At 62.6% G+C, this 110,537-nt stretch carries 112 protein-coding genes, 1 tRNA gene and 2 pseudogenes (2 of these 115 cut by a window edge); 56 read left to right on the forward strand and 59 right to left on the reverse strand.

The genetic code is table 11. The features are described from left to right. Both ubiB and ubiE read right to left on the reverse strand, forming a co-directional pair. Nucleotides 1-334, reverse strand: partial view of a 2-polyprenylphenol 6-hydroxylase gene (gene ubiB / locus NKJ73_RS02175; RefSeq protein ID WP_352568185.1) — the 5' end (the start) only. It extends 1,241 nt beyond the left edge of the window; 334 of the gene's 1,575 nt are visible here — the first part of the coding sequence; its start codon is at nt 332-334; its stop codon lies beyond the left edge, outside the window. 70 nt (nt 335-404) lie between these two features. After that, nucleotides 405-1,181 (reverse strand): bifunctional demethylmenaquinone methyltransferase/2-methoxy-6-polyprenyl-1,4-benzoquinol methylase UbiE, encoded by a 777-nt coding sequence (ubiE, locus tag NKJ73_RS02180; protein WP_352568186.1) that lies wholly within the window; start codon nt 1,179-1,181, stop codon nt 405-407. A 167-nt stretch (nt 1,182-1,348) separates the two neighbouring features. Between ubiE and NKJ73_RS02185 the strand changes: the two genes are divergently transcribed. The 3 genes from NKJ73_RS02185 (at nt 1,349) to NKJ73_RS02195 (ending at nt 3,755) form a co-directional block, all read left to right on the forward strand. Then, nucleotides 1,349-2,323: an adenosine deaminase gene (locus tag NKJ73_RS02185; protein WP_352454014.1), complete on the forward strand. Its 975-nt coding sequence runs from the start codon at nt 1,349-1,351 to the stop codon at nt 2,321-2,323. A gap of 141 nt (nt 2,324-2,464) precedes the next feature. Further along, nucleotides 2,465-3,094 (forward strand): uracil phosphoribosyltransferase, encoded by a 630-nt coding sequence (upp, locus tag NKJ73_RS02190; RefSeq protein WP_023675320.1) that lies wholly within the window; start codon nt 2,465-2,467, stop codon nt 3,092-3,094. A gap of 100 nt (nt 3,095-3,194) precedes the next feature. Beyond that, nucleotides 3,195-3,755, forward strand: coding sequence for a TIGR02281 family clan AA aspartic protease (locus NKJ73_RS02195; RefSeq protein WP_352568187.1), 561 nt, complete (start codon nt 3,195-3,197; stop codon nt 3,753-3,755). Between the two features lie 109 nt (nt 3,756-3,864). Here the strand turns inward: NKJ73_RS02195 and deoA are convergent, their stop codons facing one another. From deoA to NKJ73_RS02225, 6 genes are read right to left on the reverse strand one after another with little or no spacing between them, the layout of a single operon-like run. Further along, on the reverse strand, nt 3,865-5,184 hold the full coding sequence (gene deoA, locus NKJ73_RS02200; RefSeq protein ID WP_352568188.1) for a thymidine phosphorylase: 1,320 nt from the start codon (nt 5,182-5,184) through the stop codon (nt 3,865-3,867). Beyond that, nucleotides 5,184-6,002, reverse strand: a complete 819-nt coding sequence (locus NKJ73_RS02205; RefSeq protein WP_352568189.1) for a purine-nucleoside phosphorylase — start codon at nt 6,000-6,002, stop codon at nt 5,184-5,186. Before NKJ73_RS02205 ends, deoA begins: the two co-directional genes overlap by 1 nt. Beyond that, a complete protein-coding gene (gene cdd, locus NKJ73_RS02210; protein ID WP_352568190.1) occupies nt 5,999-6,391 on the reverse strand; it encodes a cytidine deaminase in 393 nt (130 codons plus the stop codon). Before cdd ends, NKJ73_RS02205 begins: the two co-directional genes overlap by 4 nt. Nucleotides 6,392-6,397: 6 nt before the next feature. Then, on the reverse strand, nt 6,398-7,369 hold the full coding sequence (locus NKJ73_RS02215) for an ABC transporter permease (protein ID WP_352568192.1): 972 nt from the start codon (nt 7,367-7,369) through the stop codon (nt 6,398-6,400). 1 nt (nt 7,370) lies between these two features. Next, the gene (locus NKJ73_RS02220) at nt 7,371-8,510 is read right to left on the reverse strand and encodes an ABC transporter permease (RefSeq protein WP_023675313.1); all 1,140 of its coding nucleotides are present in this window, start codon (nt 8,508-8,510) and stop codon (nt 7,371-7,373) included. Then, nucleotides 8,507-10,039, reverse strand: a complete 1,533-nt coding sequence (locus NKJ73_RS02225; RefSeq protein WP_352454009.1) for an ABC transporter ATP-binding protein — start codon at nt 10,037-10,039, stop codon at nt 8,507-8,509. Before NKJ73_RS02225 ends, NKJ73_RS02220 begins: the two co-directional genes overlap by 4 nt. A 181-nt stretch (nt 10,040-10,220) precedes the next feature. Between NKJ73_RS02225 and NKJ73_RS02230 the strand changes: the two genes are divergently transcribed. After that, on the forward strand, nt 10,221-10,430 hold the full coding sequence (locus tag NKJ73_RS02230; protein WP_352568193.1) for a SlyX family protein: 210 nt from the start codon (nt 10,221-10,223) through the stop codon (nt 10,428-10,430). A gap of 85 nt (nt 10,431-10,515) precedes the next feature. On the opposite strand, the gene NKJ73_RS02235 is transcribed toward NKJ73_RS02230, so the two are convergent. The 3 genes from NKJ73_RS02235 to NKJ73_RS02245 all read right to left on the reverse strand — a co-directional run bounded on the left by NKJ73_RS02235 (nt 10,516) and on the right by NKJ73_RS02245 (nt 12,773). Then, complete coding sequence (locus tag NKJ73_RS02235; protein WP_023675310.1) at nt 10,516-11,505, reverse strand: BMP family lipoprotein; 990 nt, start codon at nt 11,503-11,505, stop codon at nt 10,516-10,518. 215 nt (nt 11,506-11,720) lie between these two features. Continuing rightward, nucleotides 11,721-12,383 (reverse strand): peptide-methionine (S)-S-oxide reductase MsrA, encoded by a 663-nt coding sequence (msrA, locus tag NKJ73_RS02240; RefSeq protein ID WP_352568194.1) that lies wholly within the window; start codon nt 12,381-12,383, stop codon nt 11,721-11,723. Between the two features lie 66 nt (nt 12,384-12,449). Next, nucleotides 12,450-12,773, reverse strand: a complete 324-nt coding sequence (locus NKJ73_RS02245) for a hypothetical protein (protein WP_352568196.1) — start codon at nt 12,771-12,773, stop codon at nt 12,450-12,452. A 427-nt stretch (nt 12,774-13,200) separates the two neighbouring features. Here NKJ73_RS02245 and NKJ73_RS02250 point away from each other — a divergent pair. After that, nucleotides 13,201-13,290 (forward strand) — tRNA-Ser (locus tag NKJ73_RS02250). Between the two features lie 210 nt (nt 13,291-13,500). On the opposite strand, the gene NKJ73_RS02255 is transcribed toward NKJ73_RS02250, so the two are convergent. The 4 genes from NKJ73_RS02255 to NKJ73_RS02270 all read right to left on the reverse strand — a co-directional run bounded on the left by NKJ73_RS02255 (nt 13,501) and on the right by NKJ73_RS02270 (nt 16,056). Then, nucleotides 13,501-13,908 (reverse strand): hypothetical protein, encoded by a 408-nt coding sequence (locus tag NKJ73_RS02255; RefSeq protein ID WP_023675307.1) that lies wholly within the window; start codon nt 13,906-13,908, stop codon nt 13,501-13,503. 269 nt (nt 13,909-14,177) lie between these two features. Beyond that, on the reverse strand, nt 14,178-14,450 hold the full coding sequence (locus NKJ73_RS02260; protein ID WP_292657364.1) for a hypothetical protein: 273 nt from the start codon (nt 14,448-14,450) through the stop codon (nt 14,178-14,180). Nucleotides 14,451-14,910: 460 nt separating this feature from the next. Further along, entirely contained in the window at nt 14,911-15,510 is a 600-nt protein-coding gene (locus NKJ73_RS02265) for a YdeI/OmpD-associated family protein (protein WP_352568198.1), read from the reverse strand. Nucleotides 15,511-15,630: 120 nt separating this feature from the next. Continuing rightward, entirely contained in the window at nt 15,631-16,056 is a 426-nt protein-coding gene (locus NKJ73_RS02270; RefSeq protein WP_352568199.1) for a cupin domain-containing protein, read from the reverse strand. A 321-nt stretch (nt 16,057-16,377) separates the two neighbouring features. Here NKJ73_RS02270 and NKJ73_RS02275 point away from each other — a divergent pair, with 321 nt between their 5' ends. The 13 genes from NKJ73_RS02275 to NKJ73_RS02335 all read left to right on the forward strand — a co-directional run bounded on the left by NKJ73_RS02275 (nt 16,378) and on the right by NKJ73_RS02335 (nt 29,193). Continuing rightward, complete coding sequence (locus tag NKJ73_RS02275; RefSeq protein WP_352568200.1) at nt 16,378-16,803, forward strand: DUF3597 domain-containing protein; 426 nt, start codon at nt 16,378-16,380, stop codon at nt 16,801-16,803. Between the two features lie 374 nt (nt 16,804-17,177). Further along, nucleotides 17,178-17,408 carry a hypothetical protein gene (locus NKJ73_RS02280; protein ID WP_023675303.1) on the forward strand — a complete coding sequence of 77 codons (231 nt, stop codon included), beginning with the start codon at nt 17,178-17,180 and terminating at the stop codon, nt 17,406-17,408. 231 nt (nt 17,409-17,639) lie between these two features. Further along, on the forward strand, nt 17,640-17,828 hold the full coding sequence (locus tag NKJ73_RS02285; protein WP_023675302.1) for a DUF3606 domain-containing protein: 189 nt from the start codon (nt 17,640-17,642) through the stop codon (nt 17,826-17,828). Beyond that, nucleotides 17,828-18,010 carry a hypothetical protein gene (locus NKJ73_RS02290; protein WP_352568201.1) on the forward strand — a complete coding sequence of 61 codons (183 nt, stop codon included), beginning with the start codon at nt 17,828-17,830 and terminating at the stop codon, nt 18,008-18,010. The genes NKJ73_RS02285 and NKJ73_RS02290 overlap by 1 nt, the downstream gene beginning before the upstream one ends. A 113-nt stretch (nt 18,011-18,123) precedes the next feature. Beyond that, complete coding sequence (locus NKJ73_RS02295; RefSeq protein WP_352568202.1) at nt 18,124-19,605, forward strand: hypothetical protein; 1,482 nt, start codon at nt 18,124-18,126, stop codon at nt 19,603-19,605. A 334-nt stretch (nt 19,606-19,939) separates the two neighbouring features. Next, complete coding sequence (locus tag NKJ73_RS02300) at nt 19,940-20,029, forward strand: K(+)-transporting ATPase subunit F (protein WP_023675300.1); 90 nt, start codon at nt 19,940-19,942, stop codon at nt 20,027-20,029. Nucleotides 20,030-20,054: 25 nt separating this feature from the next. Then, nucleotides 20,055-21,758 (forward strand): potassium-transporting ATPase subunit KdpA, encoded by a 1,704-nt coding sequence (gene kdpA, locus NKJ73_RS02305; RefSeq protein ID WP_352568203.1) that lies wholly within the window; start codon nt 20,055-20,057, stop codon nt 21,756-21,758. 213 nt (nt 21,759-21,971) lie between these two features. Then, nucleotides 21,972-24,065: a potassium-transporting ATPase subunit KdpB gene (kdpB, locus tag NKJ73_RS02310; RefSeq protein WP_352568204.1), complete on the forward strand. Its 2,094-nt coding sequence runs from the start codon at nt 21,972-21,974 to the stop codon at nt 24,063-24,065. Between the two features lie 12 nt (nt 24,066-24,077). Further along, a complete protein-coding gene (gene kdpC / locus NKJ73_RS02315; protein ID WP_023675296.1) occupies nt 24,078-24,647 on the forward strand; it encodes a potassium-transporting ATPase subunit KdpC in 570 nt (189 codons plus the stop codon). Nucleotides 24,648-24,700: 53 nt separating this feature from the next. After that, nucleotides 24,701-27,442 carry a DUF4118 domain-containing protein gene (locus tag NKJ73_RS02320; RefSeq protein ID WP_352568206.1) on the forward strand — a complete coding sequence of 914 codons (2,742 nt, stop codon included), beginning with the start codon at nt 24,701-24,703 and terminating at the stop codon, nt 27,440-27,442. Then, nucleotides 27,439-28,131, forward strand: a complete 693-nt coding sequence (locus tag NKJ73_RS02325) for a response regulator transcription factor (RefSeq protein ID WP_352454001.1) — start codon at nt 27,439-27,441, stop codon at nt 28,129-28,131. Before NKJ73_RS02320 ends, NKJ73_RS02325 begins: the two co-directional genes overlap by 4 nt. Continuing rightward, nucleotides 28,103-28,558 carry a hypothetical protein gene (locus NKJ73_RS02330; protein ID WP_352568207.1) on the forward strand — a complete coding sequence of 152 codons (456 nt, stop codon included), beginning with the start codon at nt 28,103-28,105 and terminating at the stop codon, nt 28,556-28,558. The genes NKJ73_RS02325 and NKJ73_RS02330 overlap by 29 nt, the downstream gene beginning before the upstream one ends. Nucleotides 28,559-28,683: 125 nt before the next feature. Next, complete coding sequence (locus NKJ73_RS02335) at nt 28,684-29,193, forward strand: NUDIX hydrolase (protein ID WP_352568209.1); 510 nt, start codon at nt 28,684-28,686, stop codon at nt 29,191-29,193. A gap of 78 nt (nt 29,194-29,271) precedes the next feature. Here NKJ73_RS02335 and NKJ73_RS02340 read toward each other — a convergent pair whose 3' ends face one another. The 6 genes from NKJ73_RS02340 to NKJ73_RS02365 form a co-directional block, all read right to left on the reverse strand. Continuing rightward, complete coding sequence (locus tag NKJ73_RS02340; protein WP_352465928.1) at nt 29,272-30,123, reverse strand: citryl-CoA lyase; 852 nt, start codon at nt 30,121-30,123, stop codon at nt 29,272-29,274. Then, the gene (locus NKJ73_RS02345) at nt 30,120-31,304 is read right to left on the reverse strand and encodes a CaiB/BaiF CoA transferase family protein (protein ID WP_352568210.1); all 1,185 of its coding nucleotides are present in this window, start codon (nt 31,302-31,304) and stop codon (nt 30,120-30,122) included. Before NKJ73_RS02345 ends, NKJ73_RS02340 begins: the two co-directional genes overlap by 4 nt. A 15-nt stretch (nt 31,305-31,319) precedes the next feature. Next, nucleotides 31,320-32,843: a tripartite tricarboxylate transporter permease gene (locus NKJ73_RS02350; protein WP_352568211.1), complete on the reverse strand. Its 1,524-nt coding sequence runs from the start codon at nt 32,841-32,843 to the stop codon at nt 31,320-31,322. Nucleotides 32,844-32,847: 4 nt separating this feature from the next. Next, complete coding sequence (locus NKJ73_RS02355; protein ID WP_352453996.1) at nt 32,848-33,381, reverse strand: tripartite tricarboxylate transporter TctB family protein; 534 nt, start codon at nt 33,379-33,381, stop codon at nt 32,848-32,850. Between the two features lie 158 nt (nt 33,382-33,539). Continuing rightward, on the reverse strand, nt 33,540-34,517 hold the full coding sequence (locus tag NKJ73_RS02360) for a Bug family tripartite tricarboxylate transporter substrate binding protein (protein WP_352568212.1): 978 nt from the start codon (nt 34,515-34,517) through the stop codon (nt 33,540-33,542). A gap of 207 nt (nt 34,518-34,724) precedes the next feature. Then, entirely contained in the window at nt 34,725-35,264 is a 540-nt protein-coding gene (locus NKJ73_RS02365) for a GNAT family N-acetyltransferase (protein ID WP_352568213.1), read from the reverse strand. 226 nt (nt 35,265-35,490) lie between these two features. Between NKJ73_RS02365 and NKJ73_RS02370 the strand changes: the two genes are divergently transcribed. The 4 genes and pseudogenes from NKJ73_RS02370 to NKJ73_RS02385 form a co-directional block, all read left to right on the forward strand. Further along, a complete protein-coding gene (locus tag NKJ73_RS02370; protein ID WP_352568214.1) occupies nt 35,491-35,946 on the forward strand; it encodes a DUF2214 family protein in 456 nt (151 codons plus the stop codon). A gap of 182 nt (nt 35,947-36,128) precedes the next feature. After that, nucleotides 36,129-37,106 carry a tripartite tricarboxylate transporter substrate-binding protein gene (locus NKJ73_RS02375; RefSeq protein ID WP_352453992.1) on the forward strand — a complete coding sequence of 326 codons (978 nt, stop codon included), beginning with the start codon at nt 36,129-36,131 and terminating at the stop codon, nt 37,104-37,106. Between the two features lie 79 nt (nt 37,107-37,185). Then, on the forward strand, nt 37,186-37,653 hold the full coding sequence (locus tag NKJ73_RS02380) for a tripartite tricarboxylate transporter TctB family protein (protein WP_352568215.1): 468 nt from the start codon (nt 37,186-37,188) through the stop codon (nt 37,651-37,653). A 9-nt stretch (nt 37,654-37,662) separates the two neighbouring features. Beyond that, nucleotides 37,663-39,165: pseudogene (locus NKJ73_RS02385) on the forward strand (tripartite tricarboxylate transporter permease); the annotation flags it as partial. A gap of 44 nt (nt 39,166-39,209) precedes the next feature. On the opposite strand, the gene nth reads toward NKJ73_RS02385, so the two are convergent. Beyond that, complete coding sequence (gene nth / locus NKJ73_RS02390; RefSeq protein WP_023675282.1) at nt 39,210-40,031, reverse strand: endonuclease III; 822 nt, start codon at nt 40,029-40,031, stop codon at nt 39,210-39,212. A 22-nt stretch (nt 40,032-40,053) separates the two neighbouring features. Here nth and NKJ73_RS02395 point away from each other — a divergent pair. Beyond that, nucleotides 40,054-40,547: pseudogene (locus NKJ73_RS02395) on the forward strand (DUF2244 domain-containing protein). A 245-nt stretch (nt 40,548-40,792) separates the two neighbouring features. Here NKJ73_RS02395 and NKJ73_RS02400 read toward each other — a convergent pair. After that, nucleotides 40,793-41,287, reverse strand: a complete 495-nt coding sequence (locus NKJ73_RS02400; RefSeq protein WP_352568216.1) for a class I SAM-dependent methyltransferase — start codon at nt 41,285-41,287, stop codon at nt 40,793-40,795. A 115-nt stretch (nt 41,288-41,402) separates the two neighbouring features. On the opposite strand from NKJ73_RS02400, the gene NKJ73_RS02405 reads away from it, so the two are divergent. From NKJ73_RS02405 to NKJ73_RS02425, 5 genes are all read left to right on the forward strand, one after another. After that, nucleotides 41,403-42,296: a methylated-DNA--[protein]-cysteine S-methyltransferase gene (locus tag NKJ73_RS02405; protein WP_352568217.1), complete on the forward strand. Its 894-nt coding sequence runs from the start codon at nt 41,403-41,405 to the stop codon at nt 42,294-42,296. Nucleotides 42,297-42,412: 116 nt separating this feature from the next. Next, a complete protein-coding gene (locus NKJ73_RS02410; RefSeq protein WP_352568218.1) occupies nt 42,413-43,321 on the forward strand; it encodes a ribokinase in 909 nt (302 codons plus the stop codon). Nucleotides 43,322-43,327: 6 nt separating this feature from the next. Continuing rightward, complete coding sequence (locus NKJ73_RS02415; RefSeq protein WP_352568220.1) at nt 43,328-44,788, forward strand: amidase; 1,461 nt, start codon at nt 43,328-43,330, stop codon at nt 44,786-44,788. Between the two features lie 98 nt (nt 44,789-44,886). Further along, a complete protein-coding gene (locus NKJ73_RS02420) occupies nt 44,887-45,501 on the forward strand; it encodes a LysE family translocator (RefSeq protein WP_352568222.1) in 615 nt (204 codons plus the stop codon). A gap of 78 nt (nt 45,502-45,579) precedes the next feature. After that, the gene (locus NKJ73_RS02425) at nt 45,580-45,714 is read left to right on the forward strand and encodes a hypothetical protein (protein ID WP_352568224.1); all 135 of its coding nucleotides are present in this window, start codon (nt 45,580-45,582) and stop codon (nt 45,712-45,714) included. A 697-nt stretch (nt 45,715-46,411) separates the two neighbouring features. Here NKJ73_RS02425 and NKJ73_RS02430 read toward each other — a convergent pair. Beyond that, a complete protein-coding gene (locus tag NKJ73_RS02430) occupies nt 46,412-47,353 on the reverse strand; it encodes a nucleoside hydrolase (protein WP_352453985.1) in 942 nt (313 codons plus the stop codon). A 144-nt stretch (nt 47,354-47,497) separates the two neighbouring features. Between NKJ73_RS02430 and NKJ73_RS02435 the strand changes: the two genes are divergently transcribed. Beyond that, entirely contained in the window at nt 47,498-47,923 is a 426-nt protein-coding gene (locus NKJ73_RS02435) for an Hsp20 family protein (RefSeq protein ID WP_023675270.1), read from the forward strand. 63 nt (nt 47,924-47,986) lie between these two features. Continuing rightward, nucleotides 47,987-48,244: a BQ00720 family protein gene (locus NKJ73_RS02440; RefSeq protein ID WP_023675269.1), complete on the forward strand. Its 258-nt coding sequence runs from the start codon at nt 47,987-47,989 to the stop codon at nt 48,242-48,244. A gap of 111 nt (nt 48,245-48,355) precedes the next feature. Here NKJ73_RS02440 and ptsN read toward each other — a convergent pair whose 3' ends face one another. From ptsN to lptC, 6 genes are all read right to left on the reverse strand, one after another. Further along, nucleotides 48,356-48,820: a PTS IIA-like nitrogen regulatory protein PtsN gene (gene ptsN / locus NKJ73_RS02445; protein ID WP_023675268.1), complete on the reverse strand. Its 465-nt coding sequence runs from the start codon at nt 48,818-48,820 to the stop codon at nt 48,356-48,358. Nucleotides 48,821-48,879: 59 nt separating this feature from the next. Next, a complete protein-coding gene (gene hpf / locus NKJ73_RS02450) occupies nt 48,880-49,464 on the reverse strand; it encodes a ribosome hibernation-promoting factor, HPF/YfiA family (RefSeq protein WP_023675267.1) in 585 nt (194 codons plus the stop codon). Between the two features lie 291 nt (nt 49,465-49,755). Then, the gene (rpoN, locus tag NKJ73_RS02455) at nt 49,756-51,282 is read right to left on the reverse strand and encodes an RNA polymerase factor sigma-54 (RefSeq protein ID WP_352568225.1); all 1,527 of its coding nucleotides are present in this window, start codon (nt 51,280-51,282) and stop codon (nt 49,756-49,758) included. Nucleotides 51,283-51,479: 197 nt separating this feature from the next. Continuing rightward, nucleotides 51,480-52,298 (reverse strand): LPS export ABC transporter ATP-binding protein, encoded by an 819-nt coding sequence (gene lptB, locus NKJ73_RS02460; protein WP_023675265.1) that lies wholly within the window; start codon nt 52,296-52,298, stop codon nt 51,480-51,482. After that, on the reverse strand, nt 52,298-52,897 hold the full coding sequence (locus NKJ73_RS02465; RefSeq protein ID WP_023675264.1) for an LptA/OstA family protein: 600 nt from the start codon (nt 52,895-52,897) through the stop codon (nt 52,298-52,300). The genes lptB and NKJ73_RS02465 overlap by 1 nt, the downstream gene beginning before the upstream one ends. Continuing rightward, complete coding sequence (gene lptC / locus NKJ73_RS02470; protein ID WP_352568226.1) at nt 52,884-53,597, reverse strand: LPS export ABC transporter periplasmic protein LptC; 714 nt, start codon at nt 53,595-53,597, stop codon at nt 52,884-52,886. Before lptC ends, NKJ73_RS02465 begins: the two co-directional genes overlap by 14 nt. Nucleotides 53,598-53,905: 308 nt before the next feature. On the opposite strand from lptC, the gene sppA reads away from it, so the two are divergent. The 4 genes from sppA (at nt 53,906) to lhpI (ending at nt 56,629) form a co-directional block, all read left to right on the forward strand. After that, nucleotides 53,906-54,862, forward strand: coding sequence for a signal peptide peptidase SppA (sppA, locus tag NKJ73_RS02475; protein ID WP_352568227.1), 957 nt, complete (start codon nt 53,906-53,908; stop codon nt 54,860-54,862). Between the two features lie 81 nt (nt 54,863-54,943). Next, nucleotides 54,944-55,228, forward strand: a complete 285-nt coding sequence (locus tag NKJ73_RS02480) for an integration host factor subunit beta (RefSeq protein ID WP_023675261.1) — start codon at nt 54,944-54,946, stop codon at nt 55,226-55,228. Between the two features lie 47 nt (nt 55,229-55,275). Then, the gene (locus tag NKJ73_RS02485) at nt 55,276-55,608 is read left to right on the forward strand and encodes a LapA family protein (RefSeq protein WP_023675260.1); all 333 of its coding nucleotides are present in this window, start codon (nt 55,276-55,278) and stop codon (nt 55,606-55,608) included. A 52-nt stretch (nt 55,609-55,660) separates the two neighbouring features. Beyond that, nucleotides 55,661-56,629 (forward strand): bifunctional Delta(1)-pyrroline-2-carboxylate/Delta(1)-piperideine-2-carboxylate reductase, encoded by a 969-nt coding sequence (lhpI, locus tag NKJ73_RS02490; RefSeq protein WP_352568228.1) that lies wholly within the window; start codon nt 55,661-55,663, stop codon nt 56,627-56,629. Nucleotides 56,630-56,727: 98 nt separating this feature from the next. Here lhpI and NKJ73_RS02495 read toward each other — a convergent pair whose 3' ends face one another. Together NKJ73_RS02495 and NKJ73_RS02500 are read right to left on the reverse strand one after the other, a co-directional pair. Then, entirely contained in the window at nt 56,728-57,096 is a 369-nt protein-coding gene (locus NKJ73_RS02495) for a VOC family protein (protein ID WP_352568229.1), read from the reverse strand. 86 nt (nt 57,097-57,182) lie between these two features. Then, entirely contained in the window at nt 57,183-57,866 is a 684-nt protein-coding gene (locus NKJ73_RS02500) for a helix-turn-helix transcriptional regulator (protein WP_352468341.1), read from the reverse strand. A 106-nt stretch (nt 57,867-57,972) separates the two neighbouring features. Here NKJ73_RS02500 and NKJ73_RS02505 point away from each other — a divergent pair, with 106 nt between their 5' ends. The 7 genes from NKJ73_RS02505 to olsB all read left to right on the forward strand — a co-directional run bounded on the left by NKJ73_RS02505 (nt 57,973) and on the right by olsB (nt 65,418). Further along, a complete protein-coding gene (locus NKJ73_RS02505; protein ID WP_352568230.1) occupies nt 57,973-58,458 on the forward strand; it encodes a DUF1772 domain-containing protein in 486 nt (161 codons plus the stop codon). Nucleotides 58,459-58,546: 88 nt separating this feature from the next. After that, complete coding sequence (locus NKJ73_RS02510; RefSeq protein WP_352568231.1) at nt 58,547-59,608, forward strand: RsmD family RNA methyltransferase; 1,062 nt, start codon at nt 58,547-58,549, stop codon at nt 59,606-59,608. Then, on the forward strand, nt 59,609-60,472 hold the full coding sequence (locus NKJ73_RS02515) for a TrmH family RNA methyltransferase (protein WP_352568233.1): 864 nt from the start codon (nt 59,609-59,611) through the stop codon (nt 60,470-60,472). A 26-nt stretch (nt 60,473-60,498) separates the two neighbouring features. Next, a complete protein-coding gene (gene lspA, locus NKJ73_RS02520) occupies nt 60,499-60,975 on the forward strand; it encodes a signal peptidase II (RefSeq protein ID WP_352568316.1) in 477 nt (158 codons plus the stop codon). A gap of 51 nt (nt 60,976-61,026) precedes the next feature. Further along, nucleotides 61,027-62,016: an acrylyl-CoA reductase (NADPH) gene (gene acuI, locus NKJ73_RS02525; protein ID WP_352568234.1), complete on the forward strand. Its 990-nt coding sequence runs from the start codon at nt 61,027-61,029 to the stop codon at nt 62,014-62,016. 88 nt (nt 62,017-62,104) lie between these two features. Beyond that, a complete protein-coding gene (locus NKJ73_RS02530) occupies nt 62,105-64,393 on the forward strand; it encodes a PAS domain-containing hybrid sensor histidine kinase/response regulator (protein WP_352568235.1) in 2,289 nt (762 codons plus the stop codon). A gap of 149 nt (nt 64,394-64,542) precedes the next feature. Next, nucleotides 64,543-65,418, forward strand: coding sequence for a l-ornithine N(alpha)-acyltransferase (gene olsB / locus NKJ73_RS02535; RefSeq protein ID WP_352568317.1), 876 nt, complete (start codon nt 64,543-64,545; stop codon nt 65,416-65,418). A gap of 104 nt (nt 65,419-65,522) precedes the next feature. Here olsB and grpE read toward each other — a convergent pair whose 3' ends face one another. Then, the gene (gene grpE, locus NKJ73_RS02540) at nt 65,523-66,158 is read right to left on the reverse strand and encodes a nucleotide exchange factor GrpE (RefSeq protein ID WP_023675250.1); all 636 of its coding nucleotides are present in this window, start codon (nt 66,156-66,158) and stop codon (nt 65,523-65,525) included. A gap of 236 nt (nt 66,159-66,394) precedes the next feature. On the opposite strand from grpE, the gene NKJ73_RS02545 reads away from it, so the two are divergent. After that, a complete protein-coding gene (locus NKJ73_RS02545; protein ID WP_023675249.1) occupies nt 66,395-66,598 on the forward strand; it encodes a hypothetical protein in 204 nt (67 codons plus the stop codon). 127 nt (nt 66,599-66,725) lie between these two features. Beyond that, a complete protein-coding gene (locus NKJ73_RS02550) occupies nt 66,726-67,748 on the forward strand; it encodes a fatty acid desaturase (RefSeq protein ID WP_352568236.1) in 1,023 nt (340 codons plus the stop codon). A gap of 147 nt (nt 67,749-67,895) precedes the next feature. Here the strand turns inward: NKJ73_RS02550 and NKJ73_RS02555 are convergent, their stop codons facing one another. The 6 genes from NKJ73_RS02555 to cysG all read right to left on the reverse strand — a co-directional run bounded on the left by NKJ73_RS02555 (nt 67,896) and on the right by cysG (nt 73,634). Beyond that, nucleotides 67,896-68,516 carry a DJ-1/PfpI family protein gene (locus tag NKJ73_RS02555; protein WP_352468335.1) on the reverse strand — a complete coding sequence of 207 codons (621 nt, stop codon included), beginning with the start codon at nt 68,514-68,516 and terminating at the stop codon, nt 67,896-67,898. Nucleotides 68,517-68,651: 135 nt separating this feature from the next. Next, on the reverse strand, nt 68,652-69,188 hold the full coding sequence (locus tag NKJ73_RS02560) for a DUF934 domain-containing protein (RefSeq protein WP_352568237.1): 537 nt from the start codon (nt 69,186-69,188) through the stop codon (nt 68,652-68,654). A gap of 209 nt (nt 69,189-69,397) precedes the next feature. Then, complete coding sequence (locus tag NKJ73_RS02565; RefSeq protein ID WP_352448339.1) at nt 69,398-70,162, reverse strand: phosphoadenylyl-sulfate reductase; 765 nt, start codon at nt 70,160-70,162, stop codon at nt 69,398-69,400. Continuing rightward, entirely contained in the window at nt 70,137-71,807 is a 1,671-nt protein-coding gene (locus NKJ73_RS02570) for a nitrite/sulfite reductase (protein ID WP_352568238.1), read from the reverse strand. Before NKJ73_RS02570 ends, NKJ73_RS02565 begins: the two co-directional genes overlap by 26 nt. Before the next feature lie 73 nt (nt 71,808-71,880). Continuing rightward, a complete protein-coding gene (locus tag NKJ73_RS02575; RefSeq protein WP_352568239.1) occupies nt 71,881-72,186 on the reverse strand; it encodes a DUF2849 domain-containing protein in 306 nt (101 codons plus the stop codon). Further along, complete coding sequence (gene cysG, locus NKJ73_RS02580) at nt 72,183-73,634, reverse strand: siroheme synthase CysG (RefSeq protein ID WP_352568241.1); 1,452 nt, start codon at nt 73,632-73,634, stop codon at nt 72,183-72,185. The genes NKJ73_RS02575 and cysG overlap by 4 nt, the downstream gene beginning before the upstream one ends. A 439-nt stretch (nt 73,635-74,073) precedes the next feature. On the opposite strand from cysG, the gene NKJ73_RS02585 reads away from it, so the two are divergent. Both NKJ73_RS02585 and NKJ73_RS02590 read left to right on the forward strand, forming a co-directional pair. Continuing rightward, entirely contained in the window at nt 74,074-74,523 is a 450-nt protein-coding gene (locus NKJ73_RS02585; RefSeq protein WP_023675241.1) for a baeRF12 domain-containing protein, read from the forward strand. 225 nt (nt 74,524-74,748) lie between these two features. Beyond that, a complete protein-coding gene (locus NKJ73_RS02590) occupies nt 74,749-76,521 on the forward strand; it encodes a cation:proton antiporter domain-containing protein (protein ID WP_352568242.1) in 1,773 nt (590 codons plus the stop codon). Nucleotides 76,522-76,634: 113 nt separating this feature from the next. On the opposite strand, the gene NKJ73_RS02595 is transcribed toward NKJ73_RS02590, so the two are convergent. The 8 genes from NKJ73_RS02595 to NKJ73_RS02630 all read right to left on the reverse strand — a co-directional run bounded on the left by NKJ73_RS02595 (nt 76,635) and on the right by NKJ73_RS02630 (nt 85,439). Then, a complete protein-coding gene (locus NKJ73_RS02595) occupies nt 76,635-77,387 on the reverse strand; it encodes an SDR family NAD(P)-dependent oxidoreductase (protein WP_023675240.1) in 753 nt (250 codons plus the stop codon). 61 nt (nt 77,388-77,448) lie between these two features. Further along, nucleotides 77,449-79,701: a transglycosylase domain-containing protein gene (locus tag NKJ73_RS02600; RefSeq protein WP_352568243.1), complete on the reverse strand. Its 2,253-nt coding sequence runs from the start codon at nt 79,699-79,701 to the stop codon at nt 77,449-77,451. 636 nt (nt 79,702-80,337) lie between these two features. Further along, a complete protein-coding gene (locus NKJ73_RS02605) occupies nt 80,338-80,814 on the reverse strand; it encodes a hypothetical protein (protein ID WP_352568244.1) in 477 nt (158 codons plus the stop codon). A gap of 25 nt (nt 80,815-80,839) precedes the next feature. Next, a complete protein-coding gene (locus tag NKJ73_RS02610) occupies nt 80,840-81,742 on the reverse strand; it encodes a hypothetical protein (protein ID WP_352568245.1) in 903 nt (300 codons plus the stop codon). Next, the gene (locus tag NKJ73_RS02615) at nt 81,726-82,445 is read right to left on the reverse strand and encodes a hypothetical protein (protein WP_352568246.1); all 720 of its coding nucleotides are present in this window, start codon (nt 82,443-82,445) and stop codon (nt 81,726-81,728) included. The genes NKJ73_RS02610 and NKJ73_RS02615 overlap by 17 nt, the downstream gene beginning before the upstream one ends. A gap of 589 nt (nt 82,446-83,034) precedes the next feature. Beyond that, nucleotides 83,035-83,286: a hypothetical protein gene (locus NKJ73_RS02620; RefSeq protein WP_352568247.1), complete on the reverse strand. Its 252-nt coding sequence runs from the start codon at nt 83,284-83,286 to the stop codon at nt 83,035-83,037. Nucleotides 83,287-83,329: 43 nt separating this feature from the next. After that, on the reverse strand, nt 83,330-83,950 hold the full coding sequence (locus tag NKJ73_RS02625; RefSeq protein WP_254816792.1) for a ribonuclease D: 621 nt from the start codon (nt 83,948-83,950) through the stop codon (nt 83,330-83,332). A 103-nt stretch (nt 83,951-84,053) separates the two neighbouring features. Continuing rightward, the gene (locus tag NKJ73_RS02630; RefSeq protein WP_352568248.1) at nt 84,054-85,439 is read right to left on the reverse strand and encodes a M20/M25/M40 family metallo-hydrolase; all 1,386 of its coding nucleotides are present in this window, start codon (nt 85,437-85,439) and stop codon (nt 84,054-84,056) included. 444 nt (nt 85,440-85,883) lie between these two features. On the opposite strand from NKJ73_RS02630, the gene polA reads away from it, so the two are divergent. From polA to NKJ73_RS02645, 3 genes are all read left to right on the forward strand, one after another. Continuing rightward, nucleotides 85,884-88,832: a DNA polymerase I gene (polA, locus tag NKJ73_RS02635; protein ID WP_352568249.1), complete on the forward strand. Its 2,949-nt coding sequence runs from the start codon at nt 85,884-85,886 to the stop codon at nt 88,830-88,832. 292 nt (nt 88,833-89,124) lie between these two features. Beyond that, nucleotides 89,125-89,403, forward strand: coding sequence for a type II toxin-antitoxin system RelE/ParE family toxin (locus NKJ73_RS02640; RefSeq protein WP_352568250.1), 279 nt, complete (start codon nt 89,125-89,127; stop codon nt 89,401-89,403). Between the two features lie 94 nt (nt 89,404-89,497). Then, on the forward strand, nt 89,498-89,950 hold the full coding sequence (locus NKJ73_RS02645) for a hypothetical protein (RefSeq protein ID WP_352568251.1): 453 nt from the start codon (nt 89,498-89,500) through the stop codon (nt 89,948-89,950). Between the two features lie 141 nt (nt 89,951-90,091). Here NKJ73_RS02645 and NKJ73_RS02650 read toward each other — a convergent pair whose 3' ends face one another. Beyond that, on the reverse strand, nt 90,092-90,496 hold the full coding sequence (locus tag NKJ73_RS02650) for a Fur family transcriptional regulator (RefSeq protein WP_023675234.1): 405 nt from the start codon (nt 90,494-90,496) through the stop codon (nt 90,092-90,094). A 211-nt stretch (nt 90,497-90,707) separates the two neighbouring features. On the opposite strand from NKJ73_RS02650, the gene NKJ73_RS02655 reads away from it, so the two are divergent. The 3 genes from NKJ73_RS02655 to NKJ73_RS02665 all read left to right on the forward strand — a co-directional run bounded on the left by NKJ73_RS02655 (nt 90,708) and on the right by NKJ73_RS02665 (nt 94,093). Beyond that, nucleotides 90,708-92,909 carry a caspase family protein gene (locus tag NKJ73_RS02655; RefSeq protein ID WP_352568252.1) on the forward strand — a complete coding sequence of 734 codons (2,202 nt, stop codon included), beginning with the start codon at nt 90,708-90,710 and terminating at the stop codon, nt 92,907-92,909. A gap of 102 nt (nt 92,910-93,011) precedes the next feature. Further along, entirely contained in the window at nt 93,012-93,392 is a 381-nt protein-coding gene (locus NKJ73_RS02660) for a hypothetical protein (protein ID WP_352568253.1), read from the forward strand. Continuing rightward, nucleotides 93,389-94,093: a DUF4760 domain-containing protein gene (locus NKJ73_RS02665; RefSeq protein ID WP_352448354.1), complete on the forward strand. Its 705-nt coding sequence runs from the start codon at nt 93,389-93,391 to the stop codon at nt 94,091-94,093. Before NKJ73_RS02660 ends, NKJ73_RS02665 begins: the two co-directional genes overlap by 4 nt. Before the next feature lie 84 nt (nt 94,094-94,177). On the opposite strand, the gene NKJ73_RS02670 is transcribed toward NKJ73_RS02665, so the two are convergent. Next, a complete protein-coding gene (locus NKJ73_RS02670; protein ID WP_352568254.1) occupies nt 94,178-95,260 on the reverse strand; it encodes a trypsin-like serine peptidase in 1,083 nt (360 codons plus the stop codon). Between the two features lie 391 nt (nt 95,261-95,651). On the opposite strand from NKJ73_RS02670, the gene NKJ73_RS02675 reads away from it, so the two are divergent. After that, a complete protein-coding gene (locus NKJ73_RS02675; protein ID WP_352568255.1) occupies nt 95,652-96,740 on the forward strand; it encodes a S1 family serine peptidase in 1,089 nt (362 codons plus the stop codon). A gap of 67 nt (nt 96,741-96,807) precedes the next feature. Here NKJ73_RS02675 and NKJ73_RS02680 read toward each other — a convergent pair whose 3' ends face one another. Then, on the reverse strand, nt 96,808-97,158 hold the full coding sequence (locus NKJ73_RS02680; RefSeq protein ID WP_023675228.1) for a hypothetical protein: 351 nt from the start codon (nt 97,156-97,158) through the stop codon (nt 96,808-96,810). Nucleotides 97,159-97,348: 190 nt separating this feature from the next. Between NKJ73_RS02680 and NKJ73_RS02685 the strand changes: the two genes are divergently transcribed. Next, the gene (locus NKJ73_RS02685; protein ID WP_352568256.1) at nt 97,349-97,678 is read left to right on the forward strand and encodes a DUF2934 domain-containing protein; all 330 of its coding nucleotides are present in this window, start codon (nt 97,349-97,351) and stop codon (nt 97,676-97,678) included. 47 nt (nt 97,679-97,725) lie between these two features. On the opposite strand, the gene NKJ73_RS02690 is transcribed toward NKJ73_RS02685, so the two are convergent. The 8 genes from NKJ73_RS02690 to NKJ73_RS02725 form a co-directional block, all read right to left on the reverse strand. Then, on the reverse strand, nt 97,726-98,418 hold the full coding sequence (locus NKJ73_RS02690; RefSeq protein WP_352568257.1) for a molybdate ABC transporter substrate-binding protein: 693 nt from the start codon (nt 98,416-98,418) through the stop codon (nt 97,726-97,728). A gap of 82 nt (nt 98,419-98,500) precedes the next feature. Beyond that, complete coding sequence (gene mgrA / locus NKJ73_RS02695) at nt 98,501-99,547, reverse strand: L-glyceraldehyde 3-phosphate reductase (protein WP_352568258.1); 1,047 nt, start codon at nt 99,545-99,547, stop codon at nt 98,501-98,503. Nucleotides 99,548-99,676: 129 nt separating this feature from the next. Beyond that, on the reverse strand, nt 99,677-100,825 hold the full coding sequence (locus NKJ73_RS02700; RefSeq protein WP_352568259.1) for a Gfo/Idh/MocA family protein: 1,149 nt from the start codon (nt 100,823-100,825) through the stop codon (nt 99,677-99,679). Between the two features lie 12 nt (nt 100,826-100,837). Further along, nucleotides 100,838-101,584, reverse strand: coding sequence for a sugar phosphate isomerase/epimerase family protein (locus NKJ73_RS02705; protein WP_352568260.1), 747 nt, complete (start codon nt 101,582-101,584; stop codon nt 100,838-100,840). Between the two features lie 86 nt (nt 101,585-101,670). After that, nucleotides 101,671-102,783, reverse strand: a complete 1,113-nt coding sequence (locus NKJ73_RS02710; protein WP_352448362.1) for an ABC transporter ATP-binding protein — start codon at nt 102,781-102,783, stop codon at nt 101,671-101,673. Nucleotides 102,784-102,788: 5 nt separating this feature from the next. Beyond that, complete coding sequence (locus tag NKJ73_RS02715) at nt 102,789-103,718, reverse strand: carbohydrate ABC transporter permease (RefSeq protein ID WP_023675222.1); 930 nt, start codon at nt 103,716-103,718, stop codon at nt 102,789-102,791. Then, complete coding sequence (locus NKJ73_RS02720; RefSeq protein WP_023675221.1) at nt 103,711-104,604, reverse strand: carbohydrate ABC transporter permease; 894 nt, start codon at nt 104,602-104,604, stop codon at nt 103,711-103,713. Before NKJ73_RS02720 ends, NKJ73_RS02715 begins: the two co-directional genes overlap by 8 nt. A 107-nt stretch (nt 104,605-104,711) precedes the next feature. Continuing rightward, the gene (locus NKJ73_RS02725; protein ID WP_352456792.1) at nt 104,712-105,950 is read right to left on the reverse strand and encodes an ABC transporter substrate-binding protein; all 1,239 of its coding nucleotides are present in this window, start codon (nt 105,948-105,950) and stop codon (nt 104,712-104,714) included. 395 nt (nt 105,951-106,345) lie between these two features. On the opposite strand from NKJ73_RS02725, the gene NKJ73_RS02730 reads away from it, so the two are divergent. From NKJ73_RS02730 to NKJ73_RS02740, 3 genes are all read left to right on the forward strand, one after another. After that, on the forward strand, nt 106,346-107,395 hold the full coding sequence (locus tag NKJ73_RS02730; RefSeq protein WP_352568261.1) for a LacI family transcriptional regulator: 1,050 nt from the start codon (nt 106,346-106,348) through the stop codon (nt 107,393-107,395). Between the two features lie 506 nt (nt 107,396-107,901). After that, a complete protein-coding gene (locus tag NKJ73_RS02735) occupies nt 107,902-109,554 on the forward strand; it encodes an anti-phage dCTP deaminase (protein ID WP_352568262.1) in 1,653 nt (550 codons plus the stop codon). Between the two features lies 1 nt (nt 109,555). After that, nucleotides 109,556-110,116, forward strand: coding sequence for a hypothetical protein (locus NKJ73_RS02740; protein WP_352568263.1), 561 nt, complete (start codon nt 109,556-109,558; stop codon nt 110,114-110,116). 150 nt (nt 110,117-110,266) lie between these two features. Here the strand turns inward: NKJ73_RS02740 and NKJ73_RS02745 are convergent, their stop codons facing one another. Beyond that, nucleotides 110,267-110,537, reverse strand: partial view of a hypothetical protein gene (locus tag NKJ73_RS02745; RefSeq protein WP_352568264.1) — the 3' portion only. It continues 167 nt past the right edge of the window; 271 of the gene's 438 nt are visible here — the last part of the coding sequence; its start codon lies beyond the right edge, outside the window; the stop codon is at nt 110,267-110,269.

The following is a 110,537-nucleotide window of genomic DNA, read 5'->3' on the forward strand; positions in this document are numbered from 1 at the left end:
CTATCGCTGCAACGGCCTCGGCCTTCGCAAACGTCTCCATCTTGTCCTGCAGCATGGCGAGATCAAGCGCGATATCGTTTCCGACGACATCCGGCCGTGTCGCCAGGAACTGGCCGAGCTTGACGTAGGACGGGCCGAGCCGCACGACCGCCTTGGCCAGCCTGTCGCCGCGCTCATAGGCAAGCGCGCGACGGCGGGTGAACAGCCGGGCCATGCGCCAGCCGAATTTCGGCAAGCCGAAGAGCTCGTCACCGGGCAAAGCCGCGATGACACCCTCGCGGACCAGCACCCAGCCGGCCCGTACGAGCCTGAAACCAGCGCCGATGCTGCTCATGGCTGGCTTTGCCCCGCCGATTTCCTAGACCGGCGAAGAGCACATTGAGTACGAAAGATACGGGCCAGCCTCAAAGCTTCCAGCCCGAGTGGAGCGCGGCGATGCCGCCGGAGTAGTTGCGGAACGAGGCGCGCTCGAAGCCCGCGCGCGAAATCATCGCCGCGAAATTCTGCTGATTGGGAAATTTGCGGATCGATTCGACCAGATAGGAATATGGCTCGCCATCGCCGGTCACCGCCTTGCCGATCCGCGGAATGGCGTTGAACGACCATGCTTCATAGACCTTGTCGAGCAGCGGCATCTCGACCTCGGAGAATTCAAGGCAGAGAAAGCGCCCGCCAGGCTTCAGCACGCGATAGGCTTCGGCAAGCGCCACATCGATGCGCGGCACGTTGCGGATGCCGAAAGCGATGGTGTAGGCGTCGAAAGTAGCGTCGGCAAAAGGCAGTTCCTCGGCATTGGCTTCGACGAAATCGGTATTTGCCGACAGGCCCTTTTTCTCGGCCCGGTCGCGGCCGACGGCGAGCATCGAGCCGTTGATATCGAGAACCGTTGCATGAGCGTGCCTGCCGCTCGCCTCGACGATGCGGAAGGCGACATCGCCGGTGCCGCCGGCAACGTCGAGAACGCTCCAGCCCGGCCGCTTCGGTGGATTGAGCCAGGCGACCATGGCGTCCTTCCACAACCGATGCAACCCGGCCGACATCAGGTCGTTCATCAGGTCGTAGCGGTTCGCCACCTTGTGGAAAACATCATTGACCAGAGACTGCTTGTCGCCTGGCCCTACCCGCTTGAAACCATAGGAGGTTTCCATGCCGCCCGCAGCAGTGGTTCTTTCAACCGACATCGTCTTGATCCGCCATAAAATCGGCGGGACCATAGCCGATCGATGGTGCGGGCGCTATTGTTTAAGGCGCGGTGTTCGGCCGCGCTTCGAAGCAGGTTCCGGAAAAGTGTCACACGGTTTTTCGACAGGAACTTGCGTCATAAGAAAAAGCCTGACGGGATAATTGAATGCCTTTGAAAGCAGAACTGCACTGCCACATCGAAGGGGCAGCGGCGCCTGAGCTCGTCCTCCGCCAGGCTGAGAAATACGGCAAGGATGCCTCGCCCTACATCCAGGACGGCTCCTTCGTCTGGCACGACTTCACCTCTTTCCTCGCCGCCTACGACTTCTCGTCGGACCTGTTCCGCACCGAAGAAGACTATGCGCGGCTGGCCGACCATTACCTGACCAGCCTCGCCCGCGACGGCGCCATCTATTCCGAGGTTTTCACCTCGCCCGACCATGCCAGCAAGGCCGGGCTGTCGCCGAAGGCCTATACCGACGCGCTCGGCGAAGGCATGGCCCGCGCCAAGGCGAAGACCGGCATCGAAGGCCGCATGATCGTCACCGGCGTGCGCAATTTCGGTGTCGAATCGATCGAGCGGGCGGCGCGTTTCGCCGCGCGCTGCGGGCATCCGCTGGTCACCGGTTTCGGCGTCGCCGGCGACGAGCGGATAGGCGACCTGGAAGATTATGTCAGGGCCTTCGAGATCGCCCGCGAGGCCGGCCTCGGCATCACCGTCCATGCCGGCGAATTGATGGGCTGGGAGAGCGTCGAGGCGGCACTCGACCACATCCGCCCGTCTCGCATCGGCCATGGCGTGCGCGCCATCGAGAACCCCGAGCTTGTGCGGCGCATCGCCGACGAAGGCGTCGTGCTCGAATGCTGCCCTGGCTCCAACATCGCCCTGAAAATCTTCGACAGCTTCGCCGACCATCCCTTCCCCGCCTTGCGGGCAGCGGGCTGCAAGGTGACGCTCAACTCCGATGACCCGCCCTATTTCTGGACCTCGCTGAAACGCGAATACGACATCGCTGCCGAGCATTTTGCGATGGACGACAAGGCGCTCACCGCCGTCACCAGGACGGCCATCGAGGCAGCCTTCGTCGACAGGAAGACCAGGGCGGTGCTGCTGGGCAGACTCGGCGCCAAGGGCAGGTGAATGGTGAATGGTGAATGGTTCACCCGGCGCTTCGGTTCGTCAACCGCGAGCTTTCCGCGCAACCAAGGACTCGCAAACCAGTTCACTATTCACTATTCACCATTCACCATCCACTATTCACCTGCGCAGTTGGAGAACACCATGAAGGGCGTCACCGTCGTCGACCATCCGCTTGTCCAGCACAAGCTGACCATCATGCGCAAGAAGGAAACCTCGACGGCCGGCTTCCGGCGGCTGCTGCGCGAGATCTCGCTGCTGCTCGGCTACGAGGTCACCCGCAACCTGGAACTGACGACGACGACGATCGAGACGCCGATCGAAACGATGGAGGCGCCGACGCTGGAGGGCAAAAAACTGGTCTTCGCCTCGGTGCTGCGCGCCGGCAACGGCTTGCTCGAAGGCCTGCTCGATCTGGTGCCGGCGGCGCGTGTCGCCCATATCGGCCTCTATCGCGACCACGAGACGCTGGAAGCGGTCGAGTATTTCTTTAAGGCGCCGGGCGACCTCGCCGACCGGCTGGTGATCGTCGTCGATCCGATGCTGGCGACCGCCAATTCGGCGATCGCGGCGATCGACAAGCTGAAAGGCCGCGGTGCCACCAACATCCGCTTCCTCTGCCTGCTGGCGGCACCAGAGGGCCTCGAGCGGTTTACCCAGGCGCATCCCGATGTTCCGGTCTTCACCGCTTCCATCGACCGCCAGCTCAACGAAAAGGGCTACATCATGCCGGGTCTCGGCGATGCCGGCGACCGCATGTACGGCACCAAATAGATCCGTTTACCGATTGTTTACGCAAACGGCTGGTTTCCGCACTCGTTAAAGCGGCAATCACCATGTCGGACTAAGGATCGGCAACCACAAAGGCCGGTCCATGCTGCGCAAGCTCCTCATCCTTGGCGTGTTTGCCGGAACGTCGGCATCGCTGCCGATCGTGTATCAGTCCAATTCACAGGTAATCGAGCGGCTGTTGAAATCCGCCATCGGAGCCAGGCCGGCCGACACACAAACCGACCTGAATCTCGCCGCCGTCCCGGACAGGCCCACAACGCCGCAGCCGCTCGGCCGCAAGGTCGTCGTCACCGCGGACTCGCGCGGGCATTTCATGTCGGTCTTCAAGTTGAACGGCCGCCAGATCGACGGCATGATCGATACCGGTGCCACGCTCGTCGCCATCAACACCTCGACTGCGCGCAGGATCGGCATCTCGCTCAATTCGACGGACTTCAGCCATCAGGTCAACACCGCCAATGGTGCGATCAAGGCCGCCGTGGTGACGATTGATCGCCTGCAGATCGGCAAGATCACCGTCGAGGGCGTCGAGGCCGTCGTGCTCGACGACAGGGCGCTGCACACCAACCTGATCGGCATGAGCTTTCTGCAGCGGCTCGAAAAATACCAGGTCGAAGACGGCAAGCTGCTGCTGGTTCAGTAGAACGTGATCCCGAACCGCAGGTCCGCGCCAGCGAAAAGTGGGGACCGGTTTTCGGACAAGATCGTGGTCCAAAGAACGATAGAGCCCATCCGATACCATCGGAATGGCTCTACCCGCGCGGCAGGATCCGCCGGATGACGGTTTTCTCCGTGGCCGGTCTGGAAGTGCCGATCATATAGGCCGAAAGCACGGCGGCCGCGGCCGCTTCGGCATCCCCGGTATTACGGGCATGGACCAGCGCCAGCGCTTCGCCGGCCCGCACTTCAGCACCGACCGGCAACAGCCTGGTGATGCCGACGGCGTGATCGATCCTGTCGTCGGGCCGCGTCCGCCCGCCGCCAAGCCCGACCACGGCAAGCCCGATCTCGCGGGTCGCGATGCCGGTGACAAAGCCGTTCGCGCTCGCCTTGACCGCGAATTCCGTTGCCGCTTTCGGCAAATATTTTTCCGGATTGTCGACAAAGTCGACGGGACCACCCAGTGCCGCCACCATGCGCGCGAAGACGGCAGCGGCGCGGCCGCCGGCCAGCGTTTCGGCGGCGCGGCGCAGGCCGTCCTGGTTGGACGACACCAGGCCTGCCGATTGCAGCATCTCGGCGGCCAGCGCCAGCGTCACGTCCTCCAGCCGCCGGTCGCGAAAGCGGCCGGTGAGAAAATCGACGGCGTTGCGCACCTCGACCGCATTGCCGGCGGCGGACGCCAGCGGCTCGTTCATGCCGGTGACCAGCGCCGAGGCCTTAAGGCCGGCGCCATTGGCGACGTCGACCAGGCTGTTGGCCAGTGCGGTTGCGTCGCGCGATTTCTCCATGAAGGCGCCGTTGCCGACCTTGACATCGAGCACCAGCGAACCAAGGCCGGCCGCCAGCTTCTTCGACAGGATCGAGGCGGTGATCAGCGGCACCGATTCCACCGTTCCCGTCACATCGCGGATCGCGTAGAGCCTGGCGTCGGCGGGTGCCAGATCGGCGGTCTGGCCGATGATGGCGCAGCCGGTTTCGAGCACGGTCTTGCGGAAGCGCGCAACATCCGGCTGGCTGATATAGCCGGGGATGGCATCCATCTTGTCCAGCGTGCCGCCGGTATGGCCGAGACCCCTGCCGGAAATCATCGGCACATAGGCGCCGCAGGCAGCGACGATCGGCGCCAGCATCAAGGAGACGTTGTCGCCGACGCCGCCCGTCGAATGCTTGTCGGTGACCGGGCCGGGCAGATCCGACCAGTCGAGCACATCGCCGGAATCGCGCATCGCCATAGTCAGCGCCACCGCCTCGTCGCGGCTCATGCCGTTGAAGAACACCGCCATGGCAAAGGCGCCGACCTGCGCGTCGGTGACTGTGCCGGCGGTCAGACCCTCGATGAAGAACGCTGTCTCCTCAGCCGAGAGCTTCTGGCCATCGCGCTTGCGGCGGATGATTTCCTGTGGAAGCATCAGGCGTCGACCTTGTGCTCCGGAAGCCCGTCCTGAAAAACACGCTGCAGAATGGTCGCCAGCCGCGCGCCGCCGACCGGCGCCATGTCCTTGGTCTCCTGGTGCGACAGCTCGGCTCCGGTCATGCCGGCGGCAAGGTTGGTCACGACCGAACACGCGGCGACGCGCAGCCCAAGGAAGCGGGCGAGAATGACCTCCGGCACCGTCGACATGCCGACCGCGTTGGCGCCCATGACGCGCGCCATGCGGATCTCGGCGGGCGTCTCGAAGCATGGGCCGGAGAACCACATATAGACGCCCTTGTGCAGCGTGGTACCGGTGGCCTTCGCCGCCTGCTCGATGGCGGAGCGGAGAGCGGCGTCGTAGGCTTCGGTCAGGCCGACGAAACGGCGGTCGCTCGGTTCGCCGATCAGCGGGTTGGAGCCCGAGAAATTGATGTGATCGGTGATCAGCATCACCGAGCCCGGGCCCATCCCGGGATCGACCGAACCGGCGGCGTTGGTGAGGATCAGCCTGGAGATGCCGAGGCCGGCGAGCACCTCGAGTGCCGGCCGCATCGCCGCCGCGTTGCCGTGCTCGTAATAATGCGCCCGGCCGGACAGCATCAGCACCGGCGTGCCGGCAAAGAGCCCCGCCACCACCTCGCCGGCATGGCCGCTGACTCCGCTTCGGGGAAACCCCGGCAAGTCGGCGTAGGAGATGCGCACCGCATCCTCGACCTGGTCGACAAGCCCGCCAAGCCCTGACCCCAGCACCAAGGCGGTGGTCGGCGCCAGCCCGTCCAGCCTTTCGACGAGGTGATCGAGCGCTTCCTTCATTTCAGCACATCGCCTTCAAACCCGTATGGCAGCAACTCGCCCATGGTCACGGTCTCAACCACGCCGCTATCATCGCAGAGATAGAATTTCGTCTCCGGCCGGCAGAATTCCGCCAGCCGCTGCCGGCAGCCGCCGCAGGGCGAGCATTTTGCCACGCGTTCGGCGATCACGGCGATTTCCGTGATCTTGCCGCCGCCGCCCATGACGTAGTGGCCGAGCGCGGTGGTTTCGGCGCACCAGCCCTCCGGATAGGACGCGATCTCGACATTGGCGCCGGTGAAGACACGGCCGTCCTCGGTGCGCAACGCCGCGCCGACCGGAAATTTCGAATAGGGCGCATAGGCCTTGGCCATGGCGGCTTTCGCCGCATCGAACAGATCATGAGCCATGATAGATCAGCGTTCCTTGACATACGGCACGCCGCCGGCGCGCGGCGGGATTGCCTTGCCGATGAAGCCTGCAAGCAGGATGACGGTCAGCACATAGGGCAGCGCCTGCATGAATTGCACCGGCACCTTGCCGATCAGCGGCAGCGGCGTGCCTTGCAGGCGGATCGACGCCGCGTCGAGGAAGCCAAACAGCAGGCAGGCAAACATGGCGTTGACCGGTTTCCATTTGGCGAAGATCAGCGCGGCCAGCGCGATATAGCCCTTGCCGGCGGTCATGTCCTTCACGAAGCCGCCATTCTGCACCATCGACAGATAGGCGCCGGCAATGCCGGTGAGGACGCCGGTGCAGATCAGGGCGCGGTAGCGCAGCCAGGCGACCGATATGCCGGCGGTATCGACCGCCGCCGGGTTCTCGCCGACGGCGCGCAGGCGCAAGCCGAAGCGGGTGCGGAACAGCACCCACCAGGTGAACGGCACGGCCAGGAAGGCGAGATAGACCAGCACGGAATGGCCGGAGATGAGTTCCGAATAGATCGGCCCGAGGATCGGCACGCTCCTGAACGCCTCCGCGCCCGGCCAGATGATTGCCTCGAAGCGCTCGCCGGCGGCCAGCGCCGGCGTGCGCCCGCCTTGCTGGAACCAGGCCTGGCCGAGCATGATCGTCGATCCGGCGGCAATGAAATTGATCGCGACACCCGAGACGATCTGGTTGCCGCGATGGGTGATCGAGGCAAAGCCGTGGATCAGCGCGAAGGCAACCGAGATGAGGATGGCCACGCCGAGGCCGAGATAGGCCGAGTGGAAGACCGAGGCGGCGGCCGCACCGGCGAAGGCGCCGACAAGCATCTTGCCCTCGAGCCCGATGTCGAAGACGCCGGCCCGCTCCGAGTAGAGGCCGGCGAGACAGGCGAGCAGCAAGGGCACCGACAGGCGGATGGTCGAGTCCAGGACCTGTACGATGGCGTTGAAGAAATCCATCTCAGGCGCCCTTCCCCTTGACCGCTTCCATGCCGACCGATTTCGGGCTGAGCGAGGCGAACAACGCCTGGACGTAGGGCCGGAACATATGCTCGAGCGCGCCGGCGAACAGGATGACGAGGCCCTGGATGATAACGATCATGTCGCGGCTGATCGCCGGCATCTCGAAGGCGAGTTCGGCGCCGCCCTGGTAGAGCATGCCGAACAATATTGCCGCCATGACGATGCCGACCGGATGCAGGCGGCCCATCAGCGCCACCGCGATGCCGACGAAACCGGCGCCCGAAACGAATTCGAGTGCGACATTGTGCTGGTCGCCCATCGTCGGGTTGAGCGCCATCATGCCGGCTAGCGCGCCCGAGATCATCATCGCGATGATGATGATGCGGATCTCCGAAATGCCGGCATAGCGCGCCGCTTTCGGGCTGTGGCCATAGGTGCGCATCTCGTAGCCGAGCTTGGTGCGCCAGATCAGCACCCACACCAGGAAGGCCATGGCTAGCGCCAGCAGGGAACTGACGTTGAATGGCGCCGAACGGATTTTGGCGCCGAACAATTCGATGACCCAGTTGAGCTTCGGCAGTTGCGCGCCTTCGAGGAAGGTGCGCGTCTGCGGTGCCATCGAGGCGGGGGGCTTCAAGTACCCGACCAGCGCACGGACCATGACGCTGGCGGCGATGAAATTGAACATGATGGTGGTGATGACGATGTGCGAGCCGCGCTTGGCCTGCAGATAGGCCGGGATCAGCGCCCACAGCGCGCCCATCGCCGCGGCGGCGATAATGGCGATCGGGAAGGTCAGCCACCAAGGCAGCACGCTGTCGAAGGCCAGGCAAACAATGCCAATGCCGAGACCGGCGATATAGCCCTGGCCCTCGCCACCGATGTTGAACAGGCCGCAATGCGCCGCAACCGCCACCGAAAGCCCGCTGAAGATGAAGGTGGTGGCATAGAAAAGCGTGAACGCGATGCCTTGGCCGCGGCCGAAGGCACCCTCGACCAGGACGACGGCTGCGCGCAGTGGGTTCTCGCCAACCAATATGACGACGAAGCCGGCAACGACGAAGGCGACGAACAGGTTGATCAGCGGGATCAGGACGTAGTCGGCCCAGGCCGGCAGCTTGGCATAGGGAGTGCTCATTCCGCCGCCTCGCGCTGCTCGACGCCGGCCATCAGCAGGCCGAGCTCGCCCTCGGTCGCGTCGGGGCCGCGTTCGCCGACGATGCGGCCGGCAAACATCACCAGGATGCGGTCGGACAGCGAGCGTATCTCGTCGAGCTCGACCGAAACCACCAGCACCGCCTTGCCCTGGTCGCGCATGGCGATGAGGCGCTTGTGGATGAATTCGATGGCTCCGACATCGACGCCGCGCGTCGGCTGGCCGACGATCAACACGCCGGGATCTTGTTCCATTTCCCGCGCAAGCACGATCTTCTGCTGGTTGCCGCCGGAGAAATTGGCGGTCTTGAGGCGGCAGTCCGTCGGGCGGATATCATATTTGACGATCTTGTCCCGGGCATCGTTACGGATGGCGTCAATGTCAAGGAACGGCCCCTTCAGATAGCGCTCGTCGTCCTGGTAGCCGAGGATCGAATTCTCGTTCTCCTCGAAGGCCAGCACCAGCCCGACATGATGGCGGTCCTCCGGCACATGGGCAAGGCCGCGCTCGCGCAGCTCGCCAGGGTCGGCGGCGCCGGTGAGGTCGATCGGCTTGCCGTCGAGCATGACCGAGCCCGAAACGGCATGCCTGATGCCGGAAATCGCCTCGAGCAATTCGGACTGCCCGTTGCCGGCGACGCCGGCAATGCCGACGATCTCGCCGGCATGGACATCGAAAGAGACGTCGTCGACCATGGTGACGCCGCGGGAATCCTTCACCGTCAGGTTCTTGATCGCGAGCTTGACGCCGCCGGCCTTCGCCTCGCCCTTCTCGACGCGCAGCAGCACGCGCCGGCCGACCATCAGCTCGGCCAGTTCCTCGACCGTGGTCTTCTTGGTCTCCCTGGTCGCCACCATCGTGCCCTGGCGCATCACCGAGACGGTGTCGGTGATCGCCATGATCTCGCGCAGCTTATGGGTGATCAGCACGATCGTCTTGCCCTGCTCCTTCAGCTGCCTGAGGATGCGGAACAGGTGGTCGGCCTCGGCCGGCGTCAGCACGCCTGTCGGCTCGTCGAGGATCAGGATCTCGGCGCCGCGATAGAGCGCCTTGAGGATTTCGACGCGTTGCTGCAGGCCGACCGGCAACTCCTCGATGATGGCGTCCGGATCGACTTCGAGCCCGTATTCGCGCTCGAGCCGCTCCAGCTCGGAACGCGCCTTGGCGATGCTCTTCTTCAGCAGCGCATCGCTTTCGGCGCCGAGAATGACGTTTTCCAGCACCGAGAAATTGTCGACCAGCATGAAATGCTGATGCACCATGCCGATGCCGAGCGCGATCGCATCGTTCGGTGTCTTGATCGATGCCGGCTGCCCACCGACACGGATTTCGCCGGAATCGGCCTGGTAGAAACCATAGAGGATCGACATCAGCGTCGACTTGCCGGCGCCGTTTTCGCCGACGATGCCATGGATAGTGCCGCGCATAATCTCCAGATTGATGTCGCGGTTGGCGCGCACGGCGCCAAAGCTCTTGTCGATGCCGATCAGCTCGATTGCGGCTTGCGCCATGCAGCCTGTTCCCACTGTTATTTTTTTACCGCTTGGTCAAACGCCTAGCATGACGCCCAGTCTGTGCCAATTGGGTCCGTACCAATTGGCCGGAGCAGGGTTCACTCTCGACAAATCCCGCCATGCTTGTCAATTTCCAACGTGGCCGCAGCCTGCACAATCGCCTGATCGAGGATTCCAAATGACCATGCCCGAGGACCGGCTGACGACGCTGGAAATCCGCGCCGCCGAGCAGGAGAAGACCATCGAGGAACTGTCCGGCCAGATCGCCGAGCAGTGGAAGGTGATCGAGCGCATGCAGCGCAAGCTCGACGCGCTGACCGAGCGCTTCCTGGCGCTGGAGGAACAGGCCGCACCCGACGTGCCGGTGACAAAGCCGCCGCACTGGTGAGGCGGGCCGACAAGACAAAACCGCCGGGCTTTCACCCGGCGGCTCGTCAGTTCAGCAGTACCAGTCGATCAATAACGGCAATCGATCAATACGGGCAGGCATTGTCCGACATATAGTCGTGCACCTTGATGGTGCCGGCGATGATGTCGGCCTTGGCTTTTTCGACCGCCGCCTTCATTGCATCGTCGACAAGCGCCTTGTTGTTGTCGTCCATGGCGTAGTCGACGCCGCCTTCCTTGAGGCCGAGATCGTTAACGCCGGCCGTGAATTTGCCGTCCTTGGCATCCATGAAGGTGTTGTAGACGGCAACGTCGACGCGCTTGACCATGGAGGTCAGCACCTTGCCGGGCTGCAGGCCGTTCTGGTTGGAATCGACGCCGATGCCGAGCTTGCCGGCGTCGGCCGCTGCCTGCAGCACGCCGACACCGGTGCCGCCTGCCGCCGCGTAGACCACGTCGGCGCCCTGGTCGATCTGCGTCTTGGCGATCTCGCCGCCCTTGGCCGGATCGTTCCAGGCTGCCGGCGTATCGCCGGTCATGTTCTGGATGACGTCGGTGGCGCCGGCCGCCTTTGCGCCGCCGACATAGCCGCAGCCGAACCTGCGGATCAGCGGAATGTCCATGCCGCCGACGAAGCCGACCTTCTTGGTCTTGGAAGCCATCGCCGCCATCACGCCGACGAGGTAGGAGCCTTCCTGCTCCTTATAGACCAGCGAGCGGACATTGGGCTTGTCGACGACCATGTCGATGATGGCGAATTTGGTGTCGGGGAACTCGGTGGCGATCTTGTCAAGCGCGTCAGCCCACGAGAAGCCCGCCATGACGATGGGGTTGCGACCGTCCTCGGCGAAACGGCGTAGCGCCTGCTCGCGCTGGGTGGCGTTGCTGACCTCGAATTCCACATAGGGGATGCCGGTCTCGGTCTTGAACTTTTCAGCGCCGTTGAACGACGCCTCGTTGAACGATTTGTCGAACTTGCCGCCGAGATCATAGAGGATCGCGGGTTGAATGTCCGCGGCGAAGGCCGGAAGAACCATTGCAGCTGCGGCCATAAGGCCGAGAACGATACGTTTCATGTGATCCACACCCCTGTCGGTTATTTGTCCATTATGCACCGCATGCCGGCCCGGTTCTCCGGCAGGCATACGGCGTCGGGCAGGAGTGTCTTCCTCCCGCTTCGGGTCAATCTGGCACGGCCCGAAACAAAATTCACGTGGAATTTTGACCCTTTGGAAAAGCATGGCGCCGCATCGCGGCGCCACAGCATATTCCTTGCGTCAGGGGCATAAAATCAGGCGGAGACGGCGGCCGGAATGGCGCAGGAGACGCCGGTTCCCTGCAGGCCGCAATAGCCGTAGGGGTTCTTCGCCAGATATTGCTGGTGGTCTTCCTCGGCGAAGTAGAATTCCGGCGCCGGCGCGATCTCCGTGGTGATCTTGCCGCGTCCGGCGCCGCGCAGCGAACCCTCGTAGGCATCGCGCGAGGCGAGCGCCGCCTGGTACTGCGCGTCGTTGAACGTATAGATCGCCGAGCGGTAGGTGGTGCCGACATCATTGCCCTGGCGCATGCCTTGCGTCGGGTCGTGGCTTTCCCAGAACAGCTTCAAGAGCTCGGCATAGGACACGATCTTGGGGTCGTAGACGACGAGCACGACTTCGGCATGGCCGGTGAGCCCCGTGCAGGTTTCCTGATAGGTCGGGTTGGGCGTGACGCCGCCGGCATAGCCGGCCGCCGTGACCCAGACGCCCTCGACTTGCCAGAACAGGCGCTCGGCGCCCCAGAAGCAGCCCAGCCCGAACATCGCCGTTTCCATCCCTTCGGGATAAGGACCCTTGAGCGGCCTGTTCGAGACAAAGTGCTTCGATGCCGTCGGGATCGGCCGGTCGCGGCCGGGCAACGCCTCGGAGGGTTTCGGCAGGTTGAGCTTCTTGTTCAGCATGTCGCTGAGAAACATGTGTGGCTTCCTTTTCTTCTTGGTTGAGCCTTCCTGGTACGGGAACACCGGGTCAGGCTGGAAATGTCAGGTTGCGGCGAACCGCCCGCTGGGGCGCTGCCGCCTGTAACCGATGGCATAAAGAATGAACGCCAGCACCGCGAACACGGCAAAGCCGGGCTGACTGAGCACCCAGGCGATGGCACCGTCCCACAGCAGCGGGTTGATCTTATCGCGGACGAAGCTTTCGAAGGCGCTGCGCGTATCCGGCGAGACAGCGAGCCAGCTGGCGTTGAGCGGGGTCATCACCAGCGCCGAAGCCGCCACCGAGCGGGTCGCATCGAGCACGGCCATGATGACCGAAACCGAAAGCGCGACCATTGCAGCGAAACGAAAGACGAAGCGGAACATCCGGACCCTTCCTCCCCAGGAGTTTATCAGAATGTCGTGTCGGACTGTTAAATAGGACCTGCGCGCTTTATCCGCAATCGCGACACGTGAAGTTGAACCCGCGACCGCCGGTTCGCCGGAACCGGTGGCGCGCCGGACGGCAAGCACACCTCCGCGGATCGTTTCGATAGGCTCCCAACGGGTGCTCCGATAACATGGGCTGAGCATCCCTATCCGGCAAAGCGAATAGACTGCCGTTATGTCTTGGCATTCGGCACCGGATCGACTAGATGAGCCCCGCGCCTGTTGCTTTGACGGCTCGGGTGCGGGGAAAGGGTATCCGCTGGTTGACGGCGCCCACGGCCGGAATTCCGGCCGGAATCCCAAAGGAGATGCATCTCCCCAACCCGCGCGGCGAAACCGGCCGCGTCGAAAATGCTAAAAGGACGGAGAGGTGGCCGAGTGGTTGAAGGCGCACGCCTGGAAAGTGTGTTTACGGGAAACCGTAACGCGGGTTCGAATCCCGCTCTCTCCGCCAGTTGAATCTCACCGGTTCGCCAGCCTAAAGGGACACTGGACGGCTACTGCCGCTGCGGTGCAGGTATCTTGGGGCAGGCAGAGGGGGCGCGAAGGCTACGGAGCGGCTTTCATCTTCGCCGCACCCTTACCTCAGATCAGCCTACAACCAATCGGCCCGCGCTTCACCAGAAGCGCGGGCTTGGTCGACTCGGCACCATCGCCGCCCCGTCTAGCGCGGGACCGCTTGTATCCCCGAGACTGAGCGCTCTGTTTCGGCGGAGAAAACCACGAAGGCAAAGATAAGCACGGCGACAGCGACGATCATTGAGCCGGTGGCGACGATCGGCTCGAGCGCCGGATTTCCCTGCAGCATCAGGTAAAGCGCCGGCAGCATCACGACCAGGCCGAGATTGTAGACGCCGTAGTGGATCATCGCGCTCCTGCGGGCAGCCTTCGCCGGGTTCAGCGCATAATAGCCGCCGAATATTGCACTGGTGACCCAGCCCAGCAGGTTGATGTGCGCGTGAGCCGGAAACGCGCCGTGATCGCCTGAAATTGCCATCTGCAGGCCAGCTGCAATTCCCAGAATAAGAAAGATGATGGCTGTCTTGAAAAAGAGTTCCGAAACCTTAGGCATGTCATTCTCCCAAACCCGTTTTTGCCGCCGCATCATGCTGTGGTTCCGGCGATCTTGCCAAGGGACCGTCGGGCCTGCGGCACCATTTGTCGCCAGCCCGACAGCCCGTTGGCGGCCGGCCGCCGGGCTTGGCCGGTTGCGAGTCCAGCCAGCAAAAAATATGCACTCACGCTAATTTAATTGCAACATTACCGGCTAGGCTCCATGTCGTTCTCGCTAGCGAAGTGTCCTGCACGATCGTGGTGCCATACGCGCCAAAGGTCTGCCCGTCAGTGTTGCAGCAAGGCCTCGCCAAACTTCTCCCACAGCTGTGCGCAATCTGTTGCTCTGAGGCTGGGGGTTCCAAGTGGGCCATATCTGATGACTGCGGCGTGAACATCATAGCCAACGATAGGTGCATTGGCGACAAAGTGGATAGCCTCGCCCAATCGGCGAGAGCCAATTGGCGCATCGGTTTTGTTGGTGATGTCGAAGACACCACAAATATCCACTTCCTGATTTCTGGCTGCCAACGCAGCTTCCATTACCTGTTCGTGCATCATCGAAATCTCTCCTAACGGTCTAAGTCTAAGAACCGCAGCTTGTGCCGGTCCGGCAGCTGACAACCGGCAATCGAAGTGCCTTTTGCAGCATATCGATGGCGCTTGCTGCGAGCCACTCCGCCCGCTCCCGCGGCAAGCCGATAAGGCAACTGCCAGCGAAATCCGCAGGCACATCCACGGTCGCATCAAGCACGGCCCACGTGCCAGTCGGCTCCTGAATGGGCAAAAACCTCATAACAGCGCCTGCTAATATACTTATGCGACTGTGGAGACGGAGCTTTGTTCGTGCATCGATTAAACGAATGAGAGATGGTGTCGAAATGGCAGGCGACGCTCGCCGAAAACAATCGTCTGCGACATCGCCAGGATCGAAGGTGGGCTTGAGCAGCGATCCGGCCGCGTTCGGGGCTCGCCGGTAGGGACAAGTACAAGACGCAGCGCCGGCACGCCTCGTCAGATGTCACTTTCTGCCCTGCGGATAGATGGTCTCGCCGCGCTTCAGCATCTCCACGAACGCCGCGATCTTCTTCTTGCGTCCGGCTTCGGTTTTCATGTTGTGGGTGCGGAAGGCTAGCGCGAAGCGGTTTTGCCCGCTGAGCTTTGCCAGCATCTCTTTCGCCCTGGGCTCGGCGTCTATTGCCGCCTGGAGGTCGTCGGGGATCTTCATCTCCTTGCCGCTCTTGTAAGCGCGCGCCCAGCGGCCATCGGCCTTGGCTGCCTCGACCTGCTTCAGCCCGTGCTCGATCATCCGGCCCTCCTCGATCAGCCGGGCGACATTGTCGACATTGATCTGGCTCCAGGTGCTCTTCCTGCCGCGCGGGGTGTAGCGCTGCAGGTAGCTTTTGCCGTCCAAGGCCTTGCGCACCGCATCGATCCAGCCCCAGCACAACGCCACGTCGATGGCTTGCTTCGGCGTGATCGACGGCAGTCCCGAATCGAGCTTATGGATCTTGATCCAGACTTCGTCCTCGCTGTCGTGATGCTCGCCAAGCCAGGCATGGAAGCTTTCGGCATCCCTGAACTCGCGCACCTTGGCGGGATCGACCTTGACGGGCGCCATCAGCCGGTCCGCCCATGACGCGAGCGCGTAACGACGCCAAACCGCTTGCCGGCCGCGCGCGCGCTCATATCAGCTCCGAGTCCGCAATCCGCAGGCCTAGTGATTCTCGCCGGCACGCATTCAGCCCGCACGATTGGGCGTGCCGAGGACATGGGATTTCGGCGGCAGCATGACATCGTCGAATGTCTGCGTGAACATCGCCGCCGCAAAGAAAGCGACGGCGCGCAGGGTTTCGGTGCCGGTGTTGACGAGGTCGTGCCGGACCGGCGTCGGAAGTACCAGGACGCTGCCGGGCCCGACCGGGTGGGTGCTGCCGCCCTCGATGTACAGCTCGCCGGTGCCGGCGATGATGTATTGCGTCTCTTCGGTGGCGTCGGTGTGCCAACCAAGCCGCTTGCCGGGCTCGATCTCGTAGACAATGACCGAGGACTGGGTGGTGCCGTGCCCGCCGTAAACCGCGAAAGCGCCAGCCCATTTGACCGACGGATCGTCCTCTGCCCAAACCAGCGAACGTTCGAGCCTGTCGGATGCGACGACTGCTGTCATGGCTTCGTTCCTCTCAGCGAATTGCGAACACGAATCTAGATGATTTTTCTGGTCTGCGTCAGCAAAACTGGCTGCTGACCGTTCCCTCGTCCATTGCGCGTGACGATTTGTCGGGCCGCGATCCAATCTATTCTACTCTCGGGCCGGATCACTGAGCCGATCCCCCAATGCAACCAAGCCTTTACCTTTTAGTCAGTTTTGAGTTGCCCCTGCGTTGCGTTCGTGGTCTGGTACAACCAGGGCGCTCAATGCGGCATTCGGCAACGGTCGCCCCACCGACCGTCAAGGCAACACACCGTCGAGCCAACACAGGAGATAGCAATGGGCATTTTCGACAGTATCAAAGGTGCGATTTTCGGAAACGCGGTTGCGGCCGAAGCGCCGCCGGCGCAACCGTCTCCCGCGCCTGCTTCGAGCACGGCCACCCAGCCGACGGCGCCTACCCGATCCGCCCCGGCTGCAACCCCGGCTCCGGCCGCGCCGTCCTCTGCCCCGGACATCGCTGCCATTCTCGACAAGGCGGTGGCCGTGAAGGGGCAGAAACTCAACTGGAAGAATTCGATCGTCGACCTGATGAAGGCTCTGAATATCGACAGCAGCCTCGGCGCCCGCAAGGAGCTTGCCCACGAGCTGAACTACACCGGCGATATGAACGACACTGTAACGATGAATCTGTGGCTGCACGACGCACTGATGAAAAAGCTGGCCGAAAATGGCGGCAAGCTTCCGAGCGACCTGGCCGCCTAGAGTCACAAGACAAGCAATTCCAGGAAAACGTGTGAACGGCTTTCCGTCCGGAATTGCGTCAAACAAAAAAGACAGACCGGTTCTGCCCGCACCGTGGTTCTTGCTGCGCCGGCTTCGGCCGCAACCGAGCAGACCACACTGCCAAGCATTAGACTGCCAGTAAATAAAATTGAGACCGATCCCGGCCGCCGGGATTGGGTCTATGGCGAAGTCGCATGGCACAAAAGCGCTGCCGCCTCGCGCCCGGATTGCCTCCCGCAAAACCGACGATTTCGGTCGCTGCCCACGCGCTGGTAGGACCACCATTTTGCTGGCGAAACGCGACGTTCGGCGTATCATTCTCCCGGGAGAGGGTTCATGGTGGGAGGAAGCCAATGAACGTGGTGCAGAGGGTGACCGTCGCCGACTTGACGGCCCAAGAGCTTGTTTCATCTGCGCTTTCACGGTTCGGTGCCGGCGACACCATATCGACGAGGGCGATGCTGGACATCGTTCGCAGGACGGCCCCGGCCTGCGGCAACAGTGACGACGATCTGGTCGAGCTTATCGTCATGACGGCCGTTGGTAGGACCATGGGCGTCGTGTTCGACCATCGCTCCCATTAGCAATCCGGAACGAATACCAGGCTGCGCCCAGGAGCAGTGGCGGGCGGTTGGCAGCGCCGCCAAAGAGGCCAGCCTATTTGTGCGCGAAGGCCGGCCTGACGCCAAGCCCCTGCTTTGAGCAAACCGCCGCGCATGCCGGGTCATGCCCGAAGGCGGTAATTGGGCGACACGCTCGAAGGAACTCGCTGAAATCTTGCCCGTTATGCTCTCGTCGAGATGAGGAGAGCTGCCATGGCCGACGACAAAACCAAGACCGACAGTCGCGACCGCTCACGAATGGCGGGCGGCGAAGACTACGAGGTACGTCACTTCGCCGAGGAAGCGGGCATCACCCCGGATCAGGCACGCACGCTGATCAAGCGCCACGGCACCGACCGCAAGGTGCTGAACGAAATCGCCGAAAGCATAAGAGCGTCGTAATGGCTGACAAGAAAACCACAATGGCCGACCGCAAGACGCGCGATGCGGACGAAAAGGAGGCTCTGCGTCTGGCCGAAACCACCGACGTTTCGCCGAAGCAGGCGAAGGATCTGATGCGCAAGCACGGCAAGGACAACCCGAAGGTCGAGAAGGAAGCCAAGAACTTCAAGGCCGAGGGCTAAGCCGCCGAGCCGATTGGACGCGCGGCACAGGGTTGTGGCCGCAATCCTGCAGCTTATCGGTTTTCTAACAAATTCGGCCTATCCCTTCCGCTATCGCGGCTCAGGGATGCCATATGCGCGGGATATCTGGTGAGGCGAGGCCATCGATAGACGACATACGGCGTGTGAGGCTGGTGTTTTGCCTGCTGGCGGCGGTCGTGATGGCGGCGGCGCTCCTCGCCTTTGCCACCTCCCTCCTGCAGGATCCTGATAGCTGGTGGCACATCAAGGTCGGCATGGATATGCTGGCAAGCCGCACATTCCCTACCGTCGACATCTATTCCTACACTTTTGCCGGCCAGCCATGGATCGCCAAGGAATGGCTTAGCCAGGTTCTCCTTGCAATTGCCTTTGAAGCCGGCGGCTGGAACGGCGTGGTGCTGCTGGCGACTGCAGTAATCGCGCTGACGGTCTTCTTGACGTCGTGGTATCTCGGCGCGTGGTTGAAGCCGACGCTGGCGATAGGACTGACGCTGGTTCTCGCGCTCTTGATCGGGCCAATCTATGTCGCCCGGCCGCACATCTTTACCTTGCCCATCATCGTCGTCTGGACCGCCGGTCTTTTCCAGGCCGCACGCAACGAGAAAGCACCGCCCTTATGGCTGCTGGCGCTGCTATGCCTGTGGGCCAATCTCCATGCCACCTTCACCTTCGGTTTCGTCATCGCCGCCTTCGCCGGCCTCGATCTCGTCATGCGCACACGCTTGTCGAACCCCCGGCTGCTGGCCAAGTGGATCGTTTTCGGGCTGCTTTGCCCGCTGGTCAGCCTGCTCAATCCCTATGGCGTCAAGGCCATACTCGCCACATTCACCGTGGCCTATGGCAATGAGGCGGTGCCTTACATTGCGGAGTGGCAACCCTTCGACGCCTCGCGGCACACCCCCCAGGAGGTGGCCCTGCTGGTGGCGTTTTTCGGGCTGCTCGTGTCGAGATTGCGCATTGGCTGGGCCAAGGCGCTGTTCCTTGTCTTCACGTTGCACGTCTATCTCACCCACATACGGTTCATGTACCTGTTCTTTCTTCTCGTGCCGGTGGTCCTTGCCGTCGAGGTCGCGCAACAATATCCAGCGCTTTCAGCCGAGAAATGGGCGGCGGAAAAGCGTGACGGACTTGAACAATTTTTCGCACGACAATTTTCCAGGATTTGTGCTGGACTTGCCGTTTTGCTGGTTTTGGCGGCTGCCGCCTTCACGACCTATCCGGTCGCGCCGAGCCAGAAGACCTCGGCGAGGGACGCACTGGCCTTTGCCCAAACCCATAATCTGTCGGGCAATCTGCTGAACTCCTACGATTTCGGCGGCACGCTGATTTTCCATGGCATCAGGACGTTTATCGACGGCCGGGCGGATCAGCTCTTCCTGAATGGCTTTACGGAAACGGATGAGCAGACGGGGCACAGCCGGGGCAAGCCGATCCTGAAAGCCCAACTCGACAAATATACGATAGGCTGGGCATTGTTGACCGCCGACGACAGCCGCATTCCGTTCTTCGACGAACTGGGCTGGAAGCGGGCCTATGCGGACTACTACGCGGTGATCTACACCCGCGCGAACTGAGCTCCGGCAGCTTCGCGCGCCGGCGCGCACTTTCCCCCCTGAAGCTGTGGCCAGCGCCGAGGCGGCGAAATCCTTATGGGATTTTGATTTCTTTGCTCCGCGTCCCGTCTCGAACCTTTATGGCACTTTGATCCATATTCGCCGGAGCGATGTATCCAGCCGCCGACATGATGCGGCGACGAGTTTGGATAGTTTGTTAAAGTAAACAAACAAATACAACATAAGGAAAATGCGCGGTGGACATAGTTGTTGTCGCGATTGGAATCGCGTTCTTTGCTCTATGCTTCGGCTACATCAAAGCTTGCGACAAGCTGTAAGTTTAGGGGATCGTAACATGCTTTTCGACTATATCCTCGGCGGCGCCGTGACCTTGTTTCTTCTCGCCTACCTGACATACGCCCTCGTTCGCCCGGAACGCTTCTGATCTCCGCTGGCAAGGAGCCAACCCCATGACAATCAACGGATGGCTGCAGATCCTCGTCTATTGCGGGATCGTCGTTCTGCTGGCCAAGCCGCTCGGCGGCTACATGCATCGCGTTTTCAGCGGCGAGCGCACATTCCTGTCGTCAATTCTGGCCCCGCTCGAGCGCGGGCTCTACCGCATATCAGGGACCAGCGAGCGCGAGGAGCAGCACTGGACTTCCTACGCCGCGGCCCTGCTGTTCTTTAACCTGGCCGGCTTCCCGGTGCTCTATTCGCTGCAACGGCTGCAAGGCGGCCTGCCCTACAATCCGGCCGGCATGACCGCCGTCGAACCTGGGCTGGCCTTCAACACCGCCGCCAGCTTCATGACCAACACCAACTGGCAGAACTACGGGGGCGAAAGCACGATGTCCTATCTCGTGCAGATGGCCGGCTTGACCGTGCAGAATTTTCTGTCGGCGGCGACTGGCGTCGCCATTGCGGTCGCATTGATCCGCGGCTTTGCCAGGGCCTCAGGCAAATCGATCGGCAATTTCTGGGTCGATATGACCCGCGGCACGCTCTACCTGCTTTTGCCCTTTTGCATCGTGTTGACTCTGGTCTATGTCTATCTCGGCATGCCGCAGACGCTCGCTGCCTACGTCAACGCGACGACGCTCGAAGGCGCGCAACAGACTATCGCGGTCGGGCCGGTCGCTTCCCAGGTTGCCATCAAGATGCTCGGCACCAATGGCGGCGGTTTCTTCAACGCCAATGCAGCGCATCCCTTCGAAAATCCCGATGCAATCTCCAACCTGATCCAGATGGTGACGATCTTCGCCCTCGGCGCGGCGTTGACCAATGTCTTCGGCCGCATGGTAGGCAACCAGCGCCAGGGCTGGGCAATTCTGTCGGCTATGGGCGTGCTGTTCATCGCCGGCGTTGCCGTCTGCTACTGGGCGGAAACCGCCGGCAATCCGCTCGTCCATGCGCTGGGCGTCGACGGCGGCAACATGGAGGGCAAGGAGAGCCGCTTCGGCATCGCCCTGTCGGCACTGTTTGCCGTCATCACCACGGCCGCATCCTGCGGCGCGGTCAACGCCATGCATGACAGCTTCACCGCACTCGGCGGCATGATCCCCATCATCAACATGCAGCTCGGCGAGGTCATTGTCGGCGGCGTCGGCGCCGGCTTCTACGGTATCCTGATGTTCATCGTCATTGCCGTTTTCGTCGCCGGGCTGATGGTCGGACGCACGCCCGAATATCTCGGCAAGAAGATCGAGGCCAAGGAGGTCAAGATGGCTATGCTGGCCGTGCTCTGCCTGCCGCTTGCAATGCTGATCTTCACCGCTGTCGCGGTCATGCTGCCGACCGGCGTTGCTTCCATCGCCAACGCCGGCCCGCACGGCTTCTCCGAGGTTCTCTATGCCTACACCTCGGCCGCGGCGAACAATGGCTCCGCCTTTGGCGGCCTCAGCGGCAACACGCCCTGGTACAACATAACGCTCGGCATCGGCATGCTGATGGGCCGCTTCCTGGTCATTATTCCGGCGTTGGCGATTGCTGGCTCGCTGGTTGCGAAGAAGACCGTCCCTGCCTCCGCCGGCACCTTCCCGACCGACGGTCCGCTGTTCGTCGGGCTGCTGGCCGGTGTCATCCTGATCGTCGGCGGCCTGACCTTCTTCCCGGCCCTGGCGGTCGGACCGATCGTCGAGCACCTGGCGATGATCAACGGTCAGACATTCTGAAACGGCCATGCCCTGGTTCAAGATCATACCTCGAAAGGTCCGGCATCGCCCCGAGCCGGAGGGGGAGAAAACACCCCCTCCTTTCCCGACGCTGTCCACATTCCTCGCTATTGCGGCAGCCTTGATCATGATCTGGCTGCTGGCTTACGGGCCGCCGCACCTTCGTTCGGCACACGATCGACCGGTCAACAACATCGACACTGGAGCTACCAAATGAGCCCGTCGAAATCCGTGAGCATCATGGATACCCGCATTCTGTGGCCCGCTATCGGCGGTTCCTTCAGAAAACTGAACCCGCGCACCTTGATGCGAAACCCGGTGATGTTTGTCGTCGCCGTCGTCTCGGCGCTCACCACCGTGCTGTTCGTCAAGGATCTTGTTACCAGCGGCGGCGATCTTGGCTTCATGCTGCAGATCATCATCTGGCTGTGGTTCACCGTGCTCTTCGCCAATTTCGCCGAAGCGGTGGCCGAAGGCCGCGGCAAGGCGCAAGCTGACTCGCTGCGTCGGGCGCGAACCGAGACGCAGGCCAAGCTGTTGAACGGTGGCGACCGCAGCAAGTTCAAACTGGTGCCCGGCACCAGCCTGAAGGTCGGCGACATCGTGCTTGTCGAAGCCGGCGACATCATCCCCTCGGACGGCGAGGTGGTCGAAGGCGTGGCGTCGGTCAACGAGGCGGCCATCACCGGCGAATCCGCACCGGTCATCCGCGAATCCGGAGGCGATCGTTCGGCGGTGACCGGCGGCACGCAGGTCTTGTCCGACTGGATCCGCGTGCGCATCACTGCGGCTGCCGGTCATACGTTCCTCGACCGCATGATCTCGCTGGTCGAGGGCGCCGAGCGCCAGAAGACACCCAACGAGATCGCGCTCAACATCCTGCTCGTCGGCATGACGCTGATCTTCGTGCTGGCGACGGCGACGATCCCGAGCTTCGCCTCGTATTCGGGCGGCTATATCTCGGTGACCGTGCTGGTCGCCCTGTTCGTTACCCTGATCCCGACCACAATTGGCGCCCTGCTGTCGGCTATCGGCATTGCCGGCATGGACCGCCTGGTGCGCTTCAACGTGCTCGCCATGTCGGGCCGCGCCGTCGAGGCGGCCGGCGATGTCGACACGCTGCTGCTCGACAAGACCGGAACCATCACGCTGGGCAACCGTCAGGCGACGGCATTTCGTCCGGTCAAGGGCGTCACCGAACAGGAACTGGCCGACGCGGCTCAGCTTGCCTCGCTTGCCGACGAAACGCCGGAAGGCCGCTCGATCGTCGTCCTGGCGAAGGAAAAATACGCCATCCGCGCCCGCGACATGGCAAGCCTGCACGCGACTTTCGTGCCCTTCACCGCGCAAACCCGCATGAGCGGTGTCGATCTGGAAGGCTCCTCAGTCCGCAAGGGCGCAGTCGATGCGGTACTTGCCCACGTCAACCTCTCGACCGTTGCCACAGGCAGTACGCGCCCCGGCAGCGACACCGTCCGCGACCTTCAGGCGATCGCCGACGAGATCGCCAAATCGGGTGGCACTCCACTCGCGGTCGAGCGCGACGGGCGCCTGCTCGGCGTCGTCCATCTGAAGGACATCGTCAAGGGCGGCATCGCAGAACGCTTTGCCGAATTGCGCCGCATGGGCATCCGCACGGTGATGATCACCGGCGATAATCCGATGACCGCGGCGGCGATCGCGGCGGAAGCCGGCGTCGACGACTTCCTTGCCCAGGCGACGCCCGAGGACAAGTTGAAGCTGATCCGCGACGAGCAGGCCAAAGGCAAACTGGTCGCGATGTGCGGCGATGGCACCAACGATGCGCCGGCCCTTGCGCAGGCCGATGTCGGCGTTGCCATGAACACCGGCACGGTCGCGGCGCGCGAGGCCGGCAACATGGTCGATCTCGACAGCGATCCGACCAAGCTGATCGAGATCGTCGAAATCGGCAAGGCGCTCCTGATGACGCGTGGCTCGCTGACCACCTTCTCCATCGCCAACGACGTGGCCAAGTATTTTGCCATCATCCCGGCAATATTCGCCGTCTTCTACATCGCCCCGGGCCAGACCGCCGGGCCGCTGCAAGCGCTCAATGTCATGCATCTGGCGACGCCGCAGAGCGCTATCCTCTCGGCCATCATCTTCAACGCGCTGATCATCATTGCGCTGATCCCGCTGTCGCTGAGGGGCGTCAAATACCGCGCGGTCGGCGCCGGTGCGCTGCTCAGCCGCAATCTCATTGTCTATGGCCTTGGCGGCGTCGTAGTGCCCTTCGTCGGCATCAAGATGATCGACATGGCCATCACCGCTCTCGGTCTCGCCTAAGGAACCTCGTCGATGCTCAATCAAATCAGGCCCGCGATCGTCATGATCGTCTTCTTCACCATTCTGACGGGTTTGGTCTATCCGATCGGCATGACCGGCATTGCCCAGGCGCTGTTTTCGCGCCAGGCCAATGGCAGCCTGATCGAGAAGGACGGCAAGCTCGTCGGTTCCGAGCTGATCGGCCAGGCTTTCGAAAGCGACCGCTACTTCCATGGCCGCCCGTCGGCTGCCGGCGACGGCTACAATGCCGCCGCCTCGGGCGGCTCGAATCTCGGCCCGACCAACCCGAAGCTCATCGACAGGATCAAGAGCGACGCCGAAAAGCTGAGAGCCGAAAACCCGAGCCAGCCGGTACCGATGAATCTGGTCACCACGTCCGGCAGCGGCCTCGATCCGCATATCAGCCCCGATGCGGCCTATTTTCAGGTTGCCAGGGTGGCCAAGGCCAGGGGCGTCGATGAATCCAGGATCAAATCGCTTGTCGACAGCCATGTCGAAGATCGCGAATTGGGATTCATCGGCGAGGCGGTGGTCAATGTGCTGGCCCTTAACCTTGCGCTGGACGATGCGATGAAACAGTGAAGGACCGGCGCCGGGATCGACACCGAAGCCGGCGCCGTTCATGATTGACCCTTATGCCAGACGACAGCCGCACCGCCGAAACCAGGCCCTCTCCCGACGCGCTGCTCGAGCATGCCGAGCGGGAGGAGCGCGGTCGCCTGAGGATATTTCTCGGCGCCGCCCCCGGTGTCGGCAAGACCTACGAGATGCTGATGTCGGGCCGCGCCAGGCTGGCCGACGGGGTCGACGTGGTGATCGGCATCGTCGAGACGCACGGCCGCAAGGAAACCCAGACGCTGGTCGAAGGCTACGAGGTCATTCCTCGCCTTGAGATCGATTACAAGGGGCGGATCCTTGAGGAGATGAATCTCGACGCCATCCTCGCCCGGCACCCGGCGCTAGTTCTGGTCGACGAACTCGCCCACACCAACGTCGCCGGCAGCCGTCACCCCAAGCGCTATCTCGACGTCCAGGAAATCCTGACGCACGGCATCGATGTCTACACGACGCTGAATATCCAGCACGTCGAGAGCCTGAACGATGTCGTGGCGCAGATCACCCGCGTCAGGGTGCGGGAAACTGTCCCCGACTCCATAATCGACCAGGCCGACGACATCGAGATCATCGACCTCACCCCCGACGATCTGATCAAACGGCTTGAGGAAGGCAAGGTCTACATCCCCAGCACCGCCCAGCGCGCCATCGAGAACTATTTCTCGCCGGGCAATCTGACGGCGCTCCGGGAATTGGCGCTCCGCCGCACTGCCCAGCGGGTCGACGAGCAGTTGCTGACCCACATGCAGGCCCACGCGATACCCGGGCCTTGGGCGGCGGGGGAAAGGGTTCTCGTCTGCGTCGATGCGCGTCCGGGCGGGGCGGCCCGTGTACGCTATGCGCGGAGGTTGGCCGACCGGCTCCGCGCCCCTTGGACGGCGCTTCATGTCGATACCCCTCATTCAGCGGCCATGCCCGAGGAGGACAAGGATCGGCTGGCGACGCAGCTGCGCCTTGCCGAGCAGCTCGGTGCCGAGGTGACGACCATTCCGGGTCAGAACGTCGCGCAAGACATCGTTCGGCATGCGACGGCGAACAACTTCACCCATATCGTGATCGGCAGGCCGACCCGATCGCGCTGGCGGGAATTGATCGAAGGCTCGCTCACTTACGATCTCATCCGCAATGCCGGCGACATCAGCGTCCATGTCATTTCGGGAAACGAACGCAACGCCGAGGCGACGTCGAGGACCGTCAAGGCGGCGGACGAGCAGTGGCAGTTCGAGATCTGGCCTTATCTCAGGGCCACGGCCTATGTTGTTGGCTCGCTCGCCTTCGCCGTTCTTCTCGACCAGTTTCTCGACGTCCGCAATCTGGCGATCATCTTTCTCATTGGGGTCCTGACGTCGGCGGTGACCGGCGGTCTCTGGCCGGCTTTGTATGCCTGCCTCATCAGCGCCATTGCCTTCAACTATTTCTTCCTGGAACCACGCTACACGCTGACGATCGAGGATCCGGAGAGCATCGTTGCGCTGGCTGTCTTCCTGGTTGTTGCGGTCATTGCCAGCAATCTAACAGCGCGCGTGCAGCGTCAGGCGGTCGCTGCGCGCTCGCGGGCACGCGCCACAGAAGATATTTATCTCTTCTCAAAGAAGCTCGCCGGCGCTGGGACGCTTGATGACGTTCTCTGGGCGACTGCCTTCCAGATCGCCTCGATGCTGAAGCTGCGCGTGGTGCTGCTTCTGCCGGAGAACGGCACAATTGCGGTCAAAGCCGGCTACCCACCCGACGACACGCTGGCCGAGGCCGACATCGCAGCAGCCCGCTGGGCCTGGGAGCATAACCGCGCCGCCGGGCGCGGCGCCGACACGCTGCCCGGAGCAAAGCGCCTCTATCTGCCCTTGCGGACCGGACGCACGGCGGTGGGCGTTGTCGGCCTCGACAACGACAAGCAAGGTCCGCTGCTGACACCCGAGCAGCAGCGTCTGCTCGATGCGCTCGCCGACCAGGCGGCGGTCGCCATCGAGCGCATCCAGCTCGTCGCCGATGTTGACCGGGCCAAGCTCGCGGCCGAGGCAGACCGTCTGCGCTCGGCCTTGCTCACCTCCATTTCCCACGATTTGAAGACGCCACTTGCCGCCATCATGGGCGCGGCCGGAACACTCAGGGACTTCGAGGCCGCACTTCCCGAGCAGGACCGGACGGAACTGCTGTCGACCGTGCTCGATGAAGCGGAGAGGCTTAACCGCTTCATTGCCAATCTGCTCGATATGACCAAGATCGAATCCGGCACGATGGAGCCGAACTATGCGTTTCACTATCTCGGCGACATTGTCGGTTCAGCTCTGTATCGGGCCCGCAAATTCGTCGGCGAGCATAAGACCGAGATCGACATTCCATCGGATCTGCCGATGTTGCGGGTCGACCCCGTTCTGTTCGAACAGGTGCTGTTCAACCTCCTCGACAATGCTGCAAAATACGCGCCGCCAGGTTCGACGATCCGCCTGCAAGCCTGGGCCGACAACGGCTTCGTCATCCTGCAGATCATGGATGAGGGACCAGGCATTCCGCCAGCGGATCTAGAGCGCGTTTTCGACACTTTCTACCGTGTGCGCAAGGGTGACCAGGTGCGTGCCGGCACGGGGCTCGGCCTGTCGATTTGCCGCGGCTTCATCGAAGCGATGGGCGGGACGCTCTTGGCGGCAAACAGGTCCGACCGCTCGGGGGCGGTTTTCACGATCAAGATGCAACTGGTGCCGGCGGAACTGCCCAATCTCGGCGAACCCGAGACGGGCCATCAAAATATGGACGATCTGGCATGACGAGCCTGGACGTCAGGATATTGGTGGTCGACGACGAACCGCCGATCCGGAAACTGCTTCGCGTCGGGCTTGGCAGCCAAGGCTATGCGATCAGCGAGGCGCCGAACGCCAGGGCGGCGATTGAACTCATCGAGACGGAAAAGCCGGACCTTGTGCTGCTCGATCTCGGCCTCCCCGGCATGAGCGGCCATGATTTGCTGCGCAAATGGCGGGATGATGGCCTGGACATTCCCGTGGTTATTCTTTCCAGCCGCACTGATGAGGCCGGCATCGTGTCCGCCCTCGAACTCGGCGCCGACGACTATGTCACCAAGCCGTTCGGTATGAACGAGCTTGTCGCACGCATCCGCGTAGCGCTTCGCCACAAGTTTCAGCAGCAGGGTGAGAGACCGGTGTTCCAAACCGGCGACCTCTCCGTCGATCTGGTGAAGCGCGTCGTCAAGGTCGAGGACAAGGAGATAAAGCTCTCGCCGAAGGAATACGACATTCTTCGCACCTTGGTGCAGCACGCCGGCAAGGTTCTCACCCACCAGTTCCTGCTGAAGCAGGTCTGGGGCGATTCCACCGACGTTCAATATCTCAGAGTCTACGTCCGGCAGATCAGGCAAAAGATCGAAAAAACGCCCGACCAGCCCCGCTATATCACCACCGAGACCGGCGTTGGATACCGGCTGCGCGAAATCGATTGACGCGACGAGCATCCGAAGCCGAAATGCCTCTTCCAATCCGCTTCAAATCAGCGGCGGCCATGGTGTCGCCGGACAAAAGCCCTATATTAAGGAAAGATCGGTTTTGTGCGGGAATGAATGGATGTCACGGCTTCGTCTATTGACGTTTTTAGGGTCGGCAATGCTGACCGCGGCGATGCTGTCGGGCGTAAATCCTGCTGCATCGGCACAGGTCGTCAGTCCCGCCGACCGCAACGTGTTGATCCAGCAGGACCAGTTGCAGATGTTGGAGAACAGGCTGCGGCGGCAGCAATACCAGCAGCAGCAACAGCAGTACCGTGCCCAGGATCGCCAAATCCCAACACCGCAACGGCAGGAGGTGCCGCAGATGAGGCCAACTTGCCAGTTGCTGCCGTCGGGGAGCGGCTTTGTCAGCACCTGCCGCTGACGACCGGCCCTTTCCATTTATTTAGCCGACTTATGTGGAAACCGCTCCGCTTGCGCCCCATTGAAAGCGGGCGAGTTTGCAACGCTGCCCTTGCCGTCTGGGCACCGATTCGACTGGATTATCGAATGGCAGCCAGCAAGAAGAAGGTCGTACGCAAGGCAAGGAAGGGCGACGGGGTTCGCCAGGTCGCGGCGATTCCCTTTCGGCTGAACGAGCATAGCGATGTCGAGGTGATGCTGGTCACATCGCGAACGACGAGGCGCTTCATCGTGCCGAAGGGCTGGCCGATGAAGGGCAAGAGCGGCCGCAAGGCGGCCACTGTCGAAGCACAGGAAGAAGCCGGCGTTCTCGGCAAGACACTGAAACAACCGGCCGGCACCTATTGCTACTGGAAGCGGCTGGCAAACCGCTTCGTCCGTGTCGACGTCGTCGTCTATTTGCTGGAAGTAACCGAGGAACTTGCCGACTGGCAGGAAGCCAGGAGGCGTCAGCGTGCGTGGCTGGCACCAGCCGACGCGGCGTTGCTCATCGACGAGCCGGATCTTTCGACGCTGGTGAGGAACATCAGGATTGCCGAGCTGGAGCATAATCCCAAAAAGCAGGGTCCGGCGTTCGGAAAAGATCCCGCTCAATAGAAGATGGAGGCCTGCCCCGACTGTGTCGGGATGGAATTGGTTCCAGCGCCCGCCGCCGCCGTCTCTTGAACCGATGCCTCACTGACTGCCATCGTCTTCCTCGGGCAGAGGCCGCGCCGGCGTGCCGGTATAGGCCCACAGCCATTCGCGCGGCAGCGGCCCCTTGTTGCGGTCGCTTTCCTGCGACTGTTCCCACGCATGTGCGAGGATGCCGACCGAGCGCGACAGCACGAAAAGGCCGCGCGTCAGCGGCGGCGGAAAGCCGAGCTCGCCGTAGATGACGGCCGTGGCGCCGTCGATATTGAGCGGGATTTTTTTGCCCTTGCGCCGCGCCACCTCGGCCTCGATCGCCTCGGCGATATCGGCGAAGCGCCCGCTGACGATGCCGCGCGCGGCAAAGTCGCGGGTTAGCTCGATGAGGCGGGGCGCCCGCGGGTCGACCGGATGGAAACGATGGCCGAGCCCGGGCACATAACCGTTTTCCCCGGCAAGGAAACGATCGAGCCGCGCCGACACGGCGTCCGCAAGCGGCATGCCGGCGTCCAGTTCGGCAGCGATGTCTCCGTAGAAGGAAAGCGCCTGTTCGCCGGCGCCGCCATGCACATCGCCAAGCACGTTGACGGCTGATGCCATGGCGCTGTTGATGCCGACGCCGCAGGTGATCGCCATACGGGCGATGGCGATCGACGGCGCCTGCGGCCCATGGTCGACGGCAGCACCCAGCGCGATGCCAAGCAGCGCCGCCTGCTCCTCGCTTGGCGTTTCGCCGCGCAGCATGAGCCAGATCATTGCCGGAAAGCTGACGCGACCGATCAGATCCTGGATTTCATAGCCGCGCAGCCGGATGACGCCGGGGCGCATCTCGATGATGCCGGTCTGCCACCATTCCTCGCCGCGCGCGCGACCAGTCTTGTTTTGCGTTCCGCTCATGCCTTCGCTCTTTTCTTGGCGCGTGGCGGCAGGTCGGCAAAAACCTCGTCCATATGCTCGCCCAGCCCCGGCGGCGGCCTGCTCGGCAAAGGTGCCTTGCCATCGACCATGAAGCCGCCGCGCACCACGGTCAGCGGCTTGTCCATTCCGGACACAGCCTGGAAGCGCGCCGTCATGCCGCGCTCGATCACCTGTTGCTCCTGCAGTATCTGCGGGATTGTCAGCACCCGGCCTGCCGGCACGCCGGCGCGATTGAACGTCTCCTCCCAGGCGGCGGCCGAGCCGCTCGCCAAGGCATCCTCGATCAGCGCTTTCAATGCAATGCGGTTCTGCTTGCGCGTTTCTCGCTCGGCAAAGCGGACATCCGAGGCCAGCTCCGGCCGGCCGATCAATCGGCACAGCGCGATGAACTGCTCCTGCTTGTTGGCTGCGATGTTGAGCAAGCCGTCGCCGGTGCGAAACGCGCCAGACGGTGCGGCCGTCATGTTTTCATTGCCCATCGGCTGCGGCTCGACGTCCGCCGTCAGATAGTTCGACACCGGCCAGCCGAGCGCAGAAAGCGTGCATTCGAGCATCGACACGTCCAGGAACGCGCCCTCGCCTGTCGTCTTCTGCTTGACCAATGCGGCGGTAATGGCGAACGCCCCGACCAGCCCGCCAAGCGTATCGGCAACCGGATAGCCGACACGCAGCGGCGCCGTTTCCGGTGTACCGGTGATGCTCATAATCCCGGAAAGACCCTGGATGATCTGGTCGTAGGCTGGATTGTCGCGCATCGGCCCGGTCTGGCCGAAGCCCGATATCGCACAATAGACAAGGCTTGGCCGGACCTCCTTCAGCCTGGCATGGCCAAGCCCCAGCCGGTCCATTACGCCGGGGCGGAAATTCTCGACCAGCGCGTCGGCCGAAGCGACCAGATCGAGGAAGCGTTCGCGGCCGGCCTCCTGCTTGAGATCGAGCGCCACCGAGCGTTTGCCGGCATTCTGCGCCAGGAACGAAGCGCCCATGCCCGCCCGGTTGAGCTCCGGCGAGGCGCCGAGCTGGCGCGCCAGATCACCGCCTTGCGGCGTCTCGACCTTGATGACGTCGGCCCCGAGCAACGCCAGCTGGTAGGCGCAATAGGGGCCGGCCAGCACATTGGTCAGGTCAAGAACGCGGATGCCGGAAAGCAGGTCTGTCATGACGTCACGAACAGCTCAGGCATCGCCCGGCACGTGCTCCGGTCCACGCATGCGTCTGTGCTCGATGTAGGCCCAGATATGCGGTCCAACCAGCCCGATGAAGGCCAGCGTCAGCAGCGTCAGCGACAGCGGATGCTTGTAGAACACCGTCCAATCGCCGTTGGAGATGGTCATCGCGCGGCGGAACTGCGTTTCCGCAAGCGGCCCGAGAATCATGCCGATGATGACGGGCGCGGTCGGGAAATCGAAACGCCGCATCAGAAAGCCGGCGGCACCGAGCAGATAGAGGATGACGAGGTCGATCGGCGATTGCGAGATGCCGTAAGTGCCAACCGTGGCGAACACCAGGATGCCGGCATAGAGTTGCGGGGCCGGGATCTTCAGCAATCGCACCCAGAGCCCGATCAGCGGCAGGTTGAGGACGACGAGGATGAAATTGGCGATGAACAGGCTGGCGATCAGCCCCCACACCAGGTCGGCCTGTGTCGTCAGCAGCAGCGGCCCCGGATTGATACCGTAGCTCTGGAACGCCGACAGCATGATCGCGGCCGTCGCCGAGGTCGGCAGGCCGAGCGTCAGCATCGGCACCAGCACGCCGGCCGCGGATGCATTGTTGGCGGCCTCCGGCCCGGCAACGCCCTCGATGGCGCCGACGGTGCCGAACTCCTCCTTGTGTCTGGAGAGTTTCTTCTCGATCGCATAGGACAGGAAGGTCGGGATTTCGGCGCCGCCGGCCGGCATGGCGCCTATCGGGAAGCCGATCAGGGCGCCGCGCAGCCATGGCCTCCACGAGCGCGACCATTCGGCCGCGGTCATATAGAGCGACCCTTTCAACGGCACGATATCGTCCTTACCGGCATAACGGCGCGAGGCCATGTAAAGCGTCTCGCCAACGGCGAACAGGCCAACGGCGACGACGATGACGTCGACGCCGTCGAGCAATTCGCTCGTGCCGAAGGTGAAGCGCGGCTGCCCCGTCTGCAGGTCGACGCCTATCATGCCGACGACGAAGCCGACGAACAGGCTGGTCAGGCCGCGCACCGACGACGAGCCGAGCACTGCCGAAACCGTGATGAAGGCCAGCACCATCAGCGAGAAATATTCGGCCGGGCCGAAGGCCAGCGCGAATTTGACGACGATCGGCGCCAGGAAGGCAACGCCGATGGTGCCCAGCGTGCCGGCGACGAAGGAGCCGATCGCCGAGGTCGCCAGGGCCGCACCGCCGCGGCCGGAGCGGGCCATCCGGTTGCCTTCCAGCGCGGTGACGATGGTGGCGCTTTCGCCAGGCGTGTTGAGCAGGATCGATGTCGTCGAGCCGCCATACATGGCGCCGTAGTAGATGCCGGCAAACAGGATGAAGGACGCCTCCGGCGCCACCTGATAGGTGATCGGCAACAGCAGCGCGATGGTCAGTGCCGGCCCGAGGCCGGGCAGCACGCCGATCGCAGTCCCCAGCGTGGTGCCGACCAGGCACCATATGAGATTGATCGGCGAGAAGGCGACCGAAAATCCGTGCGCGAGATGGCCGAGCGTTTCCATGGCGTCAGCCCCTCAGCATGGCAACGACCGAATCGACGATCGCGTTCAGCTGGTTTTCGATGAAGCCGGCGCCGATATTGACGCCAAGCGCCCTGGCAAAGCCGAAATAGGCGGCCAGCGCCAGGATCAGCCCGAGCAGCACGTCACGCAGCGGACGCCGGCTGCCGAAACCGTGGCAGATGAGAACGAACATGATGACAGATGCAGCGGTAAAGCCGAGCGGCTGGATTAGCACCAGATTGGCGATCAGTCCGAGGGCGACGATGCCCATCGCCTTCCAGTCGGTCGGCGTCTCCTTTTCGTCCTCCGGCTGCCATCCGCCCCGCAAGGCGGCAATGATGAGCAGCAGCGACAGGATCATCATCCCGGTCATGGTGATGTAGGGAAAGACGGTCGGACCGACCTTGGAATAGAGCGGCGACACCGGGATTGCCAGCGTCTGCCAGGCAACCGCACCGGCACAGGCGAGGAGCCCGACGCCGATCAGTAGTTCGGGCACTGCAAGGCGCGGCGGCGCCGGCTGGTCGCTGGTGCTCATCATCGTCCTCCCAATGTCGGTCCCTTCGGGCCGGTTCTCCTTGGACCGGTCTCACTCGGCCGATCTCGGCGTAGTTTCACCTCCGGCGCCGCGTATGTCCATGCGGCTGGCGAAAGTCGGCAAGGGTTGGCGCAGGCTGCCGCCCCTTGCCGAGAGCATCACGCTAGGCCGAGGTCCTTGAGGATCGTCCCGATGCGGGCCGTGTCTTCTGCGACGAATTTCGCATAATCGTCACCGGTGAGCAGGATCTGCGTCCAGTTGCGGTTCTTGCATTCGGTGGCCCAGGCGTCGCTCTTGGCCATGGTCTCGATCAGCTTGATCATTGCTGCCTTGTCGGCGTCCGAGACGCCGGGCGGTGCGAAGACGCCACGCCAGTTGAACAGCTCGACATCTATGCCGGCTTCCTTCATCGTCGGCGCATCGATTCCCTCCTGGCGTTTATCTGCGGAGATGGCCAGCAGCCGCAGCGCACCCGCCTTGACCTGTTCGGCGAACTCGCCATAGCCGGAGATGCCGGCCGCGACCTGGTTGCCGAGCAGCGCCGAGAGCGCCTCGCCACCGCCGGCAAACGGCACATAGGAGAGATTGGTGGCCGGAACACCGACGGTCTTGGCGATGAGGCCGAACAAGATGTGGTCCGAGCCGCCGGCCGAACCGCCGGCAACGGGAACCTGCGTCGGGTCGGCCTTGAGGGCAGCAACGAAGTCGGCCGCAGTCTTGAACGGCGAGGCGGCCGGCACCACCAGCGCCTCGAACTCGCCGGTGAGGCGGGCGATCGGCGTGACCTCGGTAAGGTTGTTGGCCGCCTTGTTGGCGATAATGGCGCCGACCATGACCATGCCGGCCACCATCAGTGCATTGCCCTTGCCGTTCCACTGGTTGACGAACTGCGGCAGGCCGACGGTGCCGCCGGCGCCGCCAACATTGGTAATCTGCGAGCCGGAGATCAGCTTTTCGCTGCGCAGCACCTGGTCCATGGCGCGCGCCGTCTGGTCCCAACCGCCGCCCGGCGCCGCCGGCACGAAGATCTGCAGCTGCGGTGCGTCCTGCGCGAAAGCGGGGATAAAATGCGATGCCGCGAGCCCGGCAGCACCTGCCGCCGCGGTGCTCATCAAGAATCGGCGTCTGTTCAGCATGGGATTCCTCCAAATCGCGACACCTCCTCCGGTGCCTGCCAGAAACGTGGCCTGACTTCAGACCCGCTCGATAAAATTCATGCAGAGTTTGCGTCCTCCTGTCAAAGACAGAACACTTCGCATGCGGCACAATCGGCCTGCGCGATTTTCAGGCTGGCGAACCGGACGCCCGAAGACGACGTGGCAGGCAGTGCCAAACAGCATCCGTCAGGGTTGCCGCTCCAGCAGGATGGTCGGCTTGCCTTGGTAGACGGTTCGCAGCACTTCGCCATAACCGCATTTTGCCGCGACGTTCAGCGAGCCGGTGTTTTCCGGATCGATGATGCAGACGGTCTTCGCGGCTGCAAATGCCTCATCGCCCCAGGCAAGCACCCGTGCGACGACTTCGCTGGCCAACCCGTGGCCATGCGCGCCCGCAACCAGAGCCCAGCCGGTCTCCGGAATGCCCTCGATCGAGGGCGTCATGTCGCGTTTCAGATCGTGAAAGCCGGCCTCGCCGATGAAGCGGCCGGTGGCCTTTTCCTCGATCGCCCAGAAGCCGTAGCCCAGAAGCGACCACAGGCCGGCGTGGCGCAGGAAGCGCATCCAGCTTTCCTCCCGCGTGCGCGGCTTGCCGCCGATAAAGCGGGTGACGACGGGATCGGCCCACATCGCGACGTAGGCGTCGAAATCGTCAAGCCGGTGCGGCCGCAGGACCGTGCGCGAGGTCTCAATCACTGGGGCGACAATTGTATGCGGACTGGCCATGGTCATGTCTCGGTTGTGTTGCCGGTGCCTAATGCAGGTCTTCCAAAAGTGGGGACAGCGACACGCTCGAGACGGGAAATCCAAATCCGTTGCGAAAAACAAGAGCCAAGGCTGTGTAGATCATCTTCCAGGCTGATGTGAATCCTGCCAGGCGGTGTTAGTTTTTCTCCAGTACTGGTTCAGGCGCATTGGGTTTCGGCGCTGCCGTCCGACAGAGGGGAACAGCATGGACACCACCGACCTTGTGCTTGCCATCTTCCATCATCTGCTGGTGTTTTCGCTGGCAGGCATCATCGGCGCCGAGTTCGTCCTGATCCGCAGCGACTTGTCCGCCGCGACGCTGAAGCGGCTTGTCGGCATCGATCGCCACTACGGCATCATCGCCATGCTGATCATCGTCGCCGGCATCGGCCGCGTCATCCATGGTCTCAAGGGCTGGGAATTCTACGTCTACAACTGGATGTTCTGGGCAAAGATGGCCGCTTTCGCAATTGTCGGCCTGTTGTCGATTATCCCGACCGTCCGATTCCTGTCCTGGAACAGGCAGGCGAGCGCCAGTCCCGGCTTCCAGGTGCCTGCGGCGGAGCTAGCGTCCGTTCGCACCTATGTCCGCACCGAGGCATCGATCTTCCTATTGATCCCGGTGTTCGCGGCGGCGATGGCGCGCGGCTATGGCTACTAGCATAGGTTGGAGGAAGGGCATCGCACGGCCCATCCTTCCCACTCATTTGCGCGGATAGACGTGCAGTTTGCCGTTTGAGCCCGATTGTCATTTGTCGGGTTGCGCTAGTTATTGCTCCATCTACAGTCGGTTTTAGAGGAATCCGCGCAGCGGTTGGCAATCATATCCTGGGAGGAAACACGATGCGAAAATTCGTCGCCGCGCTGGCTGTCGCTGCGGCCGCCATGCTTTACCCACCGGCCGCTGGCGCGCAGACCTACCCCGAACGCACCATCACCATTGTCGTGCCGTTTTCGGCCGGCGGCCCTACTGACACCGTCACGCGTCTTGTCGCGGAAGCCATGTCGAAGGACCTCGGCCAGCAGGTCATCGTCGAGAATGTCGGCGGCGCCGGCGGCACACTGGGCGCGGGCCGCGTCGCAAATGCCGAGCCTGACGGCTACACGCTGCTCCTCCATCACATCGGCATGGCGACGAGTGCTACGCTCTACAGAAAGCTCGCCTACGACACGCTGAACGCATTCGAATATGTCGGCCTCGTCACCGAGGTGCCGATGACCATCGTCGGCCGCAAGGACCTCGAGCCGACCGATCTGAAGGGGCTGGTCGACTACGCCAAGGCCAACAAGGACAGCATCACCGTTGCCAATGCCGGGATCGGTGCCGCCTCGCATCTGTGCGGCATGCTGTTTATGAGCGCCATCGGCACGCCGCTGGTCACCGTACCCTATAAGGGCACCGGCCCGGCCATGACCGATCTTCTCGGCGGCCAGGTCGACATCATGTGCGACCAGACGACCAATACCACCAAGCAGATCCAGGGCGGCACGATCAAGGCTTATGCCGTAACCTCGCCGCAACGGCTAGACGTGCTGCCGGACGTGCCGACGACGATAGAGGCCGGTCTTCCCCAGGTGCAGGTCGGCATCTGGCACGGCATCTATGCACCCAAGGGCACGCCGGCCGAGATCACCGAACGCCTGTCGAAATCTCTGCAGGTGGCGCTGAAGGACCAGAACGTCGTCGCCAGATTTGCCGAACTCGGCACCAAGCCGTCGCCCGAGGCCGATGCCACGCCGGCCGCGCTCAAGGCCAAGCTGGAAAGTGAGATTGCGCGCTGGAAGCCGATCATCGAAGCGGCCGGCCAGTACGCCGACTAAAGGTTTTCAACGGGGCGCCGCCAGCGCCCCGTTTTTACACCGGCATCGGCACGCCCGTGAGGCGGGCCGGGAGGACGCCATGAAACCTTTCGCAATCGACAGAACCAACGGCATATGCGCCGCGCTGTTGATCTTTATTGGCGCCTTTTTCGCGCTGCAGTCGCTGGGCCTCGAAATCGGCACCGCCTTTCGCATGGGGCCGGGCTATTTCCCCCTGGTTCTGGCGATCGTGCTCATTCTGCTCGGCGCCGTCATCCTAGTCGAGGCAGTGCGCTTCGAGAGTGAGCCGATCGGTTACATTGCGTGGCGCGGCATGCTGTTCATCCTGCCTGCTCCGATCTTCTTCGGCCTGACGGTGCGCGGCCTCGGCTTCATCCCGTCGATCTTCCTGACGGCGCTGATCGCATCTTTCGGTAGCGGCCGTATGAAGCCGCTGACTGCACTCGTGCTGTCAGCCGGCCTGACGCTGTTCGCATTCGTCGTCTTCAGCTACGCACTCGGCCTGCCGTTTCGGCGTTTCGGCCCGTGGTTGCCACTGTCGTTGTGAGGAGATGAAATGGAACTCCTCAACAACCTCGCACTCGGCTTTTCGACAGCCACATCTTTGGCAAACCTCGGTTTCTGCCTGATCGGCGTCCTTCTCGGCACGCTGATTGGCGTTCTGCCCGGCATCGGTGCCACCGCAACCATCGCCATGCTGTTGCCGATCACCTTCCAGATCGGCGACCCGGTTTCCTCTCTCATCATGCTCGCCGGCATCTATTACGGCGCGCAGTATGGCGGCTCGACCACCGCCATTCTCATCAACATGCCCGGCGAATCCTCGTCGGCCGTCACCGCAATCGACGGCTATCAGATGGCCAGGAACGGCCGCGCCGGAGCAGCCCTGGCGACCGCGGCGATAGGCTCGTTCTTTGCCGGCACGGTGTCGACCTTCCTCGTCGCCATCTTTGCCCCACCGCTGACGGCGATAGCGCTGAGATTCGGCGCGGCCGAGTATTTTTCGCTGATGATCGTCGGCCTGGTCTCGTCCGTCGCGCTCGCCCACGGCTCGATCGTCAAGGCGCTGGCTATGGTCGTGCTCGGCCTGCTGCTGGGACTTGTCGGCACCGATATCTACACCGGTACGCCCCGCTTCACACTCGGTATCCGCGAATATGCCGACGGGCTGAATTTCGTCGCAGTGGCGGTCGGTGTCTTCGGCGTCGCCGAGATACTGCGCAACCTCGAAAACGAGCATGAGCGTTCCGTGCTGATCCGAAAGATCTCCGGCCTTATGCCGACCCGCGAAGATTTTCGGCGCATGGCGGCTCCCATCGTGCGCGGAACGATCATCGGTTCGGCGCTCGGCATCCTGCCGGGAGGCGGCGCGATCCTTGCCGCCTTTGCCTCCTACACCGTCGAAAAACGTGTCTCGAAAAATCCCGGGGAATTCGGCAAGGGCGCCATCGAAGGCGTCGCCGGACCGGAATCGGCCAACAATGCCGGCGCCCAAACCTCCTTCATCCCGATGCTGACGCTCGGCATTCCGGCCAACCCGGTAATGGCGCTGATGATCGGCGCGATGATCATCCAGGGCATCGTGCCCGGCCCCAATGTCGCCATCGAACAGCCTGCACTGTTTTGGGGTATCATCACCTCGATGTGGATCGGCAATCTGATGCTGATCATCTTGAACCTGCCGCTGATCGGGCTTTGGGTGAAACTTCTTACCATCCCCTACTATGTGCTCTTCCCGATCATCATGGCGTTCTGCTCGATCGGCGTTTACAGCGTCAACACCAACGTCTACGACCTCTATGCCGTCGCCTTCTTCGGCTTGCTTGGCTACCTCCTGACCAAGCTGCGCTGCGAACCTGCGCCGCTGCTGCTCGGCTTCGTGCTCGGCCCGCTGCTCGAGGAAAACCTACGCCGCGCCATGATCCTCTCGCGCGGCGATCCGAGCACCTTCGTGACGCGGCCGATCAGCGCCAGCCTGCTCCTCATCGCGCTTGCCGTGCTCGTCATCGTGTTTCTCCCCGCGGTCAGGAAGAAGCGCGAGGAGGTGTTCGTCGAGGAGAGTTCCTCGTATGTGGACGGCGCCACATACGAGGAACTTCAGAGTCACTTGCCGGGCACTGACTCAGTAGCCGCTTCTACTGGCCCGAGCGGCGCGATCTCGACCAGCGGTGCAGGCACGCTGGTCGTCTTTTCCTTGGCCTTGCAGATATCGGCGATGACGCAGGCCGGGCAATCCGGCTTGCGCGCCTTGCAGACATAGCGGCCGTGCAGGATCAGCCAATGATGCGCGTGCCGCATATATTCATCCGGAATGATCTTCAGGAAACCTTGCTCGACCTGTTCCGGCGTCTTGCCCGGCGCCAGGCCGAGCCTGTTACCGATGCGGAAGATGTGCGTGTCGACCGCCATCGTATGCTGGCCGAATGCCACGTTGAGCACGACGTTGGCGGTCTTGCGGCCGACACCCGGCAGCTCGACCAGTTGATCGCGATCCTCAGGCACCTCGCCGCCATGGTCGCGGATCAGCGCCTCCGACAGCGCGATGACGTTCTTGGCCTTGTTGCGCCATAGCCCGATGGTGCGGATATGGTCGCCGAGCTTGGCCTCGCCTAGCGCCAGCATCTTTTGCGGCGTGTCGGCGATTTTGAACAGCGCCCGCGTCGCCTTGTTGACGCCGGCGTCCGTCGCCTGAGCCGAAAGCACCACCGCCACCAACAGCGTGAAGGCGTTGATATGTTCGAGCTCGCCCCTCGGTTCCGGCCGCTGAACGGAAAAGCGCCGGAAAATCTCATGCACCTCGGCCGCGCTGTAAAGCGCCCGCGATCTCGCCGGCCGCGGACGCGGCTTGACGTTCGAGCCGTCGCGGCGGCCGGGCAACAGGTCTTTTTTTAGCGCAGAAGAGTTTTTGGGCTTGGGGCTTGTCATTGCCTTCCTATAATATTCCCCAATGAGCGACACAAACGCCTCATTTCAGGCCGACGAGCCATTTTTCCAGGCGCTGCTGACACCGCACCGGTCGCTGGGCAAGACCGGCTTTGCCATCCTGATGGGCGCCCTGCTGTTCGGCTGGCTGGTGACCGGAGCTTTTTTCTGTCGCGCGGCGCCTGGCCGGTGTTCGGCTTCTTCGGCCTCGACGTGATCGCCGTCTACATCGCCTTCCGCGCCAATTATCGTGCCGCCCGGGCTCGCGAGGAGGTATCGGTGTCGCGCACCAGCCTCGACATCCGCAAGACTGCCCCGTCAGGCAAATCGGAAGCACACCGCTTCAATCCGTTCTGGGCGCGCTTTTCGATCGCCCGCCACGCCGAGATCGGCATCACCAGAATGGCGGTCGAGGCGCAAGGAAAAACCGTCTCGATCGGCGGCTTCCTCAACCCTGCCGACCGCGAAAGTTTTGCCACCGCATTTTCGCGCGCTCTGGCAGCCGCCAAGGCGCGCTGAGCCAGCGTTTCAGAACCGATAGCGCAACAGCCTGCCGATCTTGCGCAATGCTGGAATATATTTCCAAAGGCGAACGAACAGTTTCGCGAACCAGCGCATGCGAGCGGCATGTTCCGGCTTATAGGCAGGGATGTCCTCGACGAACCGCAGCTTCGGAACGGCTCGCTCCAATTCATGCGGGTTCTCGATGCTCCAGTGGACCTCGGCGCCGGTGGCGCGGAAGGAGGAATTGAGGCGAATGATCTTCAGTCCCAGGCGACTATAGTCAGGCCTTCCGCCACGACTATGGCCGGGCGATCCCGAGGTACTTTGTTCAGCCATCCAGGTTCGGTGACCGACGAAGCGATCAGATGGTAGTGATCCCGCACTGGATAGAGCTTGCGCCTGAGATCGATGACTTCGGGATAGTCGACGTCGAACCAGTCCACGCCGGCTGGCGGGTCGATACGGAATATGCGCGTATCGAGCCCACACCCGAGATGCAGTACGATGGCGTCAGGATTTCGGGCGAGAAAGTCCTGAACGCAGACGTCCAGCGTCTTTGCCCTGATTGCTAGACCGATGCCGAGATTGTTGTCGACCTTGAGCCGTGAGAAATCATAGTCGATGTTGCGCACCGCCTCGTCGGCAAAGTAGTCCCTGAGCAGCGAATTGGGCAGCCGGCTCTCCAGCGCCTTGCCGTAAAGTGTCAAAAGCAAAGTCTCCTTTGCCCCGGTCAGGTTTACTTTTTCACCAGCCACGACCGTCCTCCCCATTCAAAGCCCAGCTCTATCTGGGTACATGCCGCGGGAAAGCAAGTTTCGGGTGGTGATCGGCGCCGCGAAGGACGATATTCGCACTCAAGGAGATACTGCCATGAACGCCCAAATGCCTCTCAAAACGACAGCAATCCTTCAGAAAGACATCACGCCTGAAGGTGGAGACTACGAAATCGTCCGTCGTGCCATCGAAAAGATCAGCCTCGACTATCGCGACCAGCCTTCGTTGGAAGTGCTGGCCGAGGAGGTCGGCGAGACGCCGACCGGGCTGCAGAAGCTGTTCACCCGCTGGGCCGGCCTGTCGCCCAAGGCTTTTCTGCAGGCCGTCACCCTCGATCATGCGCGCAAGCTGCTCGATGCCGGCATGCCGCTGCTTGAAACCTCGTTCGAACTCGGCATGTCCGGCCCAGGCCGGCTGCACGATCTGTTCGTCACCCACGAAGCGATGTCGCCGGGCGATTACAAGACCCGCGGCGCAGGGCTCACCATCCGCTACGGCTATCATATCTCGCCTTTCGGCATCGCGCTGATCATGGTGACGGACCGCGGCCTTGCCGGCCTCGCCTTCAACGACCCAGGCGGCGAGCGTGCGGCCTTTGCCGACATGTCCAGCCGCTGGCCGAATGCGACCTATGTCGAGGACATGGCTGCAACGGCGCCCTATGCCGCGCGCATCTTCGATCCGACGCTGTGGCGCGCCGACCAGCCGCTGCGCGTCGTCATGATCGGCACCGACTTCCAGGTCCGCGTCTGGGAAGCCTTGCTGCGTATTCCGATGGGCCAGGCCTGCACCTATTCCTCAATCGCCGCGCGCATCGGCGCACCGAGCGCCAGCCGGGCTGTCGGTGCCGCGGTCGGTGCCAATCCGATGTCCTTCGTCGTGCCGTGCCACCGGGCTCTCGGCAAGTCCGGCGCGCTGACCGGCTACCATTGGGGCCTGACCCGCAAACGCGCCATCCTCGGCTGGGAGGCGGGACAGGTCTCTTCTTGAATAGCCAACAAATGGAACGATAGGAGCGATGCAAGGACCGCTAGGGTGACAAGCAGCGATCTTACGGAGTAGCTTCCCGCGCAATTAGAGTGGTATGCGCTAGCGGGAGGCACTTCTTGATCGTCGTCATCGGCTCCATCAATCTCGATCTCATCGCAAGTGTCGACCGCTTGCCCGGTCCCGGCGAGACCGTGCGCGGCTCCGGTTTCGCTACCGCCCCCGGCGGCAAGGGCGCCAACCAGGCGCTGGCCGCCGCCCGCGCCGGCGCCAAGGTGCGCATGGTCGGCGCGGTCGGCAAGGACAGCTTCGCCAGCGACGCTCTGGCGCTGCTGCGCGACGGCAAGATCGACCTGTCCGGCGTCGGCGAGACCTTTGCCTCGACCGGTACCGCGTTGATCATGGTCGGCGCCGACGGCGAGAACGTGATCGCCGTTGTGCCGGGCGCCAATGATTCGGTCGTGCCGGGTGACCTTTCCAAGGCTTTCGTAAAAAACGGCGACGTCGTGCTGCTGCAACTGGAGATCCCGCTGCAGACCGTCGAGGCAGCACTCGACGCGGCAAGCACGGCCGGCGCGATCACAGTGCTCAACACCGCACCTTTCCATGGCGACGCGGCCGGCTTCCTCGGCAAGGCCGACTATCTCGTCGCCAACGAAACCGAGTTCGACCTCTACGGCGAAGCGCTGTCGTTGAATGGCCGCGACCGCCCGGCACGGATGCGCGACTATGCCGCGAGAACCGGGCGCACCATCGTCGTCACGCTTGGCGCGGACGGCGTTCTGGCGGCAACGCCGGACGATCTCCTGATGGTTCCGGCGCTGAAGATCAGTCCGCTCGATACGGTCGGCGCCGGCGACACGTTCTGCGGCTATTTTGCAGCCGGGCTGGCAGCCGGCCTGCCGCTCGACCAGGCGCTTGCCCGCGCTGCCGCAGCCGGTTCGCTGGCCTGCCTGAAGGCCGGTGCACAGCCGGCCATCCCGCTGGCCAGGGACGTCGATGCCGCCCTGCAGAAATCTGCAGGCTAAAGCGGGATGACAGCCATGCGCCCGACGACGAAGCACGCGGTGCCGCCCGCCGGCGACATCTGCCGCCTGTCTGCCGTGGAGCTTGCCGGGAAGATCAGGCGCCGGCAGCTTTCGGTGCGCGAAGTGGTCGCGGCATTCCTCGACAGGATCGAGGCGGTGAACCCGCTGGTCAACGCTATCGTTTCATTGCGTGAGCGTGCCGACATCCTGCGCGAGGCCGACAGCGCTGACGCTCATCTGGCGCGAGGAGGAGATACCGGATCGCTGTTCGGCCTGCCGATCGCGATCAAGGATCTTGCGCTGACAAAAGGCCTGAGAACCGCCTTCGGCTCGCCGATCTTCGCCGATTTCGTGCCTGAGGAAGACGACTTCTTCGTCGAGCGCGTCCGCAAGGCCGGCGCGATCATCATCGGCAAGACCAACGTTCCCGAATTCGGGCTCGGCTCCAACACCTACAACACCGTGTTCGGACAGACGCTCAACGCATTTGACCCGGCGCTGACCGCCGGCGGCTCGAGCGGCGGTGCGGCGGTCGCGCTGGCGCTCGACATGGTTCCCGTTGCCGATGGCAGCGATTTTGGCGGTTCCCTGCGCAATCCCGCTGCCTACAACAATGTCTATGGCTTCCGTCCATCGCAGGGATTGGTGCCGGCCGGCCCTGACCTTGATGTGTTTCTTGCGCAAATGGGCGTCGAAGGGCCGATGGGGCGTAACGTGCGTGACATGGCGTTGCTGCTCGACGTTCAGGCCGGTTATCATCCTCGCGCGCCGCTGTCGCATGATAAGCCAGGCTCGTTCCTCGAAGGGCTGGAAGCACCGGCGGCCGGCGGGCGCATCGCCTGGCTCGGCGATCTCGAAGGCCATCTGCCGGTTGAAGCAGGCATTCTACAGCTTTGCGAGGCAGCACTCGACCGGTTCGCGGTTGTATCCTTCGAGGCCGAGCCGCTGATGCCGGGATGCGACTTCGAAGCCCTGTGGCAGGCCTTTGTAACGCTTCGCCAGGCGAGCAGCGGTTGTGCACTCAAGGCGCATTACGACGATCCCTCGAAACGCAGTCTGCTGAAGCCGGAGGCCGTTTGGGAGGTGGAACATGCACTGCGCCTCACCGCGCCGCAGATCCACGCCGCCACGGTGAGGCGCTCGTCCTGGCATCGAATGCTGCTGTCGCTCTTCGAGCGTTTCGACCTGATTGCGCTGCCAGCCGCACAGGTCTTTCCCTTCGATGTCGTCACCCACTGGCCAAGGGAAGTGGCCGGGCGTGCCATGGACAGCTATCATCGCTGGATGCAGGTTTCAGCGTTCGCCACGCTGGGCGGCTGCCCGGCGGTCAACGTACCGGCGGGCTTCGACGCCAGGGGCAGGCCGATGGGCATGCAATTGATCGGGCGGCCGCGCGGTGACCTCTCAGTGCTGAGGGCGGCTGCGGCCTATGAGGCAACGCTGCCATGGCAGGCCGGCGCCTGCTGAAATCAACTCCGCATTGTCGGCGCCGACTTGCACGCAACTCATCGCCATGCATTGATCGCGACAGCGCGCCGCACGAGCGGCATCTGTGGAGGGAAAAAATGTCGCTGGAACTCTACGCCACCTATGTCGTCGCCTGCATCGTCATCATCCTGGTGCCGGGGCCGACGGTGACGCTGATCATTGCCAACAGCATCCGCCACGGCTCGCGCGCCGGGCTCGCCAATGTCGCCGGCACCCAGGCCGGGCTAGCCATCATGATCGCCATCGTCGGCATCGGGCTGACCTCGCTGATCGCCGGCATGGGCCACTGGTTCGAATGGGTCCGGCTGATCGGCGCCGCTTACCTGATCTGGATGGGCGTGCAGATGTTCCGCTCGAAAGGCAAGCTTAACGCCGACGGATCGGCAAAAAGGCCGCGTGGCGGCTTCTTTTTGCAGGGGCTGCTGGTGGCGATCAGCAATCCAAAGACACTGGTGTTCTTCGGCGCCTTCTTTCCGCAGTTCATCGCGCCTGAAGGCAATTACGCGTTACAGATCGGCGTCATGGGTTTCACTGCGATGATCTTCGCCGCCGTCTCGGATTCGACCTACGCGCTGGCCGCCGGCCGCGCCGGACGCCTGCTGTCGGCCGGCCGCGTCAAGCTCTTGTCGAGGATCAGCGGCAGCTTCCTGGTCGGCGGCGGCCTGTGGCTGGCGTTTTCCAAGGCGAAGTAACGGCCGCGAGCCCGGCGACGCCAACAGCAGCATCCTGGAATAGGAAGGCCGATTGAAAGTCGGCCTTCAGGCCACCACATGGATCAACAGTTGGGGATTCATGTCTATGCCGTGGACTTACGCGGGTTTGAAAAGGAACGCGTTTGGCGTGATCCTGTTCATTGGTTTGTTCGCGGCGATGGTTCCGTCGGCTCTGAACAAATGGGCGAATGACGCAAGTCCGATCCGGTCGGTCGACCGGTCGATGCAACGATCAAAAGTGGACAGGGTAAAGGGCGCAATATCCAATATCTGCTGGTCCTTGAGAACGGTTCGACGGTCCTCGTTTACGACGACCTCCCGCATCTGATCGGCTCGCGCGTAGGCATCGAGCGCGTCACGCGCGACAATGGCTTCGTCTTTTACCGGTTTGCAAATTGAACGACGATCGATCGATAAGCTGTTTTCAAAGGTGAAGCGAGTGACATGGCTTTTTCGGGGAATCGCTCTTGAACAATGCCCCTATGCTACTCAACTCTAAGATATGGGGCCGACAAATATTTCTCTTAGAACCCGCATTCTTTTGCTTCGGGAAGAGTTTCGCGACAGAGTTGTTGGCATCACAATTTTGTGCGCGCTCGCTCTCGCGATCGCTGTGCCGATTGTAACTAGGCAGAACAGTCCGATCACTGGCACACAACTCGTAGGACGCACCGTCGAAGATGTTGCGACGATGCCTCTAAATCCGAAAGGTTCCGTCGGACATGGACTTTATTATAGATATGAAGTCCGCCTCCATGACGGCAACGCTCGGATATTTGTCGATGGTGAGGTGGAAACACCCCACATGATCGGATCGGAAGTCTCGATCGAAGAACAGCAACGCCAGGACGGTACCACCACCTACCGCCTGCTCAACTACTGAGCAGCCCTAAAGCCGCCCCAGCCTTTCCAGCAACAGCGCGAAAAACGCATCATGGTCGATGTCGCGCATTACCATGGCGTTCTTCGGCCGCTTGGTCACCCCCCACCAGTCGATCACCGTCATGCCCATCGTGAGCTCCGAGGCGGTTTCCACGCTGACATTGCAGTTGCGACCCTTGAACAGCTTCGGCTTCAGCAGATACGCGATCACGCAAGGATCGTGCAGCGGGCCGCCGTCGGTACCGTATTTCTCCTCGTCGAAACGTTCGAAGAATTCCAGCATGTCCGCGGTGGCCGTGCCGACCCTGGTGCCGAGCTTGCGGAAGGCCTTCGTGCGCTTGGCGGTGGTCAGCGCCTTGTGGGTGACGTCCAGCGGCATCATCACGATCGGAATGCCGGATTTGAACACGACATCGGCGGCATGCGGATCGACATAGATGTTGAACTCGGCGGTCGGCGTGACGTTGCCGCCCTCGAAGAAGCCGCCGCCCATCAGCACGATTTCCTTGATGCGCGGCGCGATTTTCGGCTCGCGGATCAGCGCCAACGCAATGTTGGTGAGCGGCCCGAGCGCGCAAAGCGTGATCGTGCCGCTCTCCTCCCTCATCAGTGTCTCGACTATGAAATCGACCGCATACTCTTCCTGCAGTTTCATCTTTGGTTCGGGCAGTTGCGGCCCGTTGAGGCCGGTCTTGCCATGCACTTCCTCGGCGGTGACCAGTTCGCGCGCCAGCGGCCGGATGGCGCCTGCATAGACCTTGACGTCCGGCCGGCCGGCCAGCTCGCAGATCTTGCGGGCGTTTTTTTCGGTAAGTTTCAACGGCACGTTGCCGGCCACCGCGGTGATGCCGACGATCTCCAGCTCGGCGCTGCCGAGCGCCAGCAATATGGCGACGGCATCGTCCTGGCCGGGGTCAGTGTCGATGATGATCCTGCGGGATTGGGGCATTTCAATTCCTTGTTTTGGCAAGTCTTTTTGGGCGGGACGTGTGACGGCTTGAAGTCTGCCGGGCGGCGGACCATATCAAGACCATCGGGAAAAATGCCATCCGGGTTTTTCCACTTTATGTCGCTCTTGAGAGGACACTGTAACATGAGCCGAATGACGCCTTTTTCCAGCCCGCTTCTCCTCGGTTTCGATTCCATGGAAAAGACGCTGGAGCGCTTGGCAAAGTCCGGTGACAGCTATCCTCCCTACAACATCGAGCGCCTCAGCGGTGCCGACGGCAAAACCGAAAGGCTGCGTATCACGCTCGCCGTCGCCGGTTTCGCGGAAAGCGATCTCGATGTCACAACGGAGGAGAACCAGTTGGTCGTGCGCGGCCGTCAGAACGACGACACCGAGCGCGAATTTCTCCACCGCGGCATCGCCGCGCGCCAGTTCCAGCGCTGTTTCGTGCTGGCCGACGGCATGCGGGTGATTGCGGCGGAATTGAAGAACGGCCTTCTGTCGATCGATCTCGATCGGCCGGAATCCGAACGGCTGGTACGAAAAATAAACATATCGGTGAAAGACTGATTTTTGCCGATAGCTCTCATGCGGGATGGCCTTGAGCGGCGTCTCGCGGCAAGGAGGCTTGAAATGACCAGAACTAACGAGAATATCATCATGACCAGCGGCGAATTCGCCCATCTCGGCGAAGGTTCGGTCGCCTATCTCAGGAAAGTGTCGAGCGACGATCTGCGCGGCCGTTTCCCGGGCCTCGGCGAAATCGCGCCGGGTCTGGAACTGTGGGCCCTGTTTGCCGCTAATGGCCAGCCGATCCTGCTTTCGGACGCTCGCGACCGGGCACTGGCTGGCGCGCTGGAAAACGATCTGACCCCGGTCGCTATCCACTAACGTCGCTATCCACCAACATTGGCGCCATCGACTGACAAATACGGCGCAGCGATCTGGCTGGAAACGGACAGGGCCGCTCACGGCGGCCCTTCAAAGGATTTAATCAAAACCTCAAGCGGCGTGCGAGGCCTGCGTGTCCGACAGCAGCGCATGGATGGCCACGGCGTCGCGCGTGCCCCTGATCTTGGCAACCGTGTCGGCGTCGCGCAGCACCCGCGCGATGCGCGACAGCGCCTTGAGGTGGTCGGCGCCGGCACCTTCGGGAGCCAAAAGCAGAAACACCAGGTCGACCGGCTGATCATCGAGGGCCTCGAAGTCCACCGGTGTCTCCAGCCGGGCAAAAACGCCGGCGATCCGCTTCACCCCAGCCAGCTTGCCGTGCGGAATGGCGATGCCGTTGCCGACGCCGGTGGAGCCGAGCCGCTCGCGTTGCAGGATGGTGTCGAACACCTCTCGCTCCGGAATGCCGGAAATTGCCGCCGCCCTTTCGGACAGCAATTGCAGCAGCTGCTTTTTGGAGTTCGCCTTCAACGCCGGCATGATTGCCGGAACGCTGACGAGATCGCTCAGATCCATGCTTGAAATCCCTTGTTCGCCTGCCGTCGCCAGTCCCCACGCTCGCGTGCGGCTGGTCTTTACCCCTGCGCGACCTTGGCCGTGGACGGGTCGATCCAGCCGATATTCCCGTCCGGCCGGCGATAGACGATGTTGAGATGGTCATTTCCGGCATTGCGGAAGACCAGGACCGGGCTGTCCTTGGTGTCGAGTTCGATCACCGCTGACGCCACCGACATGGTCCGCAGCGTCATAGTCGATTCGGCGACGATGGCCGGCGCGAAATTCTCCGGTATGTCCTCCTCGTCGTCGGCAAGCGGCGCCATCACCGTATAGGCGACGTCGGTGAGCTCGCCGTTGCTATTGCCTGAATTGTGCGACTTCAGCCGGCGCTTGTAGCGCCTGAGGCGCGTTTCCAGACGGTCTGCCGCGGTATCGAAGGCAAGCGTTGGATCCTGGGCATCGCCGGTCGCCTGCAGCGAAGCACCGGAGTCCAGCCGGATCATGCAATCGGCCGTGTAGCGCGACCCCGATTTGACGACTACGATTTGCCCTGAAAAGCCCCGATCGAAATATTTCCCGATCACTTCCCCGACACGGTCGTTGATGCGCGTACGGAACGCATCGCCGATATCCATGTGTTTTCCCGATATGCGCAGTGTCATCTGAAAACTGACCTTCCTTGCTCAGGCTTCAAACTGTCCCGAGTTTATACTCGTGGTCCGCGCGCACAAGCTTTTGCGGCGTCACTTGCGCCGATTTTAGATCCGAACTTTCCGGTTGATCACAAGCCGCCTTCTTGGCCGTCCCGTGGCCTACGTCGTGACGGACCATCTCTCGTGCGGGCATCGGCGAACTCAAATCCACTCGCCAGCCCGTCTCATGCGGGCGGGCTTCTAGCCACTTCGTCGCCGCTTGTCAATGAAGGGCGAAAGCTGTGGAAATTCCGCCGGAGATCAACGGCCGGCGCTGGCCAAAGCGCGTTTTTCGCGCCGCCGCTGCACCGAAGAGGGTATGTTCATGCCTTCCCGGTATTTGGCCACCGTGCGCCTGGCGATGTCGACGCCGCTTTCCCGCAGCATGTCCACGATGGCATCGTCGGAAAGCACATCGATGGCTTTCTCCTCGTCGATCAGCTGCTTTATGCGGTCGCGCACCGCTTCCGACGAATGCGCATCGCCGCCACCTGACGAAGCGATCGAGGCGGTGAAGAAATAGCGCAGCTCGAACACACCGCGCGGCGTCAGCATGTATTTGTTTGCCGTGACCCGGCTGACCGTTGATTCGTGCATGCCGATGGCGTCCGCCACCGTGCGCAGGTTGAGCGGCTTCAGGTGCCGCACGCCGTGGACGAGAAAAGCGTCCTGCTGGCGCACGATCTCAGAGGCCACCTTGAGAATGGTCTTCGCCCGCTGGTCGAGGCTGCGCGTGAGCCAGTTGGCGTTCTGCAGGCATTCGGCAAGGAAATCCTTTTCCGCCTGGTTTTTCGCATGTGGCGTGACCTGGGCGAAATAGATGTGATCGACCAGCACGCGCGGCAGCGTCTCGGCATTGAGCTCGACCGTCCAGCTGCCGTCATTGGCTGCACGCACCTCGACGTCGGCCACGATCGCATCGCTGGCACCGCGCGAAAACGCCATTCCAGGCCGCGGGTCGAGCGCCCGGATCTCGGCCAGCATGTCGAGCAGATCCTCCTCGTCGACGCCGCAAATCCGCTTCAGCGTCTGGAAATCGCGCCGTGCCAGGAGTTCGAGATTGGCGATCAGCACCTTCATCGCCGGATCGAGCCGGTCGCGCACGGCCAGCTGCAGCAACAGGCATTCGGCGAGGTCGCGGGCGAATATGCCGGCTGGCTCAAATGTCTGGCAGACCGCCAGGACCGGTGCCATCGCCGTGGCGTCCGTGCCGAGGCGGGCGGCGATCTCGGCCATGTCGGCACGCATGTAGCCGGCCTCGTCGAGGCCGTCGGCAAGCTCGCCGGCGATCAGGCACGCCGCCGGATCAGCAAAGGCGAGCGCCACCTGCTCGCCGACATGGTCGCGCAGCGTGATGGCCGCCGCCGCCATATCCGCGACGTCGAAGCCGTCGGAGGAAGAGGTGGAGCCGTTGCCGGACGCCGATTTCCATTGTGCCGTCAGGTCGGGCCCGAGCCGCTCGCTCGTACCAGGATCGTCAGGAAACAGGTTTTCCAGCGACGTATCGAGCTTTTCCGAGATCGCCTCGGCGCTCCACGCCGTTTCCGCCTCGAACCAGTCGCCGTCGGCAGCCGGTTCCGATGCGGCGTCGCCCTTCTGCGCCTGGTCGCTGGCGGCGTCCTCCTGCGGTTCGGCGCGTTCCAGCAGGGGATTGCGTTCGATCTCGTCGTCGATGAAGCGTTCCAGCTCGAGATGGGTGAACTGCAGCAGGCGGATCGACTGCATCAGCTGCGGCGTCATCACCAGCGACTGCGACTGTCGTAGCTGTAGTTTTGCCGCCAACGCCATGGTTCGGTTTCAAACGCTCCGTCTACGCACCCGCACTGCTGGAAGGAATTTTCCAGGCCAGCATAGAAACTGGCCCGGCTTTTGCTTGTCAAGGCGAGGAGCGGTAAAACTCGCCTGTCGGAGCGTTTTCAGGCAGAAAATTGAAGAAAAAGCTGCTGGACTACGCCGGAAATCCCGCTCGAGCCGGAATTTCGCACTTAGAGCGTAAATCCCTCGCCGAGATAAAGCCGCCGCACATCGGCATTTGCGACCACTTCGTCGGCTCGACCATGGGTCAGCACCTGGCCGGCATGGATGATGTAGGCGCGGTCGATCAGGCCAAGTGTCTCGCGGACATTGTGGTCGGTGATCAGAACGCCGATGCCACGTGCCGTCAAGTGGCGCACGAGCTGCTGGATGTCGGCGACGGCGATCGGATCGATGCCGGCGAAAGGTTCGTCGAGCAACATGTAGGCGGGGCGGGTTGCCAAGGCGCGGGCAATTTCGAGGCGTCGCCGCTCACCGCCGGAGAGCGACAGCGACGGAGCCTTGCGCAGATGGCTGATGTGAAATTCCTCGAGCAATTCGTCGAGCAGGCGCTCACGCTCCTTGCGGCTCTTTTCGACCACTTCGAGCACGGCCCGGATGTTTTGCTCGACATTCAGGCCGCGAAAAATCGAGGCTTCCTGCGGCAGATAGCCGATGCCGAGACGGGCGCGGCGATACATCGGCATCGACGTGACGTCGAAACCGTCGATTTCGATCGTGCCTTCATCGACCGGCACCAGGCCGGTTACCATGTAGAAACAGGTCGTCTTGCCGGCGCCGTTGGGGCCGAGCAGCCCAACCGCCTCGCCGGCGCGCACGCCCAGCGTCACGCCGCTGACGACTTTGCGGCCCTTGTAGCTTTTGGTCAGCCCCTTGGCGATCAAGGTTCCCTTGAACTTTGCCGCTTCGACGGTGACCCTGGCCGGTGCCGCAAGTTGGCTGGCGGCGCGCCCTGGAAGACGCGCCAGCAGCGACGATATGCCGGTCATCAGGGTTTCGCTGCTCCAGACTTCGCCGGCGGCGTGATCGACATCATGACGCGGCCGCCGCAGGCGTCGACCTGGGCAAGGCCGCTCTTCATCTGCACAGTGAGCTTGCAGCCGACAAGCACGTTGTCGCCTTGCGAGAGCACGACCTTGCTGCCCGAAAGCACCAGCACTTCGGTCTTCATGTCGAAAGTGCCGCGGTCGCCGGTGGCAACCTGATTGTCCGATTTGATGTAGACCTTATCGTCGACCTCGAGATGGTCGATGTTGGCGGATCCGGTCATTGCCGCGGCACCCGCCGGCTGGGCGCTTTTGGCGGCGCCTGCATCCCTGACGTAATAGACCGTCATTTTGCCGGCCTTGAGCACAGTTGGACCCTGGACGACGTTGACGTTGCCGGTGAAGACGGCAACGCTTTCCGCTTGGCGCACCTCGAGCTTGTCGCTTTCGATCTGGATCGGCTTGTCGCCCGACAGCCTGAGGCCGGACATTTGGCTGGTGGCCTTGGACTGCGCCAGCGACGGCGCCGTCCCCAAGGTCAGCCCCAAGGTTAGCAACGCCGAAATCGCGGCGAGGCGCCGTGCCGAACTACTGAACCGCATTGGTCTCTCCGCTCTTTGCCTCTGCCGCCTTCAAACTGGCGGGATCGATGTCGACGCGCACCTTGTTCTCGAAAACCAGGACCTTGCCATTGTCCTGGACCGACATCGAATCCGCCCTGATCCGCGACCCGCCGCGGCTGACATCGACGGGCTCGCTTGTCTTCATAGTGCCTTCGCCCATGTCGAGATAGACTGATTTGAATTTTGCCACCACACCATCCGTCGTCGACACGGTCACATCGCTGGTCAGGCTGAGCGTGTTGCCGTCGCGATCGTAGGTGCCGTGCGTGGCGTTGATGGCGGCCGTGTTGTCGGCCGCAATCGGCAGCTTGGCCTTGATGCCTTCCAGATCGATGATGCCCTGTTTGCTGACGTCCTGTATGGCGCGCAGGGCCGTCATCGAATAGGGCAGGTCCTGCTTGGTGAAGCCGTTGAGCTTGGGATTGGCCATCACCAGCTTGCCATCGGCAAAGGCGCCGCCGTCGGCCTGCACCTCGATTGCAGCGGGAGCCATGAGATAGGAATAGACCGGAAACGCGACCGCAATCACGGCAGCGACCAGCGGCACGGCCAGCTTGAGGATACGGACCCGGCGCGAATGACGCTGCGCAACGTCAAACGCGTCGACCCGCGCCCGGCCTGCGGCCTTGGGAGCCAACTCCGTCTCGGTGTTGGTCGGTTCGATTGGTCCCGCTAACATGACTGCTTCTTCTAAACCCCTGCCCGCCAGGCCGCCCTATAGGTGGGGTGCCGGCGCCCTCAAGCAAGCACAAGCCGAGGAAAACCGCAAAAATGTGACAGCCGCCCCTGTACAATGAAAATGGCCCCAGCGCAGCCTGTACCTCATACCAGATATGGGCGCACAGTGTTAGAGCCTGTAGAACGTGACAGGTTGAGGCTTGCCGCGAATGCCTAAGACGGCCTTTGGCGCAAGGCCGTCAGGAAACGGTAGCCGGGCGCGAATGGTTGCTTTAAAAGCATCTGCTCCCACCGACTACGAGGCTGACCATGGCATTGAGAGCCGACGACCTGATCGACCGCCGCCGCTTGCGCCGCAAGCTGACATTCTGGCGTGTTGCGGCGATTATCGTCGCAGCAGCCGGACTGATCGCCTTCTCGGCATGGATCTATGGTGACGACTTCACCGGCGCGGCTGTCGACCACATCGCCAAGGTCAAGATCGAAGGTACCATCACCGAAGACGAAGAACTGATCAAGCGGCTGGAGGCAATCCGTCAGTCGCCGCGCGTCAAGGCTGTGATCCTGTCGATCGATTCACCCGGCGGCACCACCGTCGGTGGCGAGTCGATCTATGAGGCAGTGCGCAAGCTCGCCGCCGACAAGCCGGTGGTGGCCGAGGTCGGCACGCTCGCGGCTTCGGCGGGCTATATGATCGCCACCGCGGCCGACCATATTGTCGCACGCAAATCCTCGATCGTCGGCTCGATCGGCGTGCTGATCCAGTACCCGGACGTCAGCGGCCTCATGGACAAGCTCGGCGTCAAGCTGGAGGAGGTGAAATCCTCGCCCTTGAAGGCCTCGCCTTCTCCCTTCAAGCCGACCAATGACGATGAGCGCGCCATGGTCCGCAAGCTCATCCTCGACAGCTACGACTGGTTCGTCGGCATCGTCGCCGAGCGCCGCAACATGACCAAGCCGGAGGCGCTGGCGCTCGCAGACGGGTCGATCTTCACCGGCCGGCAGGCGGTCACCAACAGATTGATCGACGCGGTCGGCGGCGAGGCCGAAGCAATCGACTGGCTTGCAGGCAAGGGTGTCGATGCCAAGCTCAAGGTGGTGGAATGGAAGGACACGGAAAAACGTGGTGGTTTCCTGTTCTCCAAGGCGATGGCGCAGACCGTCGGTGCTGCGCTTGGCCTGCCCGGCCATGGCGGCGACGTCCTTCACGAAATTGGAGCGGACCGCTTGTTTCTTGACGGTCTCGTTTCCGTCTGGCACCCTTGAGGAACCGCTTGGGACGAGTGAAAAACCAAATAAAATCATTCTGATAATTTCGGCGGCACTGCTTTTACGGGGAGCCTTTTCATGATCAAATCCGAACTTGTGCAGATCATCGCCACGCGTAATCCGCATCTTTTCCTGCGCGACGTCGAAAACATTGTCAGCGCCATCTTCGATGAAATCACCGACGCGCTTGCCGAGGGCAACCGGGTCGAGTTGCGCGGCTTCGGCGCGTTTTCGGTGAAAAACCGCCCTGCCCGTACCGGCCGCAACCCGCGCACCGGCGAATCCGTAGAGGTCGAGGAGAAATGGGTACCGTTCTTCAAGACCGGCAAGGAATTGCGTGAAAGGCTGAACGGAGGCAAATAGGCGCGGCGCCCGCCACCGCTCCCGCCTTTTCTTCCGAACGGAAAAACATGTTCAATCGCTTTCTCCTCATCGTGGTTTTCGTGCCGCTGGCCGTCATCCTGATTGCGTTGGCCGTCGCCAACCGCGAACCGGTCGCCTTCACGCTCGATCCGTTCAACCCCGGCAATCCGGCGCTGACGCTGACCATGCCGCTCTTCATTTTCCTATTCCTGGCGCTGGCCATCGGCATGATCGTCGGCAGCCTGGCTACCTGGACCAAGCAGGGCCGCTACCGCAAGCTGGCGCGCCAGCGCGGCGCCGAGGCAGAGAACCTGCGCCAGGCGGTCAGCCGCGCGCCCACCGCGTCGCAGGGCCCAGCCTTGCCGAAGCCGACGAACTGAGCCGCGGCTCGGGCCTGAAGCACAACCGGCCTAGTTCTCCACGGAGCCTTTCATGCTGACCATTTCCGCCGCCGAGGTCGACCGCGCGCTGACCTTTTCCGGGCTGGTCGAGACGTTGCGCGCCGCTTTTCGCGATGGCGCCGTGCAGCCGGTCAGGCACCATCACACGGTTGAGCGGCCCGATGGCGCCGCCTCGACGCTGCTTTTGATGCCGGCCTGGACCGACTTCAACGCAGCCGGCACCTCGGCCGATGGCCATATCGGCGTCAAGATCGTCACCGTGTCGCCCGACAACAATGCCGTCGGCAAGCCCGCGGTGATGGGGCTTTACCTGTTGCTCGACGGCGCCACCGGCGAGCCTCAGGCCTTGATCGATGGCCAGCGGCTGACACAGTGGCGCACGGCCTGTGCGTCGGCGCTGGCCGCCTCCTATCTGGCCCGCGCGGACGCATCGCGGCTGCTGATAGTGGGCGCCGGCGCGCTGTCGCCGTTCCTTGCAAAGGCGCATTCGGCGGTACGTCCGATCAAGAACATCCGCATCTGGAACCGCACGCCGGCCAACGCCGAAAAGGTCGCGGCAAGATTGCGTGCCGAGGGTTTTGCGGCCGAAGCAGCAGGCGATCTCGACGCCGAACTCGGAAAGGCCGATATCGTGTCGTCGGCGACCATCACCACCATGCCACTGATCAAGGGCGCACTCTTGAATCCCGGCGCCCATGTCGATCTGGTTGGCGGCTTCACGCCGGCGATGCGCGAAAGCGACGACGACGCGATTGCACGCGCCCGGGTCTATGTCGACACCCGCGCCGGCGCCACCAAGGAGGCAGGCGATATCGTCCAGCCGCTGGCCTCCGGCGTTCTGAAGCCGGAAGCCATCGTCGCCGATCTCTATGAACTGGCGCGCGGCCAGAAAAAAGGCCGGCAGAACGACGATGACATCACGCTGTTCAAGTCGGTCGGCGCGGCCCTCGAGGACCTCGCCGCCGGCATTGCCGTGTATCGGGCAAGTGTAGGGCAGTAGGGCAGTAGGGCAGTAGGGCAGTAGGGCAGTAGGAAACCGTGCTAATCGTGCGGCGCCGCGCCTAGTGCTACTTTGCTCTCGCCTACTGCCCTACTGCCCTACTGCCTTTGCCAATAAACCCGCAGCCGGTGGCTGTCGGGATCAAGCGCGACGAAGGTGCGGCCGAAATCCATGTCGGTCGGCGTCTGCAGAATTTTCAGCCCGCGGCCGGCCCACTCGGCATGGGTGGCGTCGACGGCACCCGGCGTGTCCAGCGCAAAGACGATCTCGGCGCCACCGCCTGCTGCCGCGGCGGCCGGTTCCACGGTGTGACGCGACCAGAGGCCGAGCTTGAAGCCGTTGTCGAGCACGAACAGCACGAAGGTCGGCGAGGTCTCGACCGGCTGCCGCCCAAGCAGCGCGCTGTAGAAGGCGCCGCTTTGCTCAGGCTTGTCGACAAAGAGGATGACGAAATTGGGCGGTGTCATGAATTGCTCTCCAGATGGTTTCGACTGGAGGAGCATACCGTACGCCACTGCCAGATTCTGGCAGCAGTCTCAACTGAGCAGCAGCCTTAGCTTGGCGTGTCGAGCGTCGCCCGCCATTCTTTGAGCAGCACCTGACGGCGACGCGGATAGCGCATCTCGGTGGCATTGAGGCCGGATATCCGGTCGGCGCGAAAGTGCCTGAAATCCTGGCGCATCTCGCACCAGGCCGCGACGACGCGCACCTTGTCGAAGAAGCCGAGTGCGAACGGCCAGACGGTGCGCTCGGAGGCAGCGCCGCCGGCGTCGCGATAGACAAAGCTCAGCTTGCGCTCCTCGCGGATGGCCTGCCGCACCACGCCGAGATCGATGCCTTCGGTGACCTCGGTGCGCGACCCGACCAACAGCGTCGAGGCGTCGAGCTCTTCGCGCAAATCGTCCGGCAGCACCGCGGCGATCTTGGCCAGCGCGTCGGTGGCGGCGTTCGCAAGCCGCCAGTCCGGCTGCTTGGCCACCCAGCGCGAACCGAGCACGATCGCCTCGATCTCCTCATCGGTGAACATCAAGGGCGGCAGCATGAAACCGGGCCTGAGCACGTAACCCAACCCCGCCTCGCCCTCGATCGGCGCGCCCTGCCCCTGCAGCGTGGCGATATCGCGATAGAGCGTGCGGATCGACACACCCATTTCGCCCGCAAGGCTGCGGCCGCTGACCGGCCGGCGATGCCGGCGCAGGATCTGGATCAGGTCGAGCAGGCGTTCAGCACGGGACATGAATCATGACCTAGTTTCAATCACGATAGAGCCCCAGCACTTTCGGCGGCAAGCGACATGGTGGCGGACGGGAACGTCTGCGCCCTGACGCCGTTGTCTGGCCATTATGGATATACGCGGGTTCCTGTTGTTCTGGTCGGTTTTGACCGCCATCGTCGCTGCGCTCAGCCTCGGACCATCCTTCGCCCATGTGCTGGAATCGGTGCCGCGGCTGACCAGATGGCCGCCTTCGCTCTGGCGTGAAACCACTGTCTTCAACGCTCAGTTCCAATTCTTCGCGATTGTCGGCGCACCGCTGGACGTGGCCGCGATCGCCTGTCCGGGGCTTCTCGCCTGGATGCTGCGCAGCGACCGCCCGGCATTCTGGTGGATTTTGGCCGCCACCGTGCTTTATCTGATGGCCCTCGTGGCGTGGTTTACCCTGGTCAAACCGGCAAACGATGTCCTGGCCACCTGGGTGCCTGGACCGATCCCGGACAATTTCGAAAGTATCCGGAGCAGCTGGGAAACCGGCCATATGGTCGTCACCGGCTTCAAGGCCGTTGGTTTCATAGCGCTCGCAGTCGGCCTGCTGTCGATCAGGCGCGGCTGATCCGGTTGCACACGTCGGCAGCCCTTTTGTTGCGCCGGTCAATGTGCTGTGGCAGAAGCGGCGAGCCGCCTTCCGGAGATGCGCCTTCTTGAAACCTTTTCGCGACAAACGCCGCGACAGCCGCCCGCCCGCGAAGGGCGGGGCGGAGCAGCCGCGGCGGCGCGACGCCGGCCTGACCGCCGGTTCGGAGCCTAAACTGCAGGACCGGTCCGAGCCGAAAGCCGCGCCGCGCCCTCTATCCCGCCGCGATGGCGCGCTGCCTGCCGAACATCTGCCGCTGATCCTCGAGGTCGGCGCCAATCAGGACTACGCGCTGCTCGACAGCGGCGCCGGAGAGAAACTCGAGCAATACGGCCCCTACCGCATCGTTCGGCCGGAGGGCCAGGCGATCTGGCAAAAGGCTTTGCCGGCCAGGGACTGGGAGCGCGCCGACGCCATTTTCACCGGCGATACCGACGAGGAAGGCATCGGCCGCTGGCGCTTCCCCAAGACGCCGCTCGGCGAGACCTGGCCGATGAAGCATGACGGCATAGATTATCTCGGCCGCTTCACTTCGTTTCGCCATGTCGGCGTCTTTCCCGAGCAGGCCTCGCACTGGGACCACATGGCCGGACTGATCGCGGCGGCAAAACGGCCGGTGAAGGTGTTGAACCTGTTCGGTTACACCGGCCTTGCCTCCTTGGTGGCGGCGCGTGCCGGCGCCGAGGTCACCCACGTCGATGCTTCCAAGAAGGCGATCGGGTGGGCGCGCGAAAACCAGGAAATGGCGGGCTTGTCGCAAAAGCCGATCCGCTGGATCGTCGACGATGCCGTGAAATTCGCCGAACGCGAGGAGCGCCGCGGCAGCCGTTACGACATCATCCTGTTCGACCCGCCCGCCTATGGCCGCGGACCGAAAGGCGAGGTCTGGCAGCTGTTCGAGGACCTGCCGGCGCTGACCGATATCTGCCGCGCGATCCTGACGCCGAAGCCGCTCGCCGTGGTACTGACCGCCTATTCGATCCGCGCCTCTTTTTTCGCCATCCATGCCCTGATGCGCGACACCTTCGCCGGCATGGGCGGCACGGTCGAGTCGGGTGAATTGATCATCCGCGAGAAATCTGCCGGTCGGGCGCTTTCGACCTCGCTGTTCTCACGCTGGGTGGCCTGAATGAGTGCGTACGAACGGCACGCGGGCGCGCCAGGGCAGGTGAAGGAAGTCACCAGCCTCGCCAACCCGCTGGTCAAGGCCATCAAGGCGCTCGCGCTGAAGAAATTCCGTGACCAGCAGAATGCCTTCATGGCCGAAGGCCTGAAGTTGGTCATCGACGCGCTCGATCTCGGCTGGTCGATCAGGACATTGGTCTTCGCCAAGGCCGGACGTGGCAATACGGCGGTTGAAAAGATCGCGGCGCGCACGGTCGCCGCCGGCGGCACCGTCCTTGAAGTTTCGGAAAAAGTGCTGGTCGCCATCACCCGCCGCGACAATCCGCAAATGGTCGTCGGCGTGTTCTCGCAGAAATTCCTGCCGTTGAAGGACATCCGCGTCCGTGACGGCGACGTCTGGGTGGCGCTCGACCGCGTCCGCGACCCCGGCAATCTCGGCACCGTCATCCGCACGGTCGACGCTGTCGGGGCCAGGGGCGTCATCTTGGTCGGCGAGACCACCGATCCCTTTTCGGTCGAAACGGTGCGCGCCACCATGGGCTCGATTTTCGCCGTGCCGGTCGCCAAGGCGTCGCCCGAAGCTTTTCTCGCCTGGCGAAAGAGCTTTCCCGGCCTCGTCGCCGGCACCCATCTGAAGGGTGCGGTCGACTACCGCTCGGTCGATTTTTCAAAAGGCCCGGTGCTTTTGATGATGGGTAACGAGCAGCAAGGCCTGCCTGACGAGCTTGCCGCAAACTGCGACAAACTGCTGCGGATACCGCAGGCCGGCCGCGCCGATTCGCTCAACCTTGCGGTGGCCACCGGCGTCATGCTGTTCGAGATCCGGCGCGGCGCGCTGAAGCTCGGCCCGGAGGATGCCCGATCGTGACGTCCCAAACCGTGAAACTGCAAACTATGAAGTCCTGGAGCCCCTACGCTTTTCTGGTTGTCGCCGCGATAGCGCTCGACCAGTGGCTGAAATATCTGGTCGAGACCGGCCTTGCCTTTCAGGAAAAGCTCGATCTCCTGCCTTTCCTGGCGCTGTACCGCACCTACAACACCGGCATCGCGTTTTCGCTGTTTTCGTCCTTCGGCGACACCGGCCTGGTGGTCGTCGCGGTTGTGGTGGTCGCTTTCGTGCTCTACCTTGCGGCCCGCACGCCGCCGGGCCACCTGCTTGCCCGCATCGGCTTCGCGCTGATCGTCGGCGGCGCGCTCGGCAACCTGATCGATCGCGCAATCTACGGTCATGTAATCGACTATGTCCTGTTCCATACGCCGGTCTGGTCCTTCGCCGTCTTCAACCTCGCCGACGCCTTCATTTCGGTTGGTGCGGTACTGGTCGTCTTCGACGAACTCATTAGCTGGCGGCGCGGAGCGTCGAGCGATTGACCTCACTCGCCTGGCGCCGCACATTCTGATCTGCAAGCCCGAGGAGAAAAAATGCCCGAAACCTTCAAAGCCATCCTCGTTTCGCGTGACGCCGAGAAAAACCAGTCAGTCGCGGTGACCGAGCTTACCGAGGCAGACCTGATGGAGGGCGACGTCACCGTCGCGGTCGAGGCGACGACGGTGAACTACAAGGACGGTCTTGCAATTACCGGCAAGGCGCCGGTAATCCGCCGCTGGCCGCTGGTGCCGGGCATCGATTTCGCCGGCACCGTCATCTCGTCTTCCAATCCTGACTGGCGCAAGGGCGAAAAGGTCATATTGAACGGCTGGGGCGTCGGCGAGACGCATTTCGGCGCCTTTGCAGGGCGCGCCCGCGTCAAGGGCGACTGGCTGGTGCCGTTGCCGGACGGCATGAGCCCGCATGATGCGATGGCGGTCGGCACCGCCGGCTACACCGCCATGCTTTGCGTCATCGCGCTGGAGCGGCACGGCATCGTGCCCGAGCGCGGCCCGGTGGTCGTGACCGGCGCTGCCGGTGGCGTCGGCTCGGTCGCGGTCTCGATCCTGTCCAGCCTCGGCTATCACGTCATCGCCTCGACCGGCCGCGCTGCCGAAAGCCCCTATCTGATCGACCTCGGCGCCGCGGAAGTGATTTCACGCGACGAGCTCACCCAGCCGGCAAAACCGCTCGCCAAGGAACGCTGGGCCGGCGGCGTCGATGCGGTCGGCAGTCACACGCTGGCCAACGTTCTGTCGATGACCTCCTATGGCGGCGCCGTCGCCGCTTGCGGCCTCGCCGGCGGCATGGACCTGCCGGCAAGCGTCGCCCCCTTCATCCTGCGCGGCGTCTCGCTGCTCGGCATCGATTCGGTGATGGCGCCGAAGGCGGTCCGCCTCGAGGCCTGGCGCCGCATCGGCGCCGATCTCGACCACGCAAAGCTTGCCAGCCTGTCGATGAGCATCGGCTTCGACGGCATCATCGGCGCCGCGCATGAGATCGTCGAGGGCAAGATCCGCGGCCGCGTGGTGGTGGATATATGAGCCCCCAAGGGATAAAAAAGAGCGCGACCGCTAAAATTCGAGCGATCAACCACAACCTTCGATAAGCTCTGTCTGGCAGGAGTTCCGTATGATTGCGGAACCCGGCATCAGAGAGGCGGAACCAGCCGAACGGGCCGACGGGACGGCCCCCGCGGCGCCAGGACGGCAGCTTGTCGCCGCGCCACCGCTGGCGCCGGAACTGCCGGCCTCCAACCGCGAAGGCCTGCCCTTCCTGACGCTCGTCGCCATCGTCGTGCTGGCAGGCTTTTCGCATCTGACCGGGGCGCCGATCTTCATCACCATCGGCCTTTTGGCGACAGCCATCGCCGGGCTCGCCATGCATCTGCGCAACAGGCGCACCGAGCGCCGCGCGGTGGCCCTGCTCGATGCCACGACCGCCCGCAGCCGCGCCGAAATCGAGACGCTGGCCGACCGCATGTGGGAGATGCAGGAGAGCGAGGAGCGCTTTCGCGGGCTGATCGATGCACTCGGCGATCTCGTCGTCCATCGTGACCGCGACGGCCACATTGTCTACGCCAACAAGGTTTTCGCCGACCTTGTCGAAACCGACCAGCGCGACCTTGCCGGCAAGACCCTGGCCGAACTAGGCATCGATGTCGGCATCGTCCCCGACGCCGCGTTTTCCGACCATGAATGCCTGAGTTCCACCGACGTCGCCATTCGCACGCCGGACGGCCCACGCTGGTTCTCTTGGATCGAGCTGTCGGTGCGCGACAAGGACAGCGGCGCCGTTTCGCATCGCGCCATCGCCCGCGACATCACCGCTCGCAAGCGCGCCGAATCCTCGCTGATCACCGCCCGCGAGCGGGCCGAATATGCGAGCCAGGCCAAATCGCGCTTCCTCGCCACCGTCAGCCACGAGATCCGCACGCCGATGAACGGCATCATGGGCATGGCCCGGCTTCTCGCCGACACCAGCCTTTCGCCCGAGCAGCGGACCTATGTCGGCGCCATCTCGACCTCGGCCAGCGCGCTGCTGGCGCTGATCGAGGACCTGCTCGACTACTCCAAGATCGAGGCCGGCCGCTTCGATCCCGAACCGCAGCCGATGTCGGTGCGCGAGATCGCCGACAATGTCATCGAGCTTTTGGCGGCGCGGGCTTTTGCCAAGGATATCGGCCTCGGCTGCCATGTCGAACCCGACGTGCCGCAGCTGATCACCGCCGACCCCGGCAGGGTCAGGCAGGTGCTGCTCAATCTCATCGGCAACGCCGTCAAGTTCACCGACAGCGGCGGCGTCCTGGCAAGCATCGCCCGCGTCCGCACCGAAACCACCGACCGCATCTGCTTCACCATCACCGACACCGGCCCCGGTCTGCGCGAGGAGGACATGGAGCGCATATTCGAGGACTTCGAACAGGCTGACGGCACCTCGACCCGTGCGCATGGCGGTGCCGGCCTCGGTCTCGCCATTTCCAAACGCCTGGTGATCGCCATGGGCGGCACTATCTCTGTGTCGAGCCGGCTTGGCCAGGGGTCCGAATTCGTCTTCGAGATTCCCGCTATTTCCGCCGTCGAGGCGCCGCAGATCCGCCAGGACGCGCTGTCGGGCCGGCATGCGGTGATCGTATCGAAGAACCTGGTCGAGGCCGAAGCCCTCGCCCGCACCATTCGCGCCAATGGCGGCACGGTCGATCTGGCCACCGCCGCCGCCCAGGCCACCGCTTTCGCCGAGGGCTGTGACGTGCTTCTGATCGATGCTGCCATGGAGCAAAGCGACGGCAGGCTGCTCAGGCGCCTGCGCCAGAGCGGATTTGCCGATTGCGAGGCAGTGACGCTGATCGCGCCGACCGACCGCGGCATGCTTGGCGAGTTCCGTGCCAACGGTTACGCCACCTTCCTGGCGAGGCCGGTGCGCGGCGAGACACTGCTGCGCGTGCTTTTGACCAGCCATGCACCGGTCATCGCCGAGCCGCAACTGCAAAGGCGCGGCGCGCAGGCGGGGCACGCCATTGGCGCCCGCCAGCAGGGCCTGTCGGTGCTGATCGCCGAGGACAACGACATCAACGCCATGCTGGCCCGCGCCACGCTGCTGAAGGCCGGGCATCGCGTGAAAGTGGTCGGCAACGGCAAGGCCGCGGTCGAGGCGGTCATCAGCACCGGCCACAAGCACCGCTACGACGTGGTGCTGATGGACTTGCACATGCCTGTCATGGACGGTCTGGACGCCATCGCCGCCATCCGCCGCCATGAGGAGGAGACCGCGGTGCCGCCGGTGCCGATCATGGTGCTGTCGGCCGACAGCCAGGAAAAGACCCGCCACGCCGTGCTCGCTCACGGTGCCAGCGGCTTCGTCACCAAGCCGCTCGACCCCGATGCCCTGGTTCATGCGGTCGAAGGGCAAGCGGCCGCCTGAGGCACAACATAGACGGTTGATAGATTACCCAGCCGACGAAGTATTGCCCGCAGAGCCGTATCACGGTACTGTCACAATCCTGTTGCACCTACACCGTATCCCCGTGCCAAGAGGGATGGCTCGAAGGAGAATCACTCGTGCATACAGTCATGCCGGAATGTGATGCTCGGCCGAACGCCAGCGGGCCTTTGCTCGTCGGCCGGAACGCCGATGCCGTCATAAAAGGCGCATCGCTCGGCCGCATCGGCAATCTCGAAGTGCGGCTCGCCCGCAACGAGCCCGAGATCGCTGCCGCGCAGGAAGTGCGCTACCGGGTGTTCTACGACGAGCTTGGTGCCAGGAAGGACCTGTTCCAGATGCAGGACCGCCGCGATGCCGACCGCTTCGATCCCCTCTGCGACCATCTGCTGGTCTTCGATACTTCGCTTTCCGGCCCCGAGCATCGCCGCATCGTCGGCACCTACCGCCTGCTGCGGCAGGAGATTGCCGCGGCCGCCGGAGGCTTCTATTCCGAAGGTGAATTCGAACTGACCAAGCTGATCGCGCGGCATCCCGGCCAGCGCTTCCTCGAGCTCGGCCGCTCCTGCGTTCTGCCGGAATACCGCTCGAAGCGCACCATCGAGGCGCTGTGGCAAGGCATCTGGGCCTATATCAATCATTACGGCATCGGCGTGATGACCGGCTGCGCGTCGTTCCACGGCACCGTGCCGGCGGCACATGCAGAGGCGCTGACCTATCTTGCCCACCACTGCCGGACGAATTCATCCTGGGACGTGCGTGCCGTCGCCGGGCGCTATTGTTCCATGGATCTGATGCCGATCGAGGCGGTCAATACCAAGGCGGCGATCGCCGCGATGCCGCCACTGGTCAAGGGCTATCTGCGCGTCGGCGCGCGCATTGGCGACGGTTGCGTCATCGACCGTGAATTCTCGACGGTCGACGTGTTCGTGGTGATGCCGGTCAAGGAGATCGGTGCCCGCTACGTCAATTATTATGGTGGAGAAGCGCAGCGGTTTGCGGCGTGAATAGTGAATAGTGAATAGTGAATAGTGAATAGAACATAGCACTGACTGCTGGAGCAGCAATTGGCTACTCACTACTAACCATTCACTATTGACCATTCACCCATTCACGCATCTTTCTCAGCCTGCTCGTTGACCGGCCCCGGCTCGACTGGCGCTTCGCTCGCCACATGCTTGGGGCCGCCCTTAGCGACGCCGACCATGGCGGGCCGCAGAACACGCTCGCCGATCGAATAGCCGGGCTGCACGACCTGCACGACCGTGTTGGCCGGTACGTCGGGATTGGGCACCTCGAACATCGCCTGGTGGAAATTCGGATCGAATTTCTCGCCCTCGGGCTCGAGCTTCTTCACGCCGTGGCGTTCCAGCGCCGACAGCATGGCGCGCTCGGTGATCTCGACGCCGTCGATCAGCGCCTTGAAGCCGGCATCGCCCGAAGCCTTGGCCTCCTCCGGGATGGCATCCAGCGCACGGCGCAGATTGTCTGACACCGAAAGCATGTCGCGGGCAAAATTGGCAACCGCATAGGCGCGCGCGTCGTGGACGTCGCGGGCGGTGCGGCGACGCAAGTTCTCCATGTCGGCCGCGACGCGCAGCGCGCGATCCTTCAGCTCTTCGTTTTCCTTCAGAAGCCGCACAAGCGCTTCATAGTCGCCGTCGACGCCACCTTCCCTTGGCTCCGCGGCAGCCTCGGTCTTCTCGGCTTCATCGGGCGCGCGTTCGTCTTTTGCCTGGTCGCTCATCGCCGTTTCCCGTCATTTTCGAATGGTGTGGATTTGCGCCCGATATCGAGGTTTAGCGGCCAAAAATCAAGGGGCAAGCGATACTGCAGCCGCTGTCGCTGATTGATGGCGGACGGCGCAGACCTTTCGATTTTAATTCAAACTTTACCGTACCCGACGTCTTTGCTTGCCGGGACACTACAATGCGGGAACCATTCCTCCCTTGGAAGAGTTTCGAAGCCGACACAGGATTTTGGATGATGCCCCGCAGGAATGGCGAAAAACGCGATGGGCTCGCCGCCGATATCCGGCGCCAGCTCGGCACCGAGGCGACCAAGCGCTTTCTGCGCACCTTGCCGGCCTTCCGCACGGAGTCCGATATTCCCGACCGTCTGAAGGAATTGCTCGACCGCCTGGACGGCGTGGAAGCCAAGGTGGTCGCAGGCGGGCGCCGTCGGTAGACACCATTGCAGGCCGTGCGCCCGGCGACTGCGGCCATCAATTCCTCGCCATCGCGCGACATTTACCCGCAGTAACTTTGCGTGATCGCCGGCTTGCGGCAGCGCGCTGCTCCGCCTATGTTTCATGATGAACATGATTTCCCCCGAAGCTGTGGCAAACAGCAAGCGCGCCTGGTTGAAAATCCTGTCGCGCTATAAAAAGCCCGACAGGCGTCGCAGCGCCGTCGAACTCGCCATCACCCTCATCCCCTTCGCCACGCTGTGGACATTGTCCTCGGCCGCTTATGCCTATGGCCATTGGTGGGGTCTGGTCCTCATCCTTCCAGCCGCCGGCTTTCTGGTGCGGATCTTCATGATCCAGCACGATTGCGGCCACGGCTCCTTCTTTGCCAATCGCTATGCCGACGACTGGATCGGCCGCGTCCTTGGCGTGCTGACGCTGACGCCCTACGATTGCTGGCGCCGCGCCCACGCAACCCATCACGCCAGCGCCGGCAATCTCGACGAGCGCGGCACCGGCGACATCAAGACACTGACCGTCGCCGAATACCGGCAACTGTCGTGGCGGGGCCGGCTCGCCTATCGCCTCTATCGCCATCCGCTGGTGATGTTCGGCCTTGGCCCGATCTGGATTTTCATTTTCGAGCAGAGACTGCCCTTGGGCATGATGCGGGGCGGCCTCACCCCTTGGGTGTCGTCGATGTCGACCAACCTAGCCATCACGGTCATAGCCGCGCTGCTCATCTGGTTCGTTGGCCCCGGCGCGTTTCTGGTCGTGCATTTGCCGATCGTCATCCTCGCCGGATCGGCCGGCATCTGGCTGTTCTATGTCCAGCATCAGTTCGAAGAGACGGAGTGGACAAAGGACTCCGAGTGGGAATTCCAGCACGCTGCCCTGCACGGTTCGTCCTATTACGACCTGCCGCCGGTGCTGAACTGGATCACCGGCAATATCGGCGTCCACCACGTGCACCACCTCTCGGCCAAGGTGCCATGCTACCGGCTTCCGGAAGTGCTGAGGGACTATCCGGAGCTGCGTGAGATCGGCCGCGTCACACTCCTCGACAGCCTGCGCTGCGTCAAGCTGGCGCTGTGGGACGAGAGCCGCAGCAAGCTGGTATCGTTCCGCGAAGCGCGGATGGCCGTGTAGACGTACCGCCGCACCTAAAGCGCGTCGCGCTCGACCGGCCTCATGCGACGCGCTTTAGGTTCTTGTTTATGCATGCCGTTATCGCAAAACCGCTGAACACTTTTGCGCGACATGCGTTAGGGGTGCGGCGGGCTCCACATTCCGAGCTTAAGCCGCCTGGCGCTGGTCGCGCATCAGGATCTCGCCCTGGCGGATCTCGGTGCCCAGCACTTTCAGGCATTCGCGCATGAACGCGGCAAGGCCCGGCCAGCCCTTGGCCGACACCAGATTGCCGTCGACATGGGCGCCGGTCGGCGCAACATCGATATAGATGCCGCCGGCCAGCGTGACTTCCGGCTCGCAATACTGCAGCGCCGCGACTTCGCGGCCGCGCACCACGCCGTCGACCGCGATCAGGATCTGCACGCCGTGGCAGATGGTGAAGATCGGTTTTCCCGTCTCATGGAAATGCCGCACCAGCGCCTGCACGCGCTTGTCGATGCGGATATATTCCGGCCCGCGCCCGCCCGCCGCGTAGACGGCGTCGTATTCGGCCGGGTTGACCTCGGAAAACGTCTTGTTGAGAATGTAGTCGTGGCCGAGCTTTTCCGTATAGGTCTGGTGGCCCTCGAAGTCGTGCAGCGAGGTCTTCAGGATATCGCCGGCCTTCTTGTCGGGGCAAACGACATGGACGGTGTGGCCCACCGCATGCATGGCCTGTTCAAAGACGAAAATCTCGTACTCCTCGCTGAACTCGCCAACGAGCATCAATATCTTCTTGCCAGCCATACCCGGTTCCTCCCTTGTGGCCACATTTATTCGGATCGCGAAATAATGGGTCTATCCTAAGGCGGAGAGGCGCAAAATAAAAGGTTGAATCTGGAATGTGGTCCGACCAGAAGGCTTCTGGCCCTCTGGAGCGGATCAGCCGGCGCGCACCCGCCGCCAGGAATATTTCGGGCCTTTGGCCTCCGGCTTCACCGCCGGCTGATAGAACAGCGGCAGTCCGCCTGTGCGGCCTTGCTCGAGCCGCTTCAGCAGCACCGGGTGCGATATCTCGAATTCATCGAAGCCGACGCGCAGCATATGCGGCAGCTGATCAATCAGCACCTGCCCGGTGGCGCGCATAGCGCCTGCAAAATGATAACGGCTGCGCAGCAATTCGCCCTTGGAGAACGAGCGGCCGTCATTGAACGCCGGAAACGCCAGCGCCACCAGTGACAGCTGATCGAGCAGGCCTGCGATCTTTTCGAGCTGATCGCCGGGCTGCAGCAGCACACCGATGCGCTCCTTCGCCGACCGCCGCACCTCCGGATCGAGGCCGAGAAACGCCTGCAACGGCAGGATGAAACGGCCATTGCCGACCAGCGCCTCGGCGCTTTCGGCATGAACCCACTCGTCCTCGCGGAACCCATCCGGTGTCCACAGCCGCATTGCGTTTTCGGCTATCAAGTCGCTCATCAAGAAAATTCCCAAGTCCACAATATTCTCAAATTCAAAACACCCCGGGGTGTGTCGAGATTCAGGTCAGGCCAAGCCGAAGCCGACGGCGGGCGCGAAGCGACCAAACTGGGTGGCTTCCGAGAACCGGAGCGGAGCGTACTTTGGGTACGTGAGCGCCGGAAGCGCAGGAAGCCGCCGTTTGCAGGCCGGCTGAATATCAACATATCCTAAAGCGAGGCGTCGGTCAGCGACCTTTCCAGCCCCGACAAGTGGATGCCGCATTCGGTCTTGGCGTGCCCGGCCCAGCGGCCGCTGCGCGCGTCGTCGCCCGGCTGCACCGGCTGCGTGCATGGGAAGCAGCCGATCGACAGATAGCCATAGGCGACCAGCGGGTTTTCACGCAGCGCATGTGCGCGCATGTAGCCGGCCTGGTCCGATGTCGTCCAGTGCGCCAGCGGATTGATGCGGATGCGCGAGCCGACCGCCTCGAACACTGGCAGCGCTGCCCGGGTCGCCGCCTGGAAGCGCTTGCGGCCGGTGAACCAGGCGCGGAACGGCTCGACGCCGCGCGCCAGCGGCTCGACCTTGCGGACGTCGCAGCAGGCGTCGGTGTCGGTCTCGTTCAGATTGCCGGTCGGGTCGATCCTTGCCAGCGCCGCATCGTCGGGCCTGATCACCCGGATATCGCTCAGCCCGAAATCGGCGGCCAGCGCGTCACGATAGCCGAGCGTCTCCTCGAAATGCTTGCCGGTGTCGAGAAAGATCACCGGCAGCGTGCGGTCGATCTCGGCGATCATGTGCAGCAGCACCGCCGAATCCGCGCCGAAGGACGAGACGGCGGCGATTTCGCCGTGAAAGAACTCCCGGGTCGACCGCTCGATGATCTCCAGCGGCTTCAGATGGCCGTAGAGCGCGTCGAGACCCGCCGCTTGGGCGGCGATGCCGGCCTCGACGTCGACAATACGGTCAAGCGGCCTTGGCTTCGCCAGCATAGAGCGCCTCCTTGAACGGCGCGGGACCGACTCGGCGGTAGGCGTCGATGAATCTTTCGTTTCTGTCCAGCCGAAGCCCGAGATAGGTCTCGACGATCTGCTCGATGGCATCGGTGATCTCTTCCGAACTGAAGCCGCGGCCGATGATCTCGCCGACCGAGGTGTTCTCGTCGGCCGAGCCGCCGAGCGTCACCTGGTAGAGCTCGGCGCCTTTCTTCTCGACCCCGAGGATGCCGATATGGCCGACATGGTGATGGCCGCAGGCATTGATGCAGCCGGAAATCTTCAGCTTCAATTCGCCGATCTCGCGCTGGCGCTCCAGTGAGGCGAAGCGCCGCGAGATTTCCTGCGCCACGGGAATCGAGCGCGCCGTTGCCAGCGCGCAATAGTCGAGGCCGGGGCAGGAGATGATGTCGCTGATCAGGTTGGAATTGGCCGTCGCCAGCCCGATATCGACAAGCGCGTCATAGACCGCCTTGAGGTCGGCCCGCGCCACATGCGGCAGGATCAGGTTCTGCTCGTGGCTGACGCGCAGCTCGTCGAAGGAATATTTTTCGGCAATGTCGGCGACCGCTTCCATCTGGCTGTCGGAGGCATCGCCCGGCGTCTCGCCGATGCCCTTGAGCGAGATGGTCACCGCCGCGTAGTCGGGATGGCGATGGGTGACCACATTCTGGTCCAGCCATTCGGAAAAGCTCTTGGAGTCGAGGCGGGCAAGCTTGACCGCCTCATCGCCTTCCGGCCGGTCGACAAGCGGAGGCGGCGCGAAATAGGCGTCGATGGCGCGGATGTCTTCTTCCGGCAGCCTCAGCTCGGCGTCCTTCAACTCCTGCCATTCGGCCTCGACCTGGCGGGTGATCTCCTCGACGCCGGTCTCATGGACCAGGATCTTGATGCGCGCCTTGAACTTGTTGTCGCGACGGCCGTAGAGGTTGTAAACGCGCAGGATCGCCGTGCAGTAGGACAACAGATCCGCTTCGGGCAGGAAATCGCGGATCTTCTTGGCCACCATTGGCGTGCGGCCCTGGCCGCCGCCGACATAGACGGCGAAACCAAGCTCGCCGGCGGCGTTCTTCTTCAGGTGCAGGCCGATGTCGTGCGTCTGGATGGCGGCGCGGTCGCGCTCGGCGCCGGTCACCGCGATCTTGAATTTTCGCGGCAGGAACGAGAATTCCGGATGCACCGACGACCATTGCCGCAGGATTTCGGCATAGGGGCGCGGATCGGCAACCTCGTCGGCGGCTGCGCCGGCGAAGTGGTCGGCAGTGACGTTGCGAATGCAGTTGCCGCTGGTCTGGATGGCGTGCATCTCGACGCTTGCCAGATCCGCCAGGATCGCCGGGATGTCCGACAGCGCCGGCCAGTTGAACTGGATGTTCTGGCGCGTCGTGAAATGCCCATAACCTTTGTCGTATTTGCGGGCGATGTGGCCGAGCATGCGCAGCTGCTTGCTGTTCAGCGTGCCGTAGGGCACCGCGATGCGCAGCATATAGGCATGCAGTTGCAGATAGACGCCGTTCATCAGCCGCAGCGGCCGGAACTGGTCCTCGGTGATCTCGCCGGCAAGGCGCCGCGCGACCTGGTCGCTGAACTCGGCGACGCGGGCCTTGACGAAATCGTGGTCGAACTCATCGTAACGGTACATATTCAGGTCTTTCCGGGCGCGTCCGCCCGTTATTTTCTTCGTTCGAGCATGCTCGGGATCATGCTTGGGTCATCTATGCCGCGCGTGCGGCTTGCGGACGGGCCTGCTTGCCCAGGTCGTTGCGGGTGGTCGGGCCGGCGGCACGGATCTTTTCACGCAGCCGGACCGCTTCGACCGTGCCGTTGGCCACGGTCACGTCGATCAGGTTGACGTCGACCACTTCGTTGTTGGCGGAGGCCTCGGCGCCGATCGCCTCCAGCCGGTCCTCGGCCGCCTTGTCATGGGCGATGTCGGCATGGTCGATGGTCTCGGCCCAGCCGCCATTGGCGTACCAGACGGCTATGCCGTCGGTGAGGCGGTTCGCGGTCAGGACTTTCATTGGTTCACTCCTTGCGCGGCAGCACGGGCCACGCTTTCCTGCCTGTGTGCCGCCAGCGGCTCGGACCGTTCGAAATTGGCGCCGGCGACCGCGTCGCCGATGATGGTCATCACCGGGCCGCTGAGGTCGGCACGCGCCTCCAGCGACGGCAGGTCGGCGAGCGTGCCGTGGAAACGGCGGCGGTTGGCAAGGCTGGCATTCTCGACCACGGCTACGGCCGTATCCGGCGACAGGCCGGCTTCGATCAGCCGGCCGGCGACCTCGGCGGCGACCGAGCGGCCCATATAGACGGCGACCGTCGCGCCGGAAATGGCGAGCTTTGCCCAGTCTGGCAGCGAATTTCCCTTGAGGTCGTGGCCGGTGGTGAACACCATCGACGACGACACGCCGCGCAGCGTCAGCGGCAGTTCGAAATCGGCGGCGGCGGCGAAGGCCGCGGTGACGCCCGGAACCACTTCGTAGGCGACGCCGGCATCGCGAAGTGCCGCCATCTCCTCGCCGGCCCGGCCGAACACGAGCGGGTCGCCGGACTTCAGCCGCACGACACGCTTGCCGGCGTGGCCAAGCTCGACCAGCAGCGCATTGATCTCGGCCTGGCTCTTGGAATGGCACCCCTTGCGCTTGCCGACCGGCAGGCGCTCGGCATCGCGACGGCCCATGGCGACGATCGCCTCCGGCACCAGCGCGTCATGGACGATCACGTCGGCTTCCATCAGCAGGCGATGGGCGCGCAGCGTCAAAAGGTCCTCGGCGCCTGGACCGGCGCCAACAAGCGCGATATGGCCCGATGCCGGTTCTGTCGAAAGCAGCAGGCCGACGGCCGCATCATGCGCCTGCGAAAGCTCGCCGGCCTCGACAGCGCGGGCCGGCGCGCCGCCAAAGAAATCGCTCCAGAAGCGGCGGCGGGCATTGCCCTTCGGCAGCAGTCTTTCGGCGGTGTCGCGAAACGATGCGGCGAGCGCCGCGAGCGGACCGAGCGAGGGCGCCAGCATGCGGTCGATGCGGCTGCGCAGCATCTGCGCCAGCACCGGGCCGGCACCTTCCGTGCCGATGGCAATGGCGACCGGCGCGCGGTTGACCAGTGCCGGCGTGAAGAAATCGCATAGCTCCGGCCGGTCGACGGCATTGACCGGAATGCCCAGCCGGCGCGCATCCCCGGCAACGCGGCGATCGAGCGCCTCGTCGCCGCTGGCGGCAAACACCATCACCGCACCATTGAGATGTGCTGCATCATAGGCGTCGGCGATGTGGGCGGCCCCCGTCTCGGCGATAAAGGCCAGCAGCTCCGGGCTTGTTTCATCGCTGACGATGCGCAGCACAGCGCTCGACTGCGCGAGCAGCCGCGCCTTGGCCAGCGCTTCCTCTGCGCCGCCGACGATGGCTATGGCTTCGCCCTCGACCCGCATGAAGACGGGAAAGGCATTGAGCTTGGGCGTGGCTTGCGGCATGACGAGCGGAATCCTGGAACCGTTTGTCAGTTCTACGCGGGGGCGCGAAAAACCAGAAGGCACCCACTCGCGCATCGCTTCGTAGCAGGCAATCTCTTTTCTGCAAGCATGAAGGCCAAGAGAAAAATATTCCACATTCAAATGCGGAGCAGATTGAAGCTGCTGCTGCAGCCCTTGATCCGCTGCCTTTCTAGCGGCCGGAGGAGCTAACCACAAAACAGATTTTTCTAAATTCTATCAATTTAGTAGATTAAGCCGCCGGATGCTGACCGAGCGATCGACGGCAGCCCCGCGCTCTCGCCGGCCCTTGTCGGAATACCGGGTCCGAGTACCGGAACATTCCCGCCTCGGCACGCGTTTGCCTATGGGCCCAAGCCCGGTCATGCCCCTACGGCAAAGGCCCGGCGATGGGCTCGAAAAATCAAAAAAGGAGCGCCCCATGAGCAACGTCAGACTGAAACGCGGACTGTGGATCGTGGTGGCAGATGGCGAAAAGGCGCTGTTCCTCGAGAATCGTGGAGACGTCCAATATCCCGACCTTCAGGTCGTGCACGAGATGGAGCAGGAAAATCCGGCAACCCGAGAACAAGGCACGGACCGCCCCGGCCGCTACAGCGACGGCCCTTCCGTCCACCGCAGTGCGGTCGAGGACACCGACTGGCACCGTCTCGGCAAGGAGCGTTTTGCCGAAGAGATTGCCGACAGGCTCTACAAGCTCGCGCATCGCGGCAGCTTCAAGGAGATCGTGCTGATCGCGCCGCCGCCGGTGCTGGGCGACATGCGCAGGAAACTGCACAAGGAGGTCACCGACAAGATAACGGCCGAAATTCCAAAGACGCTGACCAACCACAGCATACCCGATATCGAGAACCTGCTGCAGGCGACCTGATCGGCATCGGCGGCGCGCAACTTTCGTTTCCGTAGCAAGCGCCCTGCTTGGAGCAGGCCGCGCCGGGTGGCAACGCTTGCCGGCTCTCCGTCTTTTGCCGCCTTGCCATCGATTTAATGGGATTGCGGGTTGTCTCGCGACTGTCGCAGCCTCCATACTGCCACGGCGGCGGCTTTTGGACGGCGCATGTCCGACATCGCGATTCCTGAAGGCGCTCCATAGACAATGCCGCATGACACGCCCCTTATCGCCACCATCGTCGCCGGTCTGGGGCTGGCTTTCGTCTTCGGCGCACTTGCCAACCGTTTTCGCGTGCCGCCGCTGGTAGGCTATCTCATCGCCGGCGTTCTGGTTGGACCGAACACGCCGGGTTTCGTCGCCGATGCCGGCCTCGCCAATGAACTTGCCGAGATCGGCGTCATCCTGCTGATGTTCGGCGTCGGCCTGCATTTCTCGCTGAAGGACCTGTTGTCGGTCCGCGCCATCGCCGTGCCCGGCGCCATTGTGCAGATCGGCTTCGCGACAGCCCTCGGCGCCGGCCTTGCCTGGATGCTCGGCTGGTCGATGGGCGCGGGACTGGTCTTCGGCCTGGCGCTTTCCGTGGCCTCGACCGTGGTGCTGTTGCGCGCTCTGCAGGAGCGGCGGCTGATCGAGACCGAGCGCGGCCGCATCGCCGTCGGCTGGCTGATCGTCGAGGATCTGGCGATGGTGCTGGCGCTGGTGCTTTTGCCGGCATTGGCCGGCGTGCTCGGCGGCCAAGAGCAGGTGGAGGTGCACTCCAGCGGTCTGCTGTCGCTGCCGGCGAGCTACGGCGTCTGGGGCGTCGTCGCCATCACACTGGCCAAGGTCGCGGCCTTTGTCTTGGTCATGCTGGTGGTCGGCCGCCGGCTTATCCCCTGGATCCTGCACTACGTCGCCCATACCGGATCGCGCGAACTGTTCCGGTTGGCGGTGCTTGCGATTGCGCTTGGCGTCGCCTTCGGCGCGGCCAAGCTGTTCGGCGTGTCGCTGGCTCTCGGCGCTTTCTTCGCCGGCATGATCATGAGCGAATCCGAGCTCAGCCACCGGGCGGCCGAGGAATCGCTGCCGCTGCGCGACGCCTTTTCCGTGCTGTTCTTCGTTTCGGTCGGTATGCTGTTCGACCCGTTCAGCGTGATCAGCAATGGCTGGCCGATCCTGGCGACGCTGGCCATCATCGTTGTCGGCAAGTCGCTGGCAGCCTTCGTCATCGTCGTCGTCTTCCGCTATCCGGTCGCAACCGCATTGATGATTTCGGCAAGCCTAGCCCAGATCGGCGAATTCTCGTTCATCCTGGCTGAACTCGGCGTCGGGCTGAATCTGCTGCCCGAACAAGGCCGCGACCTCATCCTCGCCGGCGCCATCCTGTCGATCGTCCTCAATCCGCTGATGTTTCTTGCCGTCGACCGGATGAAACCCTGGCTGGAAGCACGCGCTGGCAGGACGGCGCCGTCCGGCGAAGCAAGGCCGATCGGCCCGGCGACCGAGCCCGGCCAGGTGGCTTCGGTCGCGGCGCCTGCTAACGAGGATGGCCCACCGCCCAGGACCAGGCTGACCGGCCACACCATCCTGATCGGCTACGGCCGCGTCGGCAGCCTCGTCGGCACGGCGCTGAAGCAGGCCGCCCTGCCCTTCCTCGTCATCGAGGATGCCGACAAGACGTTGGCGAAGCTCAAGGCCGAAGGCGTCGAAACCGTGACCGGCAACGCGGCGAACGGCGACGTGTTCGCCGCATCCAATCCCGAGGGCGCAAAGCGGCTGATCCTGGCCATTCCCAACGCCTTCGAGGCCGGGCAGGTCGTGCTGCGCGCCCGCGCCGCCAATCCGGCAATCGAGATCATCGCCCGCGCCCATTCCGATGCCGAGGTCGAGCACCTTAAGAACCTTGGTGCCGACACCGTCATCATGGGCGAACGCGAGATCGCCCGCGGCATCGTCGAGGAGGTTTTGGCAGCACCGAAAGCGCCCCCGGCAGCCTAAGCCTGCGCTGCCCGCCAGCGTTGCGGTCAAGCCCCTTTTCCCCGTTCTTCACGGGGAGAAGGTCCCGACAGGGGGATGAGGGGCAGCGCCGACGATTGATAAAACTCAGCCGCTCAAACGTGCTGGCCGCCATTGATGTGTATTTCCGAGCCGGTCACGTAGGATGCCTGCTGCGAGCACAGGAAGAAGATGATGTCGGCGACTTCTGCCGTGGTGCCCAATCTTCTCAGCGGGATGGTCTCGACGATTTTTTCGGTGCCCGGCGACAGGATCGCGGTGTCGATCTCGCCCGGCGCAATCGCATTGACGCGAATGCCGTGCGGGCCGAAATCATGCGCCATCTCGCGGGTCAGCGAGCCGAGTGCCGCCTTCGACGTCGCATAGGCGGTACCGGCGAAAGGATGCACGCGGGTGCCGGCGATCGAGGTGACGTTGACGATCGAGCCCTTGGCCGACGCCAGCTCCTTGAACAGGCCCCGCGCCAGCATGATCGGGGCGAAGAAATTGACCTGGAAGACGTCGCGCCAGACATGCATCGGCGTGTCGATCGAGTTCATGCGGCTGTTGCCGTCCTTGAGCTTGGGCGAGATGCCGGCATTGTTGACCAGCGCATGCAGCTGGCCGCCATGCGCCTCGAGCCGGTGGCGGATTTCCGAGATGGCGATGCCGACATCCTCCTGATCGGCGAGGTCGACCTTGATGTGGTCTTCAGGTCCGGCCGGCCACGGGCAGTCCTCGGCAAAGGCTTGGCGCGAGCAGGTGATGACGCGCCAGCCTTCGCGTGAAAAGCGCTTGACAGTGGCATGGCCGATGCCGCGGCTGGCGCCGGTCAGCACAATGGTCTTTCTGGTGTCGGTCTCTGCCATTCGCGGTCTCCAAACGGGAGATGTAGCGGAACGCGGCAGCGGTGGCGAGGGGGCCTGTTGTTCAGCCGCCTGTCAGGATGTCCAGGATCGAGGTCTGCCGCTTCTTGACAGGGCCGCCGACATTGCCGGGCGGCACCGGGTGCTTGATCGATCCGGTGGCGCCGTCGACGCCCGGCATGGCCAGGCCGCCGGCATCGACCGTCTCGGCAGGACGCACGGGACGCGAAGCCGACTGGGTAGCTGCCGCAGGCGGCGCTGATTGGCCGACGGAAGCGACCGGCGCCGGCGGCGCCGTATCGGACGGTATCTCGTCTGGGACGATGGTGTCGGGCGGCGTCGACTTCCAGGTTCCAGGCAGCGGCCGCACCGGCACGCCCTCATGCGCGGCGACCATGAACTCGTGCCAGGCCTGCGCCGGCAGTGCGCCGCCGGTGACCTTCTTCATCGCGCTGCCGTCATCGTTGCCGAACCAGACGCCGGTGGTCAGATTGGCTGTATAGCCGATGAACCAGGCGTCGCGCGAATTCTGGCTGGTGCCGGTCTTGCCGGCCGCCGGCCAGGCGAACGCCGCCTTCCTGGCCGTGCCGATCTCGACCGTGCCGGTCATCATCGAGTTCATCATACCGACGACATCGGGCTTGACGACGCGCGGCGCACCGCCGCCATTGTTTTCGTAGAGCACCTTGCCGTCGCTCGTCGTGACCCGGCGGATGAAATGGATGTCCGGCTTATAACCGCCATTGGCGAAGGGAACATAGGCCGAGGTCAGTTCCAGCGGCGTCACTTCCGAGGTGCCCAGCGCGATCGAGGTGTTGGCCGTCAGCTCGGACTGAATGCCCATGCGGTGCGCCGCCTCGACCACCGCATTCGGCCCGACTTCCATGGTCAGCTGCGCGGCCACCGAGTTCAGCGATTTTGCCAGCGCTGTCGCCAGCGTCACCTTGCCGAAATATTTGCCGCCGTAATTGTCGGGCGTCCAGTTGCCGATCTTGATCGGCGCGTCGTTGCGCACGCTGTCGGGGGTGCGGCCGGATTCCAGCGCCGCCATGTAGACGAACGGCTTGAACGCCGAGCCCGGCTGCCGGCGCGCTTCCGAGGCGCGGTCGAACTGGCTGGTCGAATAGTCGTAACCGCCGACCATCGCGCGCACCGCGCCGGAATTGTCGATCGACACCAGCGCGCCCTGGCTGACATTGAGTTTTTTGCCGCTCTGGTCGATCAGCCGGCGGATCGATTGCTCGGCGAGTTTCTGCAGCGTCAGATCGACGGTCGTGTCGACGATGATATCGCGGCGCACGTCGCCGATCAGGTCGGGCAGTTCTTCCATGATCGTATCGGCGACGTAGTTTTCCGAGCCGGTCCAGTAGGACGGCGCGCGCGTCGCCGGCGCGCTCATCGCAGTTGTCATCTCCTTGGCGCTGATCTTGCCCTCGTCGCGCATCGCGGCGAGCACCAGCTGCGAGCGCTGCTCGGCCGCCTTCGGGTCGCGCGCCGGCGACAGCCGCGACGGCGCCTTGAGCAGGCCGGCGAGAAGTGCCGCCTCCGACAGCGTGACGTCACGCGCGCTCTTGCCGAAATAGCGGCGCGAGGCCGCTTCGACACCATAGGCGCCAGAGCCGAAATAAACCCGGTTGAGGTACATTTCGAGGATCTGGTCCTTCGTATGCTTGTGCTCCAGCCACAGCGCCAAAAGCACTTCCTGCACCTTGCGTTCCAGCGTGCGGTCCGGCGTCAGGAACAGGTTCTTGGCCAGTTGCTGGGTCAGCGTCGAGCCGCCCTGCGAAAAATGCCCGCCCAGCACATTGGTCACCATGGCCCGGGAAAGGCCAATCGGATCGATGCCGAAATGCGAATAGAAGCGGCGGTCTTCGATAGCGATGACGGCCTCGGGAATATAGGGCGACATTTCGTGCAGGCCGACGGCCTCGCCGCCGCTCATGCCGCGATTGCCAAGCAGCTGGCCGTCGACCGAGACGATCTTGATGTTGGGGGCGCGATCGGGAATGGCCCAGGTGGTGGCCGCCGGCATTTTCGCGCCGTAATAGACGACGATGCCGGCAGTGGCGATGCCGCCCCAGATGGCCAGCACGAAGCACCAGTAGAACAGCCGGGCAAGAACGGCGAACACGCCGCGCCGGCTTTTGCCGCGCCCGCCGCGCGGCGGCTTGGCCTTGGACGATTTGCGCTTTGCAGCGGCTTTTCGGTTGCTCGGCACGACGCGGTCCTCCTCGCTTACCGAAAAACCGGCCGAGGATCTCGCCCCCGGCGATGCCTCGAAGCTGGGCTCGATGCGGCTGTCTTTCCGGTTCGCCATGCGCTGTGCTGTCTTCCCCATGCCTATGGCGTTGGGGTTGAAGACTAGATGCGGCGGTTTAAAGGCGGGTTAAGTCGGGAAAATCTGAATCGATTGGTAATCAAATGGGTGCCGGGCACCTATTGCCGCTGTTCACGCCGCCTGATTCTGACGTCAGCGAATCGGTCGGTAGCCTCCAGGATAGCGCGGTCATATTTCTCGGTCGTGCTGATGCCCAGTGGCCGGCAACCTCGCGTGGGTCGTTCAGACTGGCGCCCGCGTCTGGCTTGATTGGTCACGGATAGTGATCGGCGGCCAGAGCGCACGCTACGGCTTCGCCACTAGCTGTCAGCAACAGGAAGATGCCGGCCGAGAAGGCAGCCCGGCCCGGCGCTGGCACTTGGCTCTGGCAATGTATTTACGAGCGTGGCCGAGCAGGGGAGGACATGGCATCATCGCGATCAAGGTCCAGGCGGTTGCCAAGGTAGAATGCACCTTCACGCGCCTCATCGGCGCGCTCTTAATTGCACCATTGCGGCCTTCGCCAGTCCGTGGCCGGGCGACACTTCATTCGTAATCGTCGAATTTCATAGCGACTTTTCCCCTGTTTATAGGCGCAATCCGGTCGGAAAGAGGTGGGTTCCAAAGCTGAACTCTTCAACTTTCGCCAGCAGGCGTGATGCCATGGCGCTTTTCCCACAGCGCCTTTGCTTCATTTTGGTCCAGACAGACCAAGGAAGCCTTGCTGTGTAGGAGATTTCGACCCGGGTTGCCCAACTTGGGAAAGATGTCGCAATGGTAAGGGTTTGGACCATAGGGCTGGTCCGGCGCTATCGGAGTGTATGCGATCCCTAGCGGCTCAACACCCTGTTTAGTCTTTTGATCAATTCGATTCATCGTGTTCCGCACCGCAGAGACGCTAATCTTCGTCGCACCTAGGCCCTTCTGAGATACAATGCGGTCATTCACCAAAACGTTCGCTGCTTCCAACATCGAAAGCAACTCGACCGAACAGCCTCCTTCCATAGAAGTCCAAAGTTGCGGCGAAACTCCATACCCCTCGCCTTCAACGTGTACAATATGGGCTGACGTTTTAACTATTCTTAACAGGTCGTCATCGGCAGAAATCGCCAAGTCATCGAACCAGCTATCCGGATCATCATTTGGTTGCGGCGTTGGTGACAGCGTCAGCCCCCCGAGGGAAGTGTACTTGTAGCGCCCTGACAAAGCCCAGGATGGCCGCATCTCCCGATAGCGTGATAGGGTCCTTGTTGGCTACTTTAAGAAACAAGTGCCTAGCATCCTCACTATCAACACCATAAAACAAGGTCAAATATCTACGATGCCATTCGGCTTGTAAGGACCCATCTGCTCCTGGAATGATCTCGGGCAGCGGACCTGAATAATCCTCCAGTGCAGATTCTAATTCGGAAATAAATGCCTTGACCCTGTACTTGGGGAGGGGCTCGGCCCCATATCCGTCCCAATCTTTTCGAAGGCCGCTTAGTAAACTCCTTTGGGAATCAAGTGACTTTCGCACCGCAGCGTTCAATCCTCGCTTAGCTTGGGGCGGCGCAAGCCACGGATCTGCTAGTGCGATCATCCCGTAGACGTTTCCCGGCAGATCAATCTGCCGCACAAATGTTTTAAGGAGGCGATCATTCGCGGCCCAATCAGGAAAAGCGCCTACAACGTCGGGAGCGTAAAGCGTGCCGACCACCGTACCCATTACATGACGATGACTTGATGTATGAGGCGTCTCCGCCAACATCGACTGACTGCAAATGACCATAGGATCGAAAACAGGTCCAAAGCTCCCAAGTTCCGACGCATTATTGACACCAAGCACCGGCTCGTAAGCGGAGCTAGTACCGTAGCCAATGCCGGTTTCTGTAGGGGCATACATATTAAGGATCGCAGCGAATCGGGTCGGCACAAGCTGCTGTGGCTCCTCAAGCTTACCACGAGCCGTAGGACTCCCGTTGCCTCGATCAATTCGCGCGAATTTCATCGCACAACTGGCGAGCATGCCCTCGGAAACGTATTCAGGAAAAATGGTCATAACCGTCAGATAATATCAGCTGGGCCTCTTTTACAATCTCGTCGAGAACCTCATCAAAATCTTGCGCTCTCATAGGCGTCTCAGGTGCGGCAAATACGTCCACGTATTGGGTCGCGATGTAAGCCCCTAGGTGCTGAAGCATATTGCCTGGGTTTGCTAGGTCAACCTGCACGGCAACCCGCCGACCGTTGGCAACCCGATACATCCGCTGAATTGTGACGTTCGGGTCAACCAAGCTGGTGCGCGGCACATTTGTATGGAAACTTACGTCTATAGTGGCCTGAGGAACCACAACTTGCCCTGGCAGGAGCGAAACCGCTTTTGCGACTGAGCCTCCTAAGTCTGGGAATTCTTCGGAGGTTTGAAAAACCACAGCAGGCCTCAGAATGTGCTCTCCAGCGGAAAGCTTCTTCAAAACTGAGATGCCTTTAGCCATCGCAGAATTTGGCTGAGATACCGTTCCTAAGTTATTAGGGAGATTTTCAGGCGGCCTAATGACGACATCGATCCTGTTTAGTTGAACGATAACAATGAATTGCAAGCCGCCGATGGAACCTACGGCTTGGGAGCCAGCCCCCATCGGCAGCTGCTGGAAGCTGTCAGGCATTTTTCCAAACTCAGACTGCCAAAGTTCGACAGCCGTCCTGATTGGCGGCCGCGTTGTGAACGTCACGAACTGCAGACTGTCGTAGATAATTGCCATAAAAAACCAATCGATGAACGGTACAGCAAACCTAACCCCAATGGATTGACGAGTTCTTAGCAGCCATTCGACTCCGAAACAACGGCTGGCCCTCCCACTCAAGGCACTCATAGTCTTGGGAGTTTTCCGATCGGCCAGGGCTCAAGCGAAAGTGGCGCGACATTCAGTCGATAGGTTTCGAGACGGACTTCACGCGCTGGGCTAAATTGAGTTTCAGCTTTCGCAGCGATGAATTTGGGTCTCCTCAGACTCGAACTATCATTGAAAAATGTTGTATTTCGCTGGCCTGTCGCGCCGAAGGTCGAGAGTCCACCACTTGCCCATTTCTCCGAGTTTGACGACCCTTGCGGTAACAGGCGCTCACCAATCTTCAAGGGCGGGTTAAGTCGCAAATCGAAGCTGCTGCGATTGGAAGCCAAGCCACGAGAGACCTGAAAACGAAAAACCCGCCTCGGCGGGCGGGTCGTTGGAGCCAATTAGCACCATAGCCAAACTAATAGCATAGCTGCCGGCACAAAGCAAGAACAAAATACGCCATCCAGGAATAAATCGCTTCACCGTGCGATGCCGGCCGGCGACATACCCGGCCTCAGTCGTCGGCATCCGCATCGTCGGAGGCCGGGCGCCAGCTGATCGGTTCGATCTTCCTTTGCGTATGGCCGTCAGTATAGGCCCACCAGCCGGCATCGCTTTCGTCCCAGTCGCCGCCGGCCGCCTTCAGCCGGTCGAGCGAACGGTATTGCGCGATGCTCTCGTTCATCACGCCGTCGCTGTCCTGCCAGTAGACGGTGACTTTGGAGCCGTCCCTTGGTGCCGTCTCGATTGGTTTTCGCGCAGCCATTTCAGTTCCTCCCGGCCGACGGCGTTAAAGTGCCAGAGGGCCATCAGCTGTGGGCGAAGATGTCCTCTTCATCCCAGCCCATCAGGTCGAGTTTCGCACGCGTCGGCAGGAAGCGGAAGCAGGCATCGGCCTCCCTGGTCCGGTTGTCGCGCGCCAGCCGCGCGCTCAGTACGTCGCGCAGCCGGTGCAGGTAGAGCACGTCGGAGGCGGCATATTCGAGCTGCTCGGGCGACAGCGTCTCGGCGGCCCAGTCCGAGGATTGCTGCGCCTTCGACAGGCCGATCCCGAGAAGCTCGAAGCAGATGTCCTTCAGCCCGTGCCGGTCGGTGTAGGTGCGCGTCAGCCGCGACGCGATCTTGGTGCAGAACACCGGCTCCGGCATGACGCCGAAGGCGTTGTAGAGCACGGCGAGATCGAAGCGGCCGTAATGGAACAGCTTGGTGATGCTGCGGTTCTTGAGCAGGCTGACGAGGTTCGGCGCCTTCTTCTGGCCGGGCGCGATCTGGATGACGTCGGCCGAGCCGTCGCCAGGCGAGATCTGCACGACGCAGAGCCGGTCGCGATGCGGGTTCAGCCCCAGCGTCTCGGTGTCGATGGCGACCGCCCCGACATCGTAATGCAGCAGGCCGGGCAGATCGTTTTTGTGGAAACGTATGTCGCTCATCGTCTTCTCCGGTCGCGGCCCCGTGCAGCGATGCGCGACAGACCATGCCCGTCCTTGCCGCGATCCGGCGAAAAATCAACAAAAACTTGAGTCTGGCGCAATTTCAGCGTGTCAGCGCCTCGAGAATGCGCGCCCAGGAGCGCTGGCCCTTGTGGAAGGAGCTCATCTCGTACTTCTCGTTCGGCGAGTGGATGCGGTCGTCGTCGAGGCCGAAACCGACCAGCAGCGATTCCATGCCGAGATAAGTCTGGAAATCGCCGACCACCGGGATCGAGCCGCCGCTGCCGGTCACCACCGCCGGCTTCGGCCATTCGTCGGACAGCGCTTGCTTGGCCTTGGCGAGGAAGGGCGAGTCGTAGGAAAGCTGGATTGCCGGCGAGCCGCCATGCGGATGAAATTCGACCGAGCAGTCCGCTGGCACACGTTGCCTGGCAAATGCCTGGAAGGCGGCGCGGATTTTTTCCGGATCCTGTTTGTGGACCAGGCGGAAGGAGATTTTTGCCGAGGCTTGCGCGGCGATCACCGTCTTGAAGCCCTTGCCGGTATAGCCGCCGATAATGCCGTTGAACTCGGCCGTCGGTCGCGCCCAGGTCAGCTCGAGCACCGAGCGGCCCTTTTCGCCGGACGGAATCGACAGGCCGATCGGGCCGAGGAAGGTCTCGGCCGTCTCGCCGAGCGACAGCCACGACTGCAATATCTGCGACGGCGTTTCCTCGACGCCGTCATAAAAACCCGGAATGGCGACGTGACCATCCGCATCGTGGATGTCGGCCAGGATCTTTGCCAGGATGCGGATCGGATTGGCTGCCGCACCGCCATAGAGCCCGGAATGCAGGTCGCGGTCGGCGGCCGTCACCGTGATCTCCTCGCCGACCAGCCCGCGCAGCGAGACGCAGATCGACGGCGTATCGCGGTCCCACATGCCGGTGTCGCAGACCAGCGCGAAATCGGCCTTGAGCTCATCCGCATTCGCCTCGAGAAACGGCTTCAGCGACGGCGATCCGGACTCCTCCTCGCCCTCGAACAGGATTGTGATTCGGCACGGCAATCCGCCATGCACCTGCTTCCAGGCGCGGCAGGCCTCGACGAAGGTCATCAGCTGGCCCTTGTCGTCGGCCGCGCCGCGGCCAGTGATCACCTTGTGGCCGGGCTCGATCTCCTTGACCGCCGGCGCGAACGGGTCGCTTTCCCACAGCTCGATCGGATCGACCGGCTGGACGTCGTAATGGCCGTAAAACAGCAGATGCGGCGCGCCCGCCGGCCCATCGTGATGCGCGACCACCATCGGATGCCCCGGCGTGTCGCGCACGCTGGCGTCGAAGCCGATCAGCTTGAGCTCGGCGACCAGCCATTCGGCGGCCTTGCGGCAGTCGGCGGCGTAGTCCGGATCGGTGGAGATCGACTTGATGCCGAGCAGGCCGAACAGACGTTCGAGGCTCTGGTCGAAGTTCTTGTCTAGGCGGTCGAGAACAGGGGAAACTGCGGACATCTGGCGGGCCTTTCGATTCTGGCGGCGAATCTAGGGCCCATGCGGCGAAACGGAAAGCCCGCGACCGTTGGGCCACAGCTTCCTGTCCAAAGGCAAAAAAATGCCGCCGTGGTGGAGGGGAACCACGGCGGCCTTTACTCGAAACGATGCGGCAGCCCGGAGAGGGGGGATAGGCTGCCGCAAGTGTCCGGGATAGGCGGGGGACGGGCCTTGCTCCGGACTTCGGCGAAAACTGCCGATGGCGTTTATCTGTGTCTGCGAACGTGGCGATTCAAGGGCACAAAAATTACACTTTTGTAACATAGGCGTGAGCGAACAAAGCTCCGGCCAGGCCGCCAGGGCCGGCCAAGCTCGCACGCCATTTGTCAGGGTGTTGCCGGAACCCTTGGCGGAAGCCGCCTTTGGCATGGACCGCGGCGCTGCGCCGCGCTATTCCCTCGTGCCATGAAAAAAGGCGATCATCTCTTCCTTGTCGACGGCTCCGGCTACATCTTCCGTGCCTATCACGCGCTGCCGCCGCTGTCCCGCAAGTCCGACGGGCTGCCGACCAGTGCCGTGCTCGGCTTCTGCAACATGGTCTGGAAGCTGACGCAGGACGCCCGCAACACCGATGTCGGCATCGTGCCGACGCATTTCGCCGTGATTTTCGACTATTCGTCGAAGACCTTCCGCAACGACCTCTACCCCGAATACAAGGCCAACCGCTCGGCGCCGCCGGAAGATTTGATCCCGCAATTCGGCCTGATCCGCCAGGCGACCAGGGCCTTCAACCTGCCATGCCTTGAGACGGAAGGCTACGAGGCCGACGATTTGATCGCCACCTATTGCCGGCTTGCCTGCGAAGCCGGCGCCGACACCACCATCATCTCTTCCGACAAGGATCTGATGCAACTGGTCGGCCCAACGGTTGCCATGTACGACCCGATGAAGGACCGCCAGATCGGCGTTCCCGAGGTGATCGAGAAATGGGGCGTGCCGCCACAGAAAATGATCGACCTGCAGGCGCTGACCGGCGATTCGGTCGACAATGTGCCGGGCGTGCCCGGCATCGGGCCGAAGACGGCAGCGCAATTGCTCGAACAGTTCGGCGACCTCGATACGCTGCTCGCCCGCGCCGGCGAGATCAAGCAGGACAAGCGGCGCGAATCGATCATCGCCAATGCCGACAAGGCACGCATCTCGCGTGACCTGGTGACGCTGAAGAACGACGTGCCGGTGACCGAAGGGCTCGACGAGTTCGTGTTGCACGCGCCGGACGGCCCAAGGCTGATCGGCTTTCTCAAGACCATGGAATTCTCGACGCTGACCCGCCGCGTGGCCGAAGCGACGGGAACCGACGCGGGCGACGTTCCAGCCACCCCCGTCACCATAGAGCGTGCCGATACCGCGCATGGCCCTGATATGGGTTTTGGCCTACCCGCGGCCGCCGAGAGCGCACCGCCGTCGGACGAAGCGGCACTCGAAGCCCCGGCCGCAGCCAAGCAAGGCGACACCCCATCCCTGCTTTCGGCGCTTCGCCTGGAGGCTGCCACCGCCCGCAAGATCGACACCAGCGCCTACGCCTGCATCCGCGACGCCGCGACGCTGAAGGTCTGGATCGCCGAGGCGATGGAGAGAGGCATCGTCGCCTTCGACGTTAAAGCCTCCTCGCCCGATCCGATGCGGGCCGAACTGATCGGCCTTGCCATGGCCGTCGCGCCCGGCCATGCCGCCTATGTGCCGCTCGCCCATAAAAACGGCAATGGCGACCTGCTCGGCGGCGGCGCGGTCGAAAACCAGATCCCGGTCCGCGACGCGCTGGCGTTGCTCAAGCCGCTGCTCGAGGACAAATCCGTCCTCAAGATCGTGCACGACATGAAATACCGCCTTGTCGTCATGAGCCGTCACGGCATCGAGATCGGCCCCTATGACGACACCATGCTGATCTCCTACGTGCTCGAGGCCGGAACCCACGGTGGCCACGGCCTGGAGGCGCTGGCCGATAAATGGCTCGGCCACGCGACCATTCCGCTGAAGGAACTGGCCGGTTCGGGAAGAAGCTTCGTCGGCTTCGATCAGGCCGACCTCGGCAAGGCGACGGCTTACGGCGCCGAGCACGCCGACGTCGCGCTCAGGCTCTGGCAGGTGCTGAAGCCACGGCTTGCCGCCAAGGGCCTGGTCTCGGTCTATGAACGGCTGGAACGGCCGTTGGTGCCGGTCCTGGCACGGATGGAGCAGCGCGGCATCTCCGTCGACCGGCAGATCCTGTCGCGGCTCTCCGGCGAACTGGCACAGGGTGCCGCACGGCTCGAGGACGAAATCTACCAGCTGGTCGGCGAACGCATCAACATCGGCTCGCCAAAACAGCTCGGCGACATCCTGTTCGGCAGGATGGGTCTGCCCGGCGGTTCAAAGACCAAGACCGGCCAGTGGTCGACCTCGGCGCAGCTTCTCGAAGACCTCGCCGCCGAAGGCCACGAATTGCCGCGCAAGATCGTCGACTGGCGCCAGCTGACCAAGCTGAAATCGACCTATACCGATGCGCTGCCCGGCTTCATCCATCCCGACACCAAGCGCGTCCACACCTCCTACGCGCTTGCCGCGACGACGACCGGGCGGCTGTCGTCCTCGGATCCCAATCTGCAGAACATTCCGGTGCGCACCGTCGAGGGTCGAAAGATCAGGACAGCCTTCATCGCCGACAAGGGCAACAAGCTGGTTTCCGCCGACTACAGCCAGATCGAATTGCGCGTGCTGGCCCACGTCGCCGAAATCCCGCAGCTCAAGCAGGCCTTCGCCGACGGCGCCGACATCCACGCCATCACCGCGTCCGAAATGTTCAACGTGCCGGTCGAGGGCATGCCTTCGGAAGTGCGCCGCCGTGCCAAGGCGATCAATTTCGGCATCATCTACGGCATTTCGGCCTTTGGCCTCGCCAACCAGCTGTCGATCGCGCGCGAGGAAGCCGGCGACTACATCAAGAAATATTTCGAGCGCTTCCCCGGCATCCGCGACTATATCGATGCGACCAAGGCCTATGCCCGCGAGCACGGCTTCGTCGAGACCATTTTCGGCCGCCGCATCCACTATCCGGAAATCAGATCGTCAAATCCTTCGGTCCGTGCCTTCAACGAGCGCGCCTCGATCAACGCCCGCCTGCAGGGCACCGCGGCCGACATCATCCGCCGCGCCATGATCCGTATGGACGATGCCCTGGAAAAAGCCAGGCTTTCCGCCCGCATGCTGCTGCAGGTGCATGACGAGCTGGTCTTCGAGACCATCGAAGCCGAGGTCGAGGCGACGATCCCGGTCGTGTGCCACGTCATGGAGAACGCGGCCATGCCGGCGGTGTCGATGTCGGTGCCGCTGCACGTCGACGCCCGCGCCGCCAACAACTGGGAAGAGGCGCATTAAGGCGGGCCACAGAGCCATATTCGGTTCAAGGTTCACGAGCAGCACCGGTATGCTATAGTGCCCGTATGATCACCAAGGCACTTGAGAATCTGGTAAGGCATGCGGAAGCTTGGCCTCGCGAAGACCAGGAGGAGCTTGCCGACTATGCCCGCGTCATCGAGGCGCGGCGGACTGGCGTGTATGCGACGTCGGAATCAGAGCGCAGCGCGGTCACAGCGGGCCTAGCAGAGGCCGATCACGGCACTTTCGTAGATGAGGATACCGTTCGCGCGGCCGACACCCGCCGCAGGCTATGAAGGTCCGATTTACGCGGCAAGCCTTTGCCGAACGCGAGGCGATTTTCAACTACCTCGAAGAGCGGGCGCCTCAGGGCGCCCTTTCAGTCATTTCTCGGATCCACGCTGGGATTTCGCGACTTGCCGAATTTCCAGAAAGTGGCCACGCGACCGATATTCCTGGCGTTCGCGTTCTCTTCATAGGTCGCTACCCGTACAAGGTTTTCTATCGTGCCCGTTCCGATGCAATCGAAATCCTGCACATCCGGCATACCTCAAAGAAGCCGGTTGGCTAGGCCGTAAACTAGGTGGAAAGCGGACTTGGGATTTGTGGAAAGCACTCATGGCGTATGTCATGCTAGAACCGCAGTCATCAAGAATGGTTCATGCATGAATTGGGAACAGATAGCATCGGATTTCGCTTGGGACGGCTCATGGCGAGACATCTACGTTCTGAACACGTCTGAGGCAGATTGGCAGGGCGTCTGGAACATCCTCCTGGAATGGACCCCGCCTGCTAGTTTCAGTGTCTCCGGCAAGATCGAGTCGATGCCATTGGGCGTCGAAGCGGCCCTGGAAAGCGAAACAGGCAGCTTACTGTCTTTTTACGTCGGGCCAATTCAGCTTGCATGTCACTTCTTCACCGTTATCGAAATTGAGTTCGACTTCGATCCAAGGCAAGTCAGCGGAAAAACCGAGGTTGAGCACCTTGACCGCTTTATGCGATTGCTCGGTGACGCTACTGGGAAGCAGATAATTCTCACGCAGGAAAATGATCAACAGGCTATCATCGCACGCTACTCTCCCGATCTTGAGAGGGTAGTTTGGACTGCACTTTCATAGCCGAATGTCTGCAACGGGTCGTTTGTTGACTGGCGGCTTCCGCCTCATGGAGGCTATCGCCAAACCATAGGAACCATCGTGAGCCCACCAGCGAGGCGTGAATACTGCCCCGCCGCCTTCGAAGTGTTGCCTTCGGGCTTGCTAAGCCGCTTCAGCCAAACACTTCGCACATGTCCCACGAAACTCGATCACCGCCTTCTTGGCGGCGAAGCCGGTCGAACGCACCCATTCGTCGAGCCGGTGTCCGACATCGTGGTCGGAGAACTCGGTCACCTGGCCGCAGGTGTCGCAGATGGCAAACGCCGTCATCGAATGGCTGTGGTCGTGCGGCTCGGCACAGGCGACGAAGGAATTGAGGCTTTCGAGCCTGTGCACGAAGCCGGATTTCACCAGCGTGTCGAGCGCCCGGTAGACCTGCAGCGGCGCGCGAAAACCGCGCTCGCGCAGTTGGTCGAGCAACGTATAGGCGCTGAGCGGGCCGCTGGCGGCCTCGAGCTTCTCGAGAACGCAAAGCTGGTTCTTCGTCAGTACATCCCTTGCCGCCATGATCCTGTTCCAAGCCGCTCCGTGCCGATCGCTGCCATTTCGCAAGCAGTCGGACCTCTTCCACTGAGATAGCGACGAACTGCCATTTTTGCTACTGTTTCTATTCGCAGCCGGTGGTCGGCTGGCCGGCGACGCCATATTCAAAATACTGACAAAATCCTCGGCCAGGCTGGCCGTGCTTGGAAATTCGATCGGGCTTGGGGAAGCAATCATGATCAAAGTGACGCGGCGGACGCTGCTTGCCGGCACGTCCGCGCTGGCCGCTGCCGGCCTGGTGCCGTTTCGGGCATTCGCAGCGGCGCGCACCTACCATGCGCTGCTTGTTGCCTGCACCGATTACCCGAACCTGCCGAAGAAAAACTGGCTGATCGGACCGAAAAACGATGCCGGCCTGGTGCGCGATTACCTCCTGGGGAACACGCCCGCGCCGGTAAAATTCCTGGCCGAAAACGTCACGCTGCTCGCCAAGGATGTCGAAGGCGCCAACGGACCGCCGACACATGCGGCGATCAAGGCGGCGTTGGCCGATCTTGCCGCCAAGGTCCAGCGCGACGATTTCGTCTACCTGCATTTGTCCGGTCACGGCGCGCAGCAGCCGGCAGCGAACAAGGGCGACGAGACGGACGGCCTCGACGAGATTTTCTTGCCGTCCGACATCGACAAATGGGTGAACCGCGAAAAGGGCGTGCCCAATGCGCTGGTCGACAACGAGATCGGCACCGCGCTCGACGCTATTCGCGACAAGGGCGCCTTTATCTGGGCCGTGTTCGACTGCTGCCATTCCGGCACGGCGACGCGCGCCGCCGAGGTCGACGACGAGTTGGAACGCAAGGTCGAGTTCGCCGATCTGGTCGGCGGCGACGACGCTGCCAGGGCGGCTGCGGTGAGAGCCTATGACGAGATTGCGTCGGCCGCGCCGCGCGGCTTTGACGAGGACGGGCAGCGCAAGCCGGCCTTCAAGCTGACGCCGACCGGCGCCGAGCCGACCACCAAGGGCAAATTGGTCGCCTTCTACGCGGCGCAGACGGTGGAGACGACGCCCGAGATGCCGCTGCCCAAGGGCACGGCCGATGCACCGCGTTTCGGGCTGTTCACCTTCACCATCCTGTCGAAACTGGCCGAGAACCCCAACATCACTTATCGCCAGCTCGGCCAGGCCGTGCTGCAGCAATATTCGGCGGACGGCCGCACCCGGCCAACGCCGCTGTTCGAGGGAGAACTCGACGCACGCGTCTTCGGCACCGACAAGACCGAGGCGGTCATGCAATGGCCGATCGTCATCGAGAACGACAAAGCCATGATCGGCGCCGGGTTGCTGCATCGCCTCACCCCCGGCAGCAGGCTCGCAATATTGCCGTCGGCGCTGTCGCCGCTGTCCGAGGCGCTTGGCTATCTCCAGGTTCAGTCGGCGAAAAACCTGGAAAGCCGGGTCAAGCCGGTCGAGTTCGGCGGCAAGCCGGCGCTCAAGCTGGCCGACATCCCCGCCAATGCCTATGCGCGGCTGGCCGAGCTCGCCGTCGACTACAAGCTCGTGGTCGCGCGGCCGGCAGCGGCCAAAGGCCTCGAGAAAGAGGCCGCGCTGGCGAACTCGGTTCTCGACGAACTGGCGGCCAGGGAGAACTCAGGGTTCCACATCGCGCTGGTCGAGCCCGGCAAGAGCGCAGATCTGCGTCTCGCAGTGCTGCGCGAGAACGCCATTGCCGGCGCCGCAGAAGATGCCACCGACACGCCGGCGCTGTGGTTCCTGCCGGCTTCGGGCGACATGACGCTCAAGGACGGCAACAAGCCGCCGTTGATCGTCATTCATCCGGACGGCCGCGAAAAGTTGATCGAGGCCGCCGCAGGGAATCTGACGAAAATCTTCCGCGCCATCGGCCTGTCGAGGCTGGCCGCCGCTTCCGATTATCGGCCGGAAGAGGTCAGCGTCGAGTTCCGGATCAAGCGTTTTGACAGCGACACGCTGCAGCCGATCGAACCGTCGACGGTGCCGCGTGTTTCGCCCGACGATCAGGTCCACGTACTGGCCAGGAACGGTTCGACCAACCTGGTCGACATCAACGTGCTCTACGTCGGCTCCGACTATTCCATCCAGCATTTTCTTGCCGAGCGCCTGACCGAAGGCGCCGTGCTCGAGGAAGGCCTGTTCAAATTCACCGACACCAGCTTCGGCATGGAGCGGATGATCGCCGTCTTGACCGAGGCGCCGCCGCAGAGCGAGAAGCAGGATCTGAGCTTCCTGGCGCAAGAGGGGGTTGTCTCGGTAACGCGCGGACTGGGACAGCCAAGCTTCGCCGACATGCTGGCCGATATCAGCATGGCGCCGGCGACGCGTTCGGCCATGCGGCTCACCGACGACAAGGGATCGAAGGGCGCCGTGATGATCTTCCCGATGGAGACGGTGCCGCGCGCCTGAGGCGGGGTCAGGTGCCCGGCCGGGCCTCTTGCCTAATCGGCTGATAATGAACATTCTTCGACCGCCGCTGCCGGCGGCCGAACGGAACGGATGAGGGCGTTCGTGAACAGGATCGTATTTTCGTGGCGCGCAACAACCGCCGGCCTTGTCGCCGGGCTGTTGCTGGCCGCCAATGCTTCGGCGGACGAGGCTTGCGGCCTCTGCGCCAAGGAGGTCGTCATCAACTCCGAACTGGCGAGCTGCTTTCTCGACCAGTACGACCGGATCGCCAAAACCGGCAACACCGCCGTTGTCGTCGATCTCAGCAGCTGCGCCTCGCGCGGCGTGGTCGAACCATTGCCGTCGCCGAGCAAGGCGCAGGTGGCGCCTGACGTGCAGTTCATCGTTTCGCGCACGCAGCTGGATTGCCTGAAGAAGAAGCTGGAGGCGCCGGGCATCGTGCTCGACCCGTCCGCCACCATAGAACTGGACAGCTGCGGATGACGAAAGCGGGGGGCAACGCAACGCAGCAGGCAGTGACGGCGCCGGTACCGCAAAAGAAGCCGGTGTCGCTGCCGGAAACCGTCGAAGGCCTGCCGTGGGTGAGCAATCACGAGGTCAAGAAGGAGGCGAACCCGTTCACCGATCGCGACTGGCGCATGCTCGTCTATGCCTGGTCCGGATTGCTGGTGCGCCTGGCGATCATCTTCACCTTGATCTTTTCGGTCTACCAGTTCCTAGCGAACCAGGAGCAGAAGCGCGTCGAGCAGACGATGTCGCTGGTCGAGCTCTGGGAAAGCAAGGACTACCAGCAGGCGCAACGGGCCCTCAAGCAACGCCTGGCGGCGCTCAACGCCAAATACGGCAATCTGCTCAGTGCCAATCCGACGCCGACCGAGGAACAGGTGTTCAGGCAGCGCATCGGCATCGAAGCGATGAGCGCAACCGGCGGCGACATGCCGCTTGCCGAGTTCAGCGACAATTTCGACCGCATCGTCTATTTCCTCAACCGCCTTTCCTTCTGCGTCGAAGGCAGGCTGTGCTCGCGTGAGGTCGCCGACTCCTATTTCCGCGACTATGCCGCTTCGTTCTGGAGCTATTTTGCCGGCTATATCGACAAGGAACGCAAGGCCGGTTCACCGACTTTCGCCCAGCCGATCGAGAACTATGTCCGCCAGGCGCCACCCTCGGCCCAGTCCAGATAATTCCCGAAAATGCGAAAGCCGGCGACGGAAATGCTCCGCCGCCGGCCGGTTTTCCGCGACGATCGCGGCGGAAACTCTGCAGGCCTATTTGTACAGGCTGTTGATCCACTGGACGTTGATGGCGTTCAGACGCACGGCTGTGTTGGCATCCGGGCTCTCGGCCACGTTCACGCCGGTGATGACGCGCTGCTTGGAGCCATTGTCGTAGGCATAGACCGAGCTGCCGCTCGATCCTGGATACGTGTCGCAGTCGTACTGGAAATACTCGGTGGCGATGTGTTCGGCGAGCACTTCGCAGGTCGCCTTCCACATCGTGCCCATCGGCTTGTCGCCGGGATAGCCGACGATGTTGGCGGTGAAATCGCCGAGATCCACATAATTGGCATAGCCCAGCCAGCCGAGGTTGGTGCCGACATCCTGCTTCAAGGTGACGATGCCGAGATCCCATGGCACGACCGAGCCGTAAAAGCCCTGGTAATTGTCGATGAAGCCCTGGATGATATAGGCGCTTTCATAGGTGAAGGCGCCGAACGGTGCGTCGTCGGCAGTCTTGCCGTTGAGAGCCGGCACGAACAGGATGTCGTCGAGCCAGGCCTTGTCCTCGTGGCTGTAGAGGCAGTGCGCCGCGGTGAGCACCGTGCGCGGGCCGATCAGTGTTGCCGAACAGCTGCCATAGCTGCCGCTTTTCGATTTGCCTTCGAGGTAGCCGATCGCGGTGAACGGGTAGGTTTTGGTATTCTTGATCTGCTCCCGGTCGTCCGTCCCGAACACCTGGCGGCCGGCCTCTTCGCCTCCGCTCAGCCCGGAATTCTCGGACTTCTGTCCCTCGGCGGGCGCGTTCATTTCCTTGATGACAAGGTCCTTCAGCGTCTCGTTCGGATCGATCTTGATGTCCTTGCCATCGGCGGAGCGGCCGACGATGCCATAGGATTTGACGGCCGTTGCTTCGTCGGTGAGCGGCGCGGCGCGGTTGGCCTCGTCCTCGGTCAGTTTCGGCGGGGCGATCGGTTTCGCCCGGCCGGGCTTGTAATCGCCCGATGTCACATCCCGCATGCTTTCGCCGTTGCCGGCATTGGCGGAACCTGGATCGGCTGCCAAGGCAGGAACCGCCCACATTGCGGTGGAAAGCAACGCGGACGCAATAATGCTATATGTCAGTTTTGTCATGGTGAGACTCTCCCAAAAGTCAGCAAGGACTGGATCAAGATACAGAAATATTGTCGAGATCGTGGTGGCGCAGAAAAATGAAATTGGTTACCGGTGCCTTTACCGGGCCATTATTCAGTGCAGCCAGTTTAGGTCCCCGCCAAAAATGCCTGCAACGGTATACTGCCTAAAATAATCCAACATTGGCAACGACAAATTGCTTCCACATAGCCCGTGCGGGGCTATAGGATTTTGGGCGGGTTTGGCTCGACAGCACGACTAGCAGAAATGGTGCTCGGCTTTGTGACGGATCATGCTTCGCCGTGGAGCATGATCTCACCGGCCGGTTCCATTTCAGTGGATCATGCGTCGGCGACTGACCTGTCGGGAACATCGTCTCAGGGGGTTCGAGGTGAAGATCATCCATAGGTTCAGACCGATTGCCGCCGCCGCACTGCTCGGCATCGCGGCGGCCTTGCCGGCCGTCAATTCCGTTCATGCCACGGACGCGGCCGCGCGGCCGGAGGCGGCGATCTCGCCGATGAAACGCGTGGCCGAGGCCAGGGCCAAGGCCAAGGCGGAGAACCCCGACGGCGCCGATCGCGTCTACGGCGGCAAAGAGGCCGAGAAGGGCGCTTACCCGTTCCAGGTGGCATTGTTGACCACCAACAGACTGGACAAAAGCCCGGCCTCGCAGGCGAATGCGCAGTTCTGCGGCGGCAGCCTGATCGCGCCGCAATGGGTGCTGACGGCGGCGCACTGCCTCAATGACGACGGCGAGCCGATTTCGCCTGATATGGTCACCGTGCTCACCGGCGCCACCGATCTCAGCGAGGGCAAGCGCTACAAGGCGGCGGAGATCATCGTCAACGAGGGCTATAGCGAGCAGACGCTGGACAACGATCTCGGCTTGATCCGGCTGGCCGAGCCGGCCGATGCTCCGACCATCAAAATTGCCCGTGAGCCGACACCGGACACCGGTAAGACGACGGTCACCGGTTGGGGCAAGATGCAGGACGGAGCGTTTCCCACCGCGCTGATGGTCGCCGACCTGGACCTCCAGCCGAACGCAACCTGCAACAGCGGCATCAAGGCGATTTATGCGCATGATTTGAAGGCAGCGCTCGGCGAGCTCGCCCGCCGCATGCGTTACTCGGAAAGGGGCATCGAGGCGGCCGCCAACGCGATTGCAGCTGACATGGCCGATCCGCTGACCGGCAACATGATCTGCGCCGGCACCGCAAGCGGCGAGCGCGACGCCTGCAACGGCGACAGCGGCGGACCGCTGTTCATGACCGGCGCCGATGGCCCGGTGCAGGTCGGCGTCGTCAGCTGGGGCGAAGGTCCGGCCGACGGCAGCACCGCCTGCGGCCACAAGAACGCCTACGGCATCTACACGCGGCTGGCCAATTACACCGGCTGGATCGAAGAGAAGATGAAGACGGCAGCGCCGGCAGCGCCCAAAGCCCTCGGCACGGCGCAGAAGCCCGCCACGCCCTGACCGGTGTCATTTGCTGAATGACGGCGGGAGCAATCCCGCCGTTTCTGCCCGGAACCTTAGGTTGGGACTAGAACCAGCGATCGCGGCGCTGGTCTGTGGCGGCCAAGGCGAGGCCCAGTAGCGCCCCTACGGCCGCTCCGAGTATGAAGGCGGACGATATTGTGCCGGGATTCTCCTGGACAACCCCGGACACTGTCTGCGCCCTGTTGCGCAGGGCTTGTGCCGTCCGCGAGGCGCGCTCAGCAGCGTTGCCATACCAATCGCCGGCGTCCTCAATCGCCTCTTCCGCGCGTTCGGCCAAGGTTCGGTTGATCTTGTTGATCTCGCGCCTCAGCTGCGCGACCTGCTTCTCCAGGGCTTCCTGAGCTTCACGTTGAGTCATCTTCGGTGCTGCGGATTCGTTCGGTTCGTCGGCCATTGTAATCTCCTTTGCTCAGGCTCGGCTCAACGGCCGGCCCACTGTGCAGGTTCCTCCGCAAAACGCGTATGTCCGGTGTTTGTTCGGTGAGAAACCGGCTTTTGTCCGGCATGTCTGCGAATTCGGCATCAACATCGGATCGTTCCGGCGCTCCCCGCGTTGGTGAAAACGCCACAAGGGAGGAACCGCCATGGACGACGATCGGCATGAAAAAATTCGGCAGCGAGCCTATGAAATCTGGGTGCGCGAGGGCCGCCCGCACGGCGCACATGAGCGTCATTGGCAGCAGGCGAAACATGAGCTTGACCTCGACGACGCGACAACGGTGCCGGCAGATGATGGCGCGGCCGAGCACGGTCCCACTGGAACGATCGCCAGTTCCGACGTTCTGACGGTCGAGGCACTGGCGATGCGCACCGGGATAACCGGTGATCAGGCGCAAGAGCTGATCGACAGGCTTGGCAACGACAGAGCGACGCTCGAGGAAGCCGCGCGGAACCTCAAGGCAGCCGAAAGTTAGAGCGTGTTTGAGAAGGGGATTCCCAGCGCTGCTTATCAAGCACGCTTTTAGCGGCGCTCGACACCCTTTGCCGCCAGGATGTCATCAACGGCTGCCGACATCAGAAATTCCGACAGCTGCTTGGCAGCTTCTGCGTCCGTTGAATCGGCGCTGATGCCAATGGCGAAGTCAACGTAACTCTGGAGTTCTTCCGGAAACCGACCGACAAGCATGACCTCGGGAGCGGCCGCGAGAATCGAAGTCACGGGAACGACCCCCAACTCGGCTTCCCCACGTCCCACGGCCGGCGCTGTCTGCCCTCCTGGTATGGCCACCAGCTTGGGCTTCACCTCATCCGCTATCCCCAAACGTTCCAGCAAACCGGAGAAGTAGCCACCGCTGGTTCCTTCACTGGCGTAGGCGATCGATCTGGCGCTCTTCAACGCCTGTTCGAATGCTTCCACGGACCCGATGTCGAGCGGTCGACTGCCAGCCTTGGCCGCCACCCCCATTGCTATCCGGCCGAACGCTACCTGGCTCCCCGCCTTGACCTTTCCCAAGGCAGCCAGATCCTGAACCAGGTTCGGATTGGTGATGACGAGGTCAAAAGCTTCCCCAGCCTCAATCTGCTTCTTTACGGTCGGATTGAGCTCCCACTTGACCGCAACTGTGAATCCCGTGGCCGCTTCGAACCGAGGTATGAGCGCAACGACGGCGGGGCGGACCGCAATGGCGCCAAAAAGCCGGATTTCCTGATTCATGGCCTAACCCCGAATCGATCGTAACGACCTTCCTTGGAATGCGTATCTAAGCCTTCATTCGGCGACCAGATGCCGAAGTCGCCTACTTCCTTGGCGGACCCTTGCGCTCGGCCGATGCCGCCCAGAGATTGATGTCCGACTCGCGGGCAAAGCTGTCGATCTCGGCGAGCTCTGCATCGCTGAAGTCGAGCGCCTCAAGCGCGCCGACGCAATCCTCGACCTGTTCCGGCCGGCTGGCGCCGATCAGCGCCGACGTCACCCTGCCCCTGCGCAGCACCCAGGCCAGCGCCATCTGCGCCAGCGTCTGGCCGCGGCGACGGGCGATGGCGTTCAGCGCCTCGATATTGGCGACGGACTTGTCGTTGATGAATGCCGGGCGCAGCGACTTGCCCTGGCTGGCGCGGCTGCCATCGGGGATGCCGCCGAGATATTTGTCGGTCAGCATGCCTTGCGCCAGCGGCGAGAACACGATGCAACCGACGCCAAGCCCCTCCAGCGTATCGAGCAGGCCGTCATCCTCGACCCAGCGGTTGAGCATCGAATAGCTCGGCTGATGGATCACGCAAGGCGTGCCGAGCTGCTTCAATATGTCGGCGGCCTCGCGTGTGCGCTGGGAATTATAGGAGGAAATGCCGGCATAGAGCGCCTTGCCCGAGCGCACCGCGTGATCGAGCGCGCCCATCGTCTCTTCCAGCGGAGTGTCTGGGTCGAAGCGGTGCGAATAGAAGATGTCGACATAGTCGAGCCCCATCCGCTTCAGGCTCTGGTCGAGGCTGGCCAGCACATATTTGCGGCCGCCCCATTCGCCGTAAGGCCCTGCCCACATTTCGTAGCCGGCCTTGGTCGAGATGATCAGCTCGTCGCGATAACCGGTAAAGTCCGTCCGCAGGATCTCACCAAACGCCCGCTCCGCCGAGCCGGGCGGCGGGCCGTAATTGTTGGCGAGATCGAAGTGCGTGATGCCGAGATCGAACGCCTTGCGCGCGATCGCCTGCTTGGTTCTATGTGGCGTGTCGTCGCCGAAATTGTGCCACAGCCCAAGCGAGATCGCCGGCAGCTTCAGGCCGGATCGCCCGCAGCGATTGTAGACCATCTTTTCGTAGCGGTTCTCGGCGGGAACATAGGGCATGGGAAATCCTCAAATCGAAACGAGCCCGACGGCTGCCGCCGCGACAGTGGGGCAGTCGAGCTTGCCACCCTTAGCCTCTCCCCGCGCAAACGGGGAGAGGCTTTTTGCGGTGCTTGGGAGGTGCGCCGCCTACTTGGTTTTCTTCTTCGCCAGCAGCTCCTTCGCCGCCTTGACGCCGAGTGCCGCGGGCCGCTCGCAGCTGGTCTGCATGGCGACGAACTTTCCGGTCTCGCCCGAACGCAACAGGCCGGTCATGACGTCGACGGCATGCAGCGCCAGGTCCATCGAGCAGCGGTGCGGCCGGCCTTCCCTGATCGCGATCGCCATGTCGGCCAAACCGGCGGTGCGGTAGTTGGCCATCATGCCTTGCGAATGCATCTCGTTGGGCACGCCGAACGGATGCGGCCATTTCGGCAGCTTCTTCACCGGTTTGGCGGCTTCGGTGTAGCGCACTTCGCCGCCGAAGAAGTTCGGATCCGGCACGAACACCGTGCCCGCCTCGCCATAGAGTTCCATCGGCGCGTGGCCATGGCTCCAGACGTCCCAGCTGGTGTTGAGCGTCACCATGGCGCCGTTCTCGAATTCCAGCACGCCGTGGATCGTCGTCGGCGTGGAGACCGGGATCTTTTCGCCGGCGCGCGGCTTCGAGCTGATGATGCGTTCCGTCATCGGGATCGAAGCGAAGGCCGCGACCCGCTTCACCGGCCCGATCAGCTGGATCAGGTTGGTGATGTAATAGGGTCCGATATCGAGCACCGGCCCGGCGCCCGGCTGAAAGAAGAAGTCCGGATTGGGGTGCCAATGCTCCATGCCATGGCTCATCACATGACATGTGCCGCTGGTGACCTTGCCGAGCCTGCCGGTGTCGATGAGGTCGCGGACAAGCTGGTGCGCGCCGCCGAGGAAGGTGTCGGGGGCCGAACCGATGCGCAGCCCCTTGCTTTCCGCCCGTTTTTTCAGGTCGAGCCCTTCCTTGACCGACAGCACGAAGGGCTTCTCCGAATAGACGTGCTTGCCGGCATCGAGGATCTGCTTCGACACCTCGTAATGCACCGCCGGAATGGTCAGGTTGACGATGATGTCGATATCGTCGGCCTTGAGCAGCCCCTCGACGGTCTCGGCGCGCAGCTTGAACTCTTTTGCCCGCGCTTTCGCCGCTTCCATGTTGATGTCGGCGCAGGCGCGCATCTCGATGCCGCGAAACAGCGGCGCCAGCGAGAAATACGCCTTCGAGATGTTGCCGCAGCCGATGACGCCGATGCCAAGTTTTGTTGCCATGCTGGTGTGCTCCTAATAGGTCTTGGCGGCTGCGATCGAGCGGCGGGCGAAGCGCTCGATATCGTTGGGATTGTCCTGTTCCATGACGTAGTATTTTGCGGCGCTTTTGGCGTGTAGCGCCTTGATCAGGCCGGGCCAGTCGATGGTGCCGTGGCCGACGTCGGACCAGCCGTCCTCGTCGAGGCCCTCGCCCGGCTTGGCCAAGTCCTTGACATGGACGGCGACGATGCGCTTGCCGTGCTTCTCGATCCAGGGCAGCGGATCGACGCCGCCGCGCACCACCCAGGCGACGTCCATCTCCCAGCCGATGTCGGGCGCGGAGGACAGGATATGGTCCTGCGGCACCGAGCCGTCGGCAAGCGCCTTGAACTCGAAATCATGGTTGTGCCAGGCAAAGCCGTAGCCGGCTTTCCTGGCCGTCTCGCCGACCTTGGCCAGGCGTTCGCCGAAGCCGCGCCAGCCGGCTGTGTCGGCCGGCCTGAACTCGGCGTTCAGGAACGGGCAGATGAGCAGCGTGATGCCGAGCGCGTCGGCCGTCCTGCGCACGCCGTCGAAATCCTTCTCGAGCGCGTCGATCGAGAAATGCCCGGTCGGCATGGCGAGCCCGTTCTTGTCGAGCTCGGCACGGAACGCCTTGGGATCGTCATAGACGCCGCCGAACCCTTCGACTTGGCTGTAACCAAGCTCCCCCAGCATCTTGAGCACGCCCTCCCAAGGCTGGAAATTGCGGGCGCTGTAAAGTTGGAATGACCAGTTCATCGTCTCTGTCCGTTTTCTTGTGGATGGTTAGTTTTGGGGGGATGAGTCTTGGGGAGTGGAAGAGTCTTGGGAGGCTAAATCATGCTCTAGAGGCGGTTACCCGTGGCGGCGTCGAAAAGCGAGGCGCGCATCGGGTCAAAACCGATGCCGACCGCCTCGGCGTTGTTTGGCGTGCGCTCGGCTGTCACCCGCACCGTGAAATTCTGGCCGGCGAGCTTCAGCCAGACCAGCGTGTCGGAACCCATGGGCTCGACGACCTCGACATTTGCCGTGGCTGCGAACGGCCATCCCGTGCCGCTGTTGAACGCCACGTGCTCGGGGCGGATGCCGAACACGGCCGGCCCTGGCACCGGGTCCTTCTCGAAAGCATAGGTGGCAAGCGGTATCCGCACATCCTCGGCGACGAAGTGCCAGTCGCCTGCCGCTTGCTCCAGTCTGCCGTCGAGGAAGTTCATTGCCGGCGAGCCGAGGAAGCCGGCGACAAACCGGTTGACCGGCCGGTTATAGATGGTCTGCGGCGCATCGAGCTGCTGGATGACGCCGCCCTTCATCACCGCGATACGGTCGGCCAGCGTCATCGCCTCGATCTGGTCGTGGGTGACGTAGATCATGGTGTTCTCGAGCTTGCGATGCAGCAGCTTGATTTCGACGCGCAATTCCGCGCGCAGCTTGGCGTCGAGGTTGGAGAGCGGTTCGTCGAACAGAAAGACATCGACGTCACGCACAAGTGCGCGCCCGATGGCCACGCGCTGGCGCTGGCCGCCGGACAGCGCCGCCGGCTTGCGATGCAAAAGCGGTTCGATCTGCAGGATCTCGGCGGCCCGGGCGATGCGCTTGGCGATCTCGTCCTTGGCGAGGCCGGCAACGCGCAGCCCGAACGACAGGTTCTTCTCCACCGTCATCTGCGGATAGAGCGCGTAGGACTGGAACACCATGCCGATGCCGCGATCCTTGGGCTCTTCCCAGGTGACGTTCTTGCCCTTGATGAAGATGCGGCCTTCGGAAACGTCGAGCAGCCCGGCAATGCAGTTGAGCAAGGTCGACTTGCCGCAGCCGGACGGGCCGAGCAGCACGATGAATTCGCCTTCGGCAACATCGAGGTTGAGCGTCTGCAGCACCGATATCGCACCGAAATTCAGCGACAGGTTCTGGATCGAGACGCTGGTGCCGTTTGCCGCAATGCTGCCGTTTGCGTTCATCGCCATCATCCTTTCACCGCGCCGGCGGCGATGCCGCGCACAAACAATTTTCCGGACAGGAAATAGACGATCAGCGGCACCAGGCCGGTCAGGATGGTGGCTGCCATGTTGACGTTGTATTCCTTCACGCCTTGCACCGAGTTGACGATGTTGTTGAGCTGCACCGTCATCGGATAGGTGTCGGGGCGGGTGTAGACGACGCCGAACAGGAAGTCGTTCCAGATGCCGGTCACCTGCAGGATGATGGCGACGACGAAGATCGGCAGCGACATCGGCAGCATGATGCGGAAATAAATGCCCCAGAAGCCGGCGCCGTCGACACGCGCTGCCCGGAACAGCTCCTCCGGCATGGAGGTAAAGTAGTTGCGGAACAACAGTGTGAGGATCGGCATGCCGAAGATGGAATGGACGATCACCAGGCCGCTGAGGCTGCCGTAAAGGCCGACTTCGCGCAGGATGATGACGATCGGATAGATCATCACCTGATAGGGGATGAAGGCGCCGACGATCAGGATGATGAAGAAGGTGTCGGCACCTTTGAAGCGCCAGTTGGCAAGCGCATAGCCGTTCACCGAGGCGAGCGCGATCGACAGGATCACCGACGGGATCGTGATGCGCACGGAATTCCAGAAGCCACGCGACAGCCCGTCGCAGTTGAGCCCGGTGCAGGCGCTCGACCAGGCCTTGACCCATGGCTCGAAGGTGATCTCCATCGGCGGCGAGAAGATGTTGCCGAGGCGTATCTCGGGCATGCCTTTGAGCGACGTCACCACCATCACATAGAGCGGCAAAAGATAGTAGAGCGCCACCACGATGAGCGTGCCGTAGAGGAAGATGTTGCGGCGGGAGAACATATGCCGCGGCTTCGGCCCGCTCGGCCCGTACGCTTCGAGCGTGCCGGGGCCGGCCGGCAAGGAAACGGTATGGTCAGACACGCTTCTTGCCTCCAAACTCGAGATAGGCCCACGGCACGATGACGATGATCACCGACAGCAGCATCATGGTCGAGGCGGCGAACCCCTGACCGAGGTTCTGGGCGAAGAACATGTAGTCATAGACATATTTGGCCGGGACTTCGGAGGCGATGCCGGGCCCGCCGCTGGTCTGGGCGACAACCAGGTCATAGATCTTGACGATACCGGCAGCGATGATGACGAGCGTGGTGATGAAGACCGGCCGCATCATCGGTATGATGATGAACAGATAGGTCTTCCAGGTCGGTATCCCGTCGACCCGCGCTGCCTTCCAGATATCCTCGTCGATCCCGCGCAGGCCGGCCAGCATCAGGCACATGATGAGCCCGGTGCCCTGCCAGAGAGCGGCGATCAATATGCCGTAGATGACGATGCTGGAATCATAGAGCGGATTGAAGCTGAAGCTCTCCCAGCCGAGGCTGCGCACCACTGCCTGGACACCGAACTCGGGGTTGAGCAGCCACTGCCAGACGAGACCGGTGACGATGAAGGAGAGGGCGAAGGGATAGAGGAAGATGGTCCGGAACGTGTCCTCGAACCGGATCTTCTGGTCGAGCAGGGCGGCAAGCAGGAAGCCGATCACCAGCGAGAACAGCAGCGACAGCACGCCGTAGATCAGCAGGTTCTCGATCGAGACCAGCCAGCGCGGCACCGACCACAGCCGGTAGTACTGGTCGAGCCCGACGAAATTCAGCCGTGGCAGGAGCTTCGAACTGGTGAAGGAATAAAGCACCGTCCAAGCGCTGCCGCCGACAAAGATCACCAGCGCGGTGAGGATCATTGGGATCGAGGCTATCTTCGCATTGAGGTTGCGAAAGAGTTGGCTAGGGCGTTCGCTCTTGCTCATCTGCACAGCCGCGCTGGATCGGGTAAGGGCCGGAGGGTCAAGAGGCCTTGACCCGAGCTCCCGACCCTGCGTTTGCAGGGGCGGGAGTGAGGCGGTCGGTCGATCGCTCAATCGGCCGAACCGACAATGGCGGCGAAGCGCTTCTGCGCATCTTCCACGGTCATGTCCTGCTTGGCGAAGAACTCGGAGAAAAGATCCTCCTTCTGCTTCTGCGTATCCTGCGAAAGCAGCTGGTCGGTCCAGGGCATGACATTGCCTTTGGCGAGAATTTCGAGCCCCTTCTTCATGCAGTCGTTCGCCGCCTTGAGGTCGACGTCGCCGCGCACCGGCAGCGAACCTTTCTTGAGATTGAAGGCGACCTGCGTCTTGGGATCGAGCAGCGTGTGGGCCAGCACTTCCTGTGCCTTCGATTTTTCGGGATCCTTCAGCAGCGGGAAGTAGAAAGCGTCGCCGCCGGTGGCGATGACCTCGTTGAGACCGAGGCCCGGAAGGCAAGTATAGTCCTTGCCGGCGGTCTGGCCGGCAACCTGGAACTCGCCCTGCGCCCAGTCACCCATGATCTGGCCGCCCGCCTTGCCGGTGATGACCAGATTGGTGGCCTGGTTCCAGTCCTGCACATTGGTGTTCTTGGCCATCTTGCGGGCATCGTCCGCGGCCTTGAAGACCTTGGCGACCTCGGGCCCGGCGGCGAATTCCGCGTCCTTGTCCTTGTAGACCTTGAGGAAGGCGTCGGTGCCGCCGACCGCCGCAAGCAGCACGTCGAAAGCGCCGGAGGCCTGCCAGGGCTGGCCGCCGACCGCTAGCGGCTGGATGCCTGCCTTTTCAAGCGCGGGCGCCGCAGCGACATATTCATTCCAGTTCTTCGGCACCGGCACGCCGGCTTTTTCGAAGGCCGCGTTCGACAGCCACAGCCACTGCCAAGAGTGGATGTTGACCGGCACGCAATAGATCTTGCCGTCGAGGGTACAGCCGTCGAGCAGGCTCTTCGGCTGCACGATTTCCGTCCACTTTTCCTTGGTGGCGAGATCGGTGAGGTCGCGCATCAGCCCGGCCTGCACCAATTCTTCCGCCTGCCGGCCGTGATTGAACTGGGTCGCGCCCATCGGGTCGCCGCCGGTGATGCGGCTGATCATGATCGGCCGCGCCGTACCGCCGGAGCCGGCGATGGCGCCGTCAACCCAGTGATTGCCGGTTGCGTCGAAAGCCTTGGCGAGTTCGGCGACCGCTGCCGCCTCGCCGCCGGAGGTCCACCAATGGGTGACTTCCAGATCCGTCGCGGCCGCCGGGCCGGCAAATTGCAGCGCGACCGTCGCAGCCAGCGCAGCAGTCATGAGTTGGTATCGCATTTCGTTCCTCCCAGAATCTGAAACGTTACAGATTTTCGATACGGCAATTGCTTAAGGCGCGCAACCCCTCAGGCGAAGGTGGCATCAGGTTTTTTCGAAGCGCGAATAAAATCGGGTGGCCCGCCGACCTACCGCACCGCAACAGGAGAGGTTGCACTGCAAAAAGTTGATGCTGCGACGCCAGAAAACCGGAAAAGCCCCTTCTGTCGCTCTTTTTTGCGCCGACCGGAGTGCCGCTCGTTTTGCGCCTGTCACCAGTGATATCGCCACGGCAGTGACAATCTGTAACGTTTCAGTATATAGCGGTCTCATTCGGTGAAGGCCCGCGGCGTACCCGCGGCCCGCCGATTGCCGGCCTGCCCGGCAACTGCTATGCGCCTGACGGGGCGGGATGAATGAACAGGCATCAAGAAGAGAAGGCCGACGAAGCGTCGGGCCGGGGCCGACCGACACTGAAGACGCTCGCCTTCATGACCGGGCTGGGCGTCACCACCGTGTCGCGCGCGCTAAAGGATGCGCCCGAGATCGGCGCCGAGACCAGGCGGCGCGTCCAGCTTGTCGCCAAGCAGATCGGTTATCGGCCCAACCGTGCCGGCGTCCGCCTGCGCACCGGCAAGACCAATGTCATCAGCCTGGTGCTCAACACCGAGCACGAGATCATGAGCTTTGTCTCGGATATCATCTACGGCGTTTCCGAAGTCATTGCCGACACGCCCTACCATTTGATCGTGACACCCTACTCGCGCTCGCAGGATCCGCTCGACCCGATCCGCTACCTCGTGGAAACCGGTTCAGCCGACGGCGTCATCATTTCGCGCACGCAGCCGAACGATCCGAGGGCCCGTTATATGCTGGAGCGCGGCATCCCCTTTGCCACGCATGGCCGCACCGATATGGGGCTGATCCATCCCTACCATGATTTCGACAATTACGCTTTCGCAGCCGAGGCAGTGCGCCATCTGGCCGGCCTCGGCCGTCGCCGCCTGGCTCTGTTGGCGCCGCCGGTCGAGCTGACCTATCACGGCCACACGCTCGCCGGCTTTGCCGATGCGCTGAGCGAGGTCGGCGCCAGCGAGATTCCGTTCAACACCGTTTCGATCGATCATTCGATCGAGCAGATCAGAATGCGGACCGCGCAGCTGATGCGCCGCGAAAGCCGCCCGGACGGTTTCATCAGCAGCGCCGCCGCCGCGACGCTCGCCATCGTCGCCGGCATCGAAGACGCCGGCCTCAAGCTTGGCCGCGATGTCGATGTGGTGTCCAAACAATCGTCGGAGCTTCTGCACCTGTTTCGCAGCGAATTGCTGGTCGTCAACGAGAACTTCCGGCTGGCCGGCGCCGAACTCGCCCGCTCGGTGCTGGGCTGGATCGGCGGCGCCGCCCCCGGCACCCTGCAGAGCCTGAGCGAGCCGGGCGAAGTGCAGGCCTATCGCCGCCCGGCGTGAGCGGGACATGTTCAAAGTGAACTGGCACCCGCTCCATCTATTGTCATAGCCGCATTTCTGCGGCGCCAAGTGATTCCACTTGAATGCAAAATGCGCGCTGCTGACTGGCAACCTTGGGGCCGTAAGCCGAACGACCACTATCGAGATGCATTTGGCTGAAGCAGCCGTTCCGCTGGCGCCTCTTTGCGCCATTGCGCAGGGGGTCTGCTAACCCGAAGCTTTGCAGCACCCGTTGCATCGACGATTGTCGGCCACCTCCGCTGACGTTGCGCATCCGCTCCGAATCGTCCCAGCTTCCTAGGTTCCCAGCCAGATAGTCCAATATCTAATATCTGGCTCCCTTCTTTAAGTGCCGGGAATCGCAAAAGGTGTTGGCCACCCCAAGCGGGATGGATCTGGAGGTTCTTCTGGATTTCGTGGTTGTATCCAATGATATACGTGCTTACCACTTTGCGAGTTCTTCGATATGGAAAAGAATAATTGGAATCCGGAACGGAGGTGTTGGCATGGCGAGATCGACGGCCGTCGAAAAGATTGAACAGAAGGGTGGTCAGAAGCCGGATAGCAAGACCGTCTTGGCCGGGAGTCACTCGAAAGAACTTTTCTTCGCCGTTGTCGGTCCGGTAGGGGCAGGCGCGTCGCAGGCGATCAAGGCACTGCAACGCGTTTGCAAGTCCGGCGGCTATGAAGTTGAGCTGATCAAGGCAAGCGACTTGATCCGAACCTGGGCAAAAGAGAACGGCCTCGCATTCCCTGGTGTAGGACCCAAAACTCTGGAAGTGATCACCGAGTTGCAGAACTTCGGCGACTCGATGCGCGAGCACGACATGGCCGAAGTCGCCAAGGCGGCGATGCGCGAAATCGCACAGCGACGTGCAAATCGCACCGGTCAGACGTACGTCAAGGGCGAGAAGGTCATTCCTGACAGCGTCAAGCGCGTCTACCTTATCGATTCTATAAGGCACCCGGCCGAAATTCACCTGTTGCGCAGAACGTACGGTAACGCCTTCGGGCTGATCGGCGTCGTTTGCGAGGAGGGCGTGCGTCGCGCACGAATCCTCGAGAAATACTTCCGCGGGCCGGAGAAGGGGCTGCCTGAAACCCAGAGCGCCGTCGACCGTTTCATGGACCGCGACTCGGACGACTCTAACCGCAAGCATGGCCAGCATGTGACCGAGGCGTTCTACGAGGCGGATTTCTTTATCGACAATACCCGTGATGACCCGAACGGCACCAAGAACCTGCTCGACACAGATTTGAGCAGGTTCGTTAGCATCATCTCGCATGATCGTGTGGAGCGGCCCTCCATAGAGGAGACCGCGATGCACCATGCCCACTCCGCGCGCGTACGCAGCGCCTGCCTATCCCGGCAGGTGGGAGCGGCATTGGTCGACGCCGATGGAACCGTGGTCGCGACCGGAACGAACGAAGTGCCGGCGGCGGGAGGCGGAGTCTATGGCGAACGCTTCGCGACGTCGAGCAGAGGCAATGATGATCATCGTTGTGCTTTCCGCGCCGAGGCGTATGGCAGCAGCAATCGCGAGCAAAACGACATTATCGACAACTTGATCGAAGTCCTTCCAGAGCTGAGGCAGGTTGCGGACAAGATCGACCTGGCTGCGCGCATCCGGAAGACTCGGCTGGGCGGCCTTATCGAGTTCAGTCGTGCGGTCCATGCCGAAATGGATGCGTTGCTGTCGGCCGGGCGCGAAGGTGTTTCGACCGTGGGTACCCGCCTCTTCGTCACGACATATCCCTGCCACTATTGCGCCAGACACATTGTCAGTGCCGGCGTGTACGAAGTTCAGTTCATCGAGCCGTACCCCAAGAGCCTGGCCAGAAAGCTGCATAGCGATTCCATCGAGGTGACCCCGTCCGAGTGGATACCGCCGGTCGCAAAGAGCATAGGTGCCGCGCGGGCACAGATGCGTACCGCTCTGGATGTCGATAAGGACGACGTTAAGCTCAACGAGCCTAAGGTGCTTTTCAGGCCGTTTGTAGGAGTCGCGCCGCGGATGTACGTCCGTGCATTCGAGAAGACATGGCAACTCAAAAATAAGACAAGCGGAGAATTTGAGATGGGGGCACCAGAATGGGGTAGCGAATGGGCCACCTTAACGGTAGGCTATCCCGAACTCGAAGCAGCCTTGGCGAAATAGCGTGGCGAAACCGCAACTCACACTCGTCGAGAATACTGGAAGCTGGCATGGCCACGTCGACGGTCGCGTTGTCGCACAGACGCATGAGGTAGCCACCCGTCGTACTGTCCAGAGCTTACCACGTGCCGATCAGCTTGATCTGTTCGAGGCGCCTGCTCTTCCCGATTTGCGCGTTTTCGTCGTTGCCATGGATACCGTCCATGGCCGGACGCTTCAGAAGGCCGTGCTGTCTAACAAGCCTAGGTCGGTGATTGATCTGCGATACGCGGCCCGTTTTGACCAATACGGATCCGACCGGGACACATTGTTCGCCTATTTCAAGTCGGTCGGCTCTTACTACGCCCTGGACTCGATGCCTTGGCACGACCTTTCGGTCCGTGACTTCATGACGGAGGGCGGTGTTCAGGTCCCCCGAGTTCATCATGAGTTGGTTGAGCTCGATAGAGGGGCAGTAATGTTCTTCGTTCCGAAGCCACAGCACGCCGGCATGCTCATTACGTACCTGAACCGGATGCTCTCTGCCAAAGTCAAGAGCAGTTGGCGGATTGAGCAGGTCGGGTGACAATGCAATTCAAGGAAACGTCGCCCTACGCGGGGTAGCGCCTATGCCACCCGGAAGAAGCTTTTACCTTTATCGTAGCCTTCCGCTTGGCCGGGCAAGCGAGAATGGAATCAGACGAGCGGTTTAGATGGGGCCATCTCAACATAATAATCAATCATCCCACTCGAAGCAGGCGGTGCGCGCTATGAACATTCGAAGGATGTTGTCGCTAGCAACGACAAGTTCATGATCACGGAAATTCTCAGGCGACTTGGAGCCATGGAAGAGGTTGCATCGGATGGTATAAATAGTCCGAAGGAGCTGAGGCCAAGTCGGGGTGTCGCCGACCGTCCAATCGACTGGCTGAAGCTTGACACCATGAGGTAAAACTTCTTCCATAAGTTCCTGTCGAGAAAACCGCCAGAATGCGTCACGCCCGAGT

The organism is Mesorhizobium sp. M0074 (assembly GCF_040322975.1).
GTDB lineage: Bacteria > Pseudomonadota > Alphaproteobacteria > Rhizobiales > Rhizobiaceae > Mesorhizobium.

What these genes read in the sequence shown, in the direction of transcription:
- ubiE (WP_352568186.1), bottom strand. Translation starts at nt 1,181, where the DNA reads ATGTCGGTTGAAAGAACCACTGCTGCGGGCGGCATGGAAACCTCCTAT.
- NKJ73_RS02185 (WP_352454014.1), top strand. Translation starts at nt 1,349, where the DNA reads ATGCCTTTGAAAGCAGAACTGCACTGCCACATCGAAGGGGCAGCGGCG.
- upp (WP_023675320.1), top strand. Translation starts at nt 2,465, where the DNA reads ATGAAGGGCGTCACCGTCGTCGACCATCCGCTTGTCCAGCACAAGCTG.
- NKJ73_RS02195 (WP_352568187.1), top strand. Translation starts at nt 3,195, where the DNA reads ATGCTGCGCAAGCTCCTCATCCTTGGCGTGTTTGCCGGAACGTCGGCA.
- deoA (WP_352568188.1), bottom strand. Translation starts at nt 5,184, where the DNA reads ATGCTTCCACAGGAAATCATCCGCCGCAAGCGCGATGGCCAGAAGCTC.
- NKJ73_RS02205 (WP_352568189.1), bottom strand. Translation starts at nt 6,002, where the DNA reads ATGAAGGAAGCGCTCGATCACCTCGTCGAAAGGCTGGACGGGCTGGCG.
- cdd (WP_352568190.1), bottom strand. Translation starts at nt 6,391, where the DNA reads ATGGCTCATGATCTGTTCGATGCGGCGAAAGCCGCCATGGCCAAGGCC.
- NKJ73_RS02215 (WP_352568192.1), bottom strand. Translation starts at nt 7,369, where the DNA reads ATGGATTTCTTCAACGCCATCGTACAGGTCCTGGACTCGACCATCCGC.
- NKJ73_RS02220 (WP_023675313.1), bottom strand. Translation starts at nt 8,510, where the DNA reads ATGAGCACTCCCTATGCCAAGCTGCCGGCCTGGGCCGACTACGTCCTG.
- NKJ73_RS02225 (WP_352454009.1), bottom strand. Translation starts at nt 10,039, where the DNA reads ATGGCGCAAGCCGCAATCGAGCTGATCGGCATCGACAAGAGCTTTGGC.
- NKJ73_RS02230 (WP_352568193.1), top strand. Translation starts at nt 10,221, where the DNA reads ATGACCATGCCCGAGGACCGGCTGACGACGCTGGAAATCCGCGCCGCC.
- NKJ73_RS02235 (WP_023675310.1), bottom strand. Translation starts at nt 11,505, where the DNA reads ATGAAACGTATCGTTCTCGGCCTTATGGCCGCAGCTGCAATGGTTCTT.
- msrA (WP_352568194.1), bottom strand. Translation starts at nt 12,383, where the DNA reads ATGTTTCTCAGCGACATGCTGAACAAGAAGCTCAACCTGCCGAAACCC.
- NKJ73_RS02245 (WP_352568196.1), bottom strand. Translation starts at nt 12,773, where the DNA reads ATGTTCCGCTTCGTCTTTCGTTTCGCTGCAATGGTCGCGCTTTCGGTT.
- NKJ73_RS02255 (WP_023675307.1), bottom strand. Translation starts at nt 13,908, where the DNA reads ATGCCTAAGGTTTCGGAACTCTTTTTCAAGACAGCCATCATCTTTCTT.
- NKJ73_RS02260 (WP_292657364.1), bottom strand. Translation starts at nt 14,450, where the DNA reads ATGATGCACGAACAGGTAATGGAAGCTGCGTTGGCAGCCAGAAATCAG.
- NKJ73_RS02265 (WP_352568198.1), bottom strand. Translation starts at nt 15,510, where the DNA reads ATGGCGCCCGTCAAGGTCGATCCCGCCAAGGTGCGCGAGTTCAGGGAT.
- NKJ73_RS02270 (WP_352568199.1), bottom strand. Translation starts at nt 16,056, where the DNA reads ATGACAGCAGTCGTCGCATCCGACAGGCTCGAACGTTCGCTGGTTTGG.
- NKJ73_RS02275 (WP_352568200.1), top strand. Translation starts at nt 16,378, where the DNA reads ATGGGCATTTTCGACAGTATCAAAGGTGCGATTTTCGGAAACGCGGTT.
- NKJ73_RS02280 (WP_023675303.1), top strand. Translation starts at nt 17,178, where the DNA reads ATGAACGTGGTGCAGAGGGTGACCGTCGCCGACTTGACGGCCCAAGAG.
- NKJ73_RS02285 (WP_023675302.1), top strand. Translation starts at nt 17,640, where the DNA reads ATGGCCGACGACAAAACCAAGACCGACAGTCGCGACCGCTCACGAATG.
- NKJ73_RS02290 (WP_352568201.1), top strand. Translation starts at nt 17,828, where the DNA reads ATGGCTGACAAGAAAACCACAATGGCCGACCGCAAGACGCGCGATGCG.
- NKJ73_RS02295 (WP_352568202.1), top strand. Translation starts at nt 18,124, where the DNA reads ATGCGCGGGATATCTGGTGAGGCGAGGCCATCGATAGACGACATACGG.
- NKJ73_RS02300 (WP_023675300.1), top strand. Translation starts at nt 19,940, where the DNA reads ATGCTTTTCGACTATATCCTCGGCGGCGCCGTGACCTTGTTTCTTCTC.
- kdpA (WP_352568203.1), top strand. Translation starts at nt 20,055, where the DNA reads ATGACAATCAACGGATGGCTGCAGATCCTCGTCTATTGCGGGATCGTC.
- kdpB (WP_352568204.1), top strand. Translation starts at nt 21,972, where the DNA reads ATGAGCCCGTCGAAATCCGTGAGCATCATGGATACCCGCATTCTGTGG.
- kdpC (WP_023675296.1), top strand. Translation starts at nt 24,078, where the DNA reads ATGCTCAATCAAATCAGGCCCGCGATCGTCATGATCGTCTTCTTCACC.
- NKJ73_RS02320 (WP_352568206.1), top strand. Translation starts at nt 24,701, where the DNA reads ATGCCAGACGACAGCCGCACCGCCGAAACCAGGCCCTCTCCCGACGCG.
- NKJ73_RS02325 (WP_352454001.1), top strand. Translation starts at nt 27,439, where the DNA reads ATGACGAGCCTGGACGTCAGGATATTGGTGGTCGACGACGAACCGCCG.
- NKJ73_RS02335 (WP_352568209.1), top strand. Translation starts at nt 28,684, where the DNA reads ATGGCAGCCAGCAAGAAGAAGGTCGTACGCAAGGCAAGGAAGGGCGAC.
- NKJ73_RS02340 (WP_352465928.1), bottom strand. Translation starts at nt 30,123, where the DNA reads ATGAGCGGAACGCAAAACAAGACTGGTCGCGCGCGCGGCGAGGAATGG.
- NKJ73_RS02345 (WP_352568210.1), bottom strand. Translation starts at nt 31,304, where the DNA reads ATGACAGACCTGCTTTCCGGCATCCGCGTTCTTGACCTGACCAATGTG.
- NKJ73_RS02350 (WP_352568211.1), bottom strand. Translation starts at nt 32,843, where the DNA reads ATGGAAACGCTCGGCCATCTCGCGCACGGATTTTCGGTCGCCTTCTCG.
- NKJ73_RS02355 (WP_352453996.1), bottom strand. Translation starts at nt 33,381, where the DNA reads ATGAGCACCAGCGACCAGCCGGCGCCGCCGCGCCTTGCAGTGCCCGAA.
- NKJ73_RS02360 (WP_352568212.1), bottom strand. Translation starts at nt 34,517, where the DNA reads ATGCTGAACAGACGCCGATTCTTGATGAGCACCGCGGCGGCAGGTGCT.
- NKJ73_RS02365 (WP_352568213.1), bottom strand. Translation starts at nt 35,264, where the DNA reads ATGGCCAGTCCGCATACAATTGTCGCCCCAGTGATTGAGACCTCGCGC.
- NKJ73_RS02370 (WP_352568214.1), top strand. Translation starts at nt 35,491, where the DNA reads ATGGACACCACCGACCTTGTGCTTGCCATCTTCCATCATCTGCTGGTG.
- NKJ73_RS02375 (WP_352453992.1), top strand. Translation starts at nt 36,129, where the DNA reads ATGCGAAAATTCGTCGCCGCGCTGGCTGTCGCTGCGGCCGCCATGCTT.
- NKJ73_RS02380 (WP_352568215.1), top strand. Translation starts at nt 37,186, where the DNA reads ATGAAACCTTTCGCAATCGACAGAACCAACGGCATATGCGCCGCGCTG.
- nth (WP_023675282.1), bottom strand. Translation starts at nt 40,031, where the DNA reads ATGACAAGCCCCAAGCCCAAAAACTCTTCTGCGCTAAAAAAAGACCTG.
- NKJ73_RS02405 (WP_352568217.1), top strand. Translation starts at nt 41,403, where the DNA reads ATGAACGCCCAAATGCCTCTCAAAACGACAGCAATCCTTCAGAAAGAC.
- NKJ73_RS02415 (WP_352568220.1), top strand. Translation starts at nt 43,328, where the DNA reads ATGACAGCCATGCGCCCGACGACGAAGCACGCGGTGCCGCCCGCCGGC.
- NKJ73_RS02420 (WP_352568222.1), top strand. Translation starts at nt 44,887, where the DNA reads ATGTCGCTGGAACTCTACGCCACCTATGTCGTCGCCTGCATCGTCATC.
- NKJ73_RS02425 (WP_352568224.1), top strand. Translation starts at nt 45,580, where the DNA reads ATGGATCAACAGTTGGGGATTCATGTCTATGCCGTGGACTTACGCGGG.
- NKJ73_RS02430 (WP_352453985.1), bottom strand. Translation starts at nt 47,353, where the DNA reads ATGCCCCAATCCCGCAGGATCATCATCGACACTGACCCCGGCCAGGAC.
- NKJ73_RS02435 (WP_023675270.1), top strand. Translation starts at nt 47,498, where the DNA reads ATGAGCCGAATGACGCCTTTTTCCAGCCCGCTTCTCCTCGGTTTCGAT.
- NKJ73_RS02440 (WP_023675269.1), top strand. Translation starts at nt 47,987, where the DNA reads ATGACCAGAACTAACGAGAATATCATCATGACCAGCGGCGAATTCGCC.
- ptsN (WP_023675268.1), bottom strand. Translation starts at nt 48,820, where the DNA reads ATGGATCTGAGCGATCTCGTCAGCGTTCCGGCAATCATGCCGGCGTTG.
- hpf (WP_023675267.1), bottom strand. Translation starts at nt 49,464, where the DNA reads ATGACACTGCGCATATCGGGAAAACACATGGATATCGGCGATGCGTTC.
- rpoN (WP_352568225.1), bottom strand. Translation starts at nt 51,282, where the DNA reads ATGGCGTTGGCGGCAAAACTACAGCTACGACAGTCGCAGTCGCTGGTG.
- lptB (WP_023675265.1), bottom strand. Translation starts at nt 52,298, where the DNA reads ATGACCGGCATATCGTCGCTGCTGGCGCGTCTTCCAGGGCGCGCCGCC.
- NKJ73_RS02465 (WP_023675264.1), bottom strand. Translation starts at nt 52,897, where the DNA reads ATGCGGTTCAGTAGTTCGGCACGGCGCCTCGCCGCGATTTCGGCGTTG.
- lptC (WP_352568226.1), bottom strand. Translation starts at nt 53,597, where the DNA reads ATGTTAGCGGGACCAATCGAACCGACCAACACCGAGACGGAGTTGGCT.
- sppA (WP_352568227.1), top strand. Translation starts at nt 53,906, where the DNA reads ATGGCATTGAGAGCCGACGACCTGATCGACCGCCGCCGCTTGCGCCGC.
- NKJ73_RS02480 (WP_023675261.1), top strand. Translation starts at nt 54,944, where the DNA reads ATGATCAAATCCGAACTTGTGCAGATCATCGCCACGCGTAATCCGCAT.
- NKJ73_RS02485 (WP_023675260.1), top strand. Translation starts at nt 55,276, where the DNA reads ATGTTCAATCGCTTTCTCCTCATCGTGGTTTTCGTGCCGCTGGCCGTC.
- lhpI (WP_352568228.1), top strand. Translation starts at nt 55,661, where the DNA reads ATGCTGACCATTTCCGCCGCCGAGGTCGACCGCGCGCTGACCTTTTCC.
- NKJ73_RS02495 (WP_352568229.1), bottom strand. Translation starts at nt 57,096, where the DNA reads ATGACACCGCCCAATTTCGTCATCCTCTTTGTCGACAAGCCTGAGCAA.
- NKJ73_RS02500 (WP_352468341.1), bottom strand. Translation starts at nt 57,866, where the DNA reads ATGTCCCGTGCTGAACGCCTGCTCGACCTGATCCAGATCCTGCGCCGG.
- NKJ73_RS02505 (WP_352568230.1), top strand. Translation starts at nt 57,973, where the DNA reads ATGGATATACGCGGGTTCCTGTTGTTCTGGTCGGTTTTGACCGCCATC.
- NKJ73_RS02515 (WP_352568233.1), top strand. Translation starts at nt 59,609, where the DNA reads ATGAGTGCGTACGAACGGCACGCGGGCGCGCCAGGGCAGGTGAAGGAA.
- lspA (WP_352568316.1), top strand. Translation starts at nt 60,499, where the DNA reads ATGAAGTCCTGGAGCCCCTACGCTTTTCTGGTTGTCGCCGCGATAGCG.
- acuI (WP_352568234.1), top strand. Translation starts at nt 61,027, where the DNA reads ATGCCCGAAACCTTCAAAGCCATCCTCGTTTCGCGTGACGCCGAGAAA.
- NKJ73_RS02530 (WP_352568235.1), top strand. Translation starts at nt 62,105, where the DNA reads ATGATTGCGGAACCCGGCATCAGAGAGGCGGAACCAGCCGAACGGGCC.
- olsB (WP_352568317.1), top strand. Translation starts at nt 64,543, where the DNA reads ATGCCGGAATGTGATGCTCGGCCGAACGCCAGCGGGCCTTTGCTCGTC.
- grpE (WP_023675250.1), bottom strand. Translation starts at nt 66,158, where the DNA reads ATGAGCGACCAGGCAAAAGACGAACGCGCGCCCGATGAAGCCGAGAAG.
- NKJ73_RS02545 (WP_023675249.1), top strand. Translation starts at nt 66,395, where the DNA reads ATGATGCCCCGCAGGAATGGCGAAAAACGCGATGGGCTCGCCGCCGAT.
- NKJ73_RS02550 (WP_352568236.1), top strand. Translation starts at nt 66,726, where the DNA reads ATGAACATGATTTCCCCCGAAGCTGTGGCAAACAGCAAGCGCGCCTGG.
- NKJ73_RS02555 (WP_352468335.1), bottom strand. Translation starts at nt 68,516, where the DNA reads ATGGCTGGCAAGAAGATATTGATGCTCGTTGGCGAGTTCAGCGAGGAG.
- NKJ73_RS02560 (WP_352568237.1), bottom strand. Translation starts at nt 69,188, where the DNA reads ATGAGCGACTTGATAGCCGAAAACGCAATGCGGCTGTGGACACCGGAT.
- NKJ73_RS02565 (WP_352448339.1), bottom strand. Translation starts at nt 70,162, where the DNA reads ATGCTGGCGAAGCCAAGGCCGCTTGACCGTATTGTCGACGTCGAGGCC.
- NKJ73_RS02570 (WP_352568238.1), bottom strand. Translation starts at nt 71,807, where the DNA reads ATGTACCGTTACGATGAGTTCGACCACGATTTCGTCAAGGCCCGCGTC.
- NKJ73_RS02575 (WP_352568239.1), bottom strand. Translation starts at nt 72,186, where the DNA reads ATGAAAGTCCTGACCGCGAACCGCCTCACCGACGGCATAGCCGTCTGG.
- cysG (WP_352568241.1), bottom strand. Translation starts at nt 73,634, where the DNA reads ATGCCGCAAGCCACGCCCAAGCTCAATGCCTTTCCCGTCTTCATGCGG.
- NKJ73_RS02585 (WP_023675241.1), top strand. Translation starts at nt 74,074, where the DNA reads ATGAGCAACGTCAGACTGAAACGCGGACTGTGGATCGTGGTGGCAGAT.
- NKJ73_RS02590 (WP_352568242.1), top strand. Translation starts at nt 74,749, where the DNA reads ATGCCGCATGACACGCCCCTTATCGCCACCATCGTCGCCGGTCTGGGG.
- NKJ73_RS02595 (WP_023675240.1), bottom strand. Translation starts at nt 77,387, where the DNA reads ATGGCAGAGACCGACACCAGAAAGACCATTGTGCTGACCGGCGCCAGC.
- NKJ73_RS02600 (WP_352568243.1), bottom strand. Translation starts at nt 79,701, where the DNA reads ATGGCGAACCGGAAAGACAGCCGCATCGAGCCCAGCTTCGAGGCATCG.
- NKJ73_RS02610 (WP_352568245.1), bottom strand. Translation starts at nt 81,742, where the DNA reads ATGACCATTTTTCCTGAATACGTTTCCGAGGGCATGCTCGCCAGTTGT.
- NKJ73_RS02615 (WP_352568246.1), bottom strand. Translation starts at nt 82,445, where the DNA reads ATGGCAATTATCTACGACAGTCTGCAGTTCGTGACGTTCACAACGCGG.
- NKJ73_RS02620 (WP_352568247.1), bottom strand. Translation starts at nt 83,286, where the DNA reads ATGGCTGCGCGAAAACCAATCGAGACGGCACCAAGGGACGGCTCCAAA.
- NKJ73_RS02625 (WP_254816792.1), bottom strand. Translation starts at nt 83,950, where the DNA reads ATGAGCGACATACGTTTCCACAAAAACGATCTGCCCGGCCTGCTGCAT.
- NKJ73_RS02630 (WP_352568248.1), bottom strand. Translation starts at nt 85,439, where the DNA reads ATGTCCGCAGTTTCCCCTGTTCTCGACCGCCTAGACAAGAACTTCGAC.
- polA (WP_352568249.1), top strand. Translation starts at nt 85,884, where the DNA reads ATGAAAAAAGGCGATCATCTCTTCCTTGTCGACGGCTCCGGCTACATC.
- NKJ73_RS02640 (WP_352568250.1), top strand. Translation starts at nt 89,125, where the DNA reads ATGAAGGTCCGATTTACGCGGCAAGCCTTTGCCGAACGCGAGGCGATT.
- NKJ73_RS02645 (WP_352568251.1), top strand. Translation starts at nt 89,498, where the DNA reads ATGAATTGGGAACAGATAGCATCGGATTTCGCTTGGGACGGCTCATGG.
- NKJ73_RS02650 (WP_023675234.1), bottom strand. Translation starts at nt 90,496, where the DNA reads ATGGCGGCAAGGGATGTACTGACGAAGAACCAGCTTTGCGTTCTCGAG.
- NKJ73_RS02655 (WP_352568252.1), top strand. Translation starts at nt 90,708, where the DNA reads ATGATCAAAGTGACGCGGCGGACGCTGCTTGCCGGCACGTCCGCGCTG.
- NKJ73_RS02665 (WP_352448354.1), top strand. Translation starts at nt 93,389, where the DNA reads ATGACGAAAGCGGGGGGCAACGCAACGCAGCAGGCAGTGACGGCGCCG.
- NKJ73_RS02670 (WP_352568254.1), bottom strand. Translation starts at nt 95,260, where the DNA reads ATGACAAAACTGACATATAGCATTATTGCGTCCGCGTTGCTTTCCACC.
- NKJ73_RS02680 (WP_023675228.1), bottom strand. Translation starts at nt 97,158, where the DNA reads ATGGCCGACGAACCGAACGAATCCGCAGCACCGAAGATGACTCAACGT.
- NKJ73_RS02685 (WP_352568256.1), top strand. Translation starts at nt 97,349, where the DNA reads ATGGACGACGATCGGCATGAAAAAATTCGGCAGCGAGCCTATGAAATC.
- NKJ73_RS02690 (WP_352568257.1), bottom strand. Translation starts at nt 98,418, where the DNA reads ATGAATCAGGAAATCCGGCTTTTTGGCGCCATTGCGGTCCGCCCCGCC.
- mgrA (WP_352568258.1), bottom strand. Translation starts at nt 99,547, where the DNA reads ATGCCCTATGTTCCCGCCGAGAACCGCTACGAAAAGATGGTCTACAAT.
- NKJ73_RS02700 (WP_352568259.1), bottom strand. Translation starts at nt 100,825, where the DNA reads ATGGCAACAAAACTTGGCATCGGCGTCATCGGCTGCGGCAACATCTCG.
- NKJ73_RS02705 (WP_352568260.1), bottom strand. Translation starts at nt 101,584, where the DNA reads ATGAACTGGTCATTCCAACTTTACAGCGCCCGCAATTTCCAGCCTTGG.
- NKJ73_RS02710 (WP_352448362.1), bottom strand. Translation starts at nt 102,783, where the DNA reads ATGAACGCAAACGGCAGCATTGCGGCAAACGGCACCAGCGTCTCGATC.
- NKJ73_RS02720 (WP_023675221.1), bottom strand. Translation starts at nt 104,604, where the DNA reads ATGAGCAAGAGCGAACGCCCTAGCCAACTCTTTCGCAACCTCAATGCG.
- NKJ73_RS02725 (WP_352456792.1), bottom strand. Translation starts at nt 105,950, where the DNA reads ATGCGATACCAACTCATGACTGCTGCGCTGGCTGCGACGGTCGCGCTG.
- NKJ73_RS02730 (WP_352568261.1), top strand. Translation starts at nt 106,346, where the DNA reads ATGAACAGGCATCAAGAAGAGAAGGCCGACGAAGCGTCGGGCCGGGGC.
- NKJ73_RS02735 (WP_352568262.1), top strand. Translation starts at nt 107,902, where the DNA reads ATGGCGAGATCGACGGCCGTCGAAAAGATTGAACAGAAGGGTGGTCAG.